We start from the raw sequence: 112,816 nt of genomic DNA on the forward strand, positions 1-112,816 counted from the left end.
ACTGGCCACCCAGGTGGTCGCAGGAGCCGCGACGGCGATGCCGTAAAATGGGGGCATGGATGTCTCCCACCTGCTTGATGGCCTGAACCCGGCCCAGCGCGAAGCCGTCTCCGCTCCCCCCGGTCACCACCTGGTGCTGGCCGGTGCCGGTTCCGGCAAGACCCGCGTACTCACCCACCGCATCGCCTGGCTGCATGAAGTCGATGGCGTGCCGACCCACGGCATTTTCGCGGTGACCTTCACCAACAAGGCGGCCGGCGAGATGCGCCACCGCATCGATGCACAGTTGCCCCATGGCAGCCGTGGCATGTGGATCGGTACCTTCCACGGCCTGGCCAACCGCCTGCTGCGCCTGCACTGGCAGGACGCGAAGCTGCCCGAAGGCTTCCAGGTGATGGATTCGGACGACCAGCTGCGGCTGGTCAAGCGCGTGGTGCAGGCGCTGGAGCTGGACGACGGCAAGTACCCGCCCAAGCAGATCGCGTGGTGGATCAACGCGCAGAAGGACGAGGGCCGCCGCCCGCAGCACATCCAGCCCGAACCGCACGACGCGTGGCTGGAAACCATGCGCCAGGCCTACATCGAGTATCAGGCGCGCTGCGACCGCGCCGGGCTGGTCGACTTCGCCGAGCTGCTGCTGCGCGCGCATGAACTGCTGCGCGACAACCCGGCGCTGCTGTCGCACTACCGCGCCCGCTTCCGCGAGATCCTGGTGGACGAGTTCCAGGACACCAACGCCATCCAGTACGCCTTCGTGCGCGTGCTGGCCGGTGATTCCGGCCACGTGTTCGTGGTCGGCGACGATGACCAGGCCATCTACGGCTGGCGCGGTGCCAAGGTCGAGAACGTGCAGGGCTTCCTGCGCGATTTCCCGGGCGCGCAGACCATCCGCCTGGAGCAGAACTACCGCTCCACCGCCAACATCCTCGGCGCTGCCAACGCGGTGATCGCGCACAACCCGGATCGCATCGGCAAGCAGCTGTGGACCGACAGCGGCGACGGCGAGCCGATCGACCTGTACGCCGCGTACAACGAGATGGACGAGGCGCGCTACATCGTCGAGCGTGCCCGCCAATGGGTGCGCGACGGGGGCAGCTACACCGAAGTGGCCGTGCTTTACCGCAGCAACGCGCAGTCGCGCGCGCTGGAAGAGGCGCTGCTGAGCGAGCAGGTGCCGTACCGCGTGTATGGCGGCATGCGCTTCTTCGAGCGTGCCGAAATCAAGGATGCGCTGGCCTACCTGCGCCTGCTGTCCAACCGCAACGATGACGCCGCCTTCGAGCGCGCGGTCAACACGCCCACCCGGGGCATCGGCGACCGTACGCTGGACGAAGTGCGTCGCGAGGCGCGCGCGCAGGGCATCTCGCTGTGGGAAGCAACGATGCTGGTCACCCAGGGCAACACGCTGGCCGCACGCGCGCGCAATGCGCTGGCCGGCTTCCTGGGACTGGTCAACGAGCTGCAGGCACAGACCGTGCACATGACCCTGGCCGAGCGCGTGGACCACGTGCTGGCCCGCTCGCAGCTGCGCGAGCACTGGAGCAAGGAAAGCCGCAATTCGCTGGATTCGGAATCGCGCACCGACAACCTCGACGAACTGGTCTCGGTCGCCTCGCGCTTCGTGCGCCGCGCCGACGACATCGAGGAAGTGGGCGAGGACATGGACGAGCTGGTCGCGTTCCTGGCCTATGCCGCGCTGGAGGCCGGTGAAGGCCAGGCGCAGGCCGGCGAGGACGGTGTGCAGTTGATGACCCTGCATTCGGCCAAGGGCCTGGAATTCCCGCTGGTGTTCCTGGCGGGCATGGAAGACGGCCTGTTCCCCAGCGCACGTTCGCTGGAAGAAAGCGGGCGGCTGGAGGAAGAGCGCCGCCTGGCCTACGTCGGCATCACCCGCGCGCGCCAGAAGCTGGTGCTGAGCTACGCCGAGTCGCGCCGCATCCACGGCCAGGACAACTACAGCCTGCCGTCGCGTTTCCTGCGCGAGATTCCGCGCGAGCTGCTGCACGAAGTGCGCCCGAAGGTGCAGGTCTCGCGGCCGGCCTCGATGGGCGCCAGCCGGGTGATGGGCCATGCCTCGATCGAGGCGCCGCCAGTCAAGCTCGGCGCGCTGGTCACCCATCCCAAGTTCGGCGAAGGCATGGTGACCGACTACGAAGGCAGCGGCGCGCACGCCCGCGTGCAGGTCGAGTTTGCTGATGCCGGCAGCAAGTGGCTGGTGATGGCCTACGCCAACCTGACGGTGATCTGATCACCGTTCAGGGGTCGGATCCCTCCCGCAGGGAGGGCTCTGACCCCATCGCGGAATGCACGTGGTTGGGGCCGGAGCCTTTTCCGTTGGAAAAGGGATCCGGCCCCGATTAGGCTGCGCGCATGACCCGCAACGTGCTCTTCCTCTGCAGCCAGAACCGCCTGCGCAGCCCCACCGCCGAGCAGGTATTCGCCGATTGGCCGGGCATCGAGACTGCCTCGGCCGGGCTGCTGGCCGACGCTGAGGAAGTGCTCAGCCCCGAGCTGCTGCAGTGGGCCGATATCGTGTTCGTGATGGAAAGAGCCCACCGCAACCGGCTGTCCAGCCGTTATAAGACTTGGTTGAACGGCAAGCGGGTGATCTGCCTGGATATCCCGGACGACTACGAGTACATGGACCCGGTGCTGGTGGAGCTGCTGAAGCGCAAGGTCACGCCATTCCTGCGTTGACAGGCTGTTGTAGAGCCGAGCCGATGCTCGGCGGCGTCTGGCGCGAAAAGCAGCCGAGCATCGGCCCGGCTCTACAATAGGCGGCACTTCTTCCAGGAACGCCCCCATGACCGAACCCACGCTGCACGTCACCGTGACGTTGAATGCCAAGCTGCAACCCGAACATCGCCATGAACTGTTCGAGGATCCGCTTGACGCGTTGCTGCAGGCGGCCCAGGTGGGCGAGCTGACGGGCGGCGGCACTGCGATGTCCGATCTGGGTGAGGTCGAATACGGCGACATCGAAGTGGCGCTGGTCGATGCCGATGGCGTGCCGAAGCTGATCGACCTGCTGGAGCAGTTGGGTGCACCGAAGGGCTCGAAGATCCACGGCGCAGGCGAGGCCGACCGCAGCTTCGGCGTGACCGAGGGCTTGGGCATCTACCTGGACGGCTTGAACCTGCCGGACGACGTCTACGAGCAGTGCGATTCCAACCATGTGTTCGAGCAGCTGTCGGAGAGCATCGACGGCCTGGGCGAGATCTGCAGCTGGTGGCAGGGCCCGACCGAGACCGCGCTGTACATGTACGGCCAATCGTTCGAGGCGATGCGCGATGCGATTGCCGAATTCGTGGGCACCTATCCGCTGTGCCAGAACGCGCGCATCGTGCAGATCGCCTGAGCGACGTTGTTGTAGGGCCGAGCCCATGCTCGGCTGCTTTTCCCGCCAGAAGCAGCCGAGCACGGGCTCGGCTCTACAGAGGAGGGTGGGCCGGGCCTGTCCCCCGGACCACGTGACGGTGCGCACACGCCGCTGCGCGACGCCGGATTGATCCTGCTCAAGGCGCCGCCTCCACATCCGGTGTGCAATGGTGTCGTTCCCATCTGGCAGACCGCCACGGAGCCCCACCATGTACAAGCGCATCCTGATTGCCACCGACGGGTCCGAGCTGGCCGACAAGGGCCTGGCGAAGGGCTTGGAGCTGGCCAAGGACCTCAATGCCGAGGTCGATATCGTCACTGTTTCCGAGCCGTGGGCGGTCGGCATGTACGACGCCATGGGCTGGAGCGTGGGTTACATGAACAGCCCCGAGTACAAGGCCGACCGCGAGGAAGGGGCGCAGAAGGTGCTGCAGCCGGCGCTGGCCAAGGCCGCCGAGCAGGGCATCACCGCCAACCCGGTACACGTGCTGGACCGCTACGCGGCCGACGGCATCATCGAGACCGCCGGCGAGCGCAACAGCGACCTGATCGTGATGACCTCGCACGGCCGCCGTGGCGTGACCCGTGTACTGCTGGGCAGCCAGACGGCCGAAGTGCTGGCGCGCAGCACGCTGCCGGTGCTGGTCATCCGCTGATCCATACCCGCTGATTCAAGCGTTCCCGGGGAGGGGACCCGACGCCGGCCGCAGGATGCGCGCCGGCGTTGTTTTTTGTGGGGGATCGGCGGCCGTGCCGACGGCACCGAGGGGGTCAGAGCCCTTTCCTGTGGAAAGGGATCCGGCCCCGGTCACAACCCCGGTCACCTCACCAGCTGTACAGCTTCCAGTAGACCGGCGACACGCCGTCCTTGTCGTTGTCCATGCGGCCGTCGCCGTTCTTGTCGTACATGTAGAACGGGGCACCGCGCGACGGGGTCACCTTGACCATGCGCAGCTGGCCGGACACACGGTATTCCTCGATGGTGTCACCGTTGTCCATGGTGCGCTTGGATACATCCGCGCCCTTGACGTCCACCGGGGGAGCACCCGCGCCACCCATGCTGGCGCAGCCAGCGAGCAGGAGCAGGGAAGCCAGCATCAGGGTCTTCATCGGCGGGGGCCTTTGCCTGGAAAGAGCCCTGATTATGCCCCATCGCGGTGTGCGCGCCGTGTCGCCGCGGTGCAGGCACGGGCGCGTAGAATCGGCCCATGAGCAGATTAGTCCTGATCGACGGGTCCAGTTACCTGTACCGCGCGTTCCACGCGCTGCCGCCCCTGTCCAATGCACAGGGTGAACCCACCGGCGCGCTGTTCGGCGTGGTCAACATGCTGCGTTCGACGCTGAAGGAGCGCCCGGCCTACGTCGCGTTCGTGGTCGACGCGCCGGGCAAGACCTTCCGTGACGACCTGTACGACCAGTACAAGGCCAACCGCCCGCCGATGCCCGATGAGCTGCGCAGCCAGGTCGAGCCGATGTGCCGCATCGTCGAAGCGCTGGGCATCAGCATCCTGCGCGTCCCCGGCGTGGAAGCCGACGATGTGATCGGCACGCTGGCCCTTCAGGGCCTAGCGCAGGACCTGAAGGTGACCATTTCCACCGGCGACAAGGACTTCGCCCAGCTGGTGCGCCCGGGCATCGAGCTGGTCAACACCATGACCGGCAGCCGCATGGATTCGGACGCGGCGGTGATGGAGAAGTTCGGCGTGCGCGCCGACCAGATCATCGACCTGCTGGCGCTGATGGGCGACGCGGTCGACAACGTGCCGGGCGTGGAGAAGTGCGGGCCGAAGACCGCCGCCAAGTGGCTGGCCGAGTACCAGCACCTGGACGGCGTGATGGCAGCCGCGCCGGCCATGAAGGGCAAGATCGGCGAGAACCTGCGCGCCGCGCTGGAGCGGCTGCCGCTGAACCGCGAGCTGGTGACCATCCGTACCGACGTGCAGCTGGACGCCAGCCCGACCACGCTGGCCCTGCGCGAGCAGGATGTGCCGGAGCTGACCGAGCTGTATACGCGCTACGGCTTCACCCAGGCGCTGAAGGAGCTGGGCGCGCCGGTGCCGGCACCGGTGGCCGCCAGCGAGGCGACCCCGAGCCTGCGTGGCACTGCGGCCGGCTTCGCGCGAGGCAGCGTCGAGGCGCCCGCCGCCGGCACGCTGGATCCGGCACTGTCCGTGCCGGGTGAATACGAGACCGTGCTGACCGCCGAGCAGCTGCAGGCCTGGGTCGAACGCCTGCAGCAGGCCGACCTGATCAGCTTCGATACCGAGACCGACGCGCTGGACGCGATGCGCGCGCGCCTGGTGGGCATCAGCCTGGCCGTCGAGCCGGGCAGGGCGGCGTACATTCCGGTCGGCCACGATTACCCGGGTGCGCCGGCCCAGTTGCCGATGCAGCAGGTGCTGGACGCACTGCGCCCGGCGCTGCAGGACCCGGCGAAAAAGAAGCTGGGCCAGCATGGCAAGTACGACCTGCATGTGCTGCGCCGCCACGGCGTGGCGGTGCAGGGCTACCACGATGACACCATGCTCGAGAGCTTCGTGCTCAATTCCACCGCCACCCGCCACGACATGGATTCGCTGGCCCTGCGTTACCTGGGCTACAGCACCATCAAGTTCGAGGACGTGGCCGGCAAGGGCGCCAAGCAGATCCCGTTCTCGCAGGTGGGCATCGACGAAGCCAGCCGCTATGCGGCCGAAGACGCCGACATCACCCTGCGCCTGCACCACGCGTTGCAGCCGCAGCTGCTGGCCGCGCCGGCGCTGGACAGCGTGTACCGCAACATCGAGATGCCGCTGGTGCCGGTGCTGGCCAGCATTGAAGCCAATGGCGTGCGCATCGACACCGACGAACTTCGCCGGCAGAGCCAGGACCTGTCCTCGCGCATGCTGGCCGCGCAGCAGAAGGCCACCGAGCTGGCCGGGCGCAGCTTCAACCTGGATTCGCCCAAGCAGCTGCAGGCGGTGCTGTTCGACGAACTGAAGCTGCCGGCGGTGGTGAAGACCCCGAAGGGCCAGCCCAGCACCAATGAAGAGGCGCTGGAGGCGATTGCCGACCAGCATGAGCTGCCGCGGGTGATCCTCGACTACCGCGGGCTGGCCAAGCTGCGCAGCACCTACACCGACAAGCTGCCGGAGATGGTCAACCCGGACACCGGCCGGGTGCATACCAGCTACCACCAGTCCGGTGCCGCCACCGGCCGCCTGTCCTCCTCGGACCCGAACCTGCAGAACATCCCGATCCGCACCGAGGATGGCCGCCGTATCCGCCGCGCGTTCGTGGCGCCGGAAGGCTTCCAGCTGCTGGCGGCCGACTATTCGCAGATCGAGCTGCGGATCATGGCGCACCTTTCCGAAGACCCGGGCCTGGTGCGTGCCTTCGAGCAGGGTGCCGACGTGCACCGCGCCACCGCCGCCGAGGTGTTCGGGCGCACGCTGGAGGAGGTGACCCCGAACGAGCGCCGCGCCGCCAAGGCGATCAACTTCGGCCTGATGTATGGCATGAGCGCGTTCGGCCTGGCCCGCAACCTGGGCATCGACCGTGGCCAGGCGCAGGACTACGTGGCCCTGTACTTCAGCCGCTACCCCGGCGTGCGCGACTTCATGGAGCGGATGCGCCAGCAGGCCCGTGACCAGGGCTACGTGGAAACCCTGTTCGGCCGCCGCCTGTACCTGAACGACATTCATGCCCGCAACCAGGGGCTGCGCGCCGGTGCGGAGCGCGCGGCGATCAACGCGCCGATGCAGGGCACTGCCGCCGACATCATCAAGCGCGCGATGGTGGATGTGGACCAGTGGCTGCGCGACAGCGGGGCACCGGCACGGATGATCCTGCAGGTGCACGATGAACTGGTGTTCGAAACCGAAAGCAGTTTTGTTGAAGACTTGCGTTTGCAGGTGGTGAAGCGCATGTCGCAAGCGGCCAAACTGCGGGTGCCGCTGGTGGTCGACACGGGCGTCGGCAACAACTGGGACGAAGCACACTGACGGTGTTTCAGGCCGAAAACGACGTGAATTTGTTCATGAGTCGGGTGTTTCTGACTCGACCATGAATGTTGCCCCGATTGAAATTCATTAAATGGGGCCCCTTCACGAACCGTTAGTGTTCGGAGTGCTTCTATAACTCCCGACAGGCGCAATGCCTGTTGTGGATCTCTCCCATCCCCTGGAGCAGATCTCGGAACGGGGACTCCTCCCCAAGTGCCCGTTCCCCGGCCCCGTTGACCTCCCCCTGGTCAGCGGGGCTTTTTATTTGTGCCGCCGGAACCTCGGATGGGGTCAGATCCCTTTGCCCGACGGGCAAAGGGATCTGACCCCAGGTGCTAGGCTGGGCCATCGCTCCGCAGGGGAAGACCATGCCCGACCTGTTCGCCCTGGCCATGCCGTGGTGGGAATTCATCCTGCGCGCGGTCGTGGTCTATGTCGTGGTGCTGGGCATGGTCCGGCTGGGCGGCAAGCGGGCTCTGGGGCAGATCACGCCCTTCGACGTGCTGCTGATCGTGCTGCTGGGCAACGCGGTGCAGAACGCGCTGCTGGGCACCGACACCTCGCTGGGCGGTGGCCTGCTGCTGGCGGCCACCCTGATCGTGCTGAACTATGGGGTGGGCTGGTTGACCACCCGCAATCGGCGCATGGAGCGGATGATCGAAGGAGAGCCCACCGTGATCGCGCGTGATGGCCGGCTGTTGGAGGGCGTTCTCCGCCGCGAACTGATCAGCCGTGCAGATTTCGACGCCGCGCTGCGCCAGCAGGGCGGGCTGCAGATCGAGGACGTACAGATCGCCCTGCTGGAGACGACCGGGCACATCACCATCATCGCGCGGAAGGGCAGCTGAGCAGCGCCGAGCCCACGCCCCGCACGACGACATCCCTCAGAGCCAGTCGCGCGGCACCAGGTAGTCGGCCAGGCGCGATTCGGCACTGCCGGGTTCAGGCGAGAAGCCGTACTCCCAGCGCACCCGCGGCGGCAGGCTCATCAGGATGCTTTCGCTGCGGCCGCCGCTCTGCAGCCCGAACAGGGTGCCGCGGTCATAGACCAGGTTGAATTCCACGTAGCGGCCGCGGCGGTACAGCTGGAACTCGCGTTCGCGCTCGCCATAGAGGGTGTCCTTGCGCTGCTGCACGATCGGCAGGTACGCATCAAGGAAGCCATCGCCGACCGCACGCAGATAAGCGAAATCGCGCTCGAAGTCGCCGTGCAGGTCATCGAAGAACAGGCCGCCGACGCCGCGCGTTTCATTGCGGTGGCGCAGGAAGAAGTATTCGTCGCACCAGCGCTTGTGCGCGGCATAGCGTTCTTCGCCGAACGGCGTGCACAGGTCGCGTGCGACCCGGTGCCAATGCTGCACGTCCTCCTCGAACGGGTAGAACGGGGTCAGGTCGAAGCCACCGCCGAACCAGCTGGCCACCACTTCGCCGTCGCGCTGCGCCTGGAAGAAGCGCACGTTGGCATGGGTGGTCGGCACGTAGGGATTGAGCGGGTGGAACACCAGCGACACGCCGGTGGCGCGCCAGGAGGCGCCGGCCAGTTCCGGGCGGTTGGCCGAGGCCGACGGCGGCAGGCGGCTGCCGGCCACGTCGGAGAAGCCGATGCCGGCCTGTTCGAACACCGCGCCGTCGCGCAGCACGCGGGTACGCCCGCCACCGCCCTCGGCACGCTGCCACAGGTCTTCCTGGAAGCGGGCCCGGCCATCGACGGCCTCGATCGCCGCACAGATGCGGTCCTGCAGCTCGGTGAGGTAGGCGCGCACGCGCTCGAATTCGTTCATGGCGCTACTTTACCGCAGGGCCCGGGTAGGCAAGCCCCTTACTGCTTGTGGTTGGGGGTGCGTGGCGCCGGTCCGGTCTGATCCTCGTCCGCCGACTGCTCCTGGACAGCACGTTGCAACGCCTGGCCGAAACCCAGCAAGCTCCAGTTGCGCGTCGCCAGCACGTCACATGCCACGTGGCGGCCACTGCCCTCGGCCTCGCAGACGGCCTCAAGCATGGGGCGGACGTCCACACTGCGGCTGTTCTCCATCACGCTGGCCAGGTTTTCACAGCCTTCGCGGATGCCGGCCTCGCACACCTTCTGGTAGTGCTGGCTGGCCTCGACCCACTTCCCGCCCAGCGCGGCGCGGCTGCCCAGCACATTGCAGCCCTGCATCCTGCCGGCCGCGCAGCAGGCTTCTGCTTCGCCGTCGACCGACGCGCGTGGGCAATCCTGCGGGAATGGGATTTCGTCGAACACCAGCGGTGCACTGCACTGGGCACTTCCCGGCTGTCGCTGGAAGCGCTCAAAACGCATCGAATCGTCCAGCCCCAGCAGGTCACCGTTGGCCAACGGTTGCAGCACGTAGTCACCCCCCAGCTCGTGGCGCATTCGGATTTGGCCGTCCTGCACGCGTGCACGCACCCGCGAACCGTAGCCCACCTCCACCAGTCCACCATCGCCGAACGTCAGTTCGTCCAACAGCCCGCCGGAGGCCACGTAGTGGCCACAGGGCACGGCGCTGGCGGCCTGCGGCAACAGTTCCCCATCCAGCGCCCGCAGTGCAGCCGCCTGCCGGCAGGACGTCTCGTTGCCGCCTTCGCAGGCCATCTGCAACGCCGCCCTGCCGTCCTGCAAATTGCCGGCGGTCCACTGCAGGGTGGCAACCTCCATGCAGAAGTCACTTTCACCCACCTGCGTGCATAGGTCCTGCAGGCGCTGCAATCGCGCGTCGGACAGCGCAGGCTTGGCTGCAGGCGAGAACACTTCAACCATCTTGGCCGCCATCGAGGCCGTGCGGATGGCAGTGGCGACGGCCTCGACCAGCTCTGGCCGCTCTTCCAGGATGGCCATGCAGGCCTCGGTGTCGGCCGCAGGGTCATCCTTGCGACACTGGCGGGGGAAGTCCATCTCGGCCATCTCCTTTTCCATCGTGGCCTGTATCACCGCGATCTGTGCTTCGGTCGGTGTATCGCTGCCGGGGGCCTGGTCAGCCTCGCGATAGCGATCGGGCAGGCGCTGGCACAGAAACGGAACCCCTTCGGCACAGACCGATTCCAGCGCCGTCAGGCTCAGCTCATGATGATGCCTGTCAAGGCAGCGCTGGGCATCTGCCAGGCAGCTGCCTGGCGCGTGCTCGACCGGGGGCAGGCAAGCCGCTGGCTGGATCAGGCGGTAGCGCGTGTTGCCCTGCTGCAGGACGCGACCGCCACGCTGGACGTTCAGTCCAGATGTAACTCCGAAGGTGAGGTTGACGAGGCTCAGCTCGCCATCGATCTCTTGGACAACGAAGGGCCGATCAGAGACGTGCGTGTTCTTCGCCACCCCGCGGTCAGGCCCATCCACGCGCAGCTGGTTGCCACCGTCTTCGGCCGCGAATAGGCCACAGCGTGGCAGACCGGTTGCGGCCGCCTGCTGCGCCCAGGTCAGCAGCAACAAGGCAATGAAGGCCGGAATCAGGTGGCGTGGGGCGAAAGGAGGCATCTTGGAGCCAAGGCAGAAAGACGCGGGCCACGATAGCCAACCGCCACCGATCCGCAATCAAACCCGCTGGAACGCCTGTGCTGCGGTCGCGGCGTCTGTGCCGGGCAGGTCGTTCGCGTCAAAAATGCCGGGGGCGAGAGCTCAGCGGAAGCGCGAGCGCACATCCGGTCGCAGCAGGCGCCAGGCCAGCCAGCCCTGCAGGCCGATAAGCACGAACGACATGCCGACCACGGTCAGCGTGATCAGCCAGCGTTTCAGCTGCAGCTCCTGCAGCAGGGCCGGGTCATCGGCCAGCAGCGGAATGAAGTCGCCCATGAACAGGTCCAGCCACCAGGCGGCCGCGAAGTTGGTCAAGCCACTCAGCAGCAGCAGTACCACGAAGCTCCACAGGCCCCAGCGACGTTCACGCAGCAGGCCCCAGCTGGACACGGTCGAGGCCAGGCACAACAGCGCGACGACCATCGATGCGGCGACCGGGTGCGCCAGCAGCCAGATCAGGCTGTGCAGCTGCTGGTGCTGCACTTCGCTTTCCACCAGGCGCCACAGCGCGAGGTTGTGCAGCGGCCACAGCACCAGTCCCTGCAGCACGAAGTAGACCGTCAGCAGCAGTGACAGCCAGAACGAGGCCTGTGCCACCGGGCGCACCCAGGCGTGATAGGCCGGGGACGGCGGCGAGGGGATCGACGGGATCGACATTGACATCCGATGTCCTTGCAGTCGGCGCCCGCCTGCTCAGCGGGCCGTCACCCGGGTGGCGACCGCCGGCAGGATATGGTGTTCGCTCAAGGGTGCCAAGGGCAGGCCATGCGGCGGCTGCAGCGGCACCCAGGCCAGTTCGGCGATCTCGGCGCGCGCCTGCGGCGTGCCGTGCACCTGCACCCACCACGCCTGTGCCTGCACGCGGTGGCCGGGCTCGTTCACCGCCCAATCCTCGAACGTGCCCAGCGCGATGGCGGCATCGGCGCACAGTTGTACGCCCAGTTCTTCGTCCAGCTCGCGGGCCAGCGCCTGCAGCGGTGCTTCGCCGGGTTCGGGCTTGCCACCGGGCTGGATGAAGCGGCGGGCACCGTGCTTGCGCACCAGCAGCGCCCGGCCGCGGTCATCCAGGATGACCGCGGCCACGATCCGGATCGTGGCCGCGGTGTTGCTCACTTCAGGTTCTGCTCGAACAGCTTGAGGATGCGCTTGTACTGGTCCAGCCAGGAATCGGCGCGCACGTAGCCGTGGCGTTCCAGCGGGTACGGCGCGATCGACCAGTTGTCCTTGTGCAGCTCGATCAGGCGCTGGGTCAGGTTCACCGAATCCTGGAAGAACACGTTGTCATCCATCATGCCGTGGGCGATCAGCAGGTTGTCCTGCAGGTTCTGCGCGTACTCGATCGGCGAGGACACGCGGTACGCCTCCGGGTCGATGTCCGGCGTGTTGAGGATGTTGCTGGTGTAGCCGTGGTTGTAGTTGTGCCAGTCGACCACCGGGCGCAGCGCGGCGCCGGCCTTGAAGGTGCCCGGCGCACGGAACAGCGCCATGAAGGTCATGAAACCGCCGTAGGAGCCACCGTAGATACCGGCGTGGTCACGGTCGCCCTGCTGGGTGTCGACCAGCCAGTCCAGGCCGTCCTTGTAGTCCTCCAGTTCCGGGTGGCCCATGTTGCGGTAGATGGCCGTGCGCCAGTCGCGGCCGTAGCCCTCGCTGCCGCGGTAATCCATGTCCAGCACGATGTAGCCCTTCTGCACCAGCAGGTTGTGGAACATCTGCTCGCGGAAGTAGGCCGGGTAGCGCTGGTGCACGTTCTGCAGGTAGCCGGCGCCGTGCACGAACATCACGATCGGGTACTTCTTCCCCGGTTCCTTGTTCTCCGGCTCGTAGTACTTGGCCCAGACCACGCCGGCACCGTGCTTGGACGGTACCGCGACCAGCTTCGGCTGGATCCACTGCCGTGCCTTGTAGTCGGCGGTGCGGGTGTCGGTCAGCACGCGTGCCTGGCCACCGGCACTGGGCAACACCGCCAGCTGCGGCGGCAGGTAGGCACCGGAGTAACGCACCAGCAGCTGCTGGCCGTCCGGCGACAGCGAGAAATCCTCCACGCCGTTGAGGCTGGTCAGCTCGCGCACCTGGCGGCTGCCGGTGTCGACCGCGCAGACTTCGTAGTCATGCGGCGCCTGCTGGTTGCACAGGAAGTAGAAGCCCTTGCCATCGGCCGACGGCACCGGCGCCGAGGTTTCCCACTTGCCGCTGGTCAGCGCCTGCGGCTTGGCGGTGCCGGCCTGGGTGTACAGGTGCGAGAAGCCCGATTCCTCGGACAGCAGCCACAGCGTGCGGCCATCGGCCATCCAGCCGAAATCGTTGAAGCCCCAGTTGATCCAGGCGTTGTCGGTCAGGCGGTGGCGGTTCTGCACGCGGCCGTCGGCGGCATTGACGCTGATGATCCAGCGGTCCTTGTTGTCGTTGGCACGCAGCATCACGGCGGCCTGCTGGCCATCGGCGCTCCAGCGGATGCCACCGCCCATGAAGTCGCTCATCACCTGCACGCTGCGCTCGCCCTTCAGCGCGTCCTTGCCGGCCTTGCGGCGCAGTTCGGCCAGCGGGTCGGTGCTGATGCCCGGCAGGCTGGCCAGCGAGAGCTTTTCGGCCTTGCCGGTGCGCACGTCCACGTACCAGAGAGTGTGCGGCTCGAAGCCGTTACGGCCGACGCGGGTGCGGGTGTCCTCGGTTTCCTCGTAGCCCGACTCGGTCACGTACAGCGGCATCTTGCCGCCACGGCCGTCATCGAAGTCCTTCGGCTTGGTCACCACGATCAGGTGGGTCAGGTCAGGCGACAGCACGCTGTCGGCGATCTCCAGGTCGGCGCCCAGGTACACCGGGCCCGGCGCGCGGGTCGGGTCGGCCTGGCGCCAGCGCTGGTCCTGGTCCTTCAGTGCTTCGCGCTGCTCGCGGTCGCGGCGAAGGGTTTCCAGCGTGCGCAGCTGCTGGTCGCGCAGCACGTCGGCCTTCGGCGGCGTACGCGGATCCTTTTCGGCCTTCAGGCTGGCCACCTGCTGCACGCCGCTGGCGGCGGTCCAGTGGAACCAGTTCTGGCCGACGCGCCAGATCACGCCGTTGTCGGCGGCAAAGTTCACGTTGCCCGCGCGCTCGTTGCTGCGGGTGAGCTGGGTCAGCGCGCCGCTGCGCAGGTCGCGCACGAACACATCGCCATTGCGCACGAAGGCGCTGCGGCTGCGGCTGCGGTCGTAGACCGGCTCGGCCACGTCCAGGGTGCCGCGCTGGTCATCAGCCACCTGCGCGGCCACGCCGCCGGCCACCGGCTGGCGGAAGGTATCGCGTACCGGGCTGCCGTTGCGCTTGAGCTGGTACTCCACCTGCTGGCTGTTCCACGACCACCAGGCCTTCTCGACTGGCGGGCCGATCCAGTCCGGGTCGGCCATGGCCTGTTCGATGGTGATCGGCGTCGGCGCGGCATGCGCGGCCGGTGCGGCCAGCACGGCCGACAGCAGGAGGGACAGGGGCAGCACTCGGGACATGGGCGGACGGCACCAGTAGAGGAAAACCGGCCAAGCGTAGCAGCCGCAAGGGCCGGGGGCAGGGGCCACAGGTCATGGCAGCGGGATTGGCAAAGTAGTGCAACCGCTGGCCGGCCTCGCGCATCCATTCTCCTGAACCCGCATCATCCACCGAACAGGAGCCCGACCATGCAGGAACTGATCCCGATCACCCTCTTCATCTGCATCGCCTACGCGATCCACGCCATTGCCGATGCGCGCGCGCGCAGCAAGCTGGTGGCCCCGCACGTGCCGGAGGAAGTGATCCGCTCGCTGGCCGTGCTGGAAGAAGAGCGCCGCCGCCAGGGCGCGCTTCGCTGGGGCATCAGCCTGGTCTGCCTGGCCCTGGCCATGGCCCTGCTGGAAGCCATCGGTGCCCGTGACCTGACCTTTGGCGCCGCCGCCGCGCTGGTCGGCAGTGCCGGCCTGGGCCAGCTGCTGGCCTGGCACTTTACCCGTCCCGCCGCACGCAAGGACTGAGCCAGGACATGCCACGGGCACAGGGGGCGCCCCGCGCATGAGCCTGCTCGGCGAAGCGCTGTCGGCACTGCGGGGCCGTCGCCGCGAGGATACGGCGGCGACGGCGGCACCCGCCGAACCGCTGGATGGGGACCAGGCCCTGGTGCGGGCCATCATCGATGGCTCGCAGGCGGCCTTCGCGCAGCTGGTGGAGACCCACCAGCGCACCTGCGCGCATGTGATCGGACGCATGGTGGGCGACCGCGACCAGGTCGGCGACCTGCTGCAGGAAACCTTCCTTGCGGTGTTCCGCCAGCTGCACCGGTTTCGTTTTGAATCCTCGCTGCGCACCTGGGTTTCCCGGGTCGCTTACACCACTGCACTGCAGCATCTGCGCCGGCGGCGGCTGGAGGCGCAATGGATGGTGGCGGTGGAGGTGCCGGAGGAACTGGGGATCGGCGATGAAGGCCCCGGGCCCGCCGAGTTGAGCGAGGCCCTGCAGGCCGGGCGCCAGCTTGGCGCGGCACTGGAACGGCTGAGCGCGCCGCAGCGCCTGATCGTCGGCCTGCATTACCTGGAGGATTTCGATCTGGCCGAGATCGAACAGGTGACCGGGCTGGCACGCGGTACCATCAAGAGCCACCTGCACCGCGCGCGCCAGGTCCTGAAGCAGGAACTGACGCGGCATGCCACCGCCGGAGAGCTGCTGTGAACCCACCGACCGACCCTCGCGATGCGGAAGCGCGCGCGCTGGCACAGGCGTTGCGTGAGCAGGCGCAGCAGGAAGCAACGCCGGATGTGAGCGAGGCGCTGCAGAAGCGCATTGCCGCTGAGTCGCGCGACAGTGGTGTGGTCTATGTGGTGGTGCAGGTGCTGTTGTTTGGCGCGCTGCTGGCTGCAGCGGCCTGGTATTTCTGGCACTGAGGCACCCGCCGGGTGATGGGCCGCTCCAATCGCTGCTGGTAGATGCCGACCTTGGTCGGCGTTTGGGTGTGTGTGCCAACCAAGGTTGGCAGCTACCAAAGCGCTTAATCCGTGGTGTTGGGCCATGCCTGGCAGGCCTTCCGCCTGCGACAAAGTGAAGCAGCGCGTCACCCGGTCGCATCCCACCTTAACGAAATCCTCCTAAAGTGGTCTGGTATCCCACCGGTCGCAGGCAGGAGGCGTCCCTTGGACGCGTTGTTGTTGTCCCGGATCCAGTTCGGATTCGTCATCAGTTTCCACGTGCTGTTTCCGGCCTTCACCATCGGCACGGCCAGCTGGCTGGCCTTCATCGAATGGCGCTGGCTGCGCACGAAGTTGCCCGTGTGGCGCGAGCTGTATTTCTTCTGGCAGAAGATCTTCGCGGTGTCGTTCGGCATGGGCGTGGTCAGCGGCATCGTCATGGCGTTCCAGTTCGGCACCAACTGGCCGCGGCTGAGCGAGGTGGCCGGTACGGTCATCGGCCCGCTGCTGACCTACGAGGTGCTGACCGCGTTCTTCCTGGAAGCCAGCTTTCTCGGCGTGATGATGTTCGGCTGGGGCCGCGTCTCGCCGCGCCTACACTTCTTCTCCACCTGCATGGTGGCGCTGGGCACGCTGTTCTCCACGTTCTGGATCCTGTCGTCCAACAGCTGGCTGCATACGCCGGCCGGCTACGAGATGGTCAACGGCATCGTGCATCCGGTGGACTGGTGGCAGGTGGTGTTCAATCCCTCGTTCCCCTACCGCCTGGCGCACATGGCGCTGGGCTCGTTCATCACCACCTGTTTCGTGATCGGTGGCGTGGGTGCGTGGTACCTGCGCAGGGGCACGCACGTGGAAGCGGGCCGGCGCATGCTGATCGCCGCCGTTGCATTCGCCGCGCTGACCGTGCCGGTGCAGATCTTCGTCGGCGACATGCATGGCCTGAACACGCTCAAGCACCAGCCGATGAAGATCGCGGCGGTGGAAGCGCACTGGCATGAAACCCGGGAAGGCGAGGGCGTACCGCTGGTGGTGTTCGCGCTGCCCAACGAGAAGGAAGAGCGCAACGATTTCGAAGTGGCCATCCCGAAGCTGGGCAGCGTGATCCTCACCCATTCGCTGGACGGCACCTTCGACCCGCTGACCTCGGTACCGGCCAGCGAGCGGCCGCCGGTGACGCCGGTGTTCTTCGCCTTCCGCATCATGGTCGGGCTGGGCACGCTGATGCTGCTGCTGGCCTGGGTATCGGCGTTCCAGCTGTGGCGGAACAGGCTGCTGGATTCGCCGTGGCTGCTGCGCGGCTGGAACTGGATGCTGCCCAGCGGCTTCATCGCGCTGCTGTCCGGCTGGTTCGTCACCGAGATGGGCCGACAGCCATGGGTGGTGTATGGCCTGCTGCGCACCGCCGATGCGGTCGGCCCGCAGAGCGCGTGGATGACGGCGTTGTCGCTGGGCGTGTACGTGGTTGGCTATGCCTTCGTGTTCGGCTGGGGCATCTGGTACCTGGTGAAGATCCTGCGCCACGGGCCGCAGCCATATGCCGAGGGGCCGTCGCTGGACCATGGCAGCCACACCCCGGCACGCCCGCTGTCGGCGGCCGACGAACCGCTGGAGGAGCGCTGACATGGACCTGATGACCTGGCTGCCGGTGGCGTGGTTCGCGGTGATCGGCTTCGGCGTGCTGATGTACGTGGTGCTGGACGGCTTCGTGCTCGGCATCGGCATCCTGGCCCCGTTCGCCGAGGACGAGGAGCAGCTGGACCTGATGATGAACACCGCCGCGCCGATCTGGGACGGCAACGAGACCTGGCTGGTACTGGGCGGCGCCGGGCTGCTGGCGGCGTTCCCGAAGGCCTATGCGGTGCTGTTGTCGGCGTTGTACCTGCCGGTGCTGCTGCTGGTGGTGGCGCTGGTGTTCCGCGGCGTGGCGTTCGAGTTCCGCTTCAAGGCACACCGGTCGCGCCGGCTGTGGAGCGTGGCGTTCGGCCTCGGCTCGCTGTTGGCGACCTTTGCCCAGGGCGTGATCCTGGGCACCCTGGTGCAGGGCATCCCGCTGGTGGACGGTGCCTACCAGGGCGGCGCGTTCGCCTGGTTCAGCCCGTTCGCGATGCTGACCGGTGCTGCGCTGGTGGCCGGCTATGCGCTGCTGGGCAGCACCTGGCTGATCCTGAAGACCGAAGGGCGCGTACAGGCGCTGGCGCGGCAGATGACCCGCCCGCTGGTGGTGGCGGTGATCGCGGCGATGGGGCTGGTCAGCAGTTGGCTGCCGTTCCTCGATTCGCGGCTGATGGCACGCTGGTTCAGCGACGGCAACTTCTGGTGGCTCTCGCCGGTGCCGCTCCTGACCCTGGCGGTGGCTGCCGCGCTGTGGCGCAGCGCGACCCATCCGCGCCGCGACCTGCCACCGTTCCTGCTCAGCCTGGCCCTGTTCGTGCTCGGTTTCCTTGGCCTGGTACTGGGCATGTGGCCGTACCTGCTGCCGCCGTCGATGACCCTGTGGCAGGCCGCCGCGCCGGCCTCCTCGCTGGGCTTCACCCTGGTCGGGCTGGTCATTCTGCTGCCGGTCATCCTCGGCTATACGGCGTGGTCGTACCGGGTGTTCCGCGGCAAGGTGCACGCCGATACCGGCTACCACTGATGGGTTGAAAGCGGGGCCCGCCGGTGCCGGGCTCCGTGTTGGGGAATGTGAAACCTGCACACCCCGGGCAGGACGTGCTAGCGTGCGCTCCTTTCCGGCAGCCAGGGGGGCAGCCGGCGACGTCCTGGACGGACGCACGGCTGCAGGAATGGGGGGCCGCCGCGCGTCGCCGTAATGGCTCGTGCCTATCGTTCTCCCATTGAAGCACCGTCGCTAAATGATTGAATTCTCCATCGTCGACTGGGCCGCCTGGGCGCCCGGCCTGAGCGAGCGTAGCCAGTGGTTGGGCTGGGCCGGTGCGCCATACCTGCCGCAGGGCAAAGACACGCCGGCGCTGGCCGAGATCCCGGCGATGCAGCGCCGCCGCATCGAGCGGCTGGGCCGGATGGCGATCCAGACCGCCTGCTGGTGCGAGGATGGGCAGGGCGCGGACAGCCAGGTCCCGTTGGTGTTCGCCAGCCGCCACGGTGACGTGGCCCGTTCGATGGACCTGCTGGGGGCGCTGGCCAGCGATCAGCCTTTGTCCCCGACCGGGTTCGGCCTGTCGGTGCACAACGCGATCGCTGCCCTGTACTCGATCGCCCGCGGCCACCGCGGCAACTACCTGGCGCTGGCCGCTGGACAGGCCACGGTCGAGGCCGCCTGCCTGGAGGCCGCCGGTCTGCTGGCCGATGGTGCCCGCGAGGTGCGGGTGGTCGTCTACGAGTCGCCCCTTCCCGAGATTTACGCGACGTTCGCTGACGAACCCGACCCGTTCTTTGCCTGGTGCTGGCGATTGACGGCACCGACAGCGGGCCAGCCGGTGCTCTCGCTGCAGTGGGACGCGGCGCCGGCCACGGCCGACACCGCCCCGGGCACGCTGCCGCACGCGTTGGACCTGCACCGCTTCCTGCTGTCCGGCGCGCCGGCGCTGGAACATGTGGCCCAGGGCCAGAGATGGCGCTGGGGACGCCGTGGCTGAGGCGCTGCGCCGCCTCGATCACGCCTGGCGGGTGCTCGGCACCGGCCTGAGCTTTGCCGCGTTCGGCGTGGGCGGCCTGCTGCTGGGCGTGCTGGTGATGCCGGTGCTGCTGCTGATGCGCGACCCGGTGGTCCGCCGCCGCCGCGCCCGCCGCGTGGTCCAGGTCGCCTTTGCCAGCCACCTGCGCCTGATGCGTGCGCTGGGGGTGATGACCTACCAGATCGAGGGCGGTGAGCGCCTGCAGCGCGACGGCCTGCTGGTGCTGGCCAATCATCCGACCCTGATCGATGTGGTCTGCCTGATCTCGCTGCTGCCCAACGCCGACTGCGTGGTGAAGCGGGCCGTGGCCTGCAACCCGTTCATGCGCGGCCCGGTGCGGGCGGCCGGCTACATCGCCAACGACGACGGGGCGGGCCTGGTCGATGACTGCGTGGCCGCGGTGCATGCGGGCGGCACCCTGGTGATCTTCCCGGAGGGCACCCGCAGCGTGCCGGGCCAGCCGCTGCGGCTGCAGCGCGGGGCCGCCAACATCGCCGTCCGCGGCCGGCTGGACATCACCCCGGTGCGGATCACCTGCACCCCGCCCACGTTGACCAAGGGGCAGAAGTGGTATCGTGTACCCTCACGTCGCTTTCACGTTCGGCTGCAGATCGGCGAAGATATCCCGATCGCGCCCTTCCTGGCCGATGACGACTCGCCAAGGGGGGATGCCTTGGCAGCACGCCGCGTCACCGAGCACCTTTCTCGTTATTTCGACCTGTCTGGAGATCCGCCCCGTGCAAGCACTTGAGCACGAGATCAAGGAATTGATCATTTCCTCCCTTTCGCTGGAGGACATCACGCCGGAGGACATCGATCCGACCGCGCCGCTGTTCGTCGAGGGCCTCGGCCTGGATTCGATCGACGCGCTGGAGCTGGGCCTGGCACTGCAGAAGAAGTACGGTGTCAGCCTGTCGGCCGACTCGGAAGAAACCCGTCGCCATTTCTCCAGCGTGCGCGCGCTCGGCGAGTTCGTCGCCGCCCGCCAGTCGTAACGGCGCCAGGAATTGCCATGACCAAGAATGAACTGTTCGAACGCATCGTCAGCATCCTGACCGACAGCTTCGAGATCGACGCCGCCCGGATCACCCCCGAGGCGCGCCTGTATGACGACCTGGACATCGACAGCATCGATGCGGTCGACCTGATCGTGCAGCTCAAGCCCCTGCTCGGCCGCAACCTGCAGCCGGAAGCGTTCAAGGCCGTGCGCACCGTGCAGGACATCGTTGATGTCGTGCATGGACTGCTGCCGGACCAGGCAGCCGCCTGACCGCAGCGCCGGCGGCTTCGCCATGGCTCGCGCACGTACCGTCGTGGTGGCAGCGATCTCGCTCGCCTACCCGCTGCTGGTGTACCTGGCGATGGGCCGCTTCGAGCCGCGCTGGCTGTCGCTGCTGCTGTTCACCCTGGCGCTGCTGCGCGCGCTGACCACGCGCCAGCCATTGTGGTGGGCCGCCGCGGCCGGGGCTGGCCTGCTGGCCGTGCTGGCCACCGTGCTCAACCAGGCCCTGCCGCTGAAGCTGTACCCGGTGCTGGTCAATGCGGTGATGCTGGCGGTGTTCGGCACCAGCCTGCGCTTCGGGCCGCCACTGGTGGAGCGCCTGGCGCGGCTTCAGGAGCCGGACCTGCCCCCGTTCGCGGTGGCCTATACCCGCCGCGTCACCCAGGTGTGGTGCGGCTTTTTCGTTCTCAACGGCAGCCTGGCCCTGCTGACCGCGCTGTACGCGTCGGACCGGGCCTGGATGCTCTACAACGGATTGTTGGCGTACGTGATGATGGGTGTGTTGTTCGCAGGGGAGTGGCTGGTGCGGCGGCGGCTGAAGGCGGCGCACGCGCATGGCTGAGTGGATTGCCCTGGACCGGCTGCTGCTGGAGGCCCGGCCGCAGCGCAGCGTCGGCCTCTGCAATGGCGAGGTGATCGATCATGCCGGCTTCCGCCAGCGCGTGCTGGCCTGGCGCGCCGCCTTTGCGGCGGCCGAAGGCCGCGACTGGGCCCTGTACTTCGATGACGCCGTGGCCTTTGCCGCGGCGCTGTTCGGTGCCTGGCATGCCGGCAAGCGGGTGTTCCTGGCCGCCGACAACCTGCCGGCCACGCTGCAGGCGTTGCAGCCGCAGGTGAGCGGTTTCGCCGGTGATGTCTGTGCCGATTACCGCCCGCTGGCCGCACCGGATGCTGTGCTGGACGACGGGCTGCAGGCGCTGGACGAGCGCGCCTGCGAGCTGTGCGTGTTCACCTCCGGCAGCACCGGCCAGCCCAGTGCGATCGGCAAGCGGCTGGACCAGCTGGCGCGCGAGGTGGAGGCGCTGCAGGCCGCGTTCGGCGCGCAGATGGAGGGTGTGCAGGTCCATGGCACGGTCTCCCACCAGCACATCTACGGGCTGTTGTTCCGCGTGCTGTGGCCACTGGCCGCCGGCCGCCTGATCCATCCGCGCCGGTTCTTCCACGAAGACCTGGTCGGCGCGCTGGCCGGTACCGACACGGTGCTGGTGGCAACGCCGGCCCACCTCAAGCGCCTGCCCGAGCAGCTCGACTGGGCCAGCCTGCACGGCCGCCTGCGCGCGGTGTTCTCCTCCGGTGGCCCACTGCCGGAAGAAGCGGCACGACAGGTGCGGCAGTGGCTGGGCGTGGCCCCGACCGAGGTCTACGGCAGCAGCGAGACCGGCGGCATCGCCTGGCGCCGCTGGGACACCGACCTGCCGCCGTGGCAGCCGTTGCCGGGCGTGCAGTGGCGGATCGACGACGGCTGCCTGGCGGTGGCCTCGGCGCATCTGGACACCCCTGACTGGTGGCGCACCCAGGACCGTGTTGAAGCCCTGGCCGACGGCCGCTTCCGCCTGTTGGGCCGGGCCGACCGCATCGTCAAGATCGAGGAACGCCGGGTATCGCTGGATGCGCTGGAACGCGCGCTGCGCGAGGATGCCGAGGTGGATGACGCGCGTGTACTGGTCCTGCCGGGCCATCGCGAGCAGCTGGCCGCCGTGGTGGTGCCGGCCGACCCGGCGCTGCTGGAGGGCGGTGACGCTGCGCGGCGGTCGCTGGGCCAGCGCCTGGGCGCACGCCTGGCCAACGCGCATGACGCGGTGACCCGTCCGCGCCGCTGGCGCCTGGTGCAGGCGCTGCCGATCAATGCGCAGGGCAAGGTGACCCAGGCCGCGCTGGCGGCGCTGTTCCAGCCGTTGATGCCGGTGCCGGCGTGGGACCGCCGCGATGCCGCCAGCGCCACCCTGCGCATGACCCTGGACCCGGCGCTGCGGCCGTTCCAGGGCCACTTCCCACAGGCGGCAATCCTGCCCGGCGTGGCGCAGCTGGACTGGGCGGTGCGCTTCGCCCGGCAGACGTTCGTGATGCCGGCCGCGTTCGTGCGCATGGATGCGGTGAAATTCCAGCACGTGGCCCGCCCCGGTGACGAGTTGACCCTGCAGCTGGACTGGGATGCCGCACGCAACGTGCTGGCCTTCCGCTACACCTCCAGCCACGGTGTGCATGCCAGCGGCAGGGTGGTTTTCGCTGATGCGGACTGATCCGGCCGTTGCCGGTGCCGCATTCGCGCCACTGGTTGTGATTCCCGTCTACGACCACGAGCACGCCATCGCGGCGGTGGTCGATGGCGTGCAGGCCGCGGGGCTGCCCTGCCTGCTGGTCGACGATGGTTCGCACGATGGGTGCGCGGCGGTGCTGCGCGCGCTGGCACAGCGCCAAGGCGTCGACCTGCTGCGCCTGGACATCAACCAGGGCAAGGGCGGGGCGATGCTGGCCGGTTTTGCCGAGGCCGGCGCGCGTGGCTACAGCCACGTGCTGCAGATCGATGCCGACGGCCAGCACGATACCGCTGACCTGCCACGCTTCATCGAAGCCGCGCGCGCCCATCCCGAGGCGGTGATCTGCGGCATTCCGGCTTACGACGCCAGTGTTCCCAAGGCGCGCCTGTATGGCCGCTACGCCACCCACATCTGGGTCTGGATCAACACGCTGTCGCTGCACCTGCGCGACACCATGTGTGGTTTCCGCGTGTATCCGCTGCCGCCGGTGCTGCGCCTGATCGGTGAAGAGACCATCGGCCGGCGCATGGATTTCGATACCGAAATAATGGTGCGCCTGTACTGGCGCCGGCTGCCGGTCGAGCACCTGGCCACGCGGGTGACCTATCCGTCCGATGGCGTGTCGCACTTCGATGTGTGGCGCGACAACGTGCGCATCAGCCGCATGCATACCCGCCTGTTCTTCGGCATGCTCTGGCGTGCGCCGCGCCTGCTGTGGCGCCGCCTGCGGGGGCAGCGCTGAGATGGCGGCCGCGCAGGGCGCCCCGCACTGGGCCGACATCGGCGAATCGACGTCGGTGGCCGGCGTGCTGTTCCTGTGCTGGGTGCACCGCTGGTTCGGGCGCTGGCCGTTCCGCCTGTGCGTGTGGCCAGTGGTGGCCTGCCATTGGCTGGGCAACCGTGTAGGGCGCCAGGCCTCGATGCAGTACCTGCAGCGGCTGCAGGCGCACAGCGGCGTGCTTGGCCGCGCGCCGACACGGCGTGACAGCCTGCGCCACTTCTTCGCCTTCGCCGACACGATGCTGGACAAGATCCTCGGCCTGGGCGGGCGCTACCCGGCCGACCGCATCCACCTGCACCGCGACCTGGTACTGCAGAAGATCGCGCGCCGCGAGGGCGGGCTGATCCTCACCGCGCACATCGGCTGCCTGGAGCTGTGCCAGGTGCTGGCCGAGCAGGTGCCGGGATTCCGTATCACCGTGCTGGTGCATACCGCGCACGCGCAGCGCTTCAACCGTTTGCTGCAGCGGCTGGACCCGCTGGCGGCGGTGGAACTGGTGCAGGTGACCGAAATGGGGCCAGCCACGGCGGTGATGCTGGCCGAGCGCGTGGCGGCGGGGGGCTTCGTTGCCATCGTCGGCGACCGCACGCCGGTACAGGGTGGCCGCAGCGTCACCGCCGATTTCCTGGGCCACCGCGCGCCGTTCCCGATCGGCGCCTATGTGCTCGCCGCGGCGCTGGGGTGCCCGGTCTACACCATGGCCTGCCTGCACGAGGGCGACGGCTATCGGGTGGCATTCGAACAGTTCGCCGAACGCATCGTACTGCCGCGTGGCTCGCGCGACGCCGCGCTGGCCGAACAGGCACAGCGCTTCGCGCGCTGGCTGGAACTCCAGGTCATCCAGTCCCCGTTGGACTGGTTCAATTTCTTCCCCTTCTGGGATCAGGCTCCGCATGACGACTGACGCCGTACCCGTGTGCCGCTTTGGCGATGCACCGTTGACCATCGAAGACGTGGTTGCCCTGGCCCAGCGCCAGTGCGAGGCCGCACTGAGCGACGCGCCGGCGTTCCGCGCGCACATCCAGCGTGGTGCCGACTTCCTCGACCGCCTGCTGCGCGAGGATGGCGTGATCTACGGCGTGACCACCGGCTATGGCGACTCGTGCACGGTGAACATCCCGCCGGCGCTGGTGGCCGAGCTGCCGCACCACCTGTACACCTACCACGGCTGCGGCCTGGGCCGTTACCTGGACCCGGTCGAGACCCGTGCGGTGCTGGCTGCGCGCCTGGCCTCGCTGGTGCGCGGCATGTCCGGCGTCAGCGTGCCGCTGCTGGAAGGCCTGGCCACGCTGCTGCAGCACGATGTGCTGCCGATGATCCCGGCCGAAGGCTCGGTCGGTGCCAGCGGCGACCTGACCCCGCTGTCGTACGTGGCGGCGGTGCTGTGCGGCGAGCGCGAGGTGCTGCACGACGGCCGCGTGCAGCCGGCGGCCGAAGTGCTGGCGAAGATCGGCATGACCCCGCTGAAGCTGCGGCCGAAGGAAGGCCTGGCGATCATGAACGGCACCGCGGTGATGACCGGCCTGGCCTGCCTGGCCTGGCAGCGCGCCGATTACCTGGCCCGCATGGCCACGCGGTTGACCGCGTTCAACGTGCTGGCCAGCGACGGCAACGCGCACCACTTCGACGAAACCCTGTTCGCCGCCAAGCCACACCCGGGCCAGGGCCGCATCGCTGCGCGCCTGCGCAGCGACCTGCACAGCGAACGCCCGCCGCGCAACGAACAGCGCCTGCAGGACCGCTACTCGTTGCGCTGCGCGCCGCACGTCATCGGTGTGCTGGAAGACAGCCTGCCGTTCCTGCGCCAGCTGATCGAAACCGAGCTGAACAGCGCCAACGACAACCCGCTGATCGATGCCGATGGCGAGCGCATCCTGCATGGCGGCCACTTCTACGGGGGCCACATCGCACTGGCGATGGACACCCTGAAGAACACCGTGGCCAACGTTGCCGATCTGCTTGACCGGCAGCTGGCGCTGGTGGTCGATGCCCGCTACAGCCATGGCCTGCCGGCCAACCTGTCGGCCGCCACCGGCCCGCGCGCGGCCATCAACCATGGCCTGAAGGCGCTGCAGATCAGCGTTTCGGCCTGGACCGCCGAAGCGCTGAAGCAGACCATGCCGGCCAGCGTGTTCTCGCGCTCCACCGAGTGCCACAACCAGGACAAGGTCAGCATGGGCACCATTGCCGCGCGCGACTGCCTGCGCGTGATCGAGCTGACCGAGCAGGTGGTGGCCGCGATTCTGATCGCTGCCCGCCAGGGCCTGGCGCTGCGCGAACGGGTTGGCCTGAATGCGCAGCTGCATGGCAGTCTGGCCGACATGTACGCCGACCTGGGGCAGCGCATCGCCCTGGTCGAAGAAGACCGCGCGCTGGATCGCGAACTGCGGGAACTGCTGGTGGAGATCCGCGCGCAACGTTGGGAGCTGTACGCCGGTGAATGAGGCCATCGAACGGGTTGGCGAAATCGCGTTGACCCCTGCCTTCCATGACTGCGATCCGATGAACGTGGTCTGGCATGGCAACTACTTCAAGTACTTCGAAATCGCGCGCTGCGCGCTGCTCGGGCGCTATGACTACGACTACCCGCAGATGCTCGAATCGGGCTACCTGTGGCCGGTGGTCGATGCGCGGGTGAAGTACGTGCGGCCGCTGCTGTTCAACCAGGCCCTGCGCGTGGTCGCGCGCATCGTGGAATGGGAGAACCGGCTGAAGATCGAGTATGAAATCCTCGATGCGCAGAGCGGCCAGGTGCTGACGCGCGCGATGACCATCCAGGTCGCGGTGGACGCGGCCAGCAAGGAAATGCTCTACCAATGCCCGCCGGTACTGTGGGAACGCCTGGGAGTGCCTGCACCGTGAACACCCTTGTCCGTCTTTCGAGCGTGCTGCTGTGCGCGCTGATCTTCGTTGCCGCACCACAGGTGCAGGCCGCCGACCCCGCCATCGATGCGATCACCCAGGCGGTGGCGCGGCCGGAGGTACTGCGTGGCCAGTTCAGCCAGGAAAAGCAGGTCAGCGGCTTCAAGAACCCGCTGCGCTCGCAGGGCCAGTTCGTGGTCGCGCGCCAGCACGGCGTGATCTGGACCACGCTCAAGCCGTTCCCTTCCGAAGTGGTGGTCACTGCCGACCGCATCCTCAGCCGCCAGCGCGATGGCAGCACCCGTGTCGAGCTCGACGCACGGCAGCAGCCGGCGATGCGTTCGGTGAACGCGATCATGTTCGCGCTGATGAGCGGCGACGTGCAGGCGCTGTCGAGCCAGTTCAATGTGGCGGCCAGCCGCGAAGGGCAGGGCTGGCGGCTGCGCCTGACGCCGAAGTCGGCGATGCTGGCCAAGGCCTTCCAGTCGCTGACCCTGCAGGGTGACCGCTACGTGCGCCAGGTCGAGATCGTCGAGGCCAACAAGGACCGCACGCAGATCCAGTTCAGCGCGCTGAGCGAGGCACCGGCCACCCTCAGCGCCGACGAGGCACGCCGCTTTGAATGAGGCCGTCGCATCGAACGCAGCGGCGCGGCTGCGGCGCTGGTGGCACTGGCTGGGCATCGCCTGGCTGGTGCTGCTGCTGGGCTTGGGCGCGCAGCAGTGGCACCTGTGGAGCCAGCAGTCGCGGATCGACACCGACATCCTCGCGCTGCTGCCGCAGGATGCCCATGACCGCCTGTTGAGCGACGTCACCCGGCGCATTGCCGACGGCAGCTCGCGGCAGGTGGTGGTGCTGCTGGGCAGCAAGGATGGCGCTGCCGCCAAGCGCGCGCAGGCGGCCTTCGCTGCGGCCATGGCCGAGGACGTCGACCATGCATTGCTGGTGCCCAGTGGCTCGATCGAAGGCTGGTTCGACGAGGCGCGCGCGTTCTACGCGCCGTACCGCGACCGCCTGCTGACGCCGGCCCAGCGCGAGCAGCTGCAGGGCAGCGAGCCGGGCGCGCTGGCCGAGCAGGCGCTGGCTGCACTGTATGGCCCGATGGGCGCCCCGCGCCTGACCGACTGGCGGCAAGACCCGCTGTCGCTGTGGCCGCAATGGTGGCAGCAGCAGGCGCAGGGCTCAGGGTTGCGGCTGGGCGATGACGGCCTGCTCGAAGCCGAGGGCAGGCACTGGGCCGTGCTGCAGTTCGATACGCCGGGGTCGGCGTTCCAGCTGGATGGCGAGCGCCATCTCGATGGCCTGCTGGAACGTGCCGGGCAGGCCGCCAGGACGGCAGCGCCGGAGCTGGAAATCCTGCATGCCGGCGTGCCGTTGCATGCCGAGGCGGCCGCAGTGCAGGCCAACCGTGAGATCAATACCATCGGCTGGGGCTCGCTGGTCGCGGTGCTGCTGCTGGTGTGGCTGGCGTTCCGTTCGCTGCGCCCGATCCTGCTGGTCGCCGCGTCGCTGCTGATCGGCTGTGGCGTGGCGCTGGCGGTGACCGTGCTGGTGTTCGGCAAGGTGCACGTGCTGACCCTGGTGTTCGGCGCATCGCTGGTGGGCGTGGCCGAGGACTATGGCATCCACTGGTTTGCATCGCGCCAGGCCGAGCCGGCCGATCGCCGCTGGAAACTGCTGCGTCACCTGCTGCCGGGCCTGTGGCTGGCCCTGCTGACCAGCGCGCTGGCCTACCTGGCACTGGGCCTGGCACCGTTCCCGGGCCTGCGCCAGATGGCGCTGTTCTCGGTAGTCGGCCTGGCGGCCGCGTTCCTCACGGTGATCTTCTGGTTCCCGTGGCTGGATGGCGGCGAGATCCGCAAGACCCGTTTCTCGCAGTGGCTGGGCAACACGCTGGAGCGCTTCCCGCGCCTGCAGGGGCGCCGGCCGGTGATGGTGTTCCTCGGTGCCACCGTGGTGCTTTCGGCCATCGGCATCACCCGCCTGCACAGCGACGACGACCTGCGCAGCCTGCAGTCCTCGCCGCCGGCGTTGATGGCGCAGCAGATCCGCCTGAGCCAGTTGCTGGGGATGCCCAGCCCGGCGCAGTTCTACCTCGTGCAGGGCAGCGACGCTGCGCAGCTGCTGCAGCGCGAAGAGGCGTTGACCGGACGCCTGCGTGCGCTGGCCGCCGACAAGCGCATCGGCGGTTACCGCGCGATCAGTGACTGGCTGCCGTCGCCGGCACGCCAGCAGGCCGACGCCGCGCTGACCGCCAAGGTGGAACCGGGCGTGCTGCAGGCCGTGTCCGATGCAGTCGGAGAACCCTTGCCGCGCCCGGACTTCGCCACCACGCCGCTGACCGCCGAGGCGTTCCTGGCCTCGCCGGCGTCGCAGCCGTTCCGCTACCTGTGGGTGGGTGAGGTTGGCGGGCAGATGATCAGCGTGGTGATGGTCGACGACCTGTCGCGCGCCGATGCGCTGGCGACCCTGCGTGGCGCGGCCGAGGGCTTGCCCGGCGTGCGCTGGGTGGATCGCACCGCCGACTTCTCGCAGCTGCTGGGCCACTACCGCAAGTTGATGGGGGGGCTGCTGCTGGTCGGCATCGTGCTGGTGTTCGGTGCGCTGTGGCTGCGCTACCGCCGCCAGGCCTGGCGCGTGTTCGCACCGACCCTGGTTGCCGGTGCGTTGACCCTGGGCCTGCTGGGCCTGTTCGGCCAGCCGCTGCAGCTGTTCAACGTGCTGGCGCTGATGCTGCTGCTGGGCATGGGCATCGACTACGGCATCTTCCTGATCGAGCACCGCGGCGACGCCAGCGCGTGGCTGGCCGTGTGCGTGGGCGCGGCCAGCACCTGGCTGTCGTTCGGCCTGCTCGGCCTGTCGCAGACGCCGGCGCTGCGCGCCTTTGGCCTGACCCTGTTGTTCGGCATCGGCCTGGTCTGGCTGATCTCGCCGCTGTTCCGGCCGCCGCCGCACGATCTGCCGCCGGCCTGACCGCGGTTTTCCCGACTTCCATTTTTCCACTTGATCGAGCAACAAGGACGCACCGATGAACACTGCTGTGGATGCTGTCGAACGTACCGAGATCCTGATCATCGGCGCCGGACCGGCCGGCTCGGTGGCCGCGGCGATGCTGCGCCAGCAGGGCCGCCAGGTCCTGATGCTGGAACGCCAGCAGTTCCCGCGCTTTTCCATCGGCGAAAGCCTGCTGCCGCAGAGCATGGAGTACATCGAGGCGGCCGGCCTGCTGCAGGACGTGGTCGAGGCGGGCTTCCAGCACAAGAACGGGGCCGCCTTCGTGCACGGCGAAGCGCGTACCGCATTCGACTTCAGGAAGAAGTTCTCGCCGGGCTGGGGCACCACCTACCAGGTGCAGCGCGCCGATTTCGACAACGTGCTGGCGCGCGGTGCCGAGCGAATGGGGGCCACGCTGCGTTTCGGCGACGAGGTGCTGTCGGTCGAGCCCGGCGAGCAGCCGGCGGTGACGGTGCGCCGCCCGGACGGCAGCGAGTACCGCATCGAGGCCGATTTCATCCTCGACGCCTCGGGCTTCGCGCGCCTGCTGCCGCGCCTGCTGCAGCTGGAATCGCCGTCCAACTTCCCGGTGCGCGGCGCGATCTTCTGCCATGTGCGCGACAACATCCCGGCCGAAGCGGACTTCGATCGCAACAAGATCCTGATCACCACCCACCCCGAGCACGTCGACGTCTGGTACTGGACCATCCCGTTCTCCAACGGCTGCTGCTCGCTGGGCGTGGTGGCCGAGCCGTCGTTCTTCGAGCGCTACGACGGCGACGACCTGCAGAAGCTGCAGGCGATCGTCGGCGAGGATCCGAACCTGACCCGGCTGCTGGCCAATGCCGAATGGGCGGTGCTGCCGGTACGCCGCATCACCGGCTATTCGGCCAATGTCAGTTCGTTGTGGGGGCCGGGCTATGCCCTGCTGGGCAATGCCGGCGAGTTCCTCGACCCGGTGTTCTCGTCCGGCGTGACCATCGCCTTCAAGTCCGCGCAGCTGGCCAGCGCATGCCTGGCGCGCCGCTACGCCGGCGAAGCCGTGGACTGGGAAGCGGAGTTCTCGGTCCCGCTGCGGGCGGGCGTGAAGACCTTCCGCCGCTTCGTCGAAAGCTGGTACGAAGGCGGTTTCCAGAAGATCATCTACCACCCGCAGCAGCAGCCCGAAGTGCGCGACATGATCAGCTCCATCCTGGCCGGTTACGCCTGGGACACCAACAACCCGTACGTGGCCGATGACAGTGGCCGCCGGATGCGCGTGCTGGAGCAGCTGTGCGGCGCCTGATCGCCCCTGCCACGGCACTGCTGCTGAGCCTGCTGCTGGCGGCCTGCGCAGGCCGCATGCCGAAGCCGTTGGTGGAACTGCCGCCGCTGCGCCTGTCGCCGGCCAGCCTGCCGGCGCCGCTGGCGTTGCAGCAGCAGCTGCATTTCCGTTTCGGCAGCCATGAACGCGACCTCGATGCGCTGCTGGAAGCCGATGCGCAGCAGGTGCAGCTGGCCGTGCAGGCGATGGGCCAGACCGGTGTGCGCCTGCAGTGGGACGGCCAGCAGCTGACCCAGCAGCGCGCGCCGTGGCTGCCGCCGCAGGTGCGCGCCGAGCGCGTGCTGGATGACCTGCAGTTCGCGTTGTGGCCGACCGCGGCCATCGCCGCCGCGCTGCCGGCCGGCTGGCAGGTCCGTGACGATGGTCATCAGCGCAGCCTGTCGCGCGATGGCACGGTGTGGCTGCAGCTACTGCGCCTGGACGATGGCAGCGTGCAGCTGGACAACCGGGCCGAAGGCTATGCGCTGCGCATCGAATCGATCGACATGGCCGGGCCGGATCGATGAGTGCACCGATCTACCTGAACGACCTGGGCGTGGTCTGCGCGCTCGGCGATGGCCGCGACGCGGTGGCGTCGGCGATGTTCGCCGGCGTGCCGGGCGGGCTCAGCGACAACGATACCCTGCTGCCGGGACACACCCTGGCGCTGGGGCAGGTGCGTACACCGCTGCCGACGCTGGAAGAACTGCCGGCCGCCCTGCGCGGGCGCAACAACGCCCTGCTTGACGTGGCGCTGGCGCAGATCGCACCGGCGGTGGCCGCCGCGATCGCCCGCCACGGCGCCGAACGCGTGGCGGTCGTGCTGGGCACCAGTACCTCGGGCATCGGTGAATCCGAGCAGGCCCTGCGCACCCATGCCGAACAGGGCCAATGGCCGCCCGGGTTCGATTACGCCCAGCAGGAAATGGGCACCGCCGCGCAGTTCGTGCGCCAGCGCAGTGGCGCGCAGGGCCCGGCATGGACGCTGTCCACCGCCTGCTCGTCCAGCGCCAAGGCCTTGATGTCGGCCGCACGCATGCTGCGCGCGGGCATCGTCGATGCAGTGATCGCCGGCGGTGCCGATTCGCTGTGCCGCTTCACCGTGGCCGGCTTCAGCGCGCTGGAATCGGTCTCGGCGCTGCGCTGCAATCCATTCTCGCAGCATCGCGCCGGCATCAACATCGGCGAGGGCGCCGCGCTGTTCCTGCTCACCCGCGAGCCCGGCCCGGTATGCCTGGCCGGCTGGGGTGAGTCGGCCGACGCGCACCACATGTCCGCCCCCGACCCGCAAGGGCTTGGCGCCATCGATGCTCTGCAGCAGGCGTTGCTGCGCGCCGGCTGGGCGGCCGATGAGGTGGACTACGTGAACCTGCATGGCACCGCCACCGGCCACAACGATGCGATGGAAAGCCTGGCGGTGGCGCAGGTGCTGGGCAACGGCGTGCCGGCCAGTTCAACCAAACCGCTGACCGGCCACACGCTGGGTGCTTCGGGCGCGATCGAGGCAGCGCTGTGCTGGATCGTGCTGGCCGAGAACCCGCAGCAGCAGCTGCCACCTCACTGGTGGGACGGCGTGGCCGACCCCGCATTGCCGGTGCTGCCGCTGGTCGCACCGGCCACCCGCCTGGCGCATCCGGCGCGGCGGGTACTGAGCAATTCGTTTGCCTTCGGCGGCAGCAATGCCGTGCTGGCGCTGGAGCGTCGATGAACACGCTGTACGCGATCGAAGAGGTGGTGCCGCACCGCCAGGACATGTGCCTGCTGGAGCGCATCACGCACTGGGACCAGGACACCATCGAGGCCGAACTGGTGGTGCCCGACGCGGGCCTGTTCGTCGAGGAGGGCCAGGTGCCGGCGTGGGTCGGCATCGAATACATGGCGCAGGCCATCGCGGCGTGGGCCGGTTGCCGTGCGCGTGCGGCCGGCAAGCCGCCGCAGTTGGGCTTCCTGCTTGGCAGCCGCCGCTACAGCAGCCCGCGCAGCAGCTTTCCCAGCGGATCGCGGCTGCGCGTGCAGGCGCGCTGCGAGCTGTTGGGCGACAATGGATTGGGGATGTTCGCCTGCCGCATCCTGGCAGGCGAGGACGAATGGGCGACAGCCAACGTGTCGGTGTTCGAACCGGCCGACGCGATGGCCTATCTGGAGAGTGGACAGGCATGACAGGGAATCGAAGCGTGCTGGTGACCGGCGCCAGCCGGGGCATTGGCCGGGCCATCGCGCTGCGCATCGCGCGTGACGGCTTCGACGTGGTGGTGCATTGCCGCAGCCGCGTGGATGAAGCGCAGGCGGTGGTCGCCGAGATCGAGGCACTGGGCCAGCAGGCCCGCGTGCTGGTGTTCGACGTGGCCGACCGCGCGTCTGCGCGGGCCGCGCTGGAGGCCGATGTCGAAGCGCATGGCGCTTACTACGGCGTGGTCTGCAATGCCGGCATCGCCCGTGACGGCGCCTTCCCGGCGTTGTCGGCCGACGACTGGGACCAGGTCATCCACACCAACCTGGATGGCTTCTACAACGTGCTGCATCCCCTGATCATGCCGATGGTGCGGCGGCGCAAGCCGGGCCGCATCGTCACCCTGTCGTCGGTATCCGGGCTCGCCGGGAACCGCGGGCAGGTCAACTACAGCGCCGCCAAGGCCGGCATCATCGGGGCCACCAAGGCGCTGGCGCTGGAACTGGCCAGCCGCCAGATCACCGTCAATTGCGTGGCCCCGGGCCTGATCGAGACCGAAATGCTCAACGATGAAGTGGTTGAACACGCGCTCAAGCTGATTCCCGCCGGCCGCGTCGGTCGTCCCGACGAAGTGGCGGCGACGGTGGCGTTCCTGCTGTCCGAGCCGGCCGGCTACATCACCCGCCAGGTGATCTCGGTGAACGGAGGCATGATCTGATGGCCGCCAATCGTCGCGTGGTGGTCACCGGCGCCGCCGCCATCAGTCCGCTCGGCCACGACTGGCCCACCATCGAAGCGCACCTGCGCAGCTGCCGCAATGCCGTGCGTGCAATGCCCGAGTGGGATGTCTATGCCGGCCTGAACACCAAGCTGGCCGCACCGGCGCAGGACTTCGAGCTGCCGCCGAACTACAACCGCAAGACCACCCGCTCGATGGGCAAGGTCGCGATCATGTCGGTGCGTGCCACCGAGGTGGCGCTGCGCGAGGCAGGCCTGCACGAGCACCCGGTGCTGCGCAGCGGCCGTACCGGCGTGGCCTATGGTTCCTCGTCGGGCAGCCATGAGGCCACCGGTGAATTCGGGCGCATGCTCAACGAGTTCACCACCGATGGCATCAGTGCCACCACCTACCTGAAGATGATGAGCCACACCGCGCCGGTCAACATCGGCGTGTTCTTCGGCCTGTCCGGGCGCGTGTACACCACGTCCAGTGCCTGCACTTCCGGCAGCCAGGGCGTGGGTGCGGCCTATGAAGCGATCCGCAGCGGCAAGCAGACGGTGATGGTGGCCGGCGGTGCCGAGCAGCTCGATGCCACCGCTGCGGCGGTGTTCGACACGCTGTTCGCCACCAGCGTGCGCAATGACGCGCCGCAGACCACGCCGCGCCCGTTCGATGCCGGCCGTGATGGCCTGGTACTGGGCGAGGGCGCCTGCACGCTGATCCTGGAGGACCTGGAACACGCGCAGGCGCGTGGCGCCACCATCCTGGCCGAGGTGGTCGGCTACGGCACCAACAGCGATGGCCAGCACGTCACCCAGCCCAGCGCCGACACCATGGCCCAGGCGATGCGCCTGGCGCTGGAAGATGCCGGCCTGGACGCGGGGCAGATCGACTACGTCAACGCGCACGGCACCGCCACCGACCACGGTGACATCGCCGAAACCCAGGCCACCGCGCAGGTGTTCGGCAACCGCGTGCCGATCAGCTCGCTGAAGAGCTACGTCGGCCACATGCTGGGTGCCTGTGGCGCGTTCGAGGCCTGGCTGAGCATCGAGATGATGCGCGCCGGCTGGTTCGCGCCCACCCTGAACCTGGCCGAGGTCGACCCGCGCTGTGGCCAGCTCGACTTCATCACCGGGCAGGGCCGCGAGCTGCAGGCCGAGTACGTGATGAGCAACAACTTCGCTTTCGGCGGCATCAACACCTCGCTGGTGTTCCGCCGCTGGCGCGAGTGACCCACCGTCCCACCGCACTGTTTCCGCTACCCACCCGCACCCCTGACAAGGAGAAGTTTCGATGCGCCGCACTCTCATGATCGCCACTGCCACCGCGCTGCTGGCCCTGACCTCCACCGCCTCTGCCCGCGACACGCGTGTCGAACAGTCCCTGCAGGAACTGGTCAATTCGCAGGCCGCCAAGGACGCCGGCATTGACGGCAGCGTGCGCTTCTACCTGGCCGGCCAGCCGGTCAGCGTGCAGCAGCGCCTGGGCGAAGACGTGACCAACAAGAAGACCAACGCGGCCAACAAGAGCGATGCCGAGGCCTGCCGCTGGGTCGCGCTGTCGGCGCTGCGCGCGCTGCAGGACGGTGCCAAGTCGCGCGGCGCCAACGCCGTGGTCGACATCGTCAGCTACTACAAGAAGAACGAGTTCAAGAGCAGCACCAACTACGAGTGCTACGCCGGCGCCATCCTCGCCGGTGTCGCGCTGAAGGGCACCTACGCCAAGGTCAAGTAAGCGCCCGTGTGGCGGCGGCGCTGGCTGAACGTCGCCGCCACATTGCTGAACCCCGCCGGGGAAACGCCGCCGATCACGCCGCCATCGTCGGCTGACGGCTTTCCCCGCTGTCGGCTTTCCGACACAATCATGGCTCTTCCCGGGTTATCGTCCCGCGGACATGCACGCCTACGTCTATAAAAGCCAACTCAAGCCGGACACCTACGTCTACGTTCCCCGACGCGATGATTTCAGTGCGCTGCCCGCGCCGCTGCTGAGCTCGCTGGGGGCGCTCGCCTTCGTCCTGGAAGTGGCCCTGGATGCCCAGCGCCGCCTGGCCCAGGCCGATCCGGAAAAGGTCCGCAGTGAAATGAGCGAACGCGGGTTCTATCTGCAGGTGCCGCCGTCGGTGGCCAGCCTGATGCCGCGTCACTATGACTGACGCCTCCCGACCGCGCGTCCTGTCGATCGCCTTCGCCGCCGGTGCCGTGCTGGCGCTGGGCGCCGCAGTGGGCGGCGTTCCGGGTGCCCTGCTTGCCGCATTGGCGCAGCCGGCGTTCGCGCTGGGGGTGTCGTGGTGGCGCCGCAGCCGCGCGCTGCGGCCGCTGGCGCTGGTGGCTCGCCAGGACCTGCCGGCGCTGCTGGCGCTGTGGGCCGCCGCGCCGCTGCTGCTGGCCCTGCTGCTGGCCTGGCCGTTGGCGGCACTGCGTGACAGCGGCAGCCTGGCTGCGGTGCTGGGCCTGAGCGTGCTGGTCAGTGCCGGCCTGCTGGCGGCCTGGCGCACCTGGCCGCTGTGGAACGATGTCGAACGCCTGGATGGCAGCCTGGCCCAGCACTGGCAGGCACTGGCCGGCCGCGATCTGACCGCCTGGCGTGGTCTTGGCGTGGCCGCGCTGGTGATCGCCTTGGCCGCACTGGTGGTGCTGCCGGCCTGGCCGGGCCTGTTGCCGGACAGCGCACGCTGGCCGGCTGCGCTGGCGGTGGTGGTGCTGTCGCCGCTGCTGCACCTGCTGCTGCAGCGGGTCGCGCCCGCGCCGCTGGTGGCGTTGCGGCCCAGCCCGTTGGCGGCGGCCAGCAGCGACCACGAATCGATGTTCGCAGTGGTGGCGGAAACCGCGCCGCTGGAAGCCATGGCGCCGCAAGAACTGACCCCTGCGCTGTATGAAGCCGCCCGGCACGGCCGCGTCGACCGTGCCCTGCAGCTGCTGCAGGCCGGCGCCGACCCCTACGCGCTGCCGGACCCGGACTGGCGTGACCAGCGCAGCCTGGCGGTGCTGGCCGCAGTGCTGCCGGACCTGCGCCTGCTGCGCGAACTGATTGCCCGCGGCGTCGATGTGAATGCGCCCCACCGGGGCATGACGCCGCTGTTGGCGGCCACCCGCGACAGCTGGCATGGCCGTCCCGAAGCGGTGATGACCCTGCTCGCCAACGGCGCCGATTCGCGCGCCACCGACAGCGACGGCAACACCCCGCTGCACCATGCCGCGCGCAGTTCCGACCCGGGTGTGGCAGCGTTGCTGCGCGATGCCGCAGCCGAAGTGGATGCACTCAACCGCGACGGCTGGTCGCCGCTGGCGGTGGCCTGCCAGGTCGGCAACTGGCGCCTGGCCCGCTTCCTGCTCGAGCGCGGTGCACGCAGCGAACCGGCCGAGGGCACCCCGGTGCTGCTGGCCGCCGCCGCCACCGAGGACGACGATCCGGCCGGCGTGCAGCTGCTGCTCAAGCACAAGGCACGCGCCGACGCGCGTGATCGCCAGCGCCGCAGCGCGCTGCACGAGGCAGCGCTGGCCGGCCACGTGGAGATCATCGGCGTGCTGCTGGGCGCCGGCGCCAACCTGGAAGCGCGCGATGCACTGGGCCGCACGCCGTGGCTGGAAGCCGCCCGTGCCGGCCGTGCCGCCGTGGTCGAGCACCTGCTGCCGCACAAGCCGGACCTGGTCGCGGTGGACGGCGAAGGCCGCAATGCGGTGCAGCTGGCAGTGATGGCCGAGGATGTCTCGCCGCTGCTGATCAAGCGCCTGGTCGAACTGGGCATCGCCGCCGACGCCACCGACCCGGTTGGCCGCCGCGCGGTGGACTACGCGGCCGAAGCGGGCCGCTGGGCGATCGTGGCCCTGCTGGACCCGTCCTATCCGCTGCCGGCAGCCGTCAGTGATGGGCTGGCCGAGCGCGGTGAAGCGGCCAGCGCCAGCGGCCTGTTGCCGGACCGTCCGCCGCTGACCCTGCTGCGCGAAGCGCTGGGCTTCGGCAACACCGATGGCATGGCCGCGCTGGCCAAGCTGTGCCAGCCGGAGGAACTCGGCGGCCTGCTGCTCGATCCGGAGCTGGCGCTGGAGCCGCGCGCGGTCGATTGGCTGCTGGCCCACGGTGCCGATCCCTATGTGCGCGACGCCTGCGCCGATACGCCGATGTTCGCGCTGCTGTCGCGCGGGATCGACGCGGTGCCGGCGCTGCAGGTGATGCTGCAGCGCGGCCTGTCACCGACCGGCCGCGGTGGGCTGGCACGCTTCCTGGCCGCCTGCGCGCAGCACGACCAGGCCGCCCGCGGCCTGGAACAGCTGGCGCTGGAACTGCTGGAACGTGGCGCGGACCCGTTCGCAGCCTCGCCGGCCGGTGACCCACCGCTGTCGCTGGCGGTACGCCTGGGCTGGCTGCGCCTGCAGCAGGCCCTGCTCAAGGCGGGCGTCGATCGCGAGGCGCGCGACAGTCATGGCATGACCGCACTGCACCTGGCCACCGCGCTGGCCCGCGAAGGCGCACTGAAGCTGCTGGTGCAGCACGGTGCCTCGCCGGAAGCGCGTGCTGCCGACGGCCAGACGCCGCTGGGCGTGGCGCTGTCGATCGGCCGCCGCGATCTGGCCGACTGGCTGGACTGGCGGGTGTGGCCGCTGCCGCGCCGTACCCTGCGCGAAGCGGATCTGCCGGCCGCGGCCATGGCCGGCGATGTCGACGCGGTGCGTCGCCTGATCGATCTGGGATTTGCCGTCGACGCTGTCGATGCACAGGGCTGCACGGCACTGCTGCGTGCGGCCGGCGGTGGCCACCTGGCGGTGACCGACCTGCTGCTGGCGCGCGGCGCCGATCCGCAGCACGCTGCCGCCAGTGGCGCGACGCCGTTGTCGGCTGCGGTCAGCATGCGCCAGGTGGACATTGTCTCGGCTCTGCTTGATGCCGGCGCCAAGCTGGAACACCGCCTGCCGGGCGGGGTGACCGTGCTGATGCTGGCCTCGGCGCTGGGCCTGCCGGACATCGCCGCGCGCCTGCTCACCGCCGGTGCCGACGTGCATGCCGGTGACGCGCAGCAACTGGGGCCGCTGCACTGTGCCGCGCTGTATGGCTTCAGCGCCCGCGACCGCTCCCGCCTGCTGGCCCTGCTCGACACCCTGCTGCTGGCCGGTGCCGAACCGGACCAGGCGGCGGCGGGCTCGGTCACGCCGTTGCTGCTGCTGCTGGGCGCACGTGCCGAGCCGGGCACCGCCTGCGACGAGCAGGTGGTGATGGCGGCGGTGGAACGGCTTCTGGATGAGGACGTCAGCCTGGACGTGCGTGACCCGCGCGGCTTCGGTCCGCTGCACCTGGCCGCGCTGCATGGCCTGCCGTTGCTGGTGCAGCGCCTGTTGCGTGCCGGCGCCGATCCGGAGGCGCGGGACAGCCTCAACCGCAGTCCGCGCGAGATCGCAGTGATGCGCGGCTTCATCGACGTGGCCGGCGAATTCGAACCACGCGTGCCGGGTGTCTCGTCGATGGCGCGGTTCCTGCGCGACAACGGCTGAGGGTCGGGGTCGGAATCCGCAGTAGGTAGTGCCGGCCGCTGGCCGGCAATCTCCTGAGACCTCCGGGATACCGAGGCTGCCGGCCAGCGGCCGGCACTACCGGGTCCGTCCTCGATCGGCACTCCTACGTGTCGTCGCTTTCCGCGTCGGCCTCGAACAGGTGCATCAGGTCATTGCGTGCATCGCGCGAGGTCTGGATCACCGCCGCCTCGTCGTCGTACACCAGATACTGGTCGCGCAGCAGCTGTTCGTCGTGTTCGCGGAAGCGTTGCACATGGCGCTCGGCCACGTCCGGTGCCACGCCCAGCGCGGTCAACACGCGGCCGCTCATCTCCAGGCTGGTACCGAACACCTCGCGGAATGGCTCGGCCGACATGTCCATCAGGCGCCACGCATGCTGGCGATTGCGCGCGCGCGCCAGCACTTTTGCGTCCGGGTACAGCCGGCGCACCATGCGCACGGCGCGCAGGTTGGTCTCCGGGTCGTCCACGGTGATCACGAACACATCGATGTGCTCGCCGCCGGCGGCGCGCAGCATCTCCGGCCGGGTCGGATCGCCGTAGTAGAGCTGGTTGCCGAAGCGGCGCAGGTCGGCCACGGTGTCCGGGTTCGCCTCCAGCGCCACGAACGGCACCTTCTGCGCGGTCAGCAGGCGCGCGATCACCTGGCCGAAACGCCCCATGCCGGCGATCAGCACCTTGGGCCGGTTGTCGGGTGCCACCTTGTCGGCCTCGGCCGCCTCGCGCGGTGTGGTCTTCTCCTGGCCGAGCAGCTTGAGCAGCACGATCATCAGCAGCGGCGTGATCGCCATCGACAGGCCGACGATGGCCACCAGCCGGTCGTGGTTGGCATTGCCCAGCAGGTGCGCGCGCTGCGCTTCGTTGAACACCACGAAGGCGAACTCGCCCCCCAGCCACAGCACGCTGCCCAGCAGCAGCGACTGTCGCCGGCTGAGCCGGGCGATGCGGCCGATCACGTACAGCAGGCTGAATTTGACCACCAGCAGGATCGCGACGCCGGCCGCGATCAGCCACGGCTCGGCGGCAATGCGGTCAAGGTCGATGCCCATGCCCACGGCAATGAAGAACAGGCCCAGCAGCAGGCCCTTGAACGGCTCGATCTGCGCTTCCAGTTCATGCCGGAATTCCGAATCGGACAGCAGCACGCCGGCCAGGAACGCGCCCAGGCTGGGGCTGAGGCCGGCTTCCTGCATGAACCAGGCGGTGCCCAGCACCACCAGCAGGGCGGTGGCGGTGAACACTTCCGGGCTGCGGGTGCGCGCGATGATGCCAAATACCCGGCGCAGGACCGGCCGACCGCACAGGATCACCACGGCCAGCGCGCCCAGCGCCACCATTGCATCCTCGATGCGCAGGGTCTCGTTCTTCACCCCGCCCAGCAGCGGGATGGCCGCCAGCAGCGGAATCGCGATCAGGTCCTGGAACAGCAGGATGGCAAAGCCCAGCCGGCCATGGTCGCTGTTGATCGCCTTATGCTCGGACAGCAGCTGCAGGCCCACCGCGGTGGACGACAGCGCCAGCGCCACGCCCACCACCAGCGCGCTCTTCCACTGGAAATGGTCGAGCAGCAGCAGGCCACCGAGCACCAGCCCGGACAGCGCCACCTGCGCCGCACCGGCACCGAACACCGAGCGCCGCATCACCTTCAGGCGCGCCGGCGACAGCTCCAGGCCGATCACGAACAGCAGCATCACCACCCCGATCTCGGCCGCGCCGAGGATGCGGTCGGCGTCCTGCACGAAGCCCAGCCCGTCCGGGCCCAGCACCACGCCCGCCGCCAGATAGCCCAGCACCGCGCCGAAGCCGAACTTCTTGAACACCGGCACGGCGATGACCGCTGCCAGCAACAGCACCAGGGCCAGTTCCAGACCACCGCTATGCATGGGAATACCTGGTCATCGGGGAAGCCCGCAGTGCGTCCGTTCGGGGGAAAGGCGTGGCGAGCGCCACGGCCCCATTATGCGCGCCGACCGGTGCAGGCACGAGAACAACCTGCCATGCCGGCGCCTGGCGCAGGGCCAGCGGGTTGACCTGCATGGCGCGCGGGTCCAGACTGCCCGCCGCTGGCGGCGCGACCGCCGGCACACGCATCCCGGAGTCCCCAACCCATGTCCAGCGACAGTAGAAGTCGACCTCGTTCGACGCCAGCGATGGCCACCGCCTGACATCGGGACGGTCTGCCTGCGTTGGCGTTGCGCGAGGTCGCACCCCACAAGGCAGAACCGATGAACCAGAAGCAATTGCTGCGCCCGGTGGCCGATGCCGCTGCCCTGGCCGCACCACTGGCGAACTACAACACCGCCGATGCGGTGGAATTCCTCAACACGCTGGAGCTGACCCGCGCCGCGGAAACGCTGGCCGCGCTGCCGTTGCCGCGTGCAGTGAAAATGCTGGAAGCACCCGAGCTGCAGCGCAGCGGCGAGCTGGTGGCCACGCTGCCACCGGCCCGCGCCGCCGCCCTGCTGGGGCTGATGGCCGATGACCGCGCCACCGACATCGTCCACGAGCTGGATGAGGAAGAGCGCGCACGGCTGATCCCGCTGCTGGGCAGCGACGCCCGCCAGGTCATCCAGAAGCTGCTGAGCTACCCGCCGAACACCGCCGGCGCGCTGATGACCACCGAATACGTGGCGGTGCCGGCCAGCTGGACCGTGGCGCAGACCCTGCAGCACATCCGCCAGGTCGAGCGCACGCGTGAAACGGTGTACGCGATCTACGTGCTGGACCCGGCCAGCCAGCAGCTGCAGCAGGTGGTGACCATGCGCCGGCTGATCACCGGCCTGCCGGAGGAGTCGATCCTGGACGTGGCCCAGGTCAATCCGCCGGTGACAGTGGATGCACTGATGGACCAGGAGGAAGTCGCGCGGCTGATCCGCCGCCACGACCTGCTGGCGATCCCGGTGGTCGATGCGCAGCAGCAGATGCTGGGCATCGTCACCGTGGACGACGTGCTCGATGCGCTGATCGAGGAATCCACCGAGGACGCGCACAAGTTCGGCGGCATGGAAGCCTTGGACAAGCCGTACATGCAGATCGGCTTCTTCGAGATGCTGCGCAAGCGCGCCGGTTGGCTGAGCGTGCTGTTCCTGGGCGAGATGCTGACCGCCAGCGCGATGCAGCACTACGAGGACGAACTGGCGCGGGCGGTGGTGCTGACCCTGTTCATTCCGCTGATCATGAGCTCGGGTGGCAACTCCGGCTCGCAGGCCACGTCGCTGCTGATCCGCAGCCTGGCACTGCGCGAGCTGCGCCTGCGCGATTGGTGGAAGGTGGCCCTGCGCGAGATTCCGACCGGCATGGTGCTCGGCGCGATCCTCGGCTGCCTGGCCATCGTGCGCATCGTGATCTGGCAGCTGGGCGGCCTGCATGATTACGGCGAGCACTGGATCCTGCTGGCAATCACCATCGGCGCTGCACTGGTCGGCATCGTCACCTTCGGCTCGCTGTCCGGCTCGATGCTGCCCTTCGTCCTGAAGCGGCTCGGTTTCGATCCGGCCAGCGCCTCGGCGCCATTCGTGGCCACCCTGGTGGATGTCACCGGCCTGGTGATCTATTTCAGCATCGCCGCGCTGATCCTGCACGGCACGCTGCTGTAACGAAAAAAGGGGACGGAGGGGATTAAGTCGTTTGTGCACAAACGACTTAATCCCCTCCGTCCCCTTTTTTGGGTACCGTAGGCGCATGAGTACCTACCACCTGCAGTCCGTGTTCCGTCCGCAGTCGGTCGCGGTGATCGGCGGCAGCCCGCGTGAGCGCTCGGCCGGCCGTGCGGTGATGCGCAACCTGCGCGGCACCGGCTTCCCCGGCAAGGTGGCGTGGATCAACCCGCGGCACGCCGAGATCGATGGCATCCGCACGGTCAAGCGGCTGAAAGACCTGGACTGGGTGCCTGACCTGGTGGTGATCACCGCACCAGCGGCAATCGTGCCGCAGGTGGTGCGCACCGCCGCCGAGCGCGGCGTGCAGGCCGCGATCATCCTGACCGCGCACCTGGGCGAAGGCCCCGGCTCGCTGTCGGCGCAGGTGGAAGCGGTGGCACGCAAGCATGGCCTGCGCATCCTCGGCCCGCATTGCCTGGGCGTGATCGCGCCGCACGCGCGGCTCAATGCCAGCATCGCCGCACATTTCCCGCAGGCCGGCGACCTCGCGCTGATCTCCGAATCCTCGGCCATTGCCGCCGCGCTGGTGGAGTGGGGCGTGGCGCGCTCGGTCGGGTTTTCCGCGGTGGTCTCGCTGGGCGACACGATGGACGTCGACTTCGGTGACCTGCTCGACTACTTCGCCACCGACTACCGCACCCGCGCCATCCTGCTCTACGTCGAGCAGATCAAGGACGCGCGCAAGTTCATGTCGGCTGCGCGTGCCGCCGCCCGCGCCAAGCCGGTGGTGGTGGTGAAGTCGGGCCGCGCCGAGCGCGTGCAGCCGGGCAGCCGCGATACCCATGTGCAGGCCCTGGCCCGTGCCGATGATGTGTACGGCGCCGCCTTCAACCGCGCCGGCCTGCTGCGCGTGGGCGCGCTGGACGAGCTGTTCACCGCCGCCGAATCGCTCGGGCGGCTGGGCACGTTCCCCGGCCGCCGCCTGGCCATCCTCAGCAATGGTGGCGGCGTCGGCCGCCTCGCCGTGGACCAGCTGATCGCGCTGCGTGGCACGCTGGCCACCCTGTCCGACAGCACGGTTCAGAAGCTCGATGCGGTATTGCCGCAGGGCTGGTCGCGCAGCAATCCGGTCGACATCGTGGTCGATGCCGATGGCGAGCGCTATGCCGCGGCCATCGAAGCGCTGCTGGCCGACAACGAGAACGACGCGGTGATGGTGGTCAACGTCCCCACCGCATTCACGTCGTCTGCAGACGCTGCGCAGGCGCTCACCCGCACGCTCGGCCTGCGTCCGCGCCATCATCGCGACAAGCCGGTGTTCGCGGTGTGGTTGGGCAACGACGACCAGGCCACCGCCACGCTCAACGCGGCACGGGTGCCGACCTATCCGACCGAGGCCGAGGCGGTACGCGGCTTCCAGCATCTGGTGCGTTACCGCGAGGCGCAGAACGCATTGATGGAAACGCCGCCCAGCCTGCCGCAGGACTTCAACGTCGATGCGGCGGCCGCGCGAACGCTGGTCGATGCCGCGCTGGCCAATGGGCAGCAGTGGCTGGACCCGCTGGCCACGCACGAACTGCTCAAGGCCTACGGCATTCCGTCCGCGCCGGTGATGCACGCGCGCGATGCGCACGAAGCGATGGATCTGGCGCAGCCACTGCTGGAACGCGGTGCGTCCGTAGCGCTGAAAATCCTGTCGCCGGACATTCCGCACAAGTCCGAAGTGGACGGCGTGCGCCTGAACCTGTCCACGCTGCCGGCGGTGCAGAGCGCGGCCAACGCGATCCTGTCACGTGCGCGCCAGTTGCGGCCGGACGCGCGCATCGACGGCCTGCTGGTGCAGCCGACCATCGTGCGCCCGAAAGCGCGTGAGCTGATCGTCGGCATTGCCGATGACGCAACGTTCGGCCCGGTGATCGTGGTCGGTCGTGGCGGTACTGCGGTCGAAGTGATCAACGACAAGGCGCTGGCACTGCCGCCGCTCGACCTGCGCCTGGCCCATGAACTGATCGGCCAGACCCGCGCCTCGCGCATCCTCAAGGCCTACGGGGATGTGCCCGCCGCCGACGAGCGCGCACTGGCGCTGGCGCTGGTCAAGCTGGCGCAGCTGGCCGCCGACATTCCCGAAGTACGCACGCTGGACATCAACCCGCTGCTGGTCGACGGCAAGGGCATCCTCGCCCTCGACGCGCGCGTGGCGGTGGCGCCGTCGCGCATCCTGCACAAGGGCCGCGGCCATCCGCGCTTCTCGGTGTTCCCGTACCCGAAGGAGTGGGAGCGCACCATCGAATTGTCCGATGGCGGCCGCGCGTTCGTGCGCCCGGTGCGGCCGGAAGACGATGCGCTGTTCCGCGCGTTCTTCGCCCGCGTCAGCGACGAAGACCTGCGCCTGCGCTTCTTCCAGTCGGTGAAGCACTTCAGCCACGAGTTCATCGCGCGCCTGACCCAGCTCGACTACGCGCGCTCGATTGCGCTGGTGGCGATCGAGCCGCGCAGTGGCGAAATGCTCGGCGCGGTGCGCCTGCACGCCGATGCCGATTACCACCGTGGCGAGTACGGCATCCTGATCCGCTCGGACCTGAAGGGCCATGGCATCGGCTGGCGGCTGATGGCGATCATGATCGAGTACGCCAAGTGGCTGGGGCTAGACGTGGTCGAAGGCCAGGTGCTGCGCGAGAACAGCACCATGCTGGCGATGTGCCAGAGCCTGGGCTTCAAGACCCGGCTGGACCCGGATGACCCGACGGTGATGGTGGTGACGCTGCCGGTGCAGCAGGTCGAGGTGCCCGACGTCCCGGTGTAGCGCCGAGCCCACGCTCGGCTGCCTAGCATCATACGGGCACGCCTGAGCCGAGCATGGGCTCGGCTCTACAGCTTCAACGCGTGGGTTCCACCACCACCGCCGTGCCGTAGCACAGCACCTCGGTCAGCCCGGTCATCACATCGGTGGCGTCGTAGCGCATGCCGATGATTGCGTTGGCACCCAGCTGCCGCGCGTGCTTGACCATGTCGCGGTAGGTTTCCTCGCGAGCCTGTTCGCACAGCTCGGTGTAGATGGTGATGTTGCCGCCGAAGATCGTCTGGATACCGCCGAGGAAGTTGCCGACGATCGAGCGCGAGCGCACGGTGATGCCGCGCACCACACCCAGGTTGCGCACGACGCGATGGCCGGGCAGCTCGAAGGCGGTGGTGACCAGCGAATCGTCGAAGCGCAGCGCGGGTGGGGTGGGGGTACCGCTGTTGTAGGGGTCTGCCATGGTCGCGTCCGTATCGGAGAGTCGAACTTGCTCGACTCTACAACGCAACCGCCCGTTGCGGCATGGTTCCCTCACCGCACCGGCGCGACAATACTGCCATGACCGACCGTATCCCCCTGCTCCTGCTGCCTGGCCTGCTCAACGATGCCGAGCTGTGGCGCGCGCAGTTGGCTGACCTGGCCGACATCGCTGACTGCACGGTCGGCGACCAGACCCGTGGCGAGACCCTGCAGGCGGTGGCCGAGGACGTGCTCGCACAGGCACCGGCGCGCTTTGCGCTGGCTGGCTTCTCACTGGGCGGCTTCGTGGCCCAGCAGATCCTGCGCATTGCGCCAGAGCGCGTGCTGCAGCTGGCGCTGATCGATACCTCGCTCCACGCCGATTCACCGGAACGTGCCGAGCAGCGCCGCAGCCAGCGCGCCAGCGTGCGCCTGCCCGGAAAGTTCCATGGTTTCGGTGATGTGCTGATGCGCAGCTACATTGATGCGTCGCGGCTGGACGACTACGTGCTGGTGCAGCGCGTGCGCGACATGACCGCCCGCCTCGGTGCGGACGTCTTCCTGCGGCAGAGCGCACTGGAGCGCCGTGACGGCCACGACGTGCTGGCCGGTTACCGCGATCCGCTGCTTATCGTGTGCGGGGCCAATGACCGGATCACGCCGTTGGCGGTGAGCGAAGAAATGCACGCGATGGTGCCGCACTCGCAGCTGGTGGTGGTGCCCGATTGTGGGCACTTGGCACCGATGGAAAAACCGGAGGAGGTCAGTGCGGCAATGCGTGGGTGGTTGCTGCAGGGCAGGGGATGATCCCCGTCTTCTGGTAGATGCCGGCCTTGGTCGGCACCTCCTGCGGAGCCGAGTTAGGCTCGGCTCCAGCGAGGCAGCAGCCGAGCGTGCGCGCGGCTCTGCAACAACACTGCCTCAATCCCAGGCCGGCGCGATGCCTTCCGGGTTCGCCAGGCGATGGCCGCGGTCGAGCTTGGCGATCTGTGCCATGTCTTCGTCGGTCAGGCGGATCGCTGCTGCTTCAAGGTTGCTGGCCAGGTTCTCGCGCTTGGTCGAGGACGGAATGACCGAGAAGCCCTGCTGCAGCGCCCAGGCCAGCGCGACCTGCGCCGGCGTGGCCTGGTGGCGTCCGGCGATGGCCTGGATCACCGGGTCCTTGATCACCTCGCCATAGGCCAGGCTCATGTAGGCGGTGATGTGGATGCCGTTGTCCTGCAGGAACTTCACCAGCAGGCGATTCTGCAGGTAGGGGTGGATTTCGATCTGGTTGGTGGCGATGGCACCGGCGCCGAGGATGCTGATCGCCTTGCGGGTCTGCGCGATGGTGAAGTTGGAGATGCCGATCTCGCGGGTCAGGCCCTGCGCCTTGGCTTCAGCCAGTGCGGACAGGTACTCCTCCATCGGCACGTCAACCTTGTCGTTCGGCGATGGCCAGTGGATCAGCGCCAGGTCGACATACTCGGTGCGCAGCTTTTCCAGGCTCGTGCGCAGGCTGGCCAGCAGCGCATCGCGCTTGAACGCGGTGATCCAGACCTTGGTGGTCAGGTAGATGTCGTCGCGCGGCACGCCGGAATCGGCGATGGCCTGGCCGACCTCGGCTTCGTTGCCGTAGATCTGCGCGGTATCGATGGCGCGGTAGCCGACCTCCAGCGCGTTGCGCACGGAGTCGATCACGGTCTGGTCTTTCAGGCGGAAGGTGCCGAGACCGAAGGCGGGGACAGTCATGGGGGGCTCCAGCAGAGGGGGAGGGAGGCGGGAATGTCCACGAAAGGGTAGGCCAGTCGCCGTGTGCATGCCGGCAACGGTGCATTGCGCCGCCGTATACGACCGCAGGTCCGCCGCGGGCCCTGGTGGGTGCGGACCGTGGGTCCGCACCGATTCCCGCCGTCGCCCGACCCACGGTCGGGCGTCACCGATCCCCGCGACGTGGGGGAACCCGGAAGATTGCTCAGGCCGCGCGCGCCAACGCGTCCTTCGCCGCCGCCGTGGTCGACAGGTCGAACACATCCACCGCATCGATCAGGCGGTTGGCCTGTTGCTCAAGGCTGCGCGCGGCAGCGCTGGCTTCTTCCACCAGCGCGGCATTCTGCTGGGTGGTGCCATCCATCTGGACCACGGTCTGGCTGACCTGTTCGATACCCGCGCTCTGTTCCTGCGAGGCCGCGGAGATCTCAGCCATGATGTCGGTCACCCGCTGCACCGATGCGACAATCTCGGCCATGGTGTCGCCGGCCTCACGCACGCGCTGCGCGCCCTGTCCGACCTGTTCCACCGAGGCCTCGATCAGCGACTTGATTTCCTTGGCGGCCGCCGCCGAACGCTGCGCCAGCGTGCGCACTTCACTGGCGACCACCGCAAAGCCGCGGCCCTGTTCACCGGCCCGTGCCGCTTCGACGGCGGCATTCAGCGCCAGGATGTTGGTCTGGAAGGCGATGCCGTCGATCACGCTGATGATGTCGGCGATCTGCCGCGACGAGGTCTCGATCGCGCCCATCGTTGCCACCACCTGGCCGACCACGGTGCCGCCGTGTGAGGCGACCGTGTGTGCGCCGATCGCCAGCTGGTTGGCCTGGCGTGCGTGCTCGGCGTTCTGGCGCACAGTGGAGGTCAGTTCCTCCATCGATGCTGCCGTCTCTTCCAGGTTGGCGGCCTGCTGCTCGGTGCGGCGCGACAGGTCATTGTTGCCGGCGGCGATCTCCGCGGCGGCGGTGTGGATGTTGCCGGAGGCGTGCTTGATGTCGGTGACGATGGTCGCCAGCTGCGTGGCGGTGGTATTGGCATCGCCGGCGATACGCGCGAACACACCCTGGAAATCACCGTGCATGCGTGCACCGAGGCGGCCATCGGCGATCGCGCGCAGCATCGTCGAGACTTCGCCGAGGTTCAGTTCGGTGGTCTGCATCAGGCGGTTCAGGCCATCGACCATCGCGCGGAAGTCGTGCTCGAAGCGCGCGCTGTCGCCACGCTGGCTGAAGTCTCCCGCGCCGGCAGCTTCGGCCAGGCGCCGGATCTCGCCATTGATCCTGCCGAGGTTGTGCTTGGCCATGTCCAGTGCTTCGGTGATCACCGCCTTCTCGCCGGGCAGGCGTTCCATGTCCTGGCTGAGGTCGCCGACCGCATAGCGGCCCATGATCGAGATCGCGCGCATCTTCACCTGGATATGCGCATCGACCAGCGTGTTGCAGTCGGCCACCATGGTGCCGAACGCGCCGGGAAATGCATCGGCCTCCATGCGATGGCTGATGGTACCGGCCTCGTGCGCCTGTGCCATCGCGGCCTGGGCATCCAGTACCCTGCGCAGGGTGGACTGCACCGCTTGCATGGCCTGCGCGAGGCGGCCGATCTCATCGCGGCTGCGCACCTGCACCACGTGCTGCAGGTCGCCGGCGGCCACCGCACGTGCAGCGGCTTCCACCGCCAGCACCGGCTGCACCACTGCGCGCCGCAGCCACCAGGCCAGGCCGATCAGCAGCAGCACGGCGGCCAGTACGGTCAGTGCCGCGCACAGCAGCAGGGTCTGCCGGGCCTGCTGCGAACGGGACGCCACCGCTGCTTCAGCCACCTGCGTGGCGTGCGTGCTCAGCGCATCCAGTGCCATCGCCACCGGGCGATCCTTGCCGCGCACCAGGTTGTCGCCGGCCGCGGGATCGTAGCCGGCCGCGGCAAATGCCTGCAGCGCCGCGTGATAGTCCTGCTGCAGCTGCGCGTGCAGGCCAACGAACGCCTGCGCCAGCTCACGCGTGCGCGGGTCCGGGCTGGTGGCCAGACCCTTGGCCAGTTGCTCGACCAGGCGGCCTTCGCTGTCGAAGCCATCCAGGTGGCGTTGGCGCAGCGCGTCGTCGTGCCCGCGCAGCAGCACGTTCTTCCATTCCTGCACCTGGCCACGGAACTCACGCTGCAGGCGTTCGGCATCGCGGCTGTGCGCGACTTCGGGCGGGACCTCGGTGGACAACTTCAACCAGGCGGAGGCCAGGCCTGCCAGCGCGCACAGCAGGACCACGGCCAAGCCAACAGAAACCGCGCCGAGCAGCTTGGACTGCAGGCGCGGAGCACGGACAGACGCATTCATCGGGAAGCACTCTCGGGAAGGGGCAATGCGGTATCGACCCGCTACGCTTCCGCTGAAGTGCGACGAACATCACATTAGCGTTTCGTTTAGTGATGTGAAGGAAGTGTTTCATAGGACAAATGTGTCCATATGGAACAAATACGGACCCTGGACAGGGGATATAAATGTAACTAATCTAGTTACATGAAATCCGCGAACCCGCTCTCTGACGCCTTGCACGTGATGGCGCACCTGGTCGGCCAGGATGGCCCACGCACCTCCGACCAGCTGGCGTCCTGCCTGCCGACCCATCCGGTGGTGATCCGCCGCCTGCTGGCACAGCTGCACAAGGCCGGCCTGGTACGCAGCACCCGCGGCCATGGGGGTGGCAGCCAGCTGGCCCACGATGCGGCGGCGATCACCCTGCATGACATCTACCTGGCCGTGGGCGCACCGCCCCTGGTGCAGGTCGGTACCCGCGACGCCGGCCGCGGCTGCCCGATCCAGCAGCTGGTCAACAGCGCGCTGCTGGAGGGGGCACGCGAGGCACAGCGGTTGCTGGAGGCGCGCCTGCAGGCGACCACGCTGGACCAGCTCGGCGCCGACTTCGCCCGCCATCTCGCCCATCACCGTTCCCTGGAAGCTCACCATGAATCCTGATGTGCTCATCGTCGGCGGCAGCTACGCCGGCATTGCCGCCGGTCTGATCCTGGCCCGTGCCCGCCGCCCGGTCACCGTCATCGACGCCGGCTCGCCGCGCAACCGCTTCGCCAGCCATTCGCACGGCGTGCCAGGGCTGGATGGCATCAGTGGTGCCGAGCTGCTGAAGACCGCGCGCCAGCAGCTGCTGGACTACCCCACGGTGCGCTGGGTGCATGCCGAGGCCGTGCAGGCCAACGCCAGCGCAGAGGGCGTGGAAGTGCGGACCGCCGATGGCCAGGTGCTGGCCGCGCGCAAGCTGCTGCTGGCCAGCGGCATCGCCGACCAGCTGCCGGCGCTGCCGGGCCTGGCCGAGCGCTGGGGCAGCACCGTGCTGCACTGCCCCTACTGCCACGGTTACGAAGTGGGTGGCGGCGCCATCGGCCTGCTTGGTGGCCATCCGATGTCCGCCAGCAAGGCACCGTTGTTCGCCGACTGGGGCAATGTCACGTTCTTCAGCATGGGACGGGACATCACCGATGAGGAACGCGCCGCCATGCAGCAGCGCGGGGTGCAGATCGAGACGTCACCGGTGCTGCGCGTGCAGGGCGACCAGCCGACCTGGCTGGAGGTGGAGCTGGCCGACGGCCGCCGCATCGCCCAGCGGGCGCTGTTCGTGCCGGCCACCCAGGTGATGGCCACACCGCTGGTGCAACAACTGGGCTGCACATTGGCCGAGAGCCCGCTGGGCGAGCTGATCGAGGTCGACATGATGAAGCAGACCTCGGTGCCCAACGTGTACGCCGCAGGCGATGCGACCACGGTCGGCAACATCACCCTGGCCATGGCCGAAGGCGTGCGCGCGGGCATCGGCGTGCACCACGCGCTGGTGGCCGAAGACAGCGTGCCGCGCTGAATGTGCCGGGGTCAGATCCCTTTCGCAGAAAGGGATCTGACCCCCGACGCGACGTGCTGCTCTGGTAGCGGCCGGCCTTGGCCGGCACCGCTCGGTTACCCCTTCACGCACAGCACCTGGCGCAGGGTGTGCACCACCTCGACCAGGTCCAGCTGCGCGGCCATCACATCGTCGATCGACTTGTACGCGGCCGGTGACTCGTCCAGCACGCCGCTGTCCTTGCGGCATTCCACGTGCGCCGTGGCCTCGCGATGCTGGGCCAGCGTGATCTGCTGGCGCGCGGCGCCACGGCTCATCACCCGGCCGGCACCGTGGCTGCAGCTGTGGAAGCTGTCTGCGTTGCCCTTGCCACGCACGATGTAGCTGCGCGTGCCCATGCTGCCGGGAATGACGCCCAGCTCACCCTCGCGGGCACTGACGGCCCCCTTCCGGGTCACCAGCAGCTCCTGCCCGTGGTGCGTTTCCTTCTGCACGTAGTTGTGGTGGCAGTTCACCGCCATCGCTGCCAGCTGGAACTTCGGCAACCGGTGGCGCATCTCGGCCAGCACGCGCGACATCATCGCCTCGCGGTTCTGCCGGGCATAGTCCTGCGCCCACGACACGGCTTCGACGTAGTCATCGAACAGCGGCTCGCCTTCCATGAAGAACGCCAGGTCCTTGTCCGGCAGGTGGAAGCCGAGCACGCGCCGGGCCAGTTCCTCGCGCGCCCTCTCGATGAAGTAGGTACCGATCAGGTTGCCGGTGCCGCGCGACCCGCTGTGCAGCATCACCCACACCGTATCCGCCTCGTCCAGGCACAGTTCGATGAAGTGGTTGCCGCCACCCAGCGTACCCAGCTGGCGGTCGAGCTTGTCGGTGCGGATCCTGCGGTGCTTGTCCTTGATCTTCTCCAGGCCGGCGGCCAGCCCGGACTGCACCAGCCGGGTGTGGATGCTGTCGGGCATGCGGTGATGCTCGCCGCCGCGCCCATTGCCGACCGGAATGCTGCGCTCGATGCTGTTGCGCAGTTGCCGCAGGTCATCGGGCAGGTCGTTGGCGCGCAGCGTGGTGCGTACGGCCGCCATGCCGCAGCCGATGTCGACGCCGACTGCGGCCGGGATGATCGCACCGCGGGTCGGGATCACCGAGCCCACGGTCGCGCCCTTGCCCAGGTGCACGTCCGGCATCACCGCCACCCACGGCCCGACGAACGGGATCGCGGCGATGTTGCGCAGCTGCTCATGCGCCTGCGCTTCCAGCGGCACACCATTGACCCAGCCCTTGATCGGCGTGGTGCCCTCGGCGTGCAGCCATTGATAGTTGTGTTGCGTGTCCATGTCTTCGTGTGTGTCCTTGATGGGCCGGCGGCGCGTCCCTGTGCCGCCGCGACCCCCTACCTGATCGTCACCAGCTGCTTCAGCACGCCATCCAGGCCGCCGAACACGGTGAGCGTGTCGATCTTCTCGGTGACCTTCTCCAGTGCCTCCAGCTCCTTCAAGCGCATCAGCACCGGGTTGTCCTCGATCAGCTTTGCGGTGTTGAGCTGCGAACGCGTGGCGTTGGCCTCCTCGCGGCGACGGATCACGCTGGCCTGGGCCTGCTTTTCGGCCAGCACCACGCCGTTGAGGATCTCCTTCATCTCGCCCGGCAGGATCACGTCCTTGATGCCGACGCCGAGCAAGCGCACGCCGTGGCCCTCGATCGCCGCCTGCACATGGGCGGCGATCTCACCGTCCAGTGCTGCCTTGTCGCCCAGCAGCTCGTCCAGGCTGCGCGCGGCAATCGCCTGGCGCAGGCCGAACTGCAGCTGCCGGTAGACGAACTCATCGGCATTGCTGAGCGTGCGGTGTGCACGCACCGGGTCGACCACCTGCACGGTCGCGGCCAGGTTCACCCGCAGGGTCACCTTGTCACGGCTGAGCAGCTCCTGGCCGGACACGTCCAGCGAACGTGCACGCAGTTCCACGCGCTCCACCGACACGTTGCCGTTGAAGTTCCAGAACGCGTGCAGGCCGGCGTCCAGCGTCTGCCGCAGCGTGCCATCGATGAACAGCAGGCCCACCGACTCGCTCGGCACGGTGCTGATCACCGCCACACGCGGCAGCACACCCAGCTGGCCCAGGCGCTGCTGCACGTCCACCGCAATGCGCGGCTCGTCACCCAGCGCCATCACGCGCACCTGGGTGTCGACCGAACCGCGCCAGTACAGGCGACGGCTGCCCGGCGGCAGGACTTCATCGATGCGGCCATTGCGCAGCACCAGGCCGACCTCGGTGGCGCCGACATTGGCCAGCACGAAGTGGGTGTCCAGCTGTGCGCCCAGCGCTTCGATCAGGCTGTCCTGGTCGCTGCCGGTGTAGGCCGCGCCCTTCGATGCGGTGTGGATGTCTACCTGCGGGCGGCCGCCGAACAGCGACAGGCGGTGCACGCCCGGCAGCAGGATCTGCTGGAAACGACGGTTGCGATACACCAGGCCGCGCTCGCCGTCGCCGATCACGACCTTGATGGTCCAGAACATGGGAGTCTCTCCTTGTATGGCTCTGGTGGTTCGACCCGTTGCGGATGAATCGCCCTGACCCGGGTCGATCAGGTCGTGGCGCGGCCGCCTGCACACCACGTGCAGGCAGCGGAAGAGGGCGGCCATCGGCGGACGGTCCGCGCGCGGAGCCTTCGGTGCACCGGCAGTGCTGCCATCGTCGTTCCCTGCAGGCAGCACCAGGGCGGAACGTGGCTGGCAGTGGCGGCGGGCCGGGGCCCGGCGTGCGGTCCGCTGCCGTCCACGCCCCGCCCGAAGGCGATGGCGGTGGACGGCGACGATGGCCGCTGGGGCTTGCGCCCCGGGTGTTGCTTCAAGTCATGACGTGACAGGTCATGTGGTTTGGAGTGGGAATCGAACCCACGACAGACGGAATCAGGATCCGTTGCTCTACCCTACTGAGCTATCCAGTTGGGGACCGCGCGGAATCGAACCGCGTACCGGCGAACCGGCGCCTGCCTCCAGCAGGCGATCCAGGCGATGGCATGTCCGCGACCTCCGGCATACGCCACGGCAACGCCGCGCGCACCAGCCCGTGGTGGAAACGGGACCGTTGGAGAATCGAGGGTGCAGGCCACCGACATTATCGCGAGCGATAATGTTTGGGAGCGATGCAGATAATGTCCAGGCGTCGCCACTCGCGCGAAGTAAATCCTTCTGCGGGGCGGGGAAATCCTGGGTCAGTGAGCGGCGGGTTGCCGCGCGGGGTGCAGTTCTGGCATCGCGGGTCCTTGTGCCGACGCAAACGAAAACGCCCCCGGGACTTGCGTTCCGAGGGCGTCGTCAGGCCTCGGAGATCGGGGTGGCCGATCTCCGCAGGGCGGGTATCAGGCCGTTGTCAGCTGGGCTTCCTTGCCGAACGCGCGCGCCAGCACGTCCATGCGCAGGCATGGCAGCAGTTTGGCGATGGCGACGGAATGCGCGTTCAAGGGAAGTTTCCAGTGATTGCTGAAACGAGGTGCGCACGATAAACCACGATTTAGTCGCGCGCAACCATTTTGTTCAATTATTTTCTTCTTTACCGCGCGATGCCGGCCAGCGACCGGCACTACCTGACTGTTTCATGCCGGCCAGCGGCCGGCACTACCTAACTGTGTCATGCCGGCCAGCGGCCGGCACTACCGGGTCTCAGGCTTCGGCGCTGGCGGCGTCAAGTTGCGCGATGTCCTGCACGCTCAGTGACAGGTTGGCCGCTGCCAGCAGGTCGTGCAGCTGCTCGACACTGGTGGCGCTGACGATCGGTGCGGTGACCGACGGCCGCGCGATCTGCCATGCCAGTGCGATCTGCGCAGCGCTTGCGCTGTGCTTGCTGGCCACGTCGTCCAGCGCCTGCAGGATGCGCAGGCCGCGCGGATTCAGATAGCGCTTCACCACGGTCTCGCCACGCGCCGGGCTCTTGGCTGCATCGGCCGGCGTGCGGTACTTGCCGCTGAGGAAGCCGCTGGCCAGGGCGTAGTAGCCGATCACGCCGATCTGTTCGCGCTGCACCAGGGGTTCCAGCTCCTTTTCGTAGCCGGCACGGTCATACAGGTTGTACTCCGGCTGCAGCGTTTCGTAACGCGGCAACTTGTAGTCGGTGGACACCTTCAGGGCATCGGCCAGGCGCGTGGCGCTGTAGTTGGACGCACCGATGGCGCGCACCTTGCCGGCTTCGATCAGCCGGCCGAACGCGGCCAGCGTCGCTTCCAGCGGCGTCGCCTCGTCATCCTCGTGGGCCTGGTACAGATCGATCACGTCGGTCTGCAGCCGGCGCAGCGAATCCTCGACCGCCGCATTGATGTTGTCCGGGGTCAGGCCAGGGCGCTCGGCCCACTTGGCCACCTTGGTCGCCAGCACCACCTTGTCGCGCTTGCCGCTGCGGGCAAACCACTTGCCGATCAGCGTTTCCGATTCGCCGCCGGCATTGCCCGGCACCCAGGCCGAGTACACATCGGCGGTGTCGACCAGATTGAAACCGGCGTCAACGAAGGCATCGAGCAGGGCGAAGCTGGCCTTCTCATCGGCGCTCCAGCCGAACACGTTGCCACCGAAGGCGAGCGGACGTACATGCAGGCCGGAACGGCCCAGTTCGCGGGTTGCCGTCATGGGCACGGACTCCTTGGGGGAAGTGCTCCAGAATAGAACGCGTTGTGTGACCGTGCTGCGGCGGCAACCACAAAACAGTGTTCCGCGTCAGGCGCGCAGCTAACGTTTTGTGAACACCTGGTGCGCCGCGGCTGCTAGTCTCGCCGCATCTTCCGCTGGAGTCGCTCCGATGATGCCTGTTTCGTCCCTGCGTGGTTGCCGCCTGCTGCTTGCTTCGGCCCTGATTGCCGCTGTTCCTGCGTTCGCCGCACCGGCCACGGTGGCGCCGGCGAAGATCCAGGTGTCACCGGCCATCGACGCGGCGGTGAAGGCACCCACCCGTGATGCCAACAACGTCAAGCGCGACGGCTTCCGCCACCCGGCGCAGACGCTGTCGTTCTTCAAGGTGACGCCGGAGAAGACCGTCATCGAGATCACGCCCGGCAACGGCTGGTATTCGGAGATCCTGGCGCCGCTGCTGCAGGACAAGGGCCGCTACGCGGCTGCCGTGGTCGATCCGATGGCGGTGCCCGAGGGTCGCGGTCGTGACTACCAGCAGCGCAGCCGCGACAGCCTGGAAAAGAAGTACGCCGGCGCGCCGGCACAGTTCGGCAAGACTGCCGTGGTGGCCTATGATCCGGCCAAGCCGGTGTTCGGCCCGGCCAATTCAGCCGATGTGGTGCTGACCTTCCGCAACGTGCACAACTGGCGCAAGGCTGGCCAGGCGCAGGGCATGTTCCAGGGCTTCTTCAACGTGCTCAAGCCGGGCGGCGTGCTGGGCGTGGTCGAGCATCGCGCCAAGGCCGACGTGGCCGATGACGATGACACCGGCTATGTCGGCCAGCAGCAGGTGATCGCAATGGCCGAAGCCGCCGGCTTCAAACTGGACGCGCGCAGCGAGGTCAACGCCAACCCGCGTGACACCAAGGACCACCCGAACGGCGTGTGGACGCTGCCGCCGACCAACCAGCACGACAAGGCCGATGATGCGAAGTACCAGGCGATCGGCGAAAGCGACCGCATGACCCTGCGCTTCATCAAGCCGTAAGGGCGGATGCGCCGACCCTGTAGCGCCCAGCCCATGCTCGGCTCCTCGCGCGCAGCGCGACAGGGAACAACAGCAGCCGAGCATGGCGATGCCGGCCGTCCTGGACCGGCACCTTCCAAGCGTCGCACGCGATGTTGGCAGCGGCTCCTGCCGCTGCCTTCGGCGCTACCGGTGCGTGGCGCGCGGCATGGGACAATGCTTGCACCCGCCGCCTGCCGTGCCCGCAATGCTGATCGCCTTCAACAAGCCCTTCAACGTGCTCTGCCAGTTCACCGACCGCAGTGTGCCGCCACGGCCGACCCTGGCCGGGTTCGGCCTGCCGCCGCGCGTGTATGCCGCCGGCCGCCTGGACCATGACAGTGAGGGCCTGCTGCTGCTGACCGACAACGGCACCCTGGCGCACAAGCTCACCGACCCCCGGCACAAGGCCGACAAGACCTACTGGGTGCAGGTGGAAGGCACGCCCGGTGACGAGCAGTTGCAGCGGTTGCGCGATGGGGTGGAACTGAATGACGGGCCGACCCTGCCGGCGAAGATCGAACGCCTTGATCCGGCCCCCGCGTTGTGGACGCGCGATCCGCCGGTACGCTTCCGCAAGACCGTGCCTGACAGCTGGCTGGCGATCACGATCCGCGAGGGGCGCAACCGCCAGGTGCGGCGGATGACGGCGGCGGTGAACCTGCCGACACTCCGGCTGGTGCGGGTGTCGATGGGACCCTACCGGCTGGACGACCTGCAGCCCGGACAGTGGCGGCAGATCGGCTGAGACAGAAAGGGCCGGAGGCCTTGCGGCGTCCGGCCCTCATGCGCTGCCCTGGGGTCAGAGCCCTTCCTGCGGAAGGGATCCGACCCCGGTGGATTCACGCGTCGCTGCCGATATCGCTGTGCTCGTCCACCACGGTATCGTTGCGGCGGTCACGCGCGCTGATGCGCTGCGCCTGCCCATTCACCACGTGGCCGTTGGCGGCCTTCTTCTTCTGCTGCTTGCGGTACAGCGCATAGCCGAGCAGGCCGACGCCCACTGCAGCGGCAGCGATGGTCACGGCCGGGTTGCGGCGGGCGAACTTGGTGGCGACCTTGCCACCGGTCTTGACGGCGCCCAGCGCCGCGCCGGTCTTGATCCAGTCACTGGCCTGCGGGCCAAGATGGCGCAGGCTGCCACCGGCGCTCTTCAGGCCGTCGCCGGCACTATGGGCCAGGTCCAGGGCGCGCTCCAGAGCGCGGTCGGTGATCACGGTCAGCTTGCTCATGCGGGGGTCCTTTGCCTCGGGTCGAAGGCCAGTGTCGCGTGTTGCCCGTAAACGGTATGTCAGTCGGGGACGCAGGCGGTGTGACTTCAGCGTAGCCATTCAGGATCAGGCAGGGTCCGCTGGCGGGAGTGCCGGCCGCTGGCCGGCAATGCGCTTCACCTGGTGCCACGCGGCTGTCGGCCAGCGGCCGGCACTACCAATCAGGTCCCGCGCGGCTTGGCCCGGTGCGTGGCCGTGGCCGTCCACGGATCATCCGGCCACGGATGGCGCGGGTAGCGGCCCTTCATTTCCTTTTTTACTTCGGCGTAGGTGTTCTCCCAGAAGTTGCGCAGATCCTGGGTGACCTGCAGCGGGCGGCCGGCGGGGGAGAGCAGGTGCAGGGTCAGCGGCACGCGGCCATCGGCAATGCGCGGCGTATCGGCCAGACCGAACAGTTCCTGCAGCTTCACCGCCAGCACCGGCGGCAGCGGATCGCCGCGCTCGCTGTCCAGCGCATAGGTGATCGGCCGCTCCAGTCCGGACGGCACGGTGATGCGCGTGGGTGCATGACGCTCGATCAGCTGGCGTTGTGACCACTCCAACGGTGACTTCAGCGCCTCGCCGAAACTGGACTCGTCCAGCGCATCCAGGCGGCTCTTGCCGGCAAACGCGGGCTGCAGCCACTGTGCGCGGTTGGCCAGCAGGGCTGCGTCGCTGCAGTCGGGTAGATCCAGTTCCGGCATCCAGCGTCGAAGCGATTCGACACGGGCCTGCCACTGGCGCAGGCCTTCGGTCCACGGCAGGGCCTGCAGGCCGAGTTCGGCCACCGCATCGGTCAGCGCCTGCGCGGCATGCTGCGGATCGACCCGGCCGGCGGAGCGGCTGTCGAGCACGATGCGGTCGAAACGGGTCTCGCGCAGCGCCACCAGGGCGCGGCGTTCACTGTCCCAGCGCACCACGTCTTCAGTGACGAAGCGTTCCGGCCACGCGTTGCGCAGCCGACCCTCATCCACCGGGGCGGCACGCAGCAGCAGCGCATCGCGCGCTTCGAAGCGCAGTTCGCTGGCCACCAGCCACGGTTCACCACGCAGGTCGCTCAGCTCGTGCAGGCGCGCACTGCGACCATTGGCCAGCAGGTAGCGCAGGGGATCGCTGGGATGCTGGAAGCCGATCCGGTCGGGGAAAGCGTGTGCGAGCAGGTCACCGAGTTCGTGCGCCTCGATGCTGGACGGCGGCGCGGTCTCGCAGCGCAGGCGTCGTCGCCACTGCTTGGCGGCAGCATCGATGGCGGCCAGCCCGCTGCGATTGGCATCCACCGGCGCGCGGCCATTACGGAACGCGGCCAGTGCGCGCCAGCGGGCCGCCAGCGCGTCACCGCCCTGGCGCAGCGGGTCGCGCGCTTCCAGCAGGGCGGCCAGATCGGCGGCCAGGGCCTGCGCACGTGCATCGGGCGCTGCCAGCAGCATTGCCGCCATCCGTGGATGCGTGCCCAGCGCCAGCACGCGCCGGCCGAGTGCGGTGATCGCGCCACTGCTGGACAGCGCGCCCAGCCGCTGCAGCAGTTCGCGCGCCGCGCCCATCGGGCCGGCAGGTGGCGGATCGAGGAAGCGCAGGTCAGTGCTGCCCCAGGCGGCCAGTTCCAGCACCAGTCCGGCCAGTTCCACCTGGTCGATCTCGGCGCGGCGTTGCGGCTCCAGCCGCTGCGACTGCGGCCACAACCGCCAAGCCACGCCTTCGGCCACGCGGCCGGCACGGCCCGCGCGCTGGTCCGCCGAGGCCTGTGCGATGGCCACCACGTCCAGCCGGGTGAAGCCGCTGTTGGGGTCGTAGCGCGGCTCGCGCGCCTGGCCACTGTCGATCACCACGCGCACGCCGGGCAGCGTCACCGACGACTCGGCGACGTTGGTGGCCAGCACCACGCGGCGGCGCCCATCGCTGGCCGCCTGCAGTACGCGCGCCTGCTGTTCCACCGGCAGTTCACCGTGCAGGGACAGCACCTCCACGCCGGCATCCAGCGATTCCTGCAGGCCCGCTTGCACCCGCGCGATCTCGCGCTGGCCGGGCAGGAACACCAGCAGGTCACCGGGATGCTCGGCCAGCGCCTGCTGTACGGCGCGGCGCACCTGCAGTTCCAGGGCTTCATCGCGGCGCGCCGGGAAGTGGCTGATCGCCACCGGATAACTGCGGCCCTCGCTGCTCAACCGCGGTGCATCGAGGAAGCGTGCCAGCCGCTCGCCGTCCAGCGTGGCCGACATCACCACCAGGCGCAGGTCGTCACGCAGCTGCGCCTGCACGTCCAGCGCCAGCGCCAGCCCGAGGTCGCCACTGAGGTGGCGCTCGTGGAACTCGTCGAACAGGATCGCACCGACCTCTTCCAGCATCGGGTCGTCCTGCAGCATGCGGGTCAGGATGCCTTCGGTGACGACTTCGATGCGCGTGCGTGCCGAGATCCTGTTCTCGAAGCGGATTCGGTAGCCGACCGTGGCGCCGACGTCCTCGCCGAGCTGTCGCGCCATGAACAGCGCGGCACTGCGTGCAGCGACCCGGCGCGGCTCCAGCAGGATGATCTTCCGCCCCTGCAGCCACGGTGCATCGAGCAGCGCCAGTGGCACCTGGGTGGTCTTGCCGGCGCCAGGTGGCGCTTCCAGCACCAATCGAGAGTGCTGTCGAAGTACGTCCAGGACCTGCGGAATCAGCGCGGAGATCGGGAAAACAGGCGGTTTCATGTTCCAAGGATAAACGTCCCGGCGCCGACGTGGCTTGACCCCGCAAGGTCGGGGTGTTCTGGTAACGCGCCCTGCCTCCGGCCTGCCCATGCGTCCCAGCCTCCTGCTTGCCTCACTCCTGCTGCTGCCTACGTGCAACAGTGCCAGCGCCGCGCCGTCCGACACAGCCCACCCGATGGCGCGTCTGCTGGGTGCGGACGTTCAGCAGCGCTACCTGCCGCAGGGCATGAGCGATGAACTGTCGATCCGGCGTGCCTATGAACAGGGCATTCTGCGTTCGCCGGACTTTCCTTCGCTGGAAATCTCCGGCGACCAGGCTTTCATCTTCTTCGCCCAGTTCGCGCGCAGCAGGATGGGGCCGACCTTCAATACCTTGACCGTGTGCCACAATCCAGACGGCTTCCGGCTGTTGGTCGGAGGTGGATCGCGCCAGTCCTGCGCAGCACGCCCCGACGCAGGGATGCGGTTCATCCGCCAACGAAATGGCGACCTGGTGTGCGAGCCCTGCGCTGCGCTCAACTTGCCGGAGCGCTGGGAGCGCCACGACCGCCACACGCATTGACCCGCCGATCACTGCCGAGGCGGGGGCTACAATGTGCACGAATACTGCCCAGTAGCCCCCCATGCACCTGATCGATATCGGCGCCAACCTGACCCACGACTCCTTCGACCGCGACCGCGACGCCGTGCTGGACCGCGCGCGCCAGGCCGGCGTGGTGCAGATGGTCATCACCGGCGCCAGCCGCGAGCACTCGCCGCTGGCCCTGCAGCTGGCGCAGCAGCATCCGGGCTTCCTGTACGCCACTGCCGGCGTGCACCCGCACCACGCGGTGGAATACACCGAGGAATGCGATGCTGAAATGCGCGCGCTGCATGCCCACCCCGAAGTGGTGGCGGTAGGCGAGTGCGGGCTGGACTACTTCCGTGATTTCTCGCCGCGTCCGGCCCAGCACCGTGCGTTCGAGCGCCAGCTGCAGCTGGCGGCAGACAACGGCAAGCCCCTGTTCCTGCACCAGCGCGACGCGCACGCCGATTTCATGTCGCAGATGAAGAACTTTGAAGGGCGCATCGGCCCGGCGGTGGTGCATTGCTTCACCGGCGAACGCGATGAGCTGTTCGACTACCTGGACCAGGACTGGTACATCGGCATCACCGGCTGGCTGTGTGACGAGCGCCGCGGCGCGCACCTGCGCGAACTGGTGAAGAACATCCCGGCCAACCGCCTGATGATCGAGACCGATGCGCCGTACCTGCTGCCGCGCACGCTGAAGCCGATGCCGAAGGACCGCCGCAATGAACCGATGTTCCTCTCGCACATCGTGGAAGAACTGGCCCGTGACCGGGGCGAGGACGTGGCCGTGACTGCGGCCAATGCCACTGCCGCCACGCGTGCGTTCTTCCGCCTGCCCGACGCGGCTTGATGGTAGTGCCGGCCGCTGGCCGGCAGCACATCCTGATTGCCGGCCAGCGGCCGGCACTACCGGAGCAGGTCGCGCAGGCCCTCACGGTAGCTGGGGAATCGCGGCTGCCACCCCAGCGCGGCACGCGTGCCGCGACTGTTGATGCGCTTGCTGCTCTGGTAGAAGCGCCGCAGGGCCGGGCTCAGCGCCGGGTCATCCCAGGCCACGGCGGGTGGCATCGCAAATCCCCCCAGCTGCGCGGCGAAGGCCAGCACGTCCTGCGGCGGTGCTGGCTCGTCATCGCTGGGCAGGTACATCCCCTGCGCGACCGGTCGCTGCATCGCCGCGATGATCACCGCGGTCAGATCATGCACGTGCAGGCGGTTGAACACCAGGCCAGGGCGCACCACGTGGCGTGCACGCCCCTGCGCCAGCTGCAGCAGCGCATTGCGACCCGGTCCGTAAAGGCCGGGCAGGCGCAGTACCGCAGAGGCAATGCCGCGTTGCTCGGCCAGCGCACGCCACTGGGCTTCCGCGAGCCGGCGCTGCACGCCGACGGCTTCAGTGGCGTCCGCCACGCTGGATTCGTCGATCCAGCCGCCGGCACGGTCGGCATACACCGAGGTCGATGACAGATAGCCGACCCAGCGCAAGGCCGGGCTGGCGTGCAGCGCCGGCAGCAGCATGCGCAGCGCCGGGTCACCCTCGGCATCGGGCGGTACGCTGCACAGTACGGCCTCGGCGTGCGCGATCTCCTCGAGCAGGCCGGGCGCAGGCGGGGTACCGGCCTGCAGCGGGTACCGACGCAGGCCATCGTCGGGCGACGCTGCCGGATCACGTACTGTCCCGGCAACCTGCACGCCGCGCGCCTGTAGCTGCGCGGCCAGCACGCGTCCGCTCCAGCCCAGGCCGAGGATCAGCACCCGTCCCGGCAGCGCGCTCGCCTGCGGGCTGAGGCTCACGCGCCGCGCAACGCCTGGTAGGCCTGCAGGCTGCTGTAGGCCACCTGCAGCAGCAGCGCTTCCTGGTCGGCCTTGCGCGCACGCGCCAGCATGTCGCCGACGATCTGCTCGGCCTCCACCTGCTGGCCCGCTTCCAGGTCACGCAGCATCGATGCCTTCAGTGCCGAGCCGGCCTGGGTCAGGGTGCCGCGCGCGGTGTCCTGCGCGGCCTCGGGAATCGGTTCGCCGGCGGCTTCGGCAACGGCCAGGCATTCGTCGTACAGGCCGCGCACGATGGCCTGGCCATCATCGGTGGCAACGATGGTGCCGATGTCGGCACGCAGCAGGCAGGTTGCCGCCGCCAGCGCGGTCAGGAAGGTGTACTTGATCCACTGTTCCTGGCCGATGCGGTCGCTGGCCACGTGGTCCAGGTTGGCCTTCGCGCAGACCGCAGCGAAGGCGCGCACGCGCGCGGAATCCGCATCGCCATCACGCTCGCCGAACGTCAGCTTGGCCGGTTTGCCCAGGTGCAGCACCGCGCCATCGGGTGCCTTGGTGGCGCTGATGAAGCACAGGCCGCCGAGCACGGCCTCGCGGCCGAAGCGCGCGTCCAGCGCGTGGTAGTGATGCAGGCCATTGAGGATCGGCAGCACCGTGGTGCCCGCGCCAACGGCCGGGGCAATGGCGTCAATGGAGCTGTCCAGGTCGTAGGCCTTGCAGCTGAGGATGACCAGATCGAACGGTGTCTCCGCAGCGAGCGCGGGCAGCGCATCGGCGGTGACGTGCTGCACCGGGAAGCGGGCATCGCCCAGCGGGCTGCGGATGACCAGGCCGTCGCGGTCCAGCTGTGCGGCGCGTGCCGGGCGCACCAGGAAGGTGACATCGACGCCGGCCTGGGCCAGGCGACCACCGAAGTATCCGCCGGTACCGCCGGCGCCGAGGATCAGGATGCGCATTGCACGTTCACCGTGTTCTGGGGGAATCAGAACTGCGATTGTGCCGGAGATTGCAGGCAAAAAAGAGCCGAGCACAGGCTCGGCTCTACAGGCTGCTGCATCCGCGCATGGCGTGGATCCAGTGTCGCCGGCCAGCGGCCGGCACTACCACGCAGGTCTCAACTGCGCATGCCCACGCCACGGCGCAGCAGCCACAGCGCCACCAGGGTCAGTACCACCACGAAACCGACCATGAGTGCATACGCCACCGTCACCGGCACGTCGCTGCTGCCCAGCAGGCCATAGCGGAACGCATTGACCATGTAGAAGATCGGGTTCGCGTGCGTGGCCGCTTCGGCCCAGCCCGGCAGCAGCTTCACCGAATAGAACACGCCGCCCAGGTAGGTCAGCGGGGTCAGGATGAAGGTCGGCACGATCGCCACGTCATCGAACTTCTTGGCGTACACCGCGTTGATGAAGCCGGCCAGCGAGAAGATCGTCGCGCCCAGCAGCACCGTGGTCAGCGTCACCAGCGGGTGCGGGATGCGCACCGGGGTGAAGAACATCGCGATGATCAGCACGATCACGCCCACCATCAGGCCGCGCAGCACGGCACCGGCCACGTAGCCCCACAGGATCACCCAGTTCGGCATCGGGCTGACCAGCAGTTCTTCGACGTGGCGGCCGAACTTGGCACCGAAGAACGAGGAACTGATGTTGCCGTAGCTGTTCTGGATCACGCTCATCATCACCAGGCCCGGCACGATGAACTGCATGTAGGTGTAGCCGCCCATGTCACCCACGCGCGACCCGATCAGGTTGCCGAAGATCAGGAAGTACAGGGTCATGGTGATCGCCGGCGGCACCAGGGTCTGGCCCCAGATGCGCATGATGCGGGCGACTTCGCGACGCACGATGGTCATCAGTGCGATGCGGTTGCGCTGGCCGTCGGTCAGCTCGGTGGTGCTCATGCAGGCTTCTCCAGGTTGCCGGTGAGGCGCACGAACAGCTCCTCCAGGCGGTTGCTCTTGGTACGCATCGAACGCACGCGGATGCCGGACGCGTTGAGCGTGGCGAACACGCGGTTGAGGTCCATCGCACGCGGCATGTCGATGTCCAGGGTGTGCGGGTCCGGCGCGGTCAGCGTCGCGCCTTCGATCACCGGCAGCTGCGCCGGCAGGTCGCCGTCGATGTCCAGCAGGAAGCCTTCCACGTCCAGCTTGGCCAGCAGGGTGCGCATCGGCCCCTGCTCGACGATCTGGCCGTGGTTGATGATCGCCAGGTGGCGGCACAGGTATTCGGCTTCTTCCAGGTAGTGGGTGGTGAGGATGATCGTGGTGCCTGCGGCATTGATCTCCTTCAGCACGCGCCACATGTCGCGGCGGATCTCGATGTCCACGCCGGCGGTCGGTTCGTCCAGGATCAGCAGGCGCGGGCGGGTCATCATCGCGCGGGCGATCATCAGCCGGCGCTTCATGCCGCCGGACAGCGTGCGGCTCATCACCTGTGCTTTTTCCCACAGGTGTGCGCGCTTGAGTTCCTCTTCGGCGCGCTGCTCGGCCTCCTCGCGGGGCACGCCGTAGAAACCGGCGTAGTTCACCAGGATGTCGAAGGGCTTCTCGAACAGGTTGAAGTTGATTTCCTGCGGCACCAGCCCGATCAGGCGCATGGTGGCGCTGCGGCTGCCCACCAGGTCGCTGCCGAACACCTCCACCTTGCCTTCGCTGAGGTTGACCAGGGAGCTGATGATGCCGATCAGGGTCGACTTGCCGGCCCCGTTGGGGCCAAGCAGGGCGAAGAAGTCGCCCGGGGCCACTTCCAGGGAAACGCCCTTCAGGGCCTGGGTGCCGTTGTCGTAGGTCTTGCGCAGGTCGCGCACGCGCAGGGCGGGCGCCGTATCGTTCTGGGATGCCAAGCTCGAAGCCTTCGCGCCCATGGGCTGGCGCTGGAGAGGGGCGGGGAGGGGCTATTATAGAAGACCCCGAGGGCTTGCCCCGGCTACACACTGTCCCGAAAAGTCGTGCCTGTTCAATTCCCCCTCAAGCTGGTCGGCCGCCGCATGCTGGCCCCGACCGTCGGCCACTACCAGTTCGTGCGTGATGATGGACAGCCGCTGGATTTCCAGCCCGGCCAGTTCATCCAGGTCCATTTCAGCTACGCCGACGGCACCGAAACCAAGCGCAGCTACTCGCTGGCGACCATCCATGACCACGCGCTGGGCCCGGGCGAGGCGGTCGACATCGCGGTCAGTTTCGTGCCCGGTGGCGCTGCCACGGCGCTGTTCGAGGCGCTGGAGCACGGCAGCCGGATCAACGCGTCGGGCCCGTACGGGCGGTTCTGCCTGCACCCCGGCGACCACAACGGCCGCTACCTGCTGATCGCCACCGGTACGGGCGTCACCCCCTACCGCTCGATGCTGCCGCTGCTGGAAAAGGCCATGGCCGAACGCGGTGTGGAAATCGTGCTGCTGCAGGGCGCGCGCAGCCCGGGCGAGCTGCTGTACAGCGAAGATTTCTACAGCTTCGCCGAAAAGCACCCGAACTTCCGCTATGTTCCGTGCCTGTCGCGCGAGCTGCCGGCCAACCCGCACCCGGACGTGCAGCATGGCTACGTGCAGCAGGCGCTGGCCGGCTTCACGCCGGACCCGGCCACCGACATCGCCTACCTGTGCGGCAACCCGGACATGGTCGATGCCTGCGCCGAGCTGCTGAAGGCCGCCGGCCTGGGCAACCCGCAGATCCGCCGCGAGAAGTACGTCAGCAGCAAGTAAGTCCGGGTCGTGCCGGCCGCTGGCCGGCAACCGCATGAACCCCGGGTAGTGCCGGCCGCTGGCCGGCAATCGCACTGGCCGGCAACCCTGGAAACCGGAGGCGACCCTACGCCGCCCCCGGTGCCCTGTCTTCAGTACTCGATCCAGGCATCGCGCCAGGCAGAGCCGGTACCCGGACGGTAGGCTTCGGCGTTGACATTGCACCAGGCGCCCTCCGGGAACGGGCGGCAGGCGTAGAGCTTGCCGTCCGAGCCCTTGACCACGGTTTCGCCGGGCTTATAGCTGCCGATACCTTCCGGATACACGAAGTCGTAGTCACCCGGCGGCGGATCGACCGGATCCGGCAACGCCGTGTCGAGCTGGAAGCGATGGCCCGGCTTCAGGTAGACGCGGTTCCCGGTGGCCGAGGCGATGGGGGTGATGATGCCGTTGTTCAGTACGCCCACCCGGGCATGCTGGGCAGAAGCATTGACCTTGCGGCCCAGCGCCAGCGGCCATTGCGTGGCGGAGGTCTCCCCGGCGGCAAGGGTGATCTTCGGGCTTTCCAGGTCATTGCCGCTGGCGTTGAACACGCGCAGGGTCAGGGTGGTACCGGTCTCCAGTTCCCCCCGCGCTGTGATGGCCCCCGCGTCTTCCCACTCCGGTGGCGGGGTGATGTCACCTCCCTCAAAACGTACGTCGGCACAGGTATAGAACGCTTCCTTCGAATCGGAGCGCTGCCACGTGTTGTAGATCACGTGCTGGCCGCTGCGCTTGGGCAGTGGGCAGTCCAGCTTGTAGACATCGCCCGAAAGCGGCACGTTGCCCAGCGTGCAGAACGCCTCCAGATCGGCCCAGCGCAGCGGGCTGCCCGGCTGCCAGCCCTCGCGGGTGACGTAGAACCTCCAGTCGCGGGTGGCGTGCGGTGCCGGTGCCTTGAACTCGAATGTGTAGCGGCCACGTGCGTCGGCGCGGATCGGCGAAGTCTGCCAATCGCTGCGGTTCAGATCCAGGCCGCGGTACTTGCTGTTGCCGCCGCTGCACAGCTCGCCATCCGGCACGACGGCCTGGTGGTTGCCATCGGCCTCGGCCTGGTTGATCCCGGCCCAGTCGTAGAACGGTTGCGCACCACCGATCGCCTTGGCGGCGGCGCAGGCCGGATGGGTCGGGTTTTCAGGATTCCCCTGGTAGCAGGCGTAGACGCGGCTGGAGGGTTTGGACAGGGTGCCGTGGGCGAACGCGCTGCCGGAGGCGACGATGCCGGCAAGCGCAGACAGCGCGAAAAACGTCCGATGGGACAGATGCATGCAGATCTCCTGTGGGTGGTGGAACCCCGCGAAGTCTCGGCATGCGTACTGCCCGTATCCATCGGATTACTTTGAAAGGCGACGCGGATGGCGTCGCCTGGGAGCGGCTTCACACTCACCCGCTGGCTTGCCTCACGCTTTGCAGGGAACGGTGCTCGACCACCGTTCCCTGCGCGTGTTCTCAGTAAGCGATCCAGGCATCGCGCCAGGCCGCGCCCACGCCCGGCCGGTACGCCTCGGCATTGACATTGCACCACGCGCCCTCCGGGAACGGGCGGCAGGCATACAGCTTGCCGTCGCTGCCCTTCACCACGGTCTGGCCCGGCACATAGCTGCCGATGCCCGCCGGATACACGTGGTCGAAGTCACCGCCGGGCGACGGCGTGCCCGGGTCCGGCACGCGGGTATCGAGCTGGAAGCGGTTGCCGTCCTTCAGGTACACGCGGTTGTCGGTCGCCGAGGCTGCCGGCGTGATCACGCCATTGCTGAGCACGCCGACGCGTGCATGCTGCGCGCTGGCATTGACCTTGCGGGCCAGCGCCAACGGCCACTGCGCCGCCGTGGTCTGGCCACTGGCCAGCGTGACCTCCACGCGTTCGACATCGTTGCCGCCGGCATTGAACACGCGCAGCGCCAGGGTGGTTCCCACCGGCAGCTCGCCGCGCGCGGTGACCGGGCCGGCATCCTGCCACTGCGGTGCCGGTGTCGTCCCCCCAGCACCGCCCTCGAAGCGCACGTCCATGCAGGTGTAGAACGCCTCGGTGGAATCCGAGCGCTGCCAGGTGTTGTAGATCACATGCTGGCCGCTGCGCTGCGGCAACGTGCACTGCAGCTTGTAGGTGCCATCGGCCGACAGCGGCGTATTGCCCAGCGTGCAGAACTCTTGCAGGTCGGTCCAGCGCAGCGGGCTGCCCGGCTGCCAGCCTTCGCGGGTGACGAAGAAGCGCCAGTCACGGGTGGCGTGCGGTGCGGTCGCCTTGAACACGAAGGTGAACTTCCCATTGGCATCGGGCTGGATCGGCGTGGTCGGCCAGTCACTGCGGTTCACATCCAGGCCGCGGAAGGTCGGGTTGTTGCCGCTGCACAGCTTGCCGTCGGGTACCACGGCCTGGTGGTTGCCGTTGGCGTTGGCCTGGTTGATGCCGTTCCAGTCGTAGAACGCCTGCGAACCGCCAACTGCCTTGGCGGCGGCGCAGGCCGGATTGGTCGGGTTCTCGGGATTGCCCTGGAAGCAGGCATAGACGCGGCTGACCGGCGTGGTCATGGTGCCGTGGGCGAACGCGTTGCCGGCCAGGCACAGGCCCGCAGCCGCGAACGCGGTGGTCAGCAGCAGCGGTGTGGATCGGAATGACATGGCGCATCCTTGTGGTCGTCGAAAGGGGACGGTGACCGCAGGAGCTGCACGGCGTTGCGGGCTTTCGGCGGCACCACGGCGAGTATCGAGTCGTGATGCGGGCGACGGAACCCGCGCAGTGCCGATCCGTGACTGCGCATGTGAAGCCCTTCCCGCAGGCTTCACGCCGGGCTGAACGGATGCGCTGGACGTCACGTGACCGGCGTGGCATCGATCACGTCATGGAGGTTGCCCGACGTGGTCTGCCTGTCCACCCGATCCGCCTGGCACGAGAAGCAGCCATGCGCGGCGTTGTGCAACTGGACAAAGGCCACTGCGGGGTCGGCGAACAGCGCATCCAGCCGGTCGGCAACGTCGCTGCCCGCGCAGACCTCGGCACCTCGCATCAGCGCGGCGTGGTCATAGGCGCGCACCGAGATCATCCGGCGCTGCACGTACGGGGGCACTTCGCCCGGTGGCAGCACGCAGCGGGTCACGCCGCGCTGCACGAAGATCGGGCCGGAGGCGCGATACGGCGAGTGCAGTGGCAGGTGGACGTGGGGCAGCAGGAGCAGTTCGCTGCCCGGCGGCGGATCGGTCAGGCTGACCCGGCAGGGATGGCCGCCGCTGTCGCCCGCCCAGCGGCGCTGGATGCCGAGCGCGGCGAGCGCGCTGTCGCTCAGTTCGAACAGGTGCAGGAACGGGCGGTGGTCGATGCCACCGAGGTACCACGTGTGCATGGGCGTCTCCTTGGGTTTCCAGCGGATAGTGCGCAAGCGCCGGCCGTCGTGCTCGCCGTTTTCAGACCCCGCATCGCCGTCGGGCCGGAGCGGGCGACAGGGATCGCGCGGCAAGGCGCTAAGATGCGCGCGCCGCCCCGGCCGACGAGTGCCGCATGTCCCTGGATTTCCCCACCATCACCGTGCTTGGCTTCCTGCTCTGCGTCGGCATTGCGGTGGGCTTCTCGCTGCTGCTGGTCGTACTGCGCGGGCAACCGGTGCTGCGGCAGTGGACCATCAGCCTGTGGCTGTTGACCCTGGGGGTGACCCTGCTGGCGCTGCGGCCCTACCTGCCGCTGGTGCCGGCGGTGCTGGCCGGCAATGCGGCGATGGCCGGCTGTGGGTTGATGATGCTGCGCGGCATGGCCCTGCATCTGCAACGGCCGTTGCCGCTGTGGTGGCCGCTGCTGATGGCGACCGCGTTCATGGCCTGCATCTTCGCCTTCCTGGTGCCGTGGCCGGACCTGGGCATGCGGCTGCTGGTGTTCAGCGTGTTCGCACTGATGGTCGACGGCTGGATCGCCGCGTTGCTGCTGCGGCATGCACCGCCACAGCAGCGCACCAGCTGCCGCCTGGCTGCTGCCGTGTTCCTGGCAGAGGCTGCGTTGTACGCGGTTCGCCTGTTCCTGCCGGTGGCGCCCGACGCCGGTGAGGACATCATGCGGACCGGCTCGCCGATGTTCGCCACCTATATCGCGGGGGTGATGCTGGAACTTGCGCGTTGCTTCGCGATGGTACTGCTGCTGGTCGAGCGCATGCTGGTGGACCTGCGCCGCGCGGCCCGCACCGACGGCCTGACCGGCCTGCTCAACCGCAGCGCAGTGCTGGCCGATGGCCAGGCGCAACTGCAGAAGCTGCGCCGCCAGCGCCGGCCGCTGGCGTTGCTGCTGGTCGACGTGGACCACTTCAAGAAGATCAATGATCGCTGGGGCCATCTGGCCGGCGACCAGGTGCTGCGCCATTTCGCGGCGACGCTGCAGCACTGCGTGCAGGGCCATGAGCACCTGCTGGGCCGTTACGGTGGCGAAGAATTCGTGCTGGTGCTGGCTGGAGGCACGCGCGGCGAAGCCATGGAACGGGCCGCGGCGATCCGCGCGCGACTGCAGCAGCGGCCGGCACTGCTGGCTGACGGGCCGGTGTGGGTCACCGCCAGCGTCGGCCTGGCGATGGACGCGGGGCAGGGCGATCTGTCGACGTTGCTGGCCGCTGCCGATGCCGCCCTGTACCGGGCCAAGGCCGAAGGGCGGGACCGCCTGGTCTGCGCGCCGCCGGCGGCCGATTCGCCATTGCCCATCGCCCCCGGCGCGCTGCCCGTGTAAGTTGAGTCACATCTTCCGCGGCAGCCCGTCGTGGTCGACAGGAACGTCCTCCAGGGGAAACGAGCACGATGCAAAGACACCACCTCGCGCTGGCCGGAATGCTGGCCAGCCTGTTGCTTGCCGGGTGCAGCCCGTCGCCGGCGGCCGACGCCGGCAGCGCCAGCGATGCACCCAGCCGCCGCTTCGGCACGATCGACTTCCAGCCCTGCACGCTGTCCACCGTCGGCGCCAGCGCCAACGTGGAAGCGCAGTGCGCCACGCTGCAGGTGCCGGAGGACCGGGCCCGGCCTGAGGCTCGCCGCATCGACCTGCGCATCGCCTGGCTGGAATCGGGCAGCAGCGGTTCCAGCCAGCCCGATCCGGTGTTCTTCCTCGCCGGTGGCCCTGGCCAGGCGGCCAGCGAAGTGGCCGTCGTCGTCGACACCGCGCTGCGCCAGGTACGCAAGCAGCGTGACGTGTTCCTGATCGACCAGCGCGGCACCGGCGGCTCGAACCCGCTCAGCTGCCTGGGCGCGGACGGCAAGGAGCTGCCGATGGGCGAAGATGACGCGTCTTCGGAGGCCTCGCTGCGCAACTACGCCCAACGCTGCGCCACGTCGCTGCAGGGGCGCGCCGACGCGCGCTTCTATACCACCACCGAAGCCATCGCCGACCTGGATGCGGTGCGGGCGGCGCTCGGCGTGGACAAGGTCAACCTGGTCGGCGGTTCCTACGGCACCCGCGTGGCCCAGCGCTACGCCGGTGCCTACCCGCAGCACACGCGCAGCATCGTCATCGATGGCGTGATACCGAACGAACTGGTGGTCGGCGGTGACTTCGCGACCACGTTCGAGGATGCGATCGCCCTGCAGTCGGCGCAGTGCCGCAAGGACGCCGCCTGCAGCAAGCGTTTCCCGACCGATACCCGCGCGCAGCTGCGCAGCGTGGTCGACACCCTGCGCCGTGCGCCGGTCCCGGTCGAGTATCGCGACCCGGGTACCAACGCACCGCGGCAGGATGTCCTGACGCCGGACAGTGTGGTCGGCCTGGCCTTCGCCTTCTCGTACGTGCCGCAGTATTCCTCGCTGTTGCCGCTGGTGCTGGATGAGGCCGCTCATGGCCGCTACGCGCCGCTGGCGTCGTTGGCCCGCGGTGCGAACCGCAGCATGGATTTCCAGATCAACCGCGGCATGCAGTGGTCGGTGATCTGCAGCGAGGATGCACCGCGCTACCACGCGCCGGCCGAAGATCCCGCGCGGCTGTTCGGCAACGAGGTGGCCAGTACCTTCTTCGCCGCCTGCCCGGTGTGGCCACACCGGCCGGCGCCGGCGACCGATGCGGTGCCACTGCGCAGCAACGTGCCGGCGCTGTTGCTGTCCGGTGAGCTGGACCCGGTGACGCCGCCGCGCTATGCCGCGCAGGTACTCAAGGGCCTGCCCAACGGCCGCGCGCTGGTCGCCCGTGGCCAGGGCCATGGCACCCTGGCCGCCGGCTGCATGCCGCGCCTGCTCGGCCAGTTCATCGACACGACCGATGCCAAGGCGCTGGATGCCGGCTGCCTGGACACGCTGAGCTACGTGCCGGCGTTCACCTCGTTCAACGGATGGGAACCATGATCGTCGCCGACAGCCTGCACAAGGCCTTCGATACCCGCACGGGCCGCATCCAGGCGGTCTCCAACGTCGGCTTCCGTGCCGGCGACGGACAGATCACCGGCCTGCTCGGCCCCAACGGTGCCGGCAAGACCACCACCATGCGCATGCTCTACACGCTGATGACGCCCGACCAGGGCAGCATCACTGTCGATGGCATCGATGCGGCACGCAATCCCGTCGAGGTGCGTCGCCACCTGGGCGTGCTGCCCGATGCACGTGGCGTCTACAAGCGCCTGACCGCGCGCGAGAACATCGCCTACTTTGGCGAGCTGCATGGCCTGTCGGCCGAGCGCATCCGCGAACGCATCGAGGTGCTGTCGCACGCGCTGGACATGGGCGACATCCTCGACCGCCAGACCGATGGTTTCTCGCAGGGCCAGCGCACCAAGACCGCGATCGCCCGCGCGCTGGTGCACGACCCGCGCAACGTCATCCTCGATGAACCGACCAACGGCCTCGATGTGATGACCACGCGCGCGCTGCGCCGCTTCCTGCTGGGCCTGCGCGAAGAAGGGCGCTGCGTGATCCTGTCCAGCCACATCATGCAGGAGGTGGGTGCGTTGTGTGACCACATCGTGATCATTGCCAAGGGCACGGTGATGGCCGCCGGCAGCGCCGACGAGCTGCGTGCACAGGCCGGTGAAGCCAATCTTGAGGACGCGTTCGTGAAACTGATCGGCAGCGAAGAGGGCCTGCACGCATGAGCATGATGTCGACCCTGATGACGGTGATGCGCAAGGAACTGCGCGACCTGTCGCGTGACCGCCGCACGCTGCTGCTGACCCTGCTGTTCGGGCCACTGCTGTACCCGGTGCTGCTGCTGGGCATGGGCAAGCTGGCCGAGAGCCGGGTGCGCACCCAGATCGAAGCGCCGTTGCAGATTCCCACCATCGGTGCGGAGAACGCACCCAACCTGGTGCGCTTCCTCGCCGCACAGGGCCTCAATGCCGCGCCGGCACCGAAGGACCTGGCCGAGGCCATCCGCAGCCAGGACATCGATGTAGCGCTGCGCATCAGCGATGACTTCGGCAAGGACTGGGCCGAGGGCAAGCCGGCGCTGGTGGAGGTGATCAAGGACAGCACGCGTCGCGCGGCCGAAGTACCCAGCGCACGCCTGGAGGCGGCGCTGGCCACCTACAACGGCCAGGTCGGTGCCTTGCGCCTGATGGCACGCGGCATCGACGCACAGGTGGCCCGCCCGCTGGACGTGGCGCGCCAGGACCTGGCCAGTGCCGAAGCCAAGCGCGGCATGATCCTGTCGATGCTGCTGCCGGTGCTGCTGACACTGACCTCGTTCATCGGTGGCGCCTACCTGGTGATGGACGCCACCGCCGGCGAGCGCGAGCGGCAGTCGCTGGAACCCCTGCTGGCCACGCCGGGCTCGCGCAGCGCGATCGTCAGCGGCAAGATCGCCGCCGCCTGCGTGGTCGGTTTCGTGTCGCTGCTGCTGACCCTGGTCGCGTTCAAGGTGAGCGCGCAGATCGCACCCGGCAACATCGGCCGCCAGTTCAACATGAACGTCGGCTCGATGCTGCAGATGCTGCTGGTGATGCTGCCGATGCTGCTGATCGGCACCTCGCTGCTGACCTTCCTGTCGGCCGCGGCCAAGAGCATGAAGGAAGCGCAGAGCCACATGACCTGGCTGATGCTGCTGCCGATGCTGCCCGGCTACGCACTGGTGGCCTATCCGCTGAAGAGCGAACTGTGGCAGTACGCCGTGCCGTTCCTGTCGCAGAACCAGATGCTGCTGAAGGTGATCCGCCACGAGACCATCACCCCCGCAGTCTGGGCGATCTACCTCGGCGCCAGCCTCGGCCTGGCCGCCGTGCTGTGGTTCGCCGCCGTGCGCCGCTACCACAACGAGCGCCTGGCCATTTCGGGTTGACCGGAAAAAGGGGACGGAGGGGATTAAGTCGTTTCTGCCCCTCCCGTCCCCTCCTTGCGCGGGCGGCCTTGTCTTCGCATCGCCACCGGGCGCCCGAGCGTCTGCTCTACCATCCGCAGGAAGGCAGCATCCCCCAACGGGCGCTGTTTGGCGCTATGACTGCGGATTGCGGGCAGATCGGCGGACGCATTCCCATCGCGCAGGAATCGCGCATACACCGCCGTCCTGTTGCGAGCGGTCGCGGCCAACGCTCTGAATACGGGATGCGGGGTCAGCATGGGATCAGCGCGTCGTTGAAGGTTGCCGTGCACGCTGGACCACGGATGATCTTCAGCGCTGGCAGCAATGCCGGCACGAACGGGATTGCGTTCGATGTAGCGGTATACGCTGAGCAGGTAGCCCTCGCTGTCGATCATTGAGGAATGGAAGCGGCCCTGCCACAGGGGACCGGTGCGGCCGTGCCGCTGGTTGAAAGCCTGCACATAGTTGTTGCCCTGCATGCGCATTGCATCGGCCAGCCCGCGCTGCGTGGATGGCGTGGCCAGCAGGTGGACGTGGTTGTCCATCAGGACATAGGCATGCAGTGCGACGCGGTGCTTGAGGAAAGCGCTGTGCAGCAGATGCAGGAACAGTTGCCGGTCGATGTCGTCGACGAAGATCGCACCCTTGTTCACACCGCGCTGGATCACGTGATAGGCCTGGCCGGCCAGCATCAGGCGCGCTTGTCGGGGCATGGGATTCCCAGGTCGAAGGGGGCCTCAGCCTGGCATCGGCACCATGGCGTGGGGCATCAGGTAATGCCGCGCAGGCGTATCGGAGGAGTCAGAAGCGACTTAATCCCCTCCGTCCCCTTTTCCGTACCGCGCGGGCGTCACACCCATCTCGCGCTTGAACACGGTGATGAACGCGCTTGGGGTGTCGTATCCCATCGACAGCGCGACGCGGGTCACCGGCTCGCCGGCCAGCAGGCGTGGCAGCGACAGCAGCACGCGCAGGCGTTGCCGCCAATGGCCCAGGGTCATGCCTGTTTCGGCCTGCCACCGGCGGGCGAGGCTGCGGCTGGACAGGCCGCCGGTGGCCGCCCACGCTTCGACACTGCGCAGGTCGTCTGGCGATCGCGCCAACGCCGCCGCGATCCGCCGCAACCGGCGATCCCGCGGCTGTGGCAGGGCAAGTGGCAAGGGAGTGCTGGCACGGATCTCATCGGCAATGACGCCGGCCAGGCGTGCCTGCGCAGCGTCCAGTGCCTGATGCGGCCAGCGCAGTGCGCGCGTCACCGCCGCCTGCAACAGCGCATCGGGTTGGAAAATACGGGGCAGCGGGGGCAGATCCAGGCCGGCATCGGCGCGGACGTACAGGCTCCAGCCATCGAACCCGTCTGCCCCGAGCAGCGCATGGGGCAGCAGCGGCGGTATCCAGGCAACGTGCCCGGCCGGAAGCAGCCAATGCAGATTCCCGGCTTCGATCCGCAACAGGCCCTGATGGGCGCCCAGCAATTGACCGCGCCGGTGTTGGTGGCGGGCGGTGCGCCGCCTTCCGGGCACGCGCAGCTGGCCGGCCAGCACGATGGGGCCGTCGTCGGCGTCCGCCAATGCCGGATCAATCAAGCCGGTCGGTGTCTGATCTGCCATATCCATTGGCAGTTATACGGCAGAAGCGCCGATCCGCGCGCGCCACACTGGGCGCCCATTCCAACACGAGCCGCCCCGATGCAGCCCCAGGACATCCTTCCCGACCACCAGAACGAAGTACAGGTAAACGGCCTCACCGTGCGCAAGGGCAGCGCCGGTGCGTTCCTCGCCAGTGTCCGCGACTGGCAGGACGCCGCCAGCAACGACGCCACCCGCGCCGCCGCCGAAGCCGACCTGCGTGCGCTGCTGCCGGGCCTGCATGCGCTGGGCCTGTTCCAGGTGCTGGTCGCGCGCGATCCGGCACTGCAGCGCCTGATCGACAGTGCCTGCTGAAACGGACAAGGCCCGGACATGCCGGGCCTTGTCGTCATTGCGGGGCGGAAACGACTTAATCCCCTCCGTCCCCTTTTTGCGGTCAGCTGCCGCCCGGGGCGAACACCAGGGTGCGGCGGGTGGTGACCGGTGCGCTGACCGGCTCGAAGCGCCAGCGCTTGACCGCGTTCATGGCCTCGCGATCGAAGACGCGCGATGGCGTTGCGCGCAGCACACGGGCATTGGTCACCGAACCGTCGGTGCCGACGGTGATCTCCACCAGCACCTCGCCCGAGGTGCCGGCACGCAGCGCCTCGGACGGATAGCGCGGTGCCGGCGTGCTGACCGGGCGCAGGTTGGGTGCCGCAGCGGCCGCAGGCGCTGCGGCCTGGCGTGCCGCGCTGGCCTGCTGGGCGGCAGCCTGCTGCTGCTTCTGCTCGGCTTCGCGGCGGGCCGCAGCCTGGCGCTCGGCTTCCTGGCGCTCGTTGTCGCGGCGGGCGGCGTCCTGCTGGGCAGCGATCTGCTTGGCCGCGTCGGCTTCCTTGGCGCGCTGCTCGGCCAGGCGCTGCTGTTCGGTCTGCTGCTTGCTGCGGTCCTCGGCGTCCTTCTTGGCCTTCTCGGCTTCGGCCTCGGTGCGCTTGGCCGCGTTCTGCACGCCCTTGGCCAGGCCGTCCTTCAGGCGCGGCAGGGCCGGTGCAGAGGCGTCGACCTTCTCGATCAGCGCCACCAGCCGCTGTGCTTCGGTGTAGTCCTCGCGCCCCAGGTGCTGTTCGGCGGCGATCAGGGTGTAGGGCAGCAGGTCGGTCAGCGCGCTCTTCACCGAGGCGTCGTCCGGCGTCTTGTCGCGCAGCGCGAGGTAGTACTCGATGGCGTTGTCGCCGGCCGGGGCGTACATGCGGTTCTCGCGCAGGGCCTGGCTGGCCGACTCACGCAGCTGCTCGGTGCCCATCGACTGCACCTTGGCGGCGACCACCGGTGCGGCCGGCGCAGCGGCGGCGGGTGCGGAGGCCGGGGCCGGTGCAGCGGTTTCTTCCTTGCCCGAGCAGGCGGCCAGCGCCAGTGCCAGGGCAACCGGCAGCCACCGGCGCGCGGCGGTGATCGTTGAGACGTGCGACATCCTGCTCCCCTTTAGAAGACGACGTGACGTAAATCATTGATATGCATGGCCGGGACCCGTGGTCCAGGCGCGGCAGGGTGGCGTTTCCCGACGCCACCGCCGGCAACGGCGAGGATGCAATCTAGCATCCCGGCCACCGCCCCGCACAAGGGGTGGTGGCCGGGTGGGCCCGCGGCCATCATGCCGTGGCTGGCGGCGACCTCAGTGGTCGTGGGCCTTGTCGTGCGACTTGCTGTGGCCGTTGGACATCAGCTTGTCGGTCCAGGCGATGCCGATCGCCGACAGGATGAACACGCAGTGGATGATGGTCTGCCACAGCACGCCGTCAGGGGTCAGCATCGAGCAGCGGGCGACACCGATGTTGGCGGCGGCCACGCTCATCTGCTCCGGCGTGCACAGCGGGATGCCATTCAACGCGCCACTGGCGATGAAGGTCTTCAGCAGGTGGATCGAGGAGATGCCGATGATCGCCATCGCCAGCTTCACCTTCAGCACGCTGGCATTGACGTGGCTCAGCCATTCCGGCTGGTCCGGGTGGCCTTCCAGGCGCAGGCGCGAGACGAAGGTCTCATAGCCGCCGACGATCACCATGACCAGCAGGTTGGAGATCATCACCACGTCGATCAGGCCCAGCACGATCAGCATGATCTGCTGCTCGCCCATCGACACCGAATGCGAGATCAGGTGCCACAGTTCCTTGCCGAACAGGAACACGTAGACGCACTGCGCCACGATCAGGCCCAGGTACAGCGGCAGCTGCAGCCAGCGCGAGGCGAAGATCAGCGTGGACAACGGGGAGAGCGGCGGGCGGTTTGCACTCATGCGGGGGATGCTGCGTTTCGGGGGAGAGGCGAGGTTACCGGCCCGCCATGACGGTGCCAACCCAACTCACGCACTAGACTTCAGGTTCCTTTCCGCACCCCGAGCCGACGCCATGATCGACCTGTATTACTGGCCCACCCCGAACGGCCACAAAGTGACCCTGCTGTTGGAGGAAGCCGGCCTGGAGTACCGCATCCACCCGGTCAACATCGGCTCGGGTGACCAGTTCAAGCCAGAGTTCCTGGCCATCTCGCCCAACAACAAGATGCCGGCCATCGTCGACCACGCCCCGGCCGATGGCGGCGCCCCGCAGAGCGTGTTCGAGTCCGGCGCGATCCTGCTGTACCTGGCCGAGAAGACCGGCCGCTTCCTGCCCAGCGACGCGCGTGGCCGCGTGACCACGCTGGAATGGCTGTTCTGGCAGATGGCGGGCCTGGGCCCGATGAGTGGCCAGATGGGCCATTTCAATGTGTACGCGCCGGAGAAGATTCCCTACGCGATCGAGCGCTACGACAACGAGGTGCGCCGCCTGCACGGGGTGATGGACAAGCGCCTGGCCCAGCACGCCTTCCTGGCCGGCGATGCGTACACCATCGCCGACATGGCCAGCTACCCGTGGGTCGGCGCCTACGACAAGCTGCCGGTGGACTTCGCCGCGTTCCCGAACCTCAAGCGCTGGCACGAGGCCATCGCCGCGCGCCCGGCCACCCAGCGCGCCTATGCGCTGCGCCAGCAGGTGAACCCGAACGCCGGCAAGCCGCTCAGCGACGAAGAGCGCAAGCACCTGTTCGGCCAGCGCTGACCCCGGCAGGCGGCCCCAGAGGGTCGGATCCCTTTGCAGCGCAAAGGGCGCTGACCCTCCAGTGCGCCGCCATGGGCAGAAGGTCATGCTGCCTTCCCGCACGGGCTTGGTTAGGATGGAGGAACGACCGCCCCGCGCCTGCCGCCGGGCGGACCTGCCGTTTGCCGGGATCCTCCATGCGCCACCTGTTCGCTTCGCTTGCCCTCATGCTCGCCACCAGTACCGCCGCCCACGCCGAAAAGCTGACCCTGGAGGCCATCACCGGCCCGCTGCCGCTGTCCGGCCCGACCCTGATGAAGCCCAAGGTGGCGCCGGACGGTTCGCAGGTCAGTTTCCTGCGCGGCAAGGACAGCGATCGCAACCAGCTGGATCTGTGGACCTACGACATCGGCAGTGGCCAGACCCGGTTGCTGGTTGATTCCAAGGTGGTGCTGCCCGGCACCGAGACCCTCAGCGATGAGGAAAAGGCGCGCCGCGAGCGCCAGCGCATCGCCGCCATGACCGGCATCGTCGATTACCAGTGGGCGCCGGACGCACAGCGCCTGCTGTTCCCGTTGGGCGGCGAGCTGTACCTGTACGACCTCAAGCAGCAGGGCGCGGCGGCCGTGCGCCAGCTGACCCACGGTGAGGGCTTCGCCACCGACGCCAAGCTGTCGCCCAAGGGCGGCTTCGTCAGCTTCATCCGTGGCCGCAACCTGTGGGTGATCGACCTGGCCAGCGGCAGGCAGCTGCAGCTGACCCACGACGGCAGCACCACCATCGGCAACGGCGTGGCCGAGTTCGTCGCCGATGAAGAGATGGACCGCCACACCGGTTACTGGTGGGCACCGGATGATTCGGCGATTGCCTTTGCCCGTATCGACGAGGCACCGGTGCCGGTGCAGAAGCGCTACGAGGTCTACGCCGACCGCACCGATGTGATCGAACAGCGTTACCCGGCCGCCGGCGACGCCAACGTGCGCGTGCAGTTGGGCGTGATCGCACCGGCCGCCGATGCGCAGCCGCGCTGGATCGACCTGGGCAAGGAACAGGACATCTACCTGGCCCGCGTCGACTGGCGCGATCCGCAGCACCTGAGCTTCCAGCGCCAGTCGCGCGACCAGAAGCAGCTGGACCTGGTGGAAGTGGCACTCGACTCCAACCGCCAGCGCGTACTCGCCCACGAAACCAGCCCGACCTGGGTACCGCTGCACAACAGCCTGCGCTTCCTTGAAGACGGCAGCGTGCTGTGGTCGTCCGAGCGCACCGGCTTCCAGCACCTGTACCGCATCGACAGCAAGGGAAAGACCACCGCGCTGACCCACGGCAACTGGCCGGTGGACGAGCTGCTGGCGGTGGATGAGACGGCCGGCAAGGCCTACTTCCGTGCCGGCATCGAAAGCCCGCGCGAAAGCCAGATCTACGCGGTCTCGCTGCAGGGCGGCGAGCCGCAGCGCCTGTCGAAGGCGCCAGGCATGCACAGCGCCAGCTTCGCCCGCAACGCCAGCGTCTATGTGGACAGCTGGTCCAACAGCACCACGCCGCCGCAGATCGAGCTGTTCCGCGCCAACGGCGAGAAGATCGCCACGCTGGTGGAGAACGATCTGGCCGATCCCAAGCACCCGTATGCGCGCTACCGCGACGCGCAGCGCCCGGTCGAGTTCGGCACGCTCACCGCCGCCGACGGCAAGACTCCGCTGCACTACAGCCTGATCAAGCCGGCCGGCTTCGATCCGTCCAGGCGCTACCCGGTGGCGGTGTATGTCTATGGCGGCCCGGCCAGCCAGACCGTCACCGACAGCTGGCCCGGCCGCGGCGACCATCTGTTCAACCAGTACCTGGCCCAGCAGGGCTACGTGGTGTTCTCGCTGGACAACCGCGGCACCCCGCGCCGCGGCCGCGACTTCGGGGGGGCGCTGTACGGGAAGCAGGGCACGGTGGAAGTGACCGACCAGCTGCGCGGCGTGGCCTGGCTCAAGCAGCAGCCGTGGGTGGACCCGGCGCGCATCGGCGTGCAGGGCTGGTCCAACGGCGGCTACATGACCCTGATGCTGCTGGCCAAGGCGTCGAACCAGTACGCCTGCGGCGTGGCCGGCGCCCCGGTCACCGACTGGGGCCTGTACGACAGCCATTACACCGAGCGCTACATGGACCTGCCGGCGCGCAACGACGCCGGTTACCGTGAAGCGCGCGTGCTGACCCACATCGATGGCCTGCGTTCGCCGTTGCTGCTGATCCACGGCATGGCGGACGACAACGTGCTGTTCACCAATTCGACCAGCTTGATGAGCGCGCTGCAGAAGCGCGGCCAGCCGTTCGAGCTGATGACCTACCCGGGTGCCAAGCATGGCCTGTCCGGCGCCGATGCCCTGCATCGCTACCGTGTGGCCGAAGCCTTCCTGGGGCGCTGCCTGAAGCCTTGAAACACAGACGGGAAGGAGCCCGCCGATGACACTGCCGCCGCCGATTCCCACCCACGGCCCGAAGCCCGCCGGCTGGTGGTCCCGCCACTGGCGCTGGGCGATGCCCGTGGCCGTGCTGCTGGTGCTGGGCGGGGCCGGTGGCACGGTGGCCTGGAGCGTGCTGCGCTGGAGCGAGGCGGCACGCGAGAGCCCACCGATGCGCGAAGCGCTGCGTCGCGCCGGCTGCAGCATCGAACTGGTGGAAGCCTTCGGCGAGCCGCTGCGTGCCGAATCGATGCCGCTGGGCAGCATGCAGACCGCGATCAACGGCCAGCGTGACGTCGGCCTGACCGTGGCCCTGGAAGGGCCCCGCGCGCACGGCCGGCTGTTCGTGAAGGGCACCCGCAGTGACGACGTGTGGGACTACCCGGTGATGTACGTGCTGGGCGAGGACAGGCAGACCTTCGACCTGACCGCGCTGGACGACGATGAGGCCGCGCAGGAATGCGAACTGCAGGCCTGCCGCGAGCGCGGCGAATGCCCGCCGACGGCTGCGATGTGACCTCCACGGGCAGGCAACTGCGGGACGTCGACGGGGTAGAGTCGACCGGGTAGAGTCGACTGTCAGTCGACTGCTCTTCGATCAGATAGCGAAACCCCCGCGCTGCGCGCGATAGTCGACTGACAGTCGACTCTACGCCGGCGGGCTTCCGCGGAGCCCCGGCTGCACAACCAGCCCGCCATGACTTCCCGCCGATTGTCGCCACCGCGCTGAGCGCGTAGGGTGCGGGCAACCCTGTCCTGGAGTGCACCATGAAGCCGATCGCGTTGGCCGTTGCCCTGGCCCTGACCGCTGCCCCGCTGCTGTCCGCACCGCCGGCGCTGGCCGCACCCACCGCCAAGGCCGCCACGCCGGCCAGCCCGGCCTGGGTGGCCCGCAGCAATGCGCTGGCGCAGATCCTGCTCGATGCACAGGGCCCGTTCCAGCCGGAAGAAACCGGCTTCTTCGGCGTGCCCGGCTATGACGACAAGGTCGCCGACCTCGGCCCCGACAACGGCAAGCGCTACCGTGCCGCGATAGCCAAGGCCCGCGATGAGCTGAAGGCGAAGCTGGCCACCGAGAAGGATCCCAACGTCCGCCAGGACCTGGAGATCATGATCCATGCCGTCAACCAGAACATCGAAGGCAGCGAGCTCAACGAGAAGTACCTGCTGCCGTGGAGCGATGCGCCGCAGACGGTGTTCAGCGGCCTCAACCTGCTGCTGTCCGACCAGGTGCCGGCCGAGCGCCGTGCCAAGGCACTTGACCGCCTCAAGGCCTATGCCGGCCTGCAGCCGGGCGGCACCGCGTTCACCACGCTGGCCCGCCAGCGCTACGAAGAGCGCTTGAAGGACAGCAGCCTGCTGCAGCCGACGAAGATCGAAGTGCAGCAGTCGCTGGACAACGTCGAGACCTACATTACCGGCATCGAGTCGCTGCTGAAGAAGTACCAGATCGCCGGCGCTGACGAGGCGATGAAAACCCTGGCCGGGCAGATGAAGGACTACGCCGCCTGGACCCGCAAGGAAGTGCTGCCGAAGGCACGCGCCGATGCGCGCCTGCCGGCGCCGCTGTACGCCTACCAGCTCAAGCAGGTCGGCATCGACATCGATCCGAAGCTGCTGATGCAGCGCGCGCAGCTGGAGTTCATGGAAACCCGCTCGGCGATGCAGCAGCTGGCGCCGCTGGTGGTGAAGGACAAGGGCCTGAAGGTGGCCGATCCCAGCGATCCGGTGGCGGTGATCCGCGCGCTGAAGGCCGACAAGATCGCCGACGACCATCTGGAAGGGCACTACCGCAAGGTGATCGACGCGATCGATCCGCTGATCCGCGAGCACGCCATCGTCGACGTGCCCAAGCGCGCCATGCAGATGCGCCTGGGTTCGGCCGCCGAGAGCGCGGCCAGCCCGGCACCGCACTTCCTGCCGGCGCCCCTGGTCAACAACACCGGGCAGCAGGGCACCTTCGTGCTGCCGCTGGGCAATCCGGCGGCGGGCCCGGGCGCGCAGTACGACGACTTCAACTTCGGTGCGGCGGCGTGGACGCTGAGCGCGCATGAAGGCCGCCCCGGCCACGAGCTGCAGTTCACCGCGATGGTCGAGCGTGGCGTGTCGCTGGCACGCACCATGTTCGCGTTCAATTCGGTGAACGTGGAAGGCTGGGCACTGTATGCCGAGGCCGAGATGGTGCCCTACGAACCGCTGGACGGGCAGATGATCGCCCTGCAGTTCCGCCTGCTGCGCGCCGCGCGCGCAATGCTCGACCCGATGCTCAACCTGGGCCTGACCGACCGCGCCAACGGCGAGCGCGTGCTGATGGAGCAGGTCGGCCTGTCCAAGGCGATGGCCACCCAGGAGCTGGACCGCTACATGGTGCGCATGCCGGGCCAGGCCGGCAGCTATTTCTACGGTTACACCCGCATCCTGGAGTTGCGCATGCAGACCGAGCTGGCACTGGGTGCGAAGTTCGATCGCCTCGCGTTCAACAACTTCCTGCTCGACCAGGGTCTGCTGCCGCCGGACCAGCTGGCCGACGCGGTGAACAAGGTGTTCGTGCCGAAGTACAAGCGCTGAACGCCCTCCGGTAGTGCCGGCCGCTGGCCGGCATTCCCCTGGCGTAGGGAGGATTCCCGAGGTTGCCGGCCAGCGGCCGGCACTACCCTCGGTGAGGCTGTCGCGTCACCGCTGCGGCGTGATCACCTGCGTCGGCAACCGCGCCGGCGGTTCAGGGTTGGGTACCCAGATCGCCACGCCGGCGGCGCGCTTCTGCGTGGTCGGAATACCAATGCCGACGCCGCCACCCACGTGCGAGCCGAACGTGCCGGCGCCCACCGACATGCCCACCGGCGAGCCGCTGCTGCCCACGCCCATCAGCACCACGCCATTGGCGCCCAGTGCTGCGGCTTCACGCTTCAGGCGCGCCACTGCAGCGTCGGTCTGGCCCTGCGTGCCGAAGCCCACGGCAGACGCCGATTCCAGCTGCGCGATTTCCTGGGAGCCGGCCGGTGGCGTGGAATAGATCTGGACCAGTGCCGGATCGATCGGCGCGCGGGCGCGGCCCAGCATGACCTTGGAGGTGCTGGCACAACCGGCGGCGACCAGCAGGATGGCCGCCAACGCGGCCCAACGGATGTTCATGGCACGACCCCTGTAGGACTGGTTGCGATCATCGGCGGGCTACTCTGAATCGGTGCCAACCCCCCGGCCAGGGCAGCCACGGCCGCACGCTAGCACGGTGCGGGTGACAGCCCCGCCAAGGGCAGTAGGCGGCGGCAGCGGGAACGACTATGGTGGGGACAGGAACCAACGACGGGAGAGCGGAATGGGTGTGATCAGTCTGTTGTGGGGCGTGCTGGCGCTGCTGTGGATGATCCTGGCGCTGATTCCGCTGCTCGGCTGGGGCAACTGGTTCCTGATCCCGTTCGCCGCCGTCGGTGCGGTGATCGCCGCACTGGGCATCCTGTTCACCCACCCCAGCAAGCGCGGCCGGGCCTGGGCCGGGCTGGTTCTAAACGGCATCGTGGTGGTGGTCGGCATCCTGCGCCTGGGCCTGGGGGGCGGCGTGATCTGACCCCGGCGCCGGGTGCGACAGGGCGTCGCAGGTGCACGGCTGCCGGCCGGGCAGGGGCGTACAATGAGCGGCTGCGCGAGCCCCCCGCGTGCCTGTGAATCCGCGCCCGGCGCGGCTGCCCGATGATCATCCGACCCCGTCCCCACGGCTGGCAACTGCTGTACATCCTGCGCGGCTCGATCGTCAAAGCGATCGCGCCGAAGGTGCTGGCCATCCTGATCCTGTCCATCGCCGTGGCGGCGGTGGTGGAGCTGGCCCCGCCGACCGGCATCGAGCGCGTGTCGGTCACGCCGTTCACCCTGCTCGGCCTGGTCCTGTCGATCTTCCTCAGCTTCCGCAACAGCGCCTGCTACGAGCGCTGGTGGGAAGGCCGCAAGCTGTGGGGCCAGCTGGTCTACGAATCGCGTTCGCTGGCCCGCCAGGTGAACCTGCTGCTGGCCGATGACCCCGGCCGCCGCCGTCGCATCGCCTATCTCACCACTGCGTTCGCCCATGCGCTGGCCGCACGCCTGCGTGGGCGCATCGTGGCCCTGGCCGCCTTGCCATGGCTGGACAAGCCGCAGCGCGAGCAGCTGGGCCAGCGCGAGAACGTGCCCGATGCCCTGCTGTCGATGATCGCGGCCGAGCTGGCCCAGGCGCTGCGCGCCGGCGAGCTTGATCCGATCCTCTACACCCAGCTGGAGGAGCGGCTGCACGCCATGTCGTCGATCCAGGCCGGCTGCGAGCGCATCCTCACCACGCCGCTGCCGTTCGCCTACACCCTGCTGCTGCACCGCTGCGCATGGATGTTCTGCGTGCTGCTGCCGTTCGGCCTGGCCAGTTCGCTGGGCTGGGGCACGCCGGTGCTGTCGGCGGTGCTGGCCTATGCCTTCTTCGGCCTGGACCAGCTGGGCGAAGAAATGGAAGACCCGTTCGGCCTGGAGCCGAACGACCTGCCGCTGGACGCGCTGGTGCGCACGATCGAGATCGACCAGCTCGACGCGCTCGGCGAACGCCCATTGCCCGAACCCCTGCTGCCGCAGGGCTACCTGTTGCAATAGCCACTCTTCGGAGCCTGCCATGTCCCATCCGCTTTACCGCCCGCGCCGCATGCGCCACGACGAGTTCTCGCGTCGCCTGATGCGCGAGAACACGCTGACCACCGATGACCTGATCTACCCGGTGTTCGTGCACGAACTGGCGGGCCGCACCGCAGTGCCGTCGATGCCGGGCGTGGAGCGGCTGTCGATCGAAGAGCTGCTGAAAGTGGCCGAAGAGGCGCTGGAGCTGGGCATTCCGGTGATCGACCTGTTCCCGGTGATCGACCCGTCGCTGAAGTCGCTGGACGCATCGGCGGCGTGGGCCGAGGATGGCCTGGCGCAGCGTGCGATCCGCGCGCTGAAGTCGCGCTTCCCGGAACTGGGAGTGATGACCGACGTGGCGCTGGACCCGTACACCACCCACGGCCAGGACGGCATCATCGACGACAAGGGCTACGTGCTCAACGACATCACGGTCGAAGCGCTGGTCAAGCAGTCGGTGTCGCACGCCGAGGCCGGCGTCGACATCGTCTCGCCGTCGGACATGATGGACGGCCGCATCGGCGCGATCCGCCGTGCGCTGGATGCCGAGAACCACATCAACGTGCGCATCATGGCCTACTCGGCCAAGTACGCCTCGGCGTTCTACGGCCCGTTCCGTGACGCGGTGGGCAGCGCGGCCAGCCTCGGCAAGGCCGACAAGAAGACCTACCAGATGGACCCGGCCAACGGCGACGAGGCCCTGCGCGAGATCGCGCTGGACCTGGAAGAGGGCGCCGACATGGTGATGGTCAAGCCGGGCATGCCCTACCTGGACCTGGTGCGCCGGGTGAAGGAGACCTTCGGCGTGCCGACCTTCGCTTATCAGGTCAGTGGCGAGTACGCGATGATGAAGGCCGCCTTCGCCAACGGCTGGCTGGACGAGCGTGCCTGCGTGCTGGAGTCGCTGCTAGGCTTCAAGCGGGCCGGTGCCGACGGCGTACTGACCTATTTCGCGCCGCAGGTGGCGCGATGGCTGCGCGAGCGCTGACAATAGCGCCACGATAGACGGAGGACTGCGCGATGGGACCCGAACTGGGATGGATGCAATGGCTGATCTGGGGCACCGGTACGCTGGTGTTCGGCGCCATCATCGTCGGTGTCTTCATCGCCGCGTGGCGGGCCGGCAAGCGCCCGCCGGAACAGCTCTCCGCTGCCCGCCGCGTGGCCCGTGAGCAGGCGCTGCCGGACAGCGTGCAGGCCGAGCTGGCCGCGTTGAACCAGCGCAAGGACAACGGCCAGCTGAGTGAGCTGGAGTACGAGCAGCAGCGCGCCAAGGTGTTGTCGCGCTGACGGGCAATGCCCGGGGTCGGATCCCTTTCCGCAGGAAAGGGCTCTGACCCCTTCGCGGGCGCCATCCACGCATGGCGTGGATCTACCGCATGCCCCCGGCCACCGCCGCCATCTTCGGCACCGCCAACCGGTACACGTCCACGCCACCGGCACGCGGGGCCTTCGCCGCGCTGCTGGCCACCAGCATCTCCGCCGGCTTGGCGTTGTCGATCACCGGCGCGCCGGTCCAGCCGCCGGCCTGGTTGAACGACAGCCCCAGCGGCTGCAGTGCCGCGCCGCTCCACGCGCAGCCGCTGCTCCACACCTGCGCGGTTGCACCGCTGCCGCGGCTGAACACCACGGCGCCATCCTGGCCCAGCCAGTCGCCGTCGGTTTCATCGTCGGCGCTGTTCAATGCGCTCAGCGCGCTGGCCGGGCCGCGCCTGCCGTTCGCATCCAGCGGCGCCACGAACAGATCCCAGCCAGCGCCGCGGCCCTGCTGGCGGGCAAACAGCAGCTGCTTGCCGTCCACGCTCAGCGCCGGCCCGCGCTCTTCCCGGCGCCCGCCGTCACCGGCCAGCGGCTGCGCAGGGCCCAGCTGGCCGTCGGCGGCCAACGCGGCGCGGTACAGCGCCAGCGCGCCCTCGCGACCGGCCGCGAACAGCAGCCAGCGGCCATCCCGGCTGAAGTAGGGATCGCGGGCTTCACCGGCCACGCTGACCGGCAGTGCCTGGGCCTGCTGCCAGCGGCCGTCCATCACGCGCGCCTGCCACAGGCGCCAGCCGGCCTCGCCGCGGCGGGCGAAGATGATGCGCTGCCCATCGGCACTGATCGTGGCGCGGCCCTCGTCGGCGCGGGTCGAGACCACGCCCATGCCTTCGATGCCGTACTCGTTCAACGCCATCGCCACGGGGGCAGAGAGTAGACTGGCGGCGAGCACCAGCAGGGGCGGGGTGATGCGCATCATCCAGATCCGTGCATGAAAGAGCATCAGTCTAGCCAGCTTGAGGATTCCATGACCGACCGTTACGCCGTCTTCGGACACCCCGTTGCCCACTCGAAGTCGCCGCAGATCCACGCGACGTTCGGTCGCCAGGAAGGCATCGCCATCGACTACCGTGCGATCGACCTGGCGCCGGATGCCTTCCTGGCCGGGCTGGAAGCCTTCGCCGCCGAGGGCGGTGTCGGCGCCAACGTCACCCTGCCGCACAAGGAAGCCGCGTTCTCGGTGTGCACCACGCTGACCGCACGGGCGCGCCGCGCCGGCTCGGTCAACACGCTGCTGCGCAAGGGCGACCGCTGGCACGGCGACACCACCGATGGCATCGGCCTGGTGCGCGACCTGACCGACCGCCATGGCCTGGACCTGCGTGGCCGCCGCGTGCTGATGATCGGTGCCGGCGGCTCGGCGCGCAGTGTCGCACCGGCGCTGCTGGATGCCGGCATCACCGAACTGGTGGTGGTGAACCGCACGCCGGAGCGCGCCGATGAACTGATCGACGCGATGGGCGAGCCGGGCCGCGCGATCAGCCGCTACTGGGAAGACCTGCGCGAGCTGGGCGACTTCGAACTGATCGTCAATGCCACCTCGGCCGGCCGCGACCGCGACGTCGAGTTCAAGCTGCCGCTGTCGCTGGTCAATTCGATGACCACCGCCGTCGACCTGAACTACGGCGAGGCGGCCATCGCTTTCCTGGCCTGGGCCCGTGCGGCGAACTGCCGCAATACCGTGGATGGCCTGGGCATGCTGGTCGAGCAGGCGGCCGAGAGCTTCCTGCAGTGGCACGGCGTGCGCCCGCAGACCGACGAGGTCTACCAGTCGCTGCGCCAGGGCTCGGCCGTGCTGGCCGGCGAGGACTGATCGATGGACGGCACGACGTTGATGGTGACCGTGCTGAGCATGGTCGGCGTGCGCCTGCCGGTGCTGATCGCGCTGTGCATCGGCCTGGTCTGGGTGGTCGGCGCGCCGCGCGATGCCACCCGCACCGGTGCCCTGGTCGGCCTGCTGCTGTTGCTGCTGTCCAGCCTGGGCGGCCTGGCGGCGGGCATGCTGCCGATGTGGCTGGTCAGCAGTGGTAATTTCGGCGCCGTGTCGGGCATGGGTGCCATCCTCGGCGTGCTGCATTTCGCACTGGCCATGGTCGAGGCCATCGGCGTGGTGCTGCTGGTGTGGGCGCTGGTGCGCCTGCTGCGTAGCCGTCCCGCCCCGGTCGCCTGAGCGCTGGCGCCGGGCCACGCCCGGCGTGTTTCGCCCCTGTGCGGCGCGGGCTTCGGACCGTGCGCGCCGGCGGGCGTCGTCGCTGGCTCGTTCAGGGTGCCGGCAACAGTGAACGCGGCCGGCCATGCGACAATGACCGGCCTGATCCAGCCACGGTAACTCCCGGCGTGACCGAAACCGTCGCCGCTCCGCGCACGCTCGATGACCCCTTGAAGGACGCGATCCGCAAGGCGTACACGACGCTGCAGGCCAATACACCCGGCTTCTCCACCCGCCGCTCGCAGAGCCAGATGATCGGCGTGGTGTCGCGCGCGCTGTCGAAGAGCGGTGGCGTTGGCGTGGTCGAGGCGCCCACCGGCGTCGGCAAGAGCCTGGGTTACCTCACCGCGGGCGTGCCGATTGCGCTGGCCACCAAGAAGAAGCTGGTGATCAGCACCGGCACCGTGGCGCTGCAATCGCAGCTGGTCGAGCGCGACATTCCCAATTTCCTCAAGGCCACCGGCCTGGAAGCGACCGTGGCGCTGGCCAAGGGACGCACCCGCTACCTGTGCACGCGCAATGCCGCCGAGGCGCAGGGCGAGGGCTCGCAGGGCGGCATGTTCGAGGACGACGCGCCACTGTTCGACCGGCCGCTGGCGCCGATCGAGATGGACATCGCCAAGCGCCTGACCGACGCTTTCACCAGCGGCAGCTGGGATGGCGATATCGACAATGCGCCGGAGACCATCAGCCCCGGCCTGCGCAGCCGCATCACCACGCCGGCCTCGGGCTGCGCCGGGCGCCGCTGTGCCTACTCGGCGCAGTGCGCGGTGCTGCGCTCGCGCAACACGGTGCGCGATGCGCAGATCGTGGTCACCAACCATGCGCTGCTGCTGTCGGCGCTGTCGATCGGCGACAGCGACAATGGCCAACCGTTGATCGCCCCGCCGTCGGACATGCTGCTGGTGCTGGACGAAGGCCATCACATCGGCAACGTGGCGATCGACCAGGGCGCGGCCAGCCTGGCGCTGGACGAGATGGCCAAGCGTACCGGCCGCCTGCAGATCCTGATCGCCGGCGCCTATCGCGCGGTCGACAAGGACCGCCTCGGCAACCTGCTGCCGAACGAAGCGATCGAAGTCGCCAGCAACGTCGCCAAGCAGCTGCGCGCGTTCCGTGACCACGTCGAGCGGGTGTGGATGCCGGCGCCGGCGGACGAAGAGCCGATGTGGCGCGCGGCCAACGGGCGCCTGCCCGAGGCCTGGCGCGAGCCGATCGAGGCGCTGGCCGACGATACCCGCAGCCTCTACAACTGGGCGCATGCGGCCACCGCACAGGTAGCCAAGGGCAAGCCGGACGATGCCGCGCGTGAGCGCCTGCAGCGCAACCTGGGCATGGCGCTGGAGATGATCGAGCAGCAGTACAACCTGTGGCAGGCCTGGCGCCGCGAGGACAAGGACGGCGCGCCGCCGATGGCGCGCTGGGTCACCGCCACCCGCGATGGCGACCTGGTGCTGCACGGCTCGCCGGTGTCGGCCGCGCACGTGCTGCGCAAGCTGCTGTGGGATGAAGTGGACTCGGTGGTGATGACCTCGGCGACGTTGACCGGTGGTGGCGATTTCCAGTCACTGGCGATCGACAACGGCATTCCCGAAGACGCCGAGATGGTCTCGCTGTCCTCGCCGTTCGACCTGCCCAACCAGGCCGAGCTGATCGTGCCGAAATTCCCGGTCACGCCGGACGACCGCGAGGGCCATCCGCGCGAAGTGGCGCGCTATCTCGACACCGAACTGGACTGGGCCAAGGGCTCGATGGTGCTGTTCACCTCGCGCTGGAAGATGGAGAAGGTGGCCGGCCTGATGCCGGCCGCGCGCCGCAAGCAGGTGCTGGTGCAGGGCGAGATGTCCAAGACCCGGCTGATCGAGGAGCACCTGCGGCGTGTCGAGGCAGGCGAGGGTTCGGTGCTGTTCGGCCTGAACTCGTTCGGCGAGGGCCTCGACCTGCCCGGCGAAGCCTGCACCACGGTAGTGATCACCCAGGTGCCGTTCGCGGTGCCGACCGACCCGCAGACCGCTACCCTCAGTGAATGGTTCGAGGGGCGTGGGCTGAATGCCTTCAACCTGATCGCCATTCCGCATGCGTTGCGCACGCTGACCCAGTTCGCCGGCCGCCTGATCCGCACCTCCACCGACACCGGCCGCGTGGTGATCCTCGACTCGCGGCTGCTGACCCGCCGCTACGGCAAGCGCATCATCGACGCGCTGCCACCGTTCAAGCGCGTGATCGGCTAACCGGTAGTGCCGGCCGCTGGCCGGCAAAAAGGGGACGGAGGGGATTAAGTCGTTTTAGGCACAAACGACTTAATCCCCTCCGTCCCCTTTTACCAGATGCCGGCCAGCGGCCGGCACTACCGGATCGGCATCAATCGCCGAGCAGGGCGGTGTTGCGCACGGCGCCCTTGTCGGCGCTGGTGGCCAGCAGGGCGTAGGCCTTCAACGCGCTGGTGACCTTGCGCGGGCGCGGCGCGCGCGGCTTCCAGCCGCGTGCATCGGCATGGGCGCGGCGCTGGGCCAGCATGGCTTCATCCAGCAGCAGGTCGATGCGGCGGGCCGGGATGTCGATGCGGATGCGGTCGCCGTCTTCCACCAGGCCGATCGTGCCGCCGCTGGCGGCTTCCGGCGAGACGTGGCCGATCGACAGGCCCGAGGTGCCGCCAGAGAAACGGCCATCGGTGAGCAGCGCGCACTGCTTGCCCAGTCCCTTCGACTTCAGGTAGCTGGTCGGGTACAGCATCTCCTGCATGCCGGGGCCGCCCTTGGGGCCTTCGTAGCGGATCACCACCACCTCGCCCGGCTGCACTTCGTCGGCGAGGATGCCGGCGACAGCCGCGTCCTGGCTTTCATAGACGCGCGCGGGACCTTCGAACACGTGGATCGATTCGTCCACGCCGGCGGTTTTCACCACGCAGCCATCCACGGCCAGGTTGCCGCGCAGCACGGCGAGGCCACCTTCCAGCGAATACGCATGCTGCAGCGAACGGATGCAGCCTTCGGCGCGGTCCACGTCCAGCGTCGGCCAGCGCGTGGCCTGGCTGAAAGCTTCCTGGGTGGGAATGCCGGCCGGGCCGGCCTTGAAGAAGGTATGCAGGGTGTCGTTGTCACTGCGCACCACGTCCCAGCGTTCCAGCGCGTCGGCCAGGCTGGCGCTGTGCACGGTCGGCACCGTGGTATCGAGCAGGCCGGCACGGTCCAGTTCACCCAGGATGCCGAACACACCCCCGGCGCGGTGCACGTCTTCGATGTGGTACTTGGGCGTGTTCGGCGCCACCTTGCACAGCTGCGGCACGCGCCGCGACAGCGCGTCGATGTGGGTCAGGTCGAAGTCGACCTCCGCCTCCTGCGCAGCGGCCAGCAGGTGCAGGATGGTGTTGGTGGAACCGCCCATGGCGATATCCAGGGTCATTGCATTGGCAAATGCGGCCTGGGTGGCGATGCCGCGCGGTAGCGCGCTGGGGTCTTCGCCGCCATACCAGCGGTGGCAGAGTTCGACGATCAGGCGGCCGGCGCGGCGGAACAGCGCTTCGCGGTCGGCATGGGTGGCCAGCGTGGTGCCGTTACCGGGCAGCGACAGGCCCAGCGCTTCGGTCAGGCAGTTCATCGAGTTGGCGGTGAACATGCCCGAGCAGGAACCGCAGGTGGGGCAGGCGCTGCGCTCGAACGCGGCCACCTTCTCGTCAGAGGCGCTGTCATCGGCGGCCACCACCATCGCGTCGACCAGGTCCAGCTTGTGCTCGGACAGCTTGGTCTTGCCCGCTTCCATCGGCCCGCCGGAGACGAACACCACCGGGATGTTGAGGCGCAGCGCGGCCATCAGCATGCCGGGGGTGATCTTGTCGCAGTTGCTGATGCACACCAGCGCGTCGGCGCAGTGCGCGTTGACCATGTATTCCACGGCGTCGGCGATGATCTCGCGGCTGGGCAGCGAATACAGCATGCCGTCGTGGCCCATCGCGATGCCGTCGTCCACGGCGATGGTGTTGAATTCCTTGGCGACACCACCGACCTGTTCGATCTCGCGCGCGACCAGTTGGCCGAGGTCCTTCAGGTGCACGTGGCCGGGCACGAACTGGGTGAAGGAGTTGGCGATGGCGATGATCGGCTTGTGGAAGTCGCCGTCCTTCATGCCGGTGGCACGCCACAGGGCGCGGGCGCCGGCCATGTTGCGGCCGGCGGTGGAGGTACGGGAACGGTATTCGGGCATGGCGGGCGGAACGGGCGGGCCGTACGACGTGGGGGTCGCCCGATCATGGCCAATTTTTTCGGTTGCTGCTGCAACCACCGGAGGTGGTCCGGCCGGGCTGCGCCCGCACCCGCGGTAGTGCCGGCCGCTGGCCGGCAACCTCCACAGCAACAGCGGGGCTATCCGTGGGATGGCAGGGTGGGTCCGGCTGCGGGGGCCGCGCCCTGCGTTGCTCTTGGCAGGTGTCGACCCTGGTCGACACGGTAGATCCACGCCATGCGTGGATGATGGAGAGCGACGAAGATGAAAGGCCGTTCATCTTTCGCACTTTGCCGATTCCGGTTGCTGGCCTGGATTTGGCATCATTGGGGCATTGATCCGTCGACAGGGCATGAGGCCATGAAACGTTCCCGCACCACCGCGCTGCTGCTGATGAGCGCCGCACCGCTGCTGTTCACCGCCTGCCAGAAGGAGCCGGAGGTGAAGGTGCAGGAAGGCCTGTATACCTCCGTCGAAGCCTGCACCGAGGCTACCGGCGATCCCTCGTCGTGCCGCAACGCCTTCGCCGAAGCGCAGAAGCAGGCCGCCGATGCGGCGCCGAAGTACGCCAGCAAGGAAGCCTGCGAGAAGGACTACAAGCCGGAGCAGTGCGTGCAGCAGCACACCTCGGCAGGCACGTCGTTCATCGGCCCGATGATGATGGGCTTCTTCATGTCGCAGATGCTGAGCAACCGCGGCGGCCTGGCGCCGCAGGCACCGGCGTCGGCGCCGGCCTACCAGGACAGGAATGCGGGTTGGGCGCGCCCGGCACCGGGTGGCACCGGTGGCTTGAACACCGCCAGCGGCATCGGCGCCGGCAAGGCCGGCCTGGCGCCGGTCACCAGCGAACCGAACCGTGCGGTCACTGCCAGCCGTGGTGGCTTCGGCAACACCAGCGCACGCCGCAGCAGCAGCGGCAGCTACGGCGGCTGATCGACCCATGCAGCGCATCCGGATTGCCGAGCGTGCCCAGTGGCGGGCACGCGCGGAAGAGGCGGGTTTCCGCTTCCACACCATCGACGGCCAGCCGTACTGGGATGAACGCGCGTACTACGCGTTCACCCTGCGCCAGATCGAGCAGGACATCGAAGATCCCAGCGCCGAGCTGCACCAGATGGCGCTGGACCTGGTCGGGGATGTCATCGGCAGCGAGCGCCTGATGGACCAGCTGGCGATTCCGTCGCACTACCGCGACTGGATCGCCGACAGCTGGCGTCAGCGCCAGCCGCACCTCTATGGGCGCCTGGACCTGGCCTACGATGGTACCGGCCCGGCCAAGCTGTACGAACTGAACTACGACACGCCGACCTCGCTGTTCGAGGCCAGCTTCTTCCAGTGGCAGTGGCTGGAAGACCAGCGCAATGCCGGTCGCCTGCCGCAGCACGCCGACCAGTTCAACGCGATCCACGAAGCGCTGGTCGAGCGTTTCGGCGAACTCGCCGCGCAGCTGCCGCCGCCGCTGTACTTCAGCGCGGTCGGCAGTTCGGAGGAAGACCGTGGCACGGTCGAGTACCTGCGTGACTGCGCATCCCAGGCCGGCCTGCATGGCCAGGCCATCGCCATCGAGGACATCGGCCTGTCCGAGGACGGCCGCTTCACCGCGCTGGATGATTCGGTGATCGGCACGCTGTTCAAGCTGTACCCGCTGGAAGACCTGATGGCCGAAGAGTTCGGCCGCGCGCTGCCCGGCTCGGGCGTGCAGCTGCTGGAACCGGCGTGGAAGGCGGTGTTGAGCAACAAGGGCATCCTGCCGTTGCTGTGGCAGCGCAACGTGGGCCATCCGAACCTGCTGGAAGCGCATTTCGACGATGGCAGCACGCTGGCCTCGGGCTGGGTGCGCAAGCCGCTGTTCTCGCGCGAAGGCGCCAACATCGAGATGCACCTGGCCGATGGCAGCACCCAGCGCAGCGACGGTCCCTACGATGGCCCGGCGATCATCCAGCGCGCCCATCCGCTGACCCGCTTCGAAGGCGGCTACCCGCTGATCGGCAGCTGGGTGATCGGTGACCACGCCTGCGGCATCGGCATCCGCGAGGACGACAGCGCGATCACCCGCGACAGTGCGCGCTTCGTGCCGCACGCGATCGTCGACGAGGCGCCGACGCGGATCTACGTCTGATGACGGTGCGGCGCTGGCCTGGCCGGCATGGGCGTGCCACGCCCGTGCCGGGTCGGCATTTCGATGACGGGCGCAGCCTGCAGGCCTTCGCGGACCGCGTCGCCGTCTGCTGCCATCGCTGTGACACTCCCGGTTGGGTGATCGCCCGCTGGGAACCGTATCGGTGGACCGCGCGTTTCCGCTGCACCGGTTGCAGTTCTGCGCTGGACAGCGGCGACTGGGTGGGGGCGGTCTGCATGCTGGGCCGCCAGCCCTGTGGATTCTGTGGGCATCAGTGGCTGCATGTATGCCGGCGGATTCCCGCTGGCATGCCTGCGCCTGCATCGTTCCCCGCCCGATGCGCGCAGTGCGACCGCAGCACCGAGGTCACCGTCACGACGCGCCCCCTGCGTGACGCGGAGCCGGCCGATCCGCATTTCGGGCTGCCGCTGCGACTGGTCGAATCGACCCGCGCGGGCCTGTTGTGGGCTTACAACGCCGAACATCTGCAGGCACTGCACGAATTCGCGAGCGCGACGCTGCGCGAGGGCCGCGGCCATCATCGATCCATGTTCTCGCGCCTGCCGCAGTGGATGAAGCTGGCCCGCAACCGGGTGCTGCTGCAGCGCGCGGTGGCGCGGTTGCAGCGGCGGTTGTTGCAGGGGTAGGTAACGCCGGCCGTTGGCCGGCAACTGTTTTTGGTAGATGCCGACCTTGGTCGGCGCTGTGGGTTCTGTGCCAACCAAGGTTGGCACCCACCAACGAGATGCGTTGGTAGCGCCGGGCCATGCCCGGCGGCGGCAACTCCGGTCAGAGCAGCCCTTCGCGCTTTACCGCCAGGTAGCGCTCCACCAGCGCGCCGGGCAGGGCGTCGGCGGTCACGTCCAGCACCATCACCTTCTCGCTGCGCAGTGCCTCGTGCGCCTTCGCGCGCTGCTGCAGGTACAGCGCCGCGGCACCGGCCTGGGTGGCGTCTTCCAGGGTCTGCACGTCACCCTCCAGTGCGCCGTCCAGTTCGCGCTCGCGCAGGCTGGCCACGCACACCAGGTGGCGTTGCTGCAGCAGGCGCACCGCGGCCAGCAGGTCTTCGATGTCCTCGTCGCGCACGTTGCTGACCAGCATCACCAGCGCACGCCGGCGCTGGCGCAGCGACACCTCGGTGGCGGCGGCCAGGTAGTCGGTGGCCACCGCGCGTGGCTGCAGGTCGTAGCTGGCGCGCAGCAGGTGCTCGACCGTGCCCATGCCGCGCTGCGGCGCCACCCAGCGGCGTTCGCCCCCCGCAGCGTACAGGCCGGCAGCGTCGCCCTGGCGCAGCGCCAGGTAAGCCACCACCAGCGAGGCGTTCAATGCGTGGTCGAAATGCGAGAGTCCGCCTTCGCTGGCCAGCATGCGCCGGCCACTGTCCAGCATCAGCAGCAGCTGCTGGTTCTTCTCGTCCTGGTACTCGCGCGAGATCAGCTTGCGCGCACGTGCGGTGGCCTTCCAGTCCAGCTGGCGCAGGCTGTCGCCGATGCGGTACTCGCGCATCTGGTGGAAGTCGGTGCCTTCGCCACGGCGGCGCTTCACGTGCGCACCGACCAGCCGCGAGGCCTGGTCGGCACTGAACAATGCGAAGCGGGTGAGCGGCACGAAGTTCGGATAGACCCGCACCTCCAGCGCCGGCGGCAGCGTGCGTTGCTGCCACCACAGGCGCCACGGCGAACGCATGCGCAGGTGCACCCCCTCGAAGCGGAAGTGCCCACGCTGCAGCGGCTGCAGGTGGTAATGCAGGGTGGACGCCGTACCGGCCTGCAGGCGCACGCGCTGCGGCAGCGATTCCAGCGGCCAGCCGCCGGGCGCCAGGTCGAACACCTGCACCGTCATCGATTGCTCGGCCTGCAGACGCAACGCCGCCTCGCGGCGCACGCCCAGTGCCAGCGCTTCGGGCAGCTCGCGTTGCACCTGCGGCGATGCACGCCGCCACTGCCGCCACAGGTCCCACAGGGCGGGCAACGCGATGGCCACGGCTGCCAGTGCCCAGCTCCAGCGCGGCAGCCATCCGCCCAGCACCAGCCCGCCCAGGGCGGCCCAGGCCAGCAGCAGCGCCAGCAGCAGCGGGGCCGGCCTCATCGGCGCGGCGCTTCCACCTTGGCCAGCAGCGCGCCCAGCACGTCGTCGGCGCCCTGGCCCTCGATCTGCAGTTCCGGCGCCAGTGCGATGCGGTGGCGCAGCGCCGGGCGGGCGATATCGCGCACGTCGTCCGGCGTGACGAAGTCGCGGCCGGCCAGCACCGCCTGTGCGCGCGAGGCACGCACCAGCGCGATGCTGCCGCGCGGACCGGCGCCGACCGCGATGCCCGGCCACTGCCGGGTGGCGGCGACGATCCTCACCGCGTAGTCGATCACTTCGTCATCGACGGTGATCGCCGCAGTGGCACGCTGCAGTTCCAGCAGCTCGCCGGCACCGAGCACACGCGGCACCTGGCTCAGGTCGAAATCGCTGGCAGCGCGGCCGCTGGTGATCGCGGTCACCATGCGCTTCTCGTCCTCCAGCTGCGGGTAGTCGATCAGCACCTTCAGCAGGAAGCGGTCCAGCTGTGCTTCCGGCAGCGGGTAGGTGCCTTCCTGCTCCAGCGGGTTCTGCGTGGCCAGCGCCATGAAGGGCGGCGCCAGGGTGAAGGCCTTGCCCTCGATGGTCACCTGGCCTTCCTGCATCACTTCCAGCAGGGCCGACTGGGTCTTGGCCGGGGCACGGTTGATCTCGTCGGCCAGCAGCAGGTTGGTGAACACCGGGCCGCGCCGGATCTTGAAGCTCTCGCTCTTCGGGTCGTACACCGCGTGGCCACTGACGTCGCTGGGCATCAGGTCGGGGGTGAACTGCACGCGCCCGTAGTCCAGCTCCAGGGCCTGTGCCAGTGCGCGCACCAGCAGGGTCTTGCCCAGCCCGGGCACGCCCTCGATCAGCACGTGGCCACCGGCCAGCAGCGCCACCAGGATCTGGTCCAGTACATCGGCCTGGCCGATGAAGGCGTGTCCAACGGCGGTGCGGATGGCATCGACGCGTTCGATCAGGCGGGCGTTGGCGGCCGCCGGCAGCTCGGGGACTTCGGTCATAGCAGGGATCTCATCTGGAGCAGCAAGCGGATGCGCTCGCGCAGGGCGGAGGAATCGTGCGGTGGCGGGGGCGTGAGCGCGCTGGCAACACGGCCTTGCGGCCATTTCAACAGTTCGGCGATGGCCTGATCGCGTGGCGCACCGTCCAGGGCAGCGGCTACCGGTGCGCGCAGCCGCAGGCGATGCAGGAACAGGGCGCGCACGGCGTCGTACAGGCGCGTGCCGTGGCCGAAGCGCAGCAGCAGCTCGCCACTGGCACGCACGTGTTCCAGCAGCGAGCGGCGTTCCAGCACCGGCGACGGCAGCAGGCTGCCGAAGCGTTGCGAGCGGGCCCACAACCAGCCCAGCAGGGCCAGCAGCAGCGGCGCCCACAGCGGCCAGCCCTGGTAGAACAGGCGCGCCCACAGCGACGGCGGGCGGCTGGCATAGACCAGCCAGAACGCACCCTTGCCGTAATTCGGGTCGAGCAGGTAACGGGTCAGGTCGCGGTGCGAGAGGTCGTGCAGTCCGTCGCTGGCCTTGCCCGCAGCCGACGCCAGGCGTGCCGCCGGCGAATCCACCTCGCCGCGCATGAATTCCATGTCGGCCAGCACGCTCACCTTGCCCTGGCCATGGTGCAGGCGTGCGAACACCAGGCCGTGCTCGTTGCCCCAGCGCCGTTCAGCCCGCGCACTGGCGGCAAAACCCAGCGTGAAGCGACGGCCGCCGCAGAACTCGACGTGGCTGGGATCATCGATGACGTGGAATGGCTGGCAGTGGCTGCGCTGGTACAGGCTGTCCACGCCCAGCTGGTCCAGCAGGGGGCCCTGCGTGCTGCTGGCGTCGTCCTCGGCCGGTGGTGGCGTGCGCACCAGCAGATGGCCACCGCCATCCACCCAGTCCAGCAGCGCTCTGGCCGTCGGTGCCGGCAGCTCGCTGCTGTCCTGCAGCAGCACCACCGTATCGTGCCGGCCCAGCGCCATCTGCTGCAGCTCCAGCCGGGGGCGCGAGTGCACCTCGATGCCATCGGCGCGCAGTGCCTGGCCCAGCACGTACAGCGGGTTGTAGCCGGCCTCGCCCTGCGGCGGCAGCTGCACGGTCTCGGTGACCCGCTCATGCGTGCGCAGGTAGAGGATCGTCAGCGGTACGCCGAACAGCACCAGCGCGCCCAGCAGCAGCGACCAGAACAGGCGCGGGCTCATGCCAGCCACCTGTACTGCTGGCGCAGCGTGTCGGCCAACGCATCGAAATCGGCGCGGCTGGGCAGGCGGCCACCGTAGGCGGCGTACTGCCACATGCGCACGATGCGCGCGAACAGGTCACGGTCGGTGGCGTCGGGCATGCGCCGCGAGGCGCGCAGGCATTGCGCTTCGGTGGCGCCGGGGGGAAGCGCGATGCCGCTGCGCTCGCCCACCGTGCGCACGCTGGCGCGGTACAGCAGGGCTAGCGCCTGCCGCGGCCGGCCCTGGTCCCACAGCAGCCCGGCCTGGGTCGCCACGTCCGGCGGCAGCACGACCGGCAGCTCCACCTGTTCCTCCACCACCTGCGGTGCAGCCTCGGCCTTGCGCCGGCCACTGCCGCGCAGCCACGGCAGCCACAGCCGCGCGGTCAACAGCAGGACCAGCAGCAGGACGCCGAGCAGGCCCCACAGGCCCCATTCGGCCAGGCGCGCCAGCCAGGCGATGCCGGCCTTGCGGTTGCTGCGCTCACCGGTGTCGCCGCGTTCGCGCTGCAGCGTCTTCTCTTCCTTCTTCTTGTCCTCGGCCTGTTCGATCGGCTTCCAGCGCGTGACCTGGCGGGTCGGGCGCTGCAGCGGATCTTCATAGGCGCGGTTCACCGCCTGGCGGAAACCGGCGGTATCCACCGGCGCCGCGCCGAAGATCACGGTGGGCGTGTTGGCCGGGTCGTTCTCCGCGGTGGCCGGTTCTCCCGCACTGTCGTCGTTCGCTTCGGCATCGTCGGGCTGCGCAGCGACCGTCTGCGCGTCCTGCGCGTGCGCGGGCGCGCAGGCCAGCGGCAGCGCAAGGCAGAGCAGCAGGGCCAGCGTCGATGCCGCCGGCAGCAGGCGCTCGCGCAGGCGGCGCAGGGCGATCTCCACGTCCCAGGCTTCCATCTGCGTGCGCCGGTTCAAGTACAGGCCGAACCCGGCGCCGACGTAGAACGGACCGATCAGCACCGAGGCCAGCCAGCACGCCAGGTTGAAGCCCAGCTGCGCCCAGGCCGGCGTGTCCTGGCCGATCATGTCCCATGCGGCCCGCCACGATTCGGACATCAGCTCCAGTGGCATGAACATGAACACCGCGCCGATCGCACCGGACACCAGCACCGCTTCAAACGCCATGCAGGCCACGGTCAGCACGGCAGCGGCACCCGCCGCGCCAGCGGCCACGGCACGGCGGCGTGCGCCGCGCTGGGCCGGCGCATTGCCCTCCAGCAGGTTCACCGGCAGGCACAGGCTGCGCAGCACGCTGAAGCGGCGCCAGCCCAGGTAGCCCCAGAAGCCAGCGTTGCCCCAGCGGCGCTGCGCGCGCAGCGCCGCCAGCGTACCCACCGGCTCGCCGAAGATGCCACGCGACAGCACGTACAGCGGCGCCCGTTCGAACAGCGGCTTGCACCACCACATTGCCAGCCACGCCCAGCCGAATGCATCCAGCCACCAGCCCAGCGCGTTGAAGACCACGAACAGCGGCGCACTGGCCAGCAGCCAGCTGCCCCACACCGCGCGTGCGTGGCGGCGCGACAGGGCACTGCCCAGCTCCATCGCTTCCCAGCCACTGCGCGCGCGCAGCACCACGTCCAGGCGGTCAATGCGCATGGCCGCCTCCGCGCCCGCCGCGCCACAGCCACAGCAGCACACCGACCCACAGCACGCCGGCCACGCTGAACTTGCCCCACGCCGGCACTTCGGCAATCGACGACCAGAACGCTTCGATGAACGCAGCCACCAGCAGCATGAACGCCACGCCCAGGCACAGGCGGGCACCGATGCGGCCGCCCTCGACCAGCGCGTCCAGGCGGCTGCGCCGGCCGGGGGCCAGCAGTTTCATGCCCAGCTGCAGTCCGGCACCGCCGGCGATCACGATCGCGGTCAGCTCGAAGGCCCCATGGCCTGCGACGAAGCGCCAGAACGGATCGCCATGGCCGATGTGCTGCAGGTGGCCGGCCACCGAACCGATGATCACGCCGTTGAACAGCAGCACCAGCAGCGTGCCCAGCCCGGCCAGCAGGCCGCTGGCGAAGGTGCGCAGGGCGATGCTGATGTTGTTGAGGATGTAGTGGCCGAACATCATCCAGTCGGTCCCGCTGTCACGCCCGAGGCGTTCGGCGGCGGGATCGTACATGCGCTCCATCTCGGCGATCTGGCGGTTGTCCATGACCATGTGGATCAGGTCCGGGTAGACCTGCACCAGCACGAAGCAGGCCACCGCCGGCAGCGCGAACATCGCCAGCGCCACCCACATGCTGCGCGCCTGGCTGCGCACCAGCAGCGGGAAGTCGGCCACCAGGAATTCCAGCGCACCGCGCCAGCGCGTCGGCGGCGTGCGGTATAGCACGCTGTGGCCCTGCTGCATCAGCTGCTGCAGGCGCTGCACCAGCTGCGGGCTGTAGCCGCGCTCGCGGGCCAGCGCCAGCTGCTGGCACAGGCGCCGGTAGCGCTGCGGGAACGCGCTGTCGTCCAGTGCCAGCTCGCTGCGCTGGCGGCGCTTGCGGCGCGAAGCGCCGGCCCGCAGCAGCAGCCAATGCTCCAGGTCCTGCCATTCCTGCTGGTAGCGGGCGACGAACTGTTCCTGCTTCATCGCCGCCCCAGCAACCAGTTGGCCATGGCATACAGGCGCAGCACGCCGACCTGGCCGTGGGTGCCGGTCAGGGGTTCGGCAATGCCGGCCAGTTCCTGCTGGCGTGCCGACGACAGCCGTGGTGCGCGCTCGGCGAAGGCCATCAGCGCGGCCTGTTCCTCCGGCCGCAGTGGCTGTGGCGGCGCCAGCGCGCTGTCGATGGTCGGTGGCGGCGGCAGGTACAGTACCGGTGCATGCACCACCACGGTGCCGGCGACCAGGTCGCCGAGGCGGCGGCCATGCGGATCGAACAGGCTGCTGACCAGGCCCAGCGCATAGCCGAATGGCAGCATGTCCACGGTGCGCAGCAGGTTGCGGGTGATGGCGGCCATCCAGCCCACCGGCGCGCCGTCGCGCGCGAGCACGCGCAGGCCCAGTGCGCGCTTGCCCAGGGTGCGGCCCCACCGCGCTTCGCAGACGATCGGGTAGGCCCAGTAGACCAGGAACATCAGCACCAGGCCGAGCCCGGAGCCGAACGTGTCCAGCAGCGCCAGCGGGATCGACATCAGCACCAGCACCGCGATGCGCACGCCCAGATCGATCAGCCAGGCCATCGCCCGCGGCACCGGGCCGGCCGCCGGCAGCTGCAGCGGCACACCCTCCGGCGTCACCACCTCACGGTAGGTATCGAGCATCGGTGCGGCCATCAGTGCGATGGCCTTCGTTGTGGGCGCCGGAGTCCTCTCCGGCAGGCAGCCACAGGCATGGGGGTCTCGACAGGTCCTGGTCGGGCCCAGACTTTAGCAGAGCCGCATGGCGGCGTTGGCCGCTCAGCCCAGGTATTCGTCCTTCAGCCGCACGTAGTGGTCGGCCGAGTAGTGCAGCGACTCGATCTCCTTGTCGCTCAGCGTGCGCGCCGGGCGTGCCGGGTTGCCCACCCACAGCTCGCCTTCGCCGACCACCTTGCCCGGGCCGACCACCGCACCGGCGCCGACGAAGCCATGGCGCTCGACCCGGGCGCCGTCGAGGATGCAGGCGCCCATGCCGATCAGGCTGTAATCACCGATGCTGCAGGCATGGATGATGCAGCCATGGCCGACGGTCACGCCTTCGCCGATCAGGGTGGGGTAGCCGGCCTTGTTGTAGGGACTGTGGTGGCTGACGTGGATGATGGTGCCGTCCTGCACGTTGGTGCGTGCACCGATGCGCACGTAATTGACGTCGCCGCGGATGATCGTGCCCGGCCACACCGACACGTCCTCGGCCAGTTCCACGTCGCCGATGACGGTGCAGGCCGGATCGATGTACACGCGCTCGCCGAGGACGGGCATCTTGTCGCGGAAGGGGCGCAGCGGGTTCATCGGTTTCTCCGGAAATCAGGGCGTTCGCACCGATGATACCTGCGTGGTCCGCACACCGCGTGGTAGTGCCGGCCGCTGGCCGGCAACCGCAGAAATCCAGGTGCGCCCATGAGGTTGCCGGCCAGCGGCCGGCACTACCAGACGCAGGCGCGGTCGCCTATGCAGGCGCGTGCTCGGCCAGCATCTGCCGGAACAGTGCGTCCAGCCAGGCGCTGTCGCCCTGTCCGGCGGGCAACGATGGGGCCCGTGCTGCGCGGACAGCCAGCTCGCCCTCGATGAAGTCGCTGATCGCTGCAATGCGCGGTCCCGCGGCGACCTCAGCGCTGGCGCGCTTGACCACCAGCAGGGCATCGATCGCTTCACGCACCGGGCCCTCCGGCAGCCGCCGGTCCAGCAGATCCTCGAAGGCCATCGGCGGTGGCGTCTGCTCGTGCTCGATCCACTGGCAGGCCAGCAGCGGGCGCAGCACATACAGGTACTTCTTGGTGCGCACCGTATCACCGCGCAGGTAACCGCGATGATTCGAGCGCGCCATGTTGAAGTAGTGCCACCACGTGCCCAGCGGCGAATAGAAGGCCTTTGCTGCCTCCCACAGCTGCACCACGGCGGCGTCGTCCTGCCGGTACACGATCGGCGAACGCAGCCACTCGATCAGCGTCGGGTTGGACTTTGAAACCAGTCGCAGCGCCTTGCGCAGATCCCAGCCGCTGACATCGAGCGCATCGTCGATCGGCAGCTCGATCACGTCCCGTTGCCCATCGCCGGGGCCGGTGCTCTCGTTGACGGTGAGATACCACGGCTGGCGATGCACGTAGATGAAGCGTGCATCGTAGTCGCTGTCCGGCGACGAGAAGCCCCAGCCACGGCTGCCGGACTCGCACGCCAGCAGAACGCGCACGTCGTGGCGCTGTTCGATGTCGGCGAGGCTGGAAAGAATGGCGGCGCGCTTGTCCGGCGCGATCGGGTGGATGTCGTCCATGCAGTCGTGATCCGTTGATATCGAGCGTGCTCGACTGTAACGCAGTTGCGCACCGGTAGTGCCGGCCGCTGGCCGGCAACCTCATGGGCGCACCTGGAATTCTGCGGTTGCCGGCCAGCGGCCGGCACTACCGGCTAGGGTTCGTAGCTGTAACCCATCCCGTACACCGAGCGGATCGGTTCGCCTTCCATGCCAGCGTCGGCCAGCTTGCGGCGCAGGTTGCGTACATGGCTGTCGACGGTACGGTCGACCACCACGCGATGGTCCAGGTACAGGCGGTCGAGCAGCTCATCGCGCGCCCAGATCCGGCCTGGCGTGGCCAACAGGGTGCGCAGCAGGCGGTACTCCACCGGCGTCAGATCCAGGCCCCTGCCGTTCCAGGTGGCGCGCGCCGCCGGTTCGTCGATGTGCAGCCCGCTGTTGGCGCGTGCAGCCGGGTCCGGACGGTAGCGGCGCAGCACCGCCACCACCCGCGCCACCACTTCGCGCGGGCTGAAGGGCTTGCAGATGTAATCGTCGGCGCCGATGTCCAGGCCCAGCAGGCGGTCGATCTCTTCCACCCGCGCAGTGACCATGATCACCGGCACATCGCTGCTGGCGCGCAGTTCGCGGCACAGGTCCACGCCATCACGCTGCGGCAGCATCAGGTCCAGCAGCACCAGATCGGGTTGGTAACGCGCGAATGCGTCGATCACCTGGCCGCCATCGTCCACCCATTCGCTGGTCATGCCGGCGGCCGCCAGGTAGTCGCGCAGCACCGAGGCCAGGCGTGGCTCATCCTCGACGATCAGGATCTTCGCGGACGCGGCGGGGGACAGGCTCATGCGGACTCCGGCAGGGTGACGACCACGCGCAGCCCGCCCAGCGGCGAGGGCTCGGCGTGGATATGGCCGTGGTGGGCGAGGACGATGTTGTGGCTGATGGCCAGGCCCAGCCCGCTGCCGCCGCTGGCGCGGTTGCGCGAACTCTCCACGCGGTAGAAGCGCTCGAACAGCAGCGCGCACTTGTCGGCCGGTACGCCCGGCGCGGTGTCTTCCACGATCAGCTGCACGCCGGCGGGAACGCGCGCAGCCTGCACGCGCACGCAGCCGCCGGCATGGGTATAGCGCAGCGCGTTTTCCAGCAGGTTGGCCAGCACCTGCTGCAGCCGCCGCTCGTCGCCGGAGACCTGCAGCGGCGCGGCCGGCAGATCCTCCTCCAGCGCCAGCCCCGTCGTGGAGAAGCGCACGCGCATGCCATTGAGCTCGCTGCGCAGCAGCGCCGCCACGTCCAGGGGGGCAAAGCGGTAGGCCAGGCCGCCGGACTGGGTCATCGACAGGTCGTGCAGGTCGTCGATCAGCTTGCCCAGCTGGCGGATCTCGCCCTGCAGGGCACCGAGGTTGGCGCGGTCCAGCGGGCGGATGCCGTCCTCGATGGCCTCCAGTTCGGCACGCACCACCGCCAGCGGCGTGCGCAGTTCGTGCGAGATATCGGCGATGAAGGCGCGGCGGTTGCGTTCGGTATCATCCAGCGCCTGCGCCATCCGGTTGAAGTCGTTGACCAGGGCGTCCAGCTCGTCATCGCTGGTGCGCTCGATGCGGGTGGCGTAGTCGCCGGCAGCGAGCCGATGGGTGGCTGCGGCCAGCTTGGCCAGGCGTTGCCGGAGCGCGCGCGATACCAGCCAGGCCAGCAGCACCGTCACCAGCAGCAGCGCGATGCCGATCACCCACCAGGCACGCATCTGGGTGTTGTAGAAATTCAGGTCATTGGTGGCGATCACGGTCTGGAACGGCACCATGCCCAGCCAGCCGACCGTGTGCCCATCGACCTGCACGGCGTGCGGCTCGTCGTCGCTGGTCGCGTCCGGGTTGCCGGCCACGAACCGATGCTGTGCATCGAACAGGCCCAGGCGGGAGGGAACGCCGGTCTGGTCGGACAGCGGCGGCACGGGCCCCTCGTGCCCATGGGCCAGATCCGGGCGCAGCAGCCGCGCCCAGCGGTCACTGTCACCGCGCAGATGCTCCCAGCCGCCGTGCGTGCGGTACTCGCGCTGCAGGTGTGGCATCACGCGCTGCATGCGCAGATCGCCCTGGTCGTTGAGGTAGTCCAGGAAGCCGGTCTGGAATGCCACGCGGCTGGCAATACCGTTCACTGCCAGCACCAGCAGGCAGGCGGTGAAGATCGCGAGGAAGGTCTTCGCGGTCAGGCCGAATTTGAGTCGTATCTTCGCCATCGCCGGGCCATTAGCGGCGCATGCGGCGCCGAAAGCAAGCGCCCGCTGAGCCGGTCGCGCAATCTCCATATTCTCTGCACACTTTCACGGCAGCGTGCACGGGTCAACGCAAGGCCCCACGCCCCCCCATGTCATTCCTGCGCCCGCTGTCCCGTTCCCCCCGTCCGCTGATGTTGCCCCTGCTGCTGGCCCTGGCGGCCTGCTCGGCGGGCCGGACCGAACCTCCGGCTGCTCCCGAAGTGGGCGTCATCACCGCCCGCGCGCAGCCGCTGTCACTGCAGCAGACCCTGCCCGGCCGTGCGGTGCCGTTCGAGGTGTCCGAGGTGCGGCCGCAGGTCGGCGGACTGGTCCGCCAGCGGCTGTTCACCGAAGGCCAGCAGGTCAAGGCCGGCCAGCTGCTGTACCAGATCGATCCGGCGCCGTACCAGGCTGCGTTCGATACCGCCCGTGGCCAACTGGCGCAGGCCGAGGCCAGCGTGCTGTCGGCGCAGCCCAAGGCCGAGCGCACCCGCGCGCTGCTGGGCATGGATGCGGCCAGCAAGCAGGATGCCGACGATGCCACCTCGGCGCTGAAGCAGGCACAGGCCAACGTGATTGCTGCGCGCGCTGCACTGCAGGCCGCCCGCATCAACCTCGACTACACCCGGGTGACCGCACCGATCGACGGCCGCATCGGTACCTCCAGCGTCACCGCCGGCGCGCTGGTTGCCGCCGGCCAGGATGCCGCGCTGGCGACCATTCAACGGTTGGACCCGGTCTATCTGGACGTGACCCAGTCCAGCACGCAGATGCTGGCGCTGCGCAAGCAGCTGGATGCCGGCCTGGTGAAGGCCATCGACGGCAAGGCCCAGGTGAAGGTGCTGCTGGAGGACGGCAGCAGCTATGCCCATGAAGGCACGCTGGAGTTCGTCGGCAGCGCGGTCGATCCGGGCACCGGCAACGTGGTGCTGCGCGCGGTCATTCCGAACCCGGAGGGCCTGCTGCTGCCGGGCATGTACCTGAAGGCGGTGCTGCCGATGGCCACCGATGCGCGCGCTTTGCTGGTGCCGCAGAAGGCGGTGCTGCGCAATGAGCGCGGCGAGCCGCTGCTGCGCCTGCTCGATGCCAGGGACCACGTGGTCGAGCGCCGGGTCAGCACCGGCCAGGTGGTGGGCAACCAGTGGCAGATCACCCAGGGCCTGAAGGCCGGCGAGCGGGTGATCGTCAGCAACGGCAGTGCGGTATCGCTGGGCCAGCAGGTGAAGCCGGTGGCCGCCACCACGGCGCAGCTGGCGGCGATGCCGGCGGTCGACCCGAACGGCAACACCGACGAAAAGTCGCACTGAGGCCTGCCGCGCATGGTTCGTTTCTTCATCGACCGGCCGATCTTCGCCTGGGTGATCGCCATCGCGGTCAGCCTGCTCGGCCTGCTCGCGATCCTGATCCTGCCGGTGGACCGCTACCCGCAGATCGCCCCGCCCACCATCACCATCCGCGCCACCTACACCGGCGCCTCGTCGCAGACCGTGGAAAACGCGGTCACCCAGGTCATCGAGCAGTCCCAGCAGAGCCTGGACCACCTGATGTACATGACCTCGACCAGTGCTTCCGATGGCTCGGCGCAGGTCAACCTGGTCTTCGCCACCGGCACCAACCCGGACACCGCGCAGGTGCAGGTGCAGAACCAGCTGCAGGCCGCGATGGCCACGCTGCCGCAGGCGGTGCAGCAGAACGGCCTGACCATCACCAAGTCCAGTGGCTCGATCTTCGAGGTGCTGTCGTTCACCAGCGAAGACGGCAGCATGGACAACTTCGATGTCGCCAACTTCATGGAGGCGCGCATCGATGACCAGATCAGCCGCGTCAGCGGCGTCGGCAACATCCAGCCGATCGGCCAGGAATACGCCATGCGCATCTGGCTGGACCCGGAAAAGATGCGGCAGTACGCACTGATGCCGTCGGACATCGAGACTGCACTGCAGGCGCAGAACACCGACGTATCGGCCGGTGAGCTGGGTGGCCAGCCGGCACTGAAGGGCCAGCAGCTGGACGCCACGGTCACCGCACGCAGCCGCCTGCACACCCCCGAGCAGTTCGCGCAGGTAGTGCTCAAGGCCGATGCCAATGGCAGCGTGGTGCACCTGGGCGACGTGGCGACGATCGGGCTGGGCCCTGAGAGCTACGACAGCATCAGCACGTTCAACGGCAAGCCGTCGGCCTCGCTGGGCATCGAGCTCAATGCCGGTGCCAACGCCATCGCCGTCTCCAAGGCCGTCGAGGCACGGCTGCAGCAGCTGCAGAAGTACTGGCCGCACGGCTACACCTACCACGTGGCGTTCACCACCACGCCGTTCGTGACCATCTCGCTGAAGGAAGTGGTGATCACCCTGATCGAGGCGATCGCGTTGGTCGTGCTGGTGATGTACCTGTTCCTGCAGAACTGGCGGGCCACGCTGATCCCGACCATCGCAGTGCCGGTGGTGCTGCTGGGCACCTTCGGCGTGCTGGCCGCCTTCGGCTATTCGATCAATACCCTGACCATGTTCGCGCTGGTGCTGGCCATCGGCCTGCTGGTGGACGACGCCATCGTGGTGGTGGAGAACGTGGAGCGGGTGATGACCTTCGAAGGGCTGGCACCGAAGCCGGCCACGCTGAAGGCGATGGGCCAGATCACCGGCGCGCTGGTCGGCATCGTGCTGGTGCTGACCGCGGTGTTCCTGCCGATGGCGTTCTTCAGCGGTGTCACCGGCGTGATCTATCGCCAGTTCTCGGTGACGATCGCCGCCGCGATGATCCTGTCGGTGCTGGTGGCGATGACCATCACCCCGGCGCTGTGCGGCAGCATCCTGCACCCGATTCCCAAGGGCGGCCATCCGCATGGCGACCCCGCTGGCGAGCCCAGCCTGCTGGGCAAGTTCTTCATCTGGTTCAACCATCGCTTCGAGCGCACCTCCAACGGCCTGCGCCATCGCGTCGACCGCTTCCTCGGCCGGCGCACGCTGGGCGTCCTGTTCTACCTGGTGCTGAGCGTGGCCACCGGCCTGCTGCTGTGGCACCTGCCGGGCGCCTTCCTGCCCGATGAAGACCAGGGCATGCTCAACGCGCTGGTGAAGCTGCCGGCCGGGTCCACGCTGGAGCAGACCCGTGCCGTGATGGACCGCCTCAGTGCGGCGGCAGTGAAGGACGACAGCGTGCTGTCGATCCAGGCCACCGCCGGTTTCAGTGTGACCGGCAGTGGCCAGAACGTGGGCCAGGCGTTCATCCGCCTGAAGGACTGGGACGACCGCAAGGATGACGCCGATACCATCGCCGCACGACTCACCCGGGCCATGGCCAGTGTGCCCGATGCGCAGGTGTTCATCACCTCGCCACCGGCGATCCTCGGCCTGGGCGATGCTGGCGGTTTCACCCTGGAACTGCAGGACGAAGGCGGTGCCGGCCATGCCGCCGCCGTGGCCGCGCGCAACACACTGCTGAAGAAGGCCGCCAGCGACCCGAAGCTGGTCAACGTGCGCTACGCCAGCCTGGAAGACGCGCCGGTGTATGCGGTGAAGGTGGACGACGCCAAGGCGCAGGCGATGGGCGTGAATCCGCAGGACATCAACGACACCTTGAACGCAGCGCTGGGTGGCGACTTCGTCAACAACTTCATCTACAAGGGCCGCATCAAGAAGGTGTTCATCCAGGGCACGGCCGAAGCCCGCATGCAGCCGCAGGACATCGAGCGCTGGAGCGTGCGCAACCAGGCTGGGCAGATGGTGCCGCTGTCGTCGCTGGTCAGCGCGCACTGGACCAGTGCCCCGGCCGCATTGCAACGCTACAACGGCGTCTCGGCGATGGAGATCACCGGCCAGCCGGCACCGGGCGTCAGTTCCGGCGAGGCGATGGCCGAGATCGCGCGCCTGGCCGACACGCTGCCGGAAGGCTTCAGCCATGCCTGGTCGGACATGGCCTACCAGGAACAGCTGTCGGGCAACCAGGCGCCGATGCTGTACGCCATCTCGCTGCTGTTCGTGTTCCTGTGCCTGGCCGCGCTGTATGAAAGCTGGGCGGTGCCGTTCGCGGTGATGCTGGCGGTGCCGGTGGGCGTGTTCGGCGCCGTGCTGATGATGAACCTGCGTGGCCTCAACAACGACGTGTACTTCCAGGTCGGCCTGCTGACCACGATTGGCCTGGCAGCGAAGAACGGCATCCTGATCGTCGAGTTCGCGCGCATCCTCGAACAGCAGGGCAGAAACACGCGCGAC

Annotated in this window: 103 protein-coding genes and 1 tRNA gene (2 of these 104 only partly in view); 64 read left to right on the forward strand and 40 right to left on the reverse strand. The window is 68.6% G+C overall.

Annotated elements, in window-relative coordinates:
* The 5 genes from LRM18_RS12975 to LRM18_RS12995 form a co-directional block, all read left to right on the forward strand.
* A protein-coding gene (locus LRM18_RS12975) for an FAD/NAD(P)-binding protein (protein WP_270954775.1) crosses the window boundary here: on the forward strand, positions 1 to 46 show its 3' portion. It extends 1,376 nt beyond the left edge of the window; the window shows 46 of its 1,422 coding nt (coding positions 1,377–1,422); its start codon lies off the left edge, out of view; its stop codon occupies positions 44 to 46.
* 9 nt (positions 47 to 55) lie between these two features.
* Entirely contained in the window at positions 56 to 2,248 is a 2,193-nt protein-coding gene (gene uvrD / locus LRM18_RS12980) for a DNA helicase II (protein WP_064239519.1), read from the forward strand.
* Positions 2,249 to 2,370: 122 nt separating this feature from the next.
* Positions 2,371 to 2,697 (forward strand): low molecular weight protein tyrosine phosphatase family protein, encoded by a 327-nt coding sequence (locus tag LRM18_RS12985; protein ID WP_270954776.1) that lies wholly within the window; start codon positions 2,371 to 2,373, stop codon positions 2,695 to 2,697.
* 106 nt (positions 2,698 to 2,803) lie between these two features.
* The gene (locus tag LRM18_RS12990; protein WP_270954777.1) at positions 2,804 to 3,358 is read left to right on the forward strand and encodes a hypothetical protein; all 555 of its coding nucleotides are present in this window, start codon (positions 2,804 to 2,806) and stop codon (positions 3,356 to 3,358) included.
* A gap of 229 nt (positions 3,359 to 3,587) precedes the next feature.
* The gene (locus LRM18_RS12995) at positions 3,588 to 4,034 is read left to right on the forward strand and encodes a universal stress protein (protein ID WP_005411629.1); all 447 of its coding nucleotides are present in this window, start codon (positions 3,588 to 3,590) and stop codon (positions 4,032 to 4,034) included.
* Positions 4,035 to 4,203: 169 nt separating this feature from the next.
* Here LRM18_RS12995 and LRM18_RS13000 read toward each other — a convergent pair whose 3' ends face one another.
* Positions 4,204 to 4,488, reverse strand: a complete 285-nt coding sequence (locus LRM18_RS13000; protein WP_014038952.1) for a DUF2782 domain-containing protein — start codon at positions 4,486 to 4,488, stop codon at positions 4,204 to 4,206.
* A 98-nt stretch (positions 4,489 to 4,586) separates the two neighbouring features.
* Between LRM18_RS13000 and polA the strand changes: the two genes are divergently transcribed.
* Together polA and LRM18_RS13010 are read left to right on the forward strand one after the other, a co-directional pair.
* Complete coding sequence (gene polA, locus LRM18_RS13005; protein WP_270954778.1) at positions 4,587 to 7,361, forward strand: DNA polymerase I; 2,775 nt, start codon at positions 4,587 to 4,589, stop codon at positions 7,359 to 7,361.
* A 368-nt stretch (positions 7,362 to 7,729) separates the two neighbouring features.
* Positions 7,730 to 8,209 carry a YetF domain-containing protein gene (locus tag LRM18_RS13010; protein WP_049471161.1) on the forward strand — a complete coding sequence of 160 codons (480 nt, stop codon included), beginning with the start codon at positions 7,730 to 7,732 and terminating at the stop codon, positions 8,207 to 8,209.
* Between the two features lie 36 nt (positions 8,210 to 8,245).
* On the opposite strand, the gene hemF is transcribed toward LRM18_RS13010, so the two are convergent.
* From hemF to LRM18_RS13035, 5 genes are all read right to left on the reverse strand, one after another.
* Entirely contained in the window at positions 8,246 to 9,142 is an 897-nt protein-coding gene (gene hemF / locus LRM18_RS13015; RefSeq protein WP_270954779.1) for an oxygen-dependent coproporphyrinogen oxidase, read from the reverse strand.
* A gap of 38 nt (positions 9,143 to 9,180) precedes the next feature.
* Complete coding sequence (locus LRM18_RS13020) at positions 9,181 to 10,827, reverse strand: hypothetical protein (RefSeq protein WP_270954780.1); 1,647 nt, start codon at positions 10,825 to 10,827, stop codon at positions 9,181 to 9,183.
* A 141-nt stretch (positions 10,828 to 10,968) separates the two neighbouring features.
* Positions 10,969 to 11,529: a hypothetical protein gene (locus LRM18_RS13025; RefSeq protein ID WP_270954781.1), complete on the reverse strand. Its 561-nt coding sequence runs from the start codon at positions 11,527 to 11,529 to the stop codon at positions 10,969 to 10,971.
* 30 nt (positions 11,530 to 11,559) lie between these two features.
* Positions 11,560 to 11,979: an NUDIX domain-containing protein gene (locus tag LRM18_RS13030; RefSeq protein WP_049471166.1), complete on the reverse strand. Its 420-nt coding sequence runs from the start codon at positions 11,977 to 11,979 to the stop codon at positions 11,560 to 11,562.
* Positions 11,976 to 14,345, reverse strand: a complete 2,370-nt coding sequence (locus LRM18_RS13035; protein ID WP_270954782.1) for a S9 family peptidase — start codon at positions 14,343 to 14,345, stop codon at positions 11,976 to 11,978. The genes LRM18_RS13030 and LRM18_RS13035 overlap by 4 nt, the downstream gene beginning before the upstream one ends.
* Positions 14,346 to 14,513: 168 nt before the next feature.
* On the opposite strand from LRM18_RS13035, the gene LRM18_RS13040 reads away from it, so the two are divergent.
* The 26 genes from LRM18_RS13040 to LRM18_RS13165 all read left to right on the forward strand — a co-directional run bounded on the left by LRM18_RS13040 (position 14,514) and on the right by LRM18_RS13165 (position 39,265).
* Entirely contained in the window at positions 14,514 to 14,843 is a 330-nt protein-coding gene (locus LRM18_RS13040; RefSeq protein ID WP_154331394.1) for a hypothetical protein, read from the forward strand.
* 37 nt (positions 14,844 to 14,880) lie between these two features.
* A complete protein-coding gene (locus tag LRM18_RS13045) occupies positions 14,881 to 15,534 on the forward strand; it encodes a sigma-70 family RNA polymerase sigma factor (protein ID WP_270954783.1) in 654 nt (217 codons plus the stop codon).
* A complete protein-coding gene (locus LRM18_RS13050; RefSeq protein WP_057494046.1) occupies positions 15,531 to 15,746 on the forward strand; it encodes a hypothetical protein in 216 nt (71 codons plus the stop codon). Before LRM18_RS13045 ends, LRM18_RS13050 begins: the two co-directional genes overlap by 4 nt.
* A 246-nt stretch (positions 15,747 to 15,992) precedes the next feature.
* Positions 15,993 to 17,390 (forward strand): cytochrome ubiquinol oxidase subunit I, encoded by a 1,398-nt coding sequence (locus tag LRM18_RS13055; protein ID WP_270954784.1) that lies wholly within the window; start codon positions 15,993 to 15,995, stop codon positions 17,388 to 17,390.
* 1 nt (position 17,391) lies between these two features.
* On the forward strand, positions 17,392 to 18,405 hold the full coding sequence (gene cydB, locus LRM18_RS13060) for a cytochrome d ubiquinol oxidase subunit II (RefSeq protein ID WP_049471180.1): 1,014 nt from the start codon (positions 17,392 to 17,394) through the stop codon (positions 18,403 to 18,405).
* Between the two features lie 217 nt (positions 18,406 to 18,622).
* Positions 18,623 to 19,366 carry a beta-ketoacyl synthase chain length factor gene (locus tag LRM18_RS13065; protein ID WP_206632263.1) on the forward strand — a complete coding sequence of 248 codons (744 nt, stop codon included), beginning with the start codon at positions 18,623 to 18,625 and terminating at the stop codon, positions 19,364 to 19,366.
* Complete coding sequence (locus LRM18_RS13070) at positions 19,359 to 20,156, forward strand: lysophospholipid acyltransferase family protein (RefSeq protein WP_270954785.1); 798 nt, start codon at positions 19,359 to 19,361, stop codon at positions 20,154 to 20,156. Before LRM18_RS13065 ends, LRM18_RS13070 begins: the two co-directional genes overlap by 8 nt.
* On the forward strand, positions 20,143 to 20,400 hold the full coding sequence (locus LRM18_RS13075) for a phosphopantetheine-binding protein (protein WP_005411610.1): 258 nt from the start codon (positions 20,143 to 20,145) through the stop codon (positions 20,398 to 20,400). Before LRM18_RS13070 ends, LRM18_RS13075 begins: the two co-directional genes overlap by 14 nt.
* Positions 20,401 to 20,417: 17 nt before the next feature.
* Positions 20,418 to 20,675 (forward strand): acyl carrier protein, encoded by a 258-nt coding sequence (locus LRM18_RS13080; RefSeq protein WP_049471185.1) that lies wholly within the window; start codon positions 20,418 to 20,420, stop codon positions 20,673 to 20,675.
* Positions 20,676 to 20,697: 22 nt separating this feature from the next.
* The gene (locus tag LRM18_RS13085; protein WP_270954786.1) at positions 20,698 to 21,249 is read left to right on the forward strand and encodes a hypothetical protein; all 552 of its coding nucleotides are present in this window, start codon (positions 20,698 to 20,700) and stop codon (positions 21,247 to 21,249) included.
* Complete coding sequence (locus LRM18_RS13090; protein ID WP_270954787.1) at positions 21,242 to 22,927, forward strand: AMP-binding protein; 1,686 nt, start codon at positions 21,242 to 21,244, stop codon at positions 22,925 to 22,927. Before LRM18_RS13085 ends, LRM18_RS13090 begins: the two co-directional genes overlap by 8 nt.
* Positions 22,917 to 23,687, forward strand: a complete 771-nt coding sequence (locus tag LRM18_RS13095; RefSeq protein ID WP_049471187.1) for a glycosyltransferase family 2 protein — start codon at positions 22,917 to 22,919, stop codon at positions 23,685 to 23,687. Before LRM18_RS13090 ends, LRM18_RS13095 begins: the two co-directional genes overlap by 11 nt.
* A 1-nt stretch (position 23,688) precedes the next feature.
* Complete coding sequence (locus LRM18_RS13100) at positions 23,689 to 24,630, forward strand: acyltransferase (protein ID WP_053462596.1); 942 nt, start codon at positions 23,689 to 23,691, stop codon at positions 24,628 to 24,630.
* Positions 24,620 to 26,170 (forward strand): aromatic amino acid ammonia-lyase, encoded by a 1,551-nt coding sequence (locus LRM18_RS13105; RefSeq protein WP_270954788.1) that lies wholly within the window; start codon positions 24,620 to 24,622, stop codon positions 26,168 to 26,170. The genes LRM18_RS13100 and LRM18_RS13105 overlap by 11 nt, the downstream gene beginning before the upstream one ends.
* Entirely contained in the window at positions 26,163 to 26,588 is a 426-nt protein-coding gene (locus LRM18_RS13110) for an acyl-CoA thioesterase (RefSeq protein ID WP_014648843.1), read from the forward strand. The genes LRM18_RS13105 and LRM18_RS13110 overlap by 8 nt, the downstream gene beginning before the upstream one ends.
* Entirely contained in the window at positions 26,585 to 27,214 is a 630-nt protein-coding gene (locus LRM18_RS13115) for an outer membrane lipoprotein carrier protein LolA (protein ID WP_053461657.1), read from the forward strand. The genes LRM18_RS13110 and LRM18_RS13115 overlap by 4 nt, the downstream gene beginning before the upstream one ends.
* The gene (locus LRM18_RS13120) at positions 27,207 to 29,561 is read left to right on the forward strand and encodes an MMPL family transporter (protein WP_270954789.1); all 2,355 of its coding nucleotides are present in this window, start codon (positions 27,207 to 27,209) and stop codon (positions 29,559 to 29,561) included. The genes LRM18_RS13115 and LRM18_RS13120 overlap by 8 nt, the downstream gene beginning before the upstream one ends.
* 55 nt (positions 29,562 to 29,616) lie before the next feature.
* Positions 29,617 to 30,867 carry an NAD(P)/FAD-dependent oxidoreductase gene (locus tag LRM18_RS13125; protein WP_049471199.1) on the forward strand — a complete coding sequence of 417 codons (1,251 nt, stop codon included), beginning with the start codon at positions 29,617 to 29,619 and terminating at the stop codon, positions 30,865 to 30,867.
* Positions 30,855 to 31,412: a DUF3261 domain-containing protein gene (locus LRM18_RS13130; protein ID WP_049471201.1), complete on the forward strand. Its 558-nt coding sequence runs from the start codon at positions 30,855 to 30,857 to the stop codon at positions 31,410 to 31,412. The genes LRM18_RS13125 and LRM18_RS13130 overlap by 13 nt, the downstream gene beginning before the upstream one ends.
* Positions 31,409 to 32,593, forward strand: coding sequence for a beta-ketoacyl-[acyl-carrier-protein] synthase family protein (locus LRM18_RS13135; protein ID WP_053461653.1), 1,185 nt, complete (start codon positions 31,409 to 31,411; stop codon positions 32,591 to 32,593). The genes LRM18_RS13130 and LRM18_RS13135 overlap by 4 nt, the downstream gene beginning before the upstream one ends.
* A complete protein-coding gene (locus tag LRM18_RS13140; RefSeq protein ID WP_032960608.1) occupies positions 32,590 to 33,045 on the forward strand; it encodes a dehydratase in 456 nt (151 codons plus the stop codon). Before LRM18_RS13135 ends, LRM18_RS13140 begins: the two co-directional genes overlap by 4 nt.
* Positions 33,042 to 33,773 carry a 3-oxoacyl-ACP reductase FabG gene (fabG, locus tag LRM18_RS13145; protein WP_049471205.1) on the forward strand — a complete coding sequence of 244 codons (732 nt, stop codon included), beginning with the start codon at positions 33,042 to 33,044 and terminating at the stop codon, positions 33,771 to 33,773. The genes LRM18_RS13140 and fabG overlap by 4 nt, the downstream gene beginning before the upstream one ends.
* Positions 33,773 to 35,011 (forward strand): beta-ketoacyl-ACP synthase, encoded by a 1,239-nt coding sequence (locus LRM18_RS13150; protein WP_270954790.1) that lies wholly within the window; start codon positions 33,773 to 33,775, stop codon positions 35,009 to 35,011. Before fabG ends, LRM18_RS13150 begins: the two co-directional genes overlap by 1 nt.
* 61 nt (positions 35,012 to 35,072) lie before the next feature.
* On the forward strand, positions 35,073 to 35,513 hold the full coding sequence (locus LRM18_RS13155) for a hypothetical protein (RefSeq protein ID WP_005420284.1): 441 nt from the start codon (positions 35,073 to 35,075) through the stop codon (positions 35,511 to 35,513).
* Between the two features lie 160 nt (positions 35,514 to 35,673).
* Positions 35,674 to 35,934 (forward strand): YcgL domain-containing protein, encoded by a 261-nt coding sequence (locus LRM18_RS13160; RefSeq protein ID WP_049459612.1) that lies wholly within the window; start codon positions 35,674 to 35,676, stop codon positions 35,932 to 35,934.
* The gene (locus tag LRM18_RS13165; protein ID WP_270954791.1) at positions 35,927 to 39,265 is read left to right on the forward strand and encodes an ankyrin repeat domain-containing protein; all 3,339 of its coding nucleotides are present in this window, start codon (positions 35,927 to 35,929) and stop codon (positions 39,263 to 39,265) included. The genes LRM18_RS13160 and LRM18_RS13165 overlap by 8 nt, the downstream gene beginning before the upstream one ends.
* Before the next feature lie 124 nt (positions 39,266 to 39,389).
* Here the strand turns inward: LRM18_RS13165 and LRM18_RS13170 are convergent, their stop codons facing one another.
* The gene (locus LRM18_RS13170; protein ID WP_049459610.1) at positions 39,390 to 41,168 is read right to left on the reverse strand and encodes a monovalent cation:proton antiporter-2 (CPA2) family protein; all 1,779 of its coding nucleotides are present in this window, start codon (positions 41,166 to 41,168) and stop codon (positions 39,390 to 39,392) included.
* A gap of 342 nt (positions 41,169 to 41,510) precedes the next feature.
* On the opposite strand from LRM18_RS13170, the gene mgtE reads away from it, so the two are divergent.
* Positions 41,511 to 42,881, forward strand: a complete 1,371-nt coding sequence (gene mgtE, locus LRM18_RS13175; RefSeq protein WP_182068605.1) for a magnesium transporter — start codon at positions 41,511 to 41,513, stop codon at positions 42,879 to 42,881.
* Between the two features lie 85 nt (positions 42,882 to 42,966).
* A complete protein-coding gene (locus LRM18_RS13180; RefSeq protein ID WP_074725682.1) occupies positions 42,967 to 45,687 on the forward strand; it encodes a bifunctional acetate--CoA ligase family protein/GNAT family N-acetyltransferase in 2,721 nt (906 codons plus the stop codon).
* 73 nt (positions 45,688 to 45,760) lie between these two features.
* On the opposite strand, the gene LRM18_RS13185 is transcribed toward LRM18_RS13180, so the two are convergent.
* Positions 45,761 to 46,141: a YbjQ family protein gene (locus tag LRM18_RS13185; protein ID WP_049470734.1), complete on the reverse strand. Its 381-nt coding sequence runs from the start codon at positions 46,139 to 46,141 to the stop codon at positions 45,761 to 45,763.
* A gap of 98 nt (positions 46,142 to 46,239) precedes the next feature.
* Between LRM18_RS13185 and LRM18_RS13190 the strand changes: the two genes are divergently transcribed.
* The gene (locus LRM18_RS13190; protein ID WP_270954792.1) at positions 46,240 to 46,947 is read left to right on the forward strand and encodes an alpha/beta hydrolase; all 708 of its coding nucleotides are present in this window, start codon (positions 46,240 to 46,242) and stop codon (positions 46,945 to 46,947) included.
* Positions 46,948 to 47,061: 114 nt separating this feature from the next.
* On the opposite strand, the gene dkgB is transcribed toward LRM18_RS13190, so the two are convergent.
* Entirely contained in the window at positions 47,062 to 47,871 is an 810-nt protein-coding gene (gene dkgB / locus LRM18_RS13195; protein WP_049459848.1) for a 2,5-didehydrogluconate reductase DkgB, read from the reverse strand.
* A gap of 223 nt (positions 47,872 to 48,094) precedes the next feature.
* Positions 48,095 to 50,215, reverse strand: coding sequence for a methyl-accepting chemotaxis protein (locus LRM18_RS13200; protein WP_270954793.1), 2,121 nt, complete (start codon positions 50,213 to 50,215; stop codon positions 48,095 to 48,097).
* A gap of 183 nt (positions 50,216 to 50,398) precedes the next feature.
* Between LRM18_RS13200 and LRM18_RS13205 the strand changes: the two genes are divergently transcribed.
* Complete coding sequence (locus LRM18_RS13205; RefSeq protein ID WP_270954794.1) at positions 50,399 to 50,854, forward strand: Rrf2 family transcriptional regulator; 456 nt, start codon at positions 50,399 to 50,401, stop codon at positions 50,852 to 50,854.
* Positions 50,844 to 51,749, forward strand: a complete 906-nt coding sequence (locus tag LRM18_RS13210; RefSeq protein ID WP_053505461.1) for an NAD(P)/FAD-dependent oxidoreductase — start codon at positions 50,844 to 50,846, stop codon at positions 51,747 to 51,749. Before LRM18_RS13205 ends, LRM18_RS13210 begins: the two co-directional genes overlap by 11 nt.
* A 95-nt stretch (positions 51,750 to 51,844) precedes the next feature.
* On the opposite strand, the gene LRM18_RS13215 is transcribed toward LRM18_RS13210, so the two are convergent.
* The 4 genes from LRM18_RS13215 to LRM18_RS13230 all read right to left on the reverse strand — a co-directional run bounded on the left by LRM18_RS13215 (position 51,845) and on the right by LRM18_RS13230 (position 56,349).
* Positions 51,845 to 53,065, reverse strand: a complete 1,221-nt coding sequence (locus LRM18_RS13215) for an RtcB family protein (protein ID WP_270954795.1) — start codon at positions 53,063 to 53,065, stop codon at positions 51,845 to 51,847.
* A gap of 56 nt (positions 53,066 to 53,121) precedes the next feature.
* Positions 53,122 to 54,246, reverse strand: coding sequence for a slipin family protein (locus tag LRM18_RS13220; protein ID WP_270954796.1), 1,125 nt, complete (start codon positions 54,244 to 54,246; stop codon positions 53,122 to 53,124).
* 356 nt (positions 54,247 to 54,602) lie between these two features.
* A tRNA-Gln gene (locus LRM18_RS13225) sits at positions 54,603 to 54,675 on the reverse strand.
* Positions 54,676 to 55,392: 717 nt separating this feature from the next.
* Positions 55,393 to 56,349: an aldo/keto reductase gene (locus tag LRM18_RS13230; protein WP_049470769.1), complete on the reverse strand. Its 957-nt coding sequence runs from the start codon at positions 56,347 to 56,349 to the stop codon at positions 55,393 to 55,395.
* 169 nt (positions 56,350 to 56,518) lie between these two features.
* On the opposite strand from LRM18_RS13230, the gene LRM18_RS13235 reads away from it, so the two are divergent.
* Positions 56,519 to 57,376 (forward strand): methyltransferase, encoded by an 858-nt coding sequence (locus tag LRM18_RS13235; protein ID WP_270954797.1) that lies wholly within the window; start codon positions 56,519 to 56,521, stop codon positions 57,374 to 57,376.
* A gap of 226 nt (positions 57,377 to 57,602) precedes the next feature.
* Entirely contained in the window at positions 57,603 to 58,142 is a 540-nt protein-coding gene (locus tag LRM18_RS13240; protein WP_049470775.1) for a pseudouridine synthase, read from the forward strand.
* Between the two features lie 94 nt (positions 58,143 to 58,236).
* Here the strand turns inward: LRM18_RS13240 and LRM18_RS13245 are convergent, their stop codons facing one another.
* Together LRM18_RS13245 and hrpB are read right to left on the reverse strand one after the other, a co-directional pair.
* Complete coding sequence (locus tag LRM18_RS13245; RefSeq protein ID WP_049459858.1) at positions 58,237 to 58,626, reverse strand: hypothetical protein; 390 nt, start codon at positions 58,624 to 58,626, stop codon at positions 58,237 to 58,239.
* Between the two features lie 200 nt (positions 58,627 to 58,826).
* On the reverse strand, positions 58,827 to 61,331 hold the full coding sequence (gene hrpB, locus LRM18_RS13250; RefSeq protein WP_270954798.1) for an ATP-dependent helicase HrpB: 2,505 nt from the start codon (positions 61,329 to 61,331) through the stop codon (positions 58,827 to 58,829).
* 175 nt (positions 61,332 to 61,506) lie between these two features.
* Between hrpB and LRM18_RS13255 the strand changes: the two genes are divergently transcribed.
* The gene (locus LRM18_RS13255) at positions 61,507 to 61,893 is read left to right on the forward strand and encodes a hypothetical protein (protein WP_123959211.1); all 387 of its coding nucleotides are present in this window, start codon (positions 61,507 to 61,509) and stop codon (positions 61,891 to 61,893) included.
* A 61-nt stretch (positions 61,894 to 61,954) separates the two neighbouring features.
* Positions 61,955 to 62,752 carry a TatD family hydrolase gene (locus LRM18_RS13260; RefSeq protein ID WP_270954799.1) on the forward strand — a complete coding sequence of 266 codons (798 nt, stop codon included), beginning with the start codon at positions 61,955 to 61,957 and terminating at the stop codon, positions 62,750 to 62,752.
* A 56-nt stretch (positions 62,753 to 62,808) separates the two neighbouring features.
* Here LRM18_RS13260 and LRM18_RS13265 read toward each other — a convergent pair whose 3' ends face one another.
* The 4 genes from LRM18_RS13265 to LRM18_RS13280 form a co-directional block, all read right to left on the reverse strand.
* Positions 62,809 to 63,693: an NAD-dependent epimerase/dehydratase family protein gene (locus tag LRM18_RS13265; protein WP_270954800.1), complete on the reverse strand. Its 885-nt coding sequence runs from the start codon at positions 63,691 to 63,693 to the stop codon at positions 62,809 to 62,811.
* Positions 63,690 to 64,628, reverse strand: coding sequence for a 2-dehydropantoate 2-reductase (gene panE / locus LRM18_RS13270; protein ID WP_270954801.1), 939 nt, complete (start codon positions 64,626 to 64,628; stop codon positions 63,690 to 63,692). The genes LRM18_RS13265 and panE overlap by 4 nt, the downstream gene beginning before the upstream one ends.
* Positions 64,629 to 64,786: 158 nt before the next feature.
* The gene (locus LRM18_RS13275) at positions 64,787 to 65,578 is read right to left on the reverse strand and encodes an ABC transporter permease (RefSeq protein ID WP_049459865.1); all 792 of its coding nucleotides are present in this window, start codon (positions 65,576 to 65,578) and stop codon (positions 64,787 to 64,789) included.
* Positions 65,575 to 66,543, reverse strand: coding sequence for an ABC transporter ATP-binding protein (locus LRM18_RS13280; protein ID WP_167522439.1), 969 nt, complete (start codon positions 66,541 to 66,543; stop codon positions 65,575 to 65,577). Before LRM18_RS13280 ends, LRM18_RS13275 begins: the two co-directional genes overlap by 4 nt.
* Positions 66,544 to 66,627: 84 nt before the next feature.
* Between LRM18_RS13280 and LRM18_RS13285 the strand changes: the two genes are divergently transcribed.
* On the forward strand, positions 66,628 to 67,377 hold the full coding sequence (locus LRM18_RS13285; protein WP_080376528.1) for a ferredoxin--NADP reductase: 750 nt from the start codon (positions 66,628 to 66,630) through the stop codon (positions 67,375 to 67,377).
* A 131-nt stretch (positions 67,378 to 67,508) separates the two neighbouring features.
* Here LRM18_RS13285 and LRM18_RS13290 read toward each other — a convergent pair whose 3' ends face one another.
* The 3 genes from LRM18_RS13290 to LRM18_RS13300 form a co-directional block, all read right to left on the reverse strand.
* A complete protein-coding gene (locus LRM18_RS13290; protein ID WP_270954802.1) occupies positions 67,509 to 68,663 on the reverse strand; it encodes a lytic polysaccharide monooxygenase in 1,155 nt (384 codons plus the stop codon).
* Positions 68,664 to 68,844: 181 nt separating this feature from the next.
* Positions 68,845 to 70,017 (reverse strand): lytic polysaccharide monooxygenase, encoded by a 1,173-nt coding sequence (locus tag LRM18_RS13295; RefSeq protein ID WP_270954803.1) that lies wholly within the window; start codon positions 70,015 to 70,017, stop codon positions 68,845 to 68,847.
* Between the two features lie 191 nt (positions 70,018 to 70,208).
* Positions 70,209 to 70,736 (reverse strand): DUF1203 domain-containing protein, encoded by a 528-nt coding sequence (locus LRM18_RS13300; RefSeq protein WP_064239484.1) that lies wholly within the window; start codon positions 70,734 to 70,736, stop codon positions 70,209 to 70,211.
* Positions 70,737 to 70,891: 155 nt separating this feature from the next.
* Between LRM18_RS13300 and LRM18_RS13305 the strand changes: the two genes are divergently transcribed.
* From LRM18_RS13305 to LRM18_RS13320, 4 genes are all read left to right on the forward strand, one after another.
* Positions 70,892 to 72,094, forward strand: coding sequence for a GGDEF domain-containing protein (locus LRM18_RS13305; protein ID WP_154331375.1), 1,203 nt, complete (start codon positions 70,892 to 70,894; stop codon positions 72,092 to 72,094).
* 68 nt (positions 72,095 to 72,162) lie between these two features.
* The gene (locus LRM18_RS13310; RefSeq protein WP_182068617.1) at positions 72,163 to 73,689 is read left to right on the forward strand and encodes an alpha/beta fold hydrolase; all 1,527 of its coding nucleotides are present in this window, start codon (positions 72,163 to 72,165) and stop codon (positions 73,687 to 73,689) included.
* A complete protein-coding gene (locus LRM18_RS13315; RefSeq protein WP_049465232.1) occupies positions 73,686 to 74,432 on the forward strand; it encodes an ATP-binding cassette domain-containing protein in 747 nt (248 codons plus the stop codon). Before LRM18_RS13310 ends, LRM18_RS13315 begins: the two co-directional genes overlap by 4 nt.
* Positions 74,429 to 75,613: an ABC transporter permease gene (locus LRM18_RS13320; protein WP_049465234.1), complete on the forward strand. Its 1,185-nt coding sequence runs from the start codon at positions 74,429 to 74,431 to the stop codon at positions 75,611 to 75,613. Before LRM18_RS13315 ends, LRM18_RS13320 begins: the two co-directional genes overlap by 4 nt.
* 23 nt (positions 75,614 to 75,636) lie before the next feature.
* Here LRM18_RS13320 and LRM18_RS13325 read toward each other — a convergent pair whose 3' ends face one another.
* Both LRM18_RS13325 and LRM18_RS13330 read right to left on the reverse strand, forming a co-directional pair.
* The gene (locus LRM18_RS13325) at positions 75,637 to 76,347 is read right to left on the reverse strand and encodes a transposase (protein WP_270954804.1); all 711 of its coding nucleotides are present in this window, start codon (positions 76,345 to 76,347) and stop codon (positions 75,637 to 75,639) included.
* Between the two features lie 99 nt (positions 76,348 to 76,446).
* Positions 76,447 to 77,244 (reverse strand): helix-turn-helix transcriptional regulator, encoded by a 798-nt coding sequence (locus LRM18_RS13330; RefSeq protein ID WP_270954805.1) that lies wholly within the window; start codon positions 77,242 to 77,244, stop codon positions 76,447 to 76,449.
* A 78-nt stretch (positions 77,245 to 77,322) separates the two neighbouring features.
* On the opposite strand from LRM18_RS13330, the gene LRM18_RS13335 reads away from it, so the two are divergent.
* The gene (locus LRM18_RS13335) at positions 77,323 to 77,577 is read left to right on the forward strand and encodes a hypothetical protein (RefSeq protein WP_270954806.1); all 255 of its coding nucleotides are present in this window, start codon (positions 77,323 to 77,325) and stop codon (positions 77,575 to 77,577) included.
* 82 nt (positions 77,578 to 77,659) lie between these two features.
* On the opposite strand, the gene LRM18_RS13340 is transcribed toward LRM18_RS13335, so the two are convergent.
* Positions 77,660 to 78,673, reverse strand: a complete 1,014-nt coding sequence (locus LRM18_RS13340; RefSeq protein WP_053505442.1) for an energy transducer TonB — start codon at positions 78,671 to 78,673, stop codon at positions 77,660 to 77,662.
* A gap of 201 nt (positions 78,674 to 78,874) precedes the next feature.
* Positions 78,875 to 79,495: a TIGR00645 family protein gene (locus LRM18_RS13345; protein WP_049465242.1), complete on the reverse strand. Its 621-nt coding sequence runs from the start codon at positions 79,493 to 79,495 to the stop codon at positions 78,875 to 78,877.
* A gap of 112 nt (positions 79,496 to 79,607) precedes the next feature.
* Between LRM18_RS13345 and LRM18_RS13350 the strand changes: the two genes are divergently transcribed.
* The 4 genes from LRM18_RS13350 to LRM18_RS13365 all read left to right on the forward strand — a co-directional run bounded on the left by LRM18_RS13350 (position 79,608) and on the right by LRM18_RS13365 (position 85,291).
* Positions 79,608 to 80,297, forward strand: coding sequence for a glutathione binding-like protein (locus tag LRM18_RS13350; RefSeq protein WP_049459553.1), 690 nt, complete (start codon positions 79,608 to 79,610; stop codon positions 80,295 to 80,297).
* 176 nt (positions 80,298 to 80,473) lie between these two features.
* Positions 80,474 to 82,699 (forward strand): S9 family peptidase, encoded by a 2,226-nt coding sequence (locus LRM18_RS13355; protein WP_270954807.1) that lies wholly within the window; start codon positions 80,474 to 80,476, stop codon positions 82,697 to 82,699.
* A gap of 25 nt (positions 82,700 to 82,724) precedes the next feature.
* Complete coding sequence (locus LRM18_RS13360) at positions 82,725 to 83,240, forward strand: cytochrome c oxidase assembly factor Coa1 family protein (protein ID WP_049465248.1); 516 nt, start codon at positions 82,725 to 82,727, stop codon at positions 83,238 to 83,240.
* A gap of 251 nt (positions 83,241 to 83,491) precedes the next feature.
* Positions 83,492 to 85,291 (forward strand): DUF885 domain-containing protein, encoded by a 1,800-nt coding sequence (locus LRM18_RS13365; RefSeq protein ID WP_270954808.1) that lies wholly within the window; start codon positions 83,492 to 83,494, stop codon positions 85,289 to 85,291.
* A gap of 105 nt (positions 85,292 to 85,396) precedes the next feature.
* Here LRM18_RS13365 and LRM18_RS13370 read toward each other — a convergent pair whose 3' ends face one another.
* A complete protein-coding gene (locus LRM18_RS13370) occupies positions 85,397 to 85,855 on the reverse strand; it encodes a hypothetical protein (RefSeq protein WP_005420187.1) in 459 nt (152 codons plus the stop codon).
* A gap of 184 nt (positions 85,856 to 86,039) precedes the next feature.
* On the opposite strand from LRM18_RS13370, the gene LRM18_RS13375 reads away from it, so the two are divergent.
* From LRM18_RS13375 to LRM18_RS13390, 4 genes are all read left to right on the forward strand, one after another.
* The gene (locus LRM18_RS13375) at positions 86,040 to 86,288 is read left to right on the forward strand and encodes a hypothetical protein (RefSeq protein WP_006475755.1); all 249 of its coding nucleotides are present in this window, start codon (positions 86,040 to 86,042) and stop codon (positions 86,286 to 86,288) included.
* A gap of 122 nt (positions 86,289 to 86,410) precedes the next feature.
* Positions 86,411 to 87,328 carry a bestrophin family ion channel gene (locus LRM18_RS13380; RefSeq protein ID WP_049459544.1) on the forward strand — a complete coding sequence of 306 codons (918 nt, stop codon included), beginning with the start codon at positions 86,411 to 86,413 and terminating at the stop codon, positions 87,326 to 87,328.
* 19 nt (positions 87,329 to 87,347) lie between these two features.
* The gene (hemB, locus tag LRM18_RS13385) at positions 87,348 to 88,337 is read left to right on the forward strand and encodes a porphobilinogen synthase (RefSeq protein ID WP_049459543.1); all 990 of its coding nucleotides are present in this window, start codon (positions 87,348 to 87,350) and stop codon (positions 88,335 to 88,337) included.
* Between the two features lie 32 nt (positions 88,338 to 88,369).
* Positions 88,370 to 88,639 carry a hypothetical protein gene (locus LRM18_RS13390; RefSeq protein WP_049465253.1) on the forward strand — a complete coding sequence of 90 codons (270 nt, stop codon included), beginning with the start codon at positions 88,370 to 88,372 and terminating at the stop codon, positions 88,637 to 88,639.
* Positions 88,640 to 88,721: 82 nt separating this feature from the next.
* On the opposite strand, the gene LRM18_RS13395 is transcribed toward LRM18_RS13390, so the two are convergent.
* Positions 88,722 to 89,585 (reverse strand): hypothetical protein, encoded by an 864-nt coding sequence (locus tag LRM18_RS13395; protein WP_270954809.1) that lies wholly within the window; start codon positions 89,583 to 89,585, stop codon positions 88,722 to 88,724.
* A gap of 48 nt (positions 89,586 to 89,633) precedes the next feature.
* On the opposite strand from LRM18_RS13395, the gene aroE reads away from it, so the two are divergent.
* The 3 genes from aroE to dinG all read left to right on the forward strand — a co-directional run bounded on the left by aroE (position 89,634) and on the right by dinG (position 93,106).
* Positions 89,634 to 90,479, forward strand: a complete 846-nt coding sequence (gene aroE / locus LRM18_RS13400; protein WP_182068102.1) for a shikimate dehydrogenase — start codon at positions 89,634 to 89,636, stop codon at positions 90,477 to 90,479.
* A 3-nt stretch (positions 90,480 to 90,482) separates the two neighbouring features.
* A complete protein-coding gene (locus LRM18_RS13405; protein ID WP_049465257.1) occupies positions 90,483 to 90,836 on the forward strand; it encodes a hypothetical protein in 354 nt (117 codons plus the stop codon).
* A 167-nt stretch (positions 90,837 to 91,003) separates the two neighbouring features.
* Positions 91,004 to 93,106: an ATP-dependent DNA helicase DinG gene (gene dinG, locus LRM18_RS13410; protein WP_049465259.1), complete on the forward strand. Its 2,103-nt coding sequence runs from the start codon at positions 91,004 to 91,006 to the stop codon at positions 93,104 to 93,106.
* Between the two features lie 130 nt (positions 93,107 to 93,236).
* Here dinG and ilvD read toward each other — a convergent pair whose 3' ends face one another.
* A complete protein-coding gene (ilvD, locus tag LRM18_RS13415; protein WP_270954810.1) occupies positions 93,237 to 95,075 on the reverse strand; it encodes a dihydroxy-acid dehydratase in 1,839 nt (612 codons plus the stop codon).
* 378 nt (positions 95,076 to 95,453) lie between these two features.
* On the opposite strand from ilvD, the gene LRM18_RS13420 reads away from it, so the two are divergent.
* From LRM18_RS13420 to LRM18_RS13430, 3 genes are read left to right on the forward strand one after another with little or no spacing between them, the layout of a single operon-like run.
* Positions 95,454 to 96,026: a DUF1190 domain-containing protein gene (locus LRM18_RS13420; protein WP_049465264.1), complete on the forward strand. Its 573-nt coding sequence runs from the start codon at positions 95,454 to 95,456 to the stop codon at positions 96,024 to 96,026.
* A 7-nt stretch (positions 96,027 to 96,033) separates the two neighbouring features.
* Entirely contained in the window at positions 96,034 to 97,212 is a 1,179-nt protein-coding gene (locus tag LRM18_RS13425; protein ID WP_074725707.1) for a glutathionylspermidine synthase family protein, read from the forward strand.
* On the forward strand, positions 97,212 to 97,859 hold the full coding sequence (locus LRM18_RS13430; RefSeq protein WP_270954811.1) for a hypothetical protein: 648 nt from the start codon (positions 97,212 to 97,214) through the stop codon (positions 97,857 to 97,859). Before LRM18_RS13425 ends, LRM18_RS13430 begins: the two co-directional genes overlap by 1 nt.
* 142 nt (positions 97,860 to 98,001) lie before the next feature.
* Here the strand turns inward: LRM18_RS13430 and LRM18_RS13435 are convergent, their stop codons facing one another.
* From LRM18_RS13435 to baeS, 10 genes are all read right to left on the reverse strand, one after another.
* Positions 98,002 to 99,300: a DUF58 domain-containing protein gene (locus tag LRM18_RS13435; protein WP_270954812.1), complete on the reverse strand. Its 1,299-nt coding sequence runs from the start codon at positions 99,298 to 99,300 to the stop codon at positions 98,002 to 98,004.
* Positions 99,297 to 100,283, reverse strand: a complete 987-nt coding sequence (locus tag LRM18_RS13440) for a MoxR family ATPase (RefSeq protein ID WP_049465272.1) — start codon at positions 100,281 to 100,283, stop codon at positions 99,297 to 99,299. The genes LRM18_RS13435 and LRM18_RS13440 overlap by 4 nt, the downstream gene beginning before the upstream one ends.
* Complete coding sequence (locus tag LRM18_RS13445; RefSeq protein WP_053461641.1) at positions 100,280 to 101,464, reverse strand: DUF4350 domain-containing protein; 1,185 nt, start codon at positions 101,462 to 101,464, stop codon at positions 100,280 to 100,282. Before LRM18_RS13445 ends, LRM18_RS13440 begins: the two co-directional genes overlap by 4 nt.
* Positions 101,461 to 103,077 carry a DUF4129 domain-containing protein gene (locus LRM18_RS13450; RefSeq protein ID WP_270954813.1) on the reverse strand — a complete coding sequence of 539 codons (1,617 nt, stop codon included), beginning with the start codon at positions 103,075 to 103,077 and terminating at the stop codon, positions 101,461 to 101,463. The genes LRM18_RS13445 and LRM18_RS13450 overlap by 4 nt, the downstream gene beginning before the upstream one ends.
* Positions 103,067 to 104,059, reverse strand: coding sequence for a stage II sporulation protein M (locus LRM18_RS13455; RefSeq protein WP_270954814.1), 993 nt, complete (start codon positions 104,057 to 104,059; stop codon positions 103,067 to 103,069). The genes LRM18_RS13450 and LRM18_RS13455 overlap by 11 nt, the downstream gene beginning before the upstream one ends.
* Entirely contained in the window at positions 104,056 to 104,745 is a 690-nt protein-coding gene (locus tag LRM18_RS13460; protein ID WP_049465276.1) for an RDD family protein, read from the reverse strand. The genes LRM18_RS13455 and LRM18_RS13460 overlap by 4 nt, the downstream gene beginning before the upstream one ends.
* Before the next feature lie 123 nt (positions 104,746 to 104,868).
* A complete protein-coding gene (locus LRM18_RS13465; RefSeq protein WP_049465277.1) occupies positions 104,869 to 105,399 on the reverse strand; it encodes a gamma carbonic anhydrase family protein in 531 nt (176 codons plus the stop codon).
* A 157-nt stretch (positions 105,400 to 105,556) separates the two neighbouring features.
* Entirely contained in the window at positions 105,557 to 106,378 is an 822-nt protein-coding gene (locus tag LRM18_RS13470; RefSeq protein ID WP_270954815.1) for a nucleotidyltransferase domain-containing protein, read from the reverse strand.
* A gap of 134 nt (positions 106,379 to 106,512) precedes the next feature.
* Positions 106,513 to 107,202, reverse strand: a complete 690-nt coding sequence (locus tag LRM18_RS13475; RefSeq protein WP_057493948.1) for a response regulator — start codon at positions 107,200 to 107,202, stop codon at positions 106,513 to 106,515.
* Complete coding sequence (gene baeS, locus LRM18_RS13480) at positions 107,199 to 108,590, reverse strand: sensor histidine kinase efflux regulator BaeS (protein WP_270954816.1); 1,392 nt, start codon at positions 108,588 to 108,590, stop codon at positions 107,199 to 107,201. The genes LRM18_RS13475 and baeS overlap by 4 nt, the downstream gene beginning before the upstream one ends.
* A 128-nt stretch (positions 108,591 to 108,718) precedes the next feature.
* Between baeS and smeA the strand changes: the two genes are divergently transcribed.
* Entirely contained in the window at positions 108,719 to 109,915 is a 1,197-nt protein-coding gene (smeA, locus tag LRM18_RS13485) for a multidrug efflux RND transporter periplasmic adaptor subunit SmeA (RefSeq protein ID WP_064239465.1), read from the forward strand.
* A gap of 12 nt (positions 109,916 to 109,927) precedes the next feature.
* Positions 109,928 to 112,816 carry the 5' portion of a multidrug efflux RND transporter permease subunit SmeB gene (gene smeB, locus LRM18_RS13490; protein WP_270954817.1) on the forward strand. The gene runs 261 nt beyond the window's last position, so the window shows 2,889 of its 3,150 coding nt (coding positions 1–2,889); the start codon lies at positions 109,928 to 109,930; the stop codon falls past the right edge of the window.

The organism is Stenotrophomonas sp. PI_27, from assembly GCF_027854495.1.
Lineage (GTDB): Bacteria > Pseudomonadota > Gammaproteobacteria > Xanthomonadales > Xanthomonadaceae > Stenotrophomonas > Stenotrophomonas pavanii.

Excerpts from the sequence above, each read along its gene's own strand:
- uvrD (WP_064239519.1), top strand. The coding sequence starts at position 56 with ATGGATGTCTCCCACCTGCTTGATGGCCTGAACCCGGCCCAGCGCGAA.
- LRM18_RS12985 (WP_270954776.1), top strand. The coding sequence starts at position 2,371 with ATGACCCGCAACGTGCTCTTCCTCTGCAGCCAGAACCGCCTGCGCAGC.
- LRM18_RS12990 (WP_270954777.1), top strand. The coding sequence starts at position 2,804 with ATGACCGAACCCACGCTGCACGTCACCGTGACGTTGAATGCCAAGCTG.
- LRM18_RS12995 (WP_005411629.1), top strand. The coding sequence starts at position 3,588 with ATGTACAAGCGCATCCTGATTGCCACCGACGGGTCCGAGCTGGCCGAC.
- LRM18_RS13000 (WP_014038952.1), bottom strand. The coding sequence starts at position 4,488 with ATGAAGACCCTGATGCTGGCTTCCCTGCTCCTGCTCGCTGGCTGCGCC.
- polA (WP_270954778.1), top strand. The coding sequence starts at position 4,587 with ATGAGCAGATTAGTCCTGATCGACGGGTCCAGTTACCTGTACCGCGCG.
- LRM18_RS13010 (WP_049471161.1), top strand. The coding sequence starts at position 7,730 with ATGCCCGACCTGTTCGCCCTGGCCATGCCGTGGTGGGAATTCATCCTG.
- hemF (WP_270954779.1), bottom strand. The coding sequence starts at position 9,142 with ATGAACGAATTCGAGCGCGTGCGCGCCTACCTCACCGAGCTGCAGGAC.
- LRM18_RS13020 (WP_270954780.1), bottom strand. The coding sequence starts at position 10,827 with ATGCCTCCTTTCGCCCCACGCCACCTGATTCCGGCCTTCATTGCCTTG.
- LRM18_RS13025 (WP_270954781.1), bottom strand. The coding sequence starts at position 11,529 with ATGTCAATGTCGATCCCGTCGATCCCCTCGCCGCCGTCCCCGGCCTAT.
- LRM18_RS13035 (WP_270954782.1), bottom strand. The coding sequence starts at position 14,345 with ATGTCCCGAGTGCTGCCCCTGTCCCTCCTGCTGTCGGCCGTGCTGGCC.
- LRM18_RS13040 (WP_154331394.1), top strand. The coding sequence starts at position 14,514 with ATGCAGGAACTGATCCCGATCACCCTCTTCATCTGCATCGCCTACGCG.
- LRM18_RS13045 (WP_270954783.1), top strand. The coding sequence starts at position 14,881 with ATGAGCCTGCTCGGCGAAGCGCTGTCGGCACTGCGGGGCCGTCGCCGC.
- cydB (WP_049471180.1), top strand. The coding sequence starts at position 17,392 with ATGGACCTGATGACCTGGCTGCCGGTGGCGTGGTTCGCGGTGATCGGC.
- LRM18_RS13065 (WP_206632263.1), top strand. The coding sequence starts at position 18,623 with ATGATTGAATTCTCCATCGTCGACTGGGCCGCCTGGGCGCCCGGCCTG.
- LRM18_RS13080 (WP_049471185.1), top strand. The coding sequence starts at position 20,418 with ATGACCAAGAATGAACTGTTCGAACGCATCGTCAGCATCCTGACCGAC.
- LRM18_RS13085 (WP_270954786.1), top strand. The coding sequence starts at position 20,698 with ATGGCTCGCGCACGTACCGTCGTGGTGGCAGCGATCTCGCTCGCCTAC.
- LRM18_RS13090 (WP_270954787.1), top strand. The coding sequence starts at position 21,242 with ATGGCTGAGTGGATTGCCCTGGACCGGCTGCTGCTGGAGGCCCGGCCG.
- LRM18_RS13095 (WP_049471187.1), top strand. The coding sequence starts at position 22,917 with ATGCGGACTGATCCGGCCGTTGCCGGTGCCGCATTCGCGCCACTGGTT.
- LRM18_RS13100 (WP_053462596.1), top strand. The coding sequence starts at position 23,689 with ATGGCGGCCGCGCAGGGCGCCCCGCACTGGGCCGACATCGGCGAATCG.
- LRM18_RS13105 (WP_270954788.1), top strand. The coding sequence starts at position 24,620 with ATGACGACTGACGCCGTACCCGTGTGCCGCTTTGGCGATGCACCGTTG.
- LRM18_RS13125 (WP_049471199.1), top strand. The coding sequence starts at position 29,617 with ATGAACACTGCTGTGGATGCTGTCGAACGTACCGAGATCCTGATCATC.
- LRM18_RS13135 (WP_053461653.1), top strand. The coding sequence starts at position 31,409 with ATGAGTGCACCGATCTACCTGAACGACCTGGGCGTGGTCTGCGCGCTC.
- LRM18_RS13140 (WP_032960608.1), top strand. The coding sequence starts at position 32,590 with ATGAACACGCTGTACGCGATCGAAGAGGTGGTGCCGCACCGCCAGGAC.
- fabG (WP_049471205.1), top strand. The coding sequence starts at position 33,042 with ATGACAGGGAATCGAAGCGTGCTGGTGACCGGCGCCAGCCGGGGCATT.
- LRM18_RS13150 (WP_270954790.1), top strand. The coding sequence starts at position 33,773 with ATGGCCGCCAATCGTCGCGTGGTGGTCACCGGCGCCGCCGCCATCAGT.
- LRM18_RS13155 (WP_005420284.1), top strand. The coding sequence starts at position 35,073 with ATGCGCCGCACTCTCATGATCGCCACTGCCACCGCGCTGCTGGCCCTG.
- LRM18_RS13160 (WP_049459612.1), top strand. The coding sequence starts at position 35,674 with ATGCACGCCTACGTCTATAAAAGCCAACTCAAGCCGGACACCTACGTC.
- LRM18_RS13165 (WP_270954791.1), top strand. The coding sequence starts at position 35,927 with ATGACTGACGCCTCCCGACCGCGCGTCCTGTCGATCGCCTTCGCCGCC.
- LRM18_RS13170 (WP_049459610.1), bottom strand. The coding sequence starts at position 41,168 with ATGCATAGCGGTGGTCTGGAACTGGCCCTGGTGCTGTTGCTGGCAGCG.
- mgtE (WP_182068605.1), top strand. The coding sequence starts at position 41,511 with ATGAACCAGAAGCAATTGCTGCGCCCGGTGGCCGATGCCGCTGCCCTG.
- LRM18_RS13180 (WP_074725682.1), top strand. The coding sequence starts at position 42,967 with ATGAGTACCTACCACCTGCAGTCCGTGTTCCGTCCGCAGTCGGTCGCG.
- LRM18_RS13185 (WP_049470734.1), bottom strand. The coding sequence starts at position 46,141 with ATGGCAGACCCCTACAACAGCGGTACCCCCACCCCACCCGCGCTGCGC.
- LRM18_RS13190 (WP_270954792.1), top strand. The coding sequence starts at position 46,240 with ATGACCGACCGTATCCCCCTGCTCCTGCTGCCTGGCCTGCTCAACGAT.
- dkgB (WP_049459848.1), bottom strand. The coding sequence starts at position 47,871 with ATGACTGTCCCCGCCTTCGGTCTCGGCACCTTCCGCCTGAAAGACCAG.
- LRM18_RS13200 (WP_270954793.1), bottom strand. The coding sequence starts at position 50,215 with ATGAATGCGTCTGTCCGTGCTCCGCGCCTGCAGTCCAAGCTGCTCGGC.
- LRM18_RS13205 (WP_270954794.1), top strand. The coding sequence starts at position 50,399 with ATGAAATCCGCGAACCCGCTCTCTGACGCCTTGCACGTGATGGCGCAC.
- LRM18_RS13210 (WP_053505461.1), top strand. The coding sequence starts at position 50,844 with ATGAATCCTGATGTGCTCATCGTCGGCGGCAGCTACGCCGGCATTGCC.
- LRM18_RS13215 (WP_270954795.1), bottom strand. The coding sequence starts at position 53,065 with ATGGACACGCAACACAACTATCAATGGCTGCACGCCGAGGGCACCACG.
- LRM18_RS13220 (WP_270954796.1), bottom strand. The coding sequence starts at position 54,246 with ATGTTCTGGACCATCAAGGTCGTGATCGGCGACGGCGAGCGCGGCCTG.
- LRM18_RS13230 (WP_049470769.1), bottom strand. The coding sequence starts at position 56,349 with ATGACGGCAACCCGCGAACTGGGCCGTTCCGGCCTGCATGTACGTCCG.
- LRM18_RS13235 (WP_270954797.1), top strand. The coding sequence starts at position 56,519 with ATGATGCCTGTTTCGTCCCTGCGTGGTTGCCGCCTGCTGCTTGCTTCG.
- LRM18_RS13240 (WP_049470775.1), top strand. The coding sequence starts at position 57,603 with ATGCTGATCGCCTTCAACAAGCCCTTCAACGTGCTCTGCCAGTTCACC.
- LRM18_RS13245 (WP_049459858.1), bottom strand. The coding sequence starts at position 58,626 with ATGAGCAAGCTGACCGTGATCACCGACCGCGCTCTGGAGCGCGCCCTG.
- hrpB (WP_270954798.1), bottom strand. The coding sequence starts at position 61,331 with ATGAAACCGCCTGTTTTCCCGATCTCCGCGCTGATTCCGCAGGTCCTG.
- LRM18_RS13255 (WP_123959211.1), top strand. The coding sequence starts at position 61,507 with ATGGCGCGTCTGCTGGGTGCGGACGTTCAGCAGCGCTACCTGCCGCAG.
- LRM18_RS13260 (WP_270954799.1), top strand. The coding sequence starts at position 61,955 with ATGCACCTGATCGATATCGGCGCCAACCTGACCCACGACTCCTTCGAC.
- panE (WP_270954801.1), bottom strand. The coding sequence starts at position 64,628 with ATGCGCATCCTGATCCTCGGCGCCGGCGGTACCGGCGGATACTTCGGT.
- LRM18_RS13275 (WP_049459865.1), bottom strand. The coding sequence starts at position 65,578 with ATGAGCACCACCGAGCTGACCGACGGCCAGCGCAACCGCATCGCACTG.
- LRM18_RS13280 (WP_167522439.1), bottom strand. The coding sequence starts at position 66,543 with ATGGGCGCGAAGGCTTCGAGCTTGGCATCCCAGAACGATACGGCGCCC.
- LRM18_RS13290 (WP_270954802.1), bottom strand. The coding sequence starts at position 68,663 with ATGCATCTGTCCCATCGGACGTTTTTCGCGCTGTCTGCGCTTGCCGGC.
- LRM18_RS13295 (WP_270954803.1), bottom strand. The coding sequence starts at position 70,017 with ATGTCATTCCGATCCACACCGCTGCTGCTGACCACCGCGTTCGCGGCT.
- LRM18_RS13300 (WP_064239484.1), bottom strand. The coding sequence starts at position 70,736 with ATGCACACGTGGTACCTCGGTGGCATCGACCACCGCCCGTTCCTGCAC.
- LRM18_RS13305 (WP_154331375.1), top strand. The coding sequence starts at position 70,892 with ATGTCCCTGGATTTCCCCACCATCACCGTGCTTGGCTTCCTGCTCTGC.
- LRM18_RS13310 (WP_182068617.1), top strand. The coding sequence starts at position 72,163 with ATGCAAAGACACCACCTCGCGCTGGCCGGAATGCTGGCCAGCCTGTTG.
- LRM18_RS13315 (WP_049465232.1), top strand. The coding sequence starts at position 73,686 with ATGATCGTCGCCGACAGCCTGCACAAGGCCTTCGATACCCGCACGGGC.
- LRM18_RS13320 (WP_049465234.1), top strand. The coding sequence starts at position 74,429 with ATGAGCATGATGTCGACCCTGATGACGGTGATGCGCAAGGAACTGCGC.
- LRM18_RS13325 (WP_270954804.1), bottom strand. The coding sequence starts at position 76,347 with ATGCCCCGACAAGCGCGCCTGATGCTGGCCGGCCAGGCCTATCACGTG.
- LRM18_RS13330 (WP_270954805.1), bottom strand. The coding sequence starts at position 77,244 with ATGGCAGATCAGACACCGACCGGCTTGATTGATCCGGCATTGGCGGAC.
- LRM18_RS13335 (WP_270954806.1), top strand. The coding sequence starts at position 77,323 with ATGCAGCCCCAGGACATCCTTCCCGACCACCAGAACGAAGTACAGGTA.
- LRM18_RS13340 (WP_053505442.1), bottom strand. The coding sequence starts at position 78,673 with ATGTCGCACGTCTCAACGATCACCGCCGCGCGCCGGTGGCTGCCGGTT.
- LRM18_RS13345 (WP_049465242.1), bottom strand. The coding sequence starts at position 79,495 with ATGAGTGCAAACCGCCCGCCGCTCTCCCCGTTGTCCACGCTGATCTTC.
- LRM18_RS13350 (WP_049459553.1), top strand. The coding sequence starts at position 79,608 with ATGATCGACCTGTATTACTGGCCCACCCCGAACGGCCACAAAGTGACC.
- LRM18_RS13355 (WP_270954807.1), top strand. The coding sequence starts at position 80,474 with ATGCGCCACCTGTTCGCTTCGCTTGCCCTCATGCTCGCCACCAGTACC.
- LRM18_RS13360 (WP_049465248.1), top strand. The coding sequence starts at position 82,725 with ATGACACTGCCGCCGCCGATTCCCACCCACGGCCCGAAGCCCGCCGGC.
- LRM18_RS13365 (WP_270954808.1), top strand. The coding sequence starts at position 83,492 with ATGAAGCCGATCGCGTTGGCCGTTGCCCTGGCCCTGACCGCTGCCCCG.
- LRM18_RS13370 (WP_005420187.1), bottom strand. The coding sequence starts at position 85,855 with ATGAACATCCGTTGGGCCGCGTTGGCGGCCATCCTGCTGGTCGCCGCC.
- LRM18_RS13375 (WP_006475755.1), top strand. The coding sequence starts at position 86,040 with ATGGGTGTGATCAGTCTGTTGTGGGGCGTGCTGGCGCTGCTGTGGATG.
- LRM18_RS13380 (WP_049459544.1), top strand. The coding sequence starts at position 86,411 with ATGATCATCCGACCCCGTCCCCACGGCTGGCAACTGCTGTACATCCTG.
- hemB (WP_049459543.1), top strand. The coding sequence starts at position 87,348 with ATGTCCCATCCGCTTTACCGCCCGCGCCGCATGCGCCACGACGAGTTC.
- LRM18_RS13390 (WP_049465253.1), top strand. The coding sequence starts at position 88,370 with ATGGGACCCGAACTGGGATGGATGCAATGGCTGATCTGGGGCACCGGT.
- LRM18_RS13395 (WP_270954809.1), bottom strand. The coding sequence starts at position 89,585 with ATGATGCGCATCACCCCGCCCCTGCTGGTGCTCGCCGCCAGTCTACTC.
- aroE (WP_182068102.1), top strand. The coding sequence starts at position 89,634 with ATGACCGACCGTTACGCCGTCTTCGGACACCCCGTTGCCCACTCGAAG.
- LRM18_RS13405 (WP_049465257.1), top strand. The coding sequence starts at position 90,483 with ATGGACGGCACGACGTTGATGGTGACCGTGCTGAGCATGGTCGGCGTG.
- ilvD (WP_270954810.1), bottom strand. The coding sequence starts at position 95,075 with ATGCCCGAATACCGTTCCCGTACCTCCACCGCCGGCCGCAACATGGCC.
- LRM18_RS13420 (WP_049465264.1), top strand. The coding sequence starts at position 95,454 with ATGAAACGTTCCCGCACCACCGCGCTGCTGCTGATGAGCGCCGCACCG.
- LRM18_RS13425 (WP_074725707.1), top strand. The coding sequence starts at position 96,034 with ATGCAGCGCATCCGGATTGCCGAGCGTGCCCAGTGGCGGGCACGCGCG.
- LRM18_RS13430 (WP_270954811.1), top strand. The coding sequence starts at position 97,212 with ATGACGGTGCGGCGCTGGCCTGGCCGGCATGGGCGTGCCACGCCCGTG.
- LRM18_RS13435 (WP_270954812.1), bottom strand. The coding sequence starts at position 99,300 with ATGAGGCCGGCCCCGCTGCTGCTGGCGCTGCTGCTGGCCTGGGCCGCC.
- LRM18_RS13440 (WP_049465272.1), bottom strand. The coding sequence starts at position 100,283 with ATGACCGAAGTCCCCGAGCTGCCGGCGGCCGCCAACGCCCGCCTGATC.
- LRM18_RS13445 (WP_053461641.1), bottom strand. The coding sequence starts at position 101,464 with ATGAGCCCGCGCCTGTTCTGGTCGCTGCTGCTGGGCGCGCTGGTGCTG.
- LRM18_RS13450 (WP_270954813.1), bottom strand. The coding sequence starts at position 103,077 with ATGCGCATTGACCGCCTGGACGTGGTGCTGCGCGCGCGCAGTGGCTGG.
- LRM18_RS13455 (WP_270954814.1), bottom strand. The coding sequence starts at position 104,059 with ATGAAGCAGGAACAGTTCGTCGCCCGCTACCAGCAGGAATGGCAGGAC.
- LRM18_RS13460 (WP_049465276.1), bottom strand. The coding sequence starts at position 104,745 with ATGGCCGCACCGATGCTCGATACCTACCGTGAGGTGGTGACGCCGGAG.
- LRM18_RS13465 (WP_049465277.1), bottom strand. The coding sequence starts at position 105,399 with ATGAACCCGCTGCGCCCCTTCCGCGACAAGATGCCCGTCCTCGGCGAG.
- LRM18_RS13470 (WP_270954815.1), bottom strand. The coding sequence starts at position 106,378 with ATGGACGACATCCACCCGATCGCGCCGGACAAGCGCGCCGCCATTCTT.
- LRM18_RS13475 (WP_057493948.1), bottom strand. The coding sequence starts at position 107,202 with ATGAGCCTGTCCCCCGCCGCGTCCGCGAAGATCCTGATCGTCGAGGAT.
- baeS (WP_270954816.1), bottom strand. The coding sequence starts at position 108,590 with ATGGCGAAGATACGACTCAAATTCGGCCTGACCGCGAAGACCTTCCTC.
- smeA (WP_064239465.1), top strand. The coding sequence starts at position 108,719 with ATGTCATTCCTGCGCCCGCTGTCCCGTTCCCCCCGTCCGCTGATGTTG.